At 38.5% G+C, this 86,806-nt stretch carries 82 protein-coding genes and 2 riboswitches; of the genes, 68 read left to right on the forward strand and 14 right to left on the reverse strand.

All coding sequences use genetic code 11. From position 1 onward, the window contains the following. Positions 1-97: 97 nt before the first annotated feature. The 6 genes from BJ095_RS11500 to BJ095_RS11525 all read right to left on the reverse strand — a co-directional run bounded on the left by BJ095_RS11500 (position 98) and on the right by BJ095_RS11525 (position 6,930). Positions 98-1,144 carry an alpha/beta hydrolase gene (locus BJ095_RS11500; protein WP_107935305.1) on the reverse strand — a complete coding sequence of 349 codons (1,047 nt, stop codon included), beginning with the start codon at positions 1,142-1,144 and terminating at the stop codon, positions 98-100. Between the two features lie 591 nt (positions 1,145-1,735). Next, on the reverse strand, positions 1,736-2,503 hold the full coding sequence (locus BJ095_RS11505; protein ID WP_107935306.1) for a 3-hydroxybutyrate dehydrogenase: 768 nt from the start codon (positions 2,501-2,503) through the stop codon (positions 1,736-1,738). 54 nt (positions 2,504-2,557) lie between these two features. Further along, entirely contained in the window at positions 2,558-3,895 is a 1,338-nt protein-coding gene (locus tag BJ095_RS11510; protein ID WP_107935307.1) for a GntP family permease, read from the reverse strand. Positions 3,896-3,979: 84 nt separating this feature from the next. Further along, complete coding sequence (locus tag BJ095_RS11515; protein WP_107935308.1) at positions 3,980-4,639, reverse strand: 3-oxoacid CoA-transferase subunit B; 660 nt, start codon at positions 4,637-4,639, stop codon at positions 3,980-3,982. 13 nt (positions 4,640-4,652) lie between these two features. Continuing rightward, positions 4,653-5,345: a CoA transferase subunit A gene (locus BJ095_RS11520; protein ID WP_107935309.1), complete on the reverse strand. Its 693-nt coding sequence runs from the start codon at positions 5,343-5,345 to the stop codon at positions 4,653-4,655. A 244-nt stretch (positions 5,346-5,589) separates the two neighbouring features. Beyond that, positions 5,590-6,930 (reverse strand): sigma-54 interaction domain-containing protein, encoded by a 1,341-nt coding sequence (locus BJ095_RS11525; RefSeq protein ID WP_107935310.1) that lies wholly within the window; start codon positions 6,928-6,930, stop codon positions 5,590-5,592. Between the two features lie 307 nt (positions 6,931-7,237). On the opposite strand from BJ095_RS11525, the gene BJ095_RS11530 reads away from it, so the two are divergent. Then, complete coding sequence (locus BJ095_RS11530; RefSeq protein ID WP_107935311.1) at positions 7,238-7,513, forward strand: YqkE family protein; 276 nt, start codon at positions 7,238-7,240, stop codon at positions 7,511-7,513. A 50-nt stretch (positions 7,514-7,563) separates the two neighbouring features. On the opposite strand, the gene BJ095_RS11535 is transcribed toward BJ095_RS11530, so the two are convergent. The 3 genes from BJ095_RS11535 to BJ095_RS11545 form a co-directional block, all read right to left on the reverse strand. Beyond that, positions 7,564-8,907: an amino acid permease gene (locus BJ095_RS11535; RefSeq protein ID WP_107935312.1), complete on the reverse strand. Its 1,344-nt coding sequence runs from the start codon at positions 8,905-8,907 to the stop codon at positions 7,564-7,566. A 281-nt stretch (positions 8,908-9,188) separates the two neighbouring features. Next, a riboswitch (glycine riboswitch) is annotated at positions 9,189-9,268 on the reverse strand. Between the two features lie 222 nt (positions 9,269-9,490). Continuing rightward, positions 9,491-9,997: a VanZ family protein gene (locus BJ095_RS11540; RefSeq protein ID WP_107935313.1), complete on the reverse strand. Its 507-nt coding sequence runs from the start codon at positions 9,995-9,997 to the stop codon at positions 9,491-9,493. Then, positions 9,994-10,893, reverse strand: coding sequence for an aldo/keto reductase (locus BJ095_RS11545; RefSeq protein WP_107935314.1), 900 nt, complete (start codon positions 10,891-10,893; stop codon positions 9,994-9,996). Before BJ095_RS11545 ends, BJ095_RS11540 begins: the two co-directional genes overlap by 4 nt. Positions 10,894-10,975: 82 nt before the next feature. Here BJ095_RS11545 and BJ095_RS11550 point away from each other — a divergent pair, with 82 nt between their 5' ends. The 13 genes from BJ095_RS11550 to BJ095_RS11610 all read left to right on the forward strand — a co-directional run bounded on the left by BJ095_RS11550 (position 10,976) and on the right by BJ095_RS11610 (position 25,016). Beyond that, positions 10,976-11,515, forward strand: coding sequence for an NUDIX domain-containing protein (locus tag BJ095_RS11550; protein ID WP_107935315.1), 540 nt, complete (start codon positions 10,976-10,978; stop codon positions 11,513-11,515). Between the two features lie 149 nt (positions 11,516-11,664). After that, a complete protein-coding gene (locus tag BJ095_RS11555) occupies positions 11,665-12,183 on the forward strand; it encodes a hypothetical protein (protein WP_107935316.1) in 519 nt (172 codons plus the stop codon). 156 nt (positions 12,184-12,339) lie between these two features. After that, positions 12,340-12,792 (forward strand): ferric iron uptake transcriptional regulator, encoded by a 453-nt coding sequence (gene fur, locus BJ095_RS11560; RefSeq protein ID WP_107935317.1) that lies wholly within the window; start codon positions 12,340-12,342, stop codon positions 12,790-12,792. A 315-nt stretch (positions 12,793-13,107) separates the two neighbouring features. After that, positions 13,108-14,010: a site-specific tyrosine recombinase XerD gene (gene xerD, locus BJ095_RS11565; protein WP_107935318.1), complete on the forward strand. Its 903-nt coding sequence runs from the start codon at positions 13,108-13,110 to the stop codon at positions 14,008-14,010. 266 nt (positions 14,011-14,276) lie between these two features. After that, positions 14,277-15,455 (forward strand): phosphopentomutase, encoded by a 1,179-nt coding sequence (gene deoB / locus BJ095_RS11570; RefSeq protein ID WP_107935319.1) that lies wholly within the window; start codon positions 14,277-14,279, stop codon positions 15,453-15,455. 13 nt (positions 15,456-15,468) lie between these two features. Then, positions 15,469-16,773: a pyrimidine-nucleoside phosphorylase gene (locus BJ095_RS11575; protein ID WP_107935320.1), complete on the forward strand. Its 1,305-nt coding sequence runs from the start codon at positions 15,469-15,471 to the stop codon at positions 16,771-16,773. Positions 16,774-16,940: 167 nt separating this feature from the next. Then, positions 16,941-18,674 (forward strand): SulP family inorganic anion transporter, encoded by a 1,734-nt coding sequence (locus BJ095_RS11580; protein WP_107935321.1) that lies wholly within the window; start codon positions 16,941-16,943, stop codon positions 18,672-18,674. A 1,145-nt stretch (positions 18,675-19,819) separates the two neighbouring features. After that, complete coding sequence (gene spoIIAA, locus BJ095_RS11585; RefSeq protein ID WP_107935322.1) at positions 19,820-20,173, forward strand: anti-sigma F factor antagonist; 354 nt, start codon at positions 19,820-19,822, stop codon at positions 20,171-20,173. Next, positions 20,166-20,609, forward strand: coding sequence for an anti-sigma F factor (spoIIAB, locus tag BJ095_RS11590; protein WP_107935323.1), 444 nt, complete (start codon positions 20,166-20,168; stop codon positions 20,607-20,609). Before spoIIAA ends, spoIIAB begins: the two co-directional genes overlap by 8 nt. 131 nt (positions 20,610-20,740) lie before the next feature. Beyond that, a complete protein-coding gene (locus BJ095_RS11595) occupies positions 20,741-21,532 on the forward strand; it encodes a SigF/SigG family RNA polymerase sporulation sigma factor (RefSeq protein ID WP_107935324.1) in 792 nt (263 codons plus the stop codon). Then, a complete protein-coding gene (locus BJ095_RS11600; protein ID WP_107935325.1) occupies positions 21,529-22,992 on the forward strand; it encodes a spore germination protein in 1,464 nt (487 codons plus the stop codon). The genes BJ095_RS11595 and BJ095_RS11600 overlap by 4 nt, the downstream gene beginning before the upstream one ends. A gap of 106 nt (positions 22,993-23,098) precedes the next feature. Continuing rightward, complete coding sequence (gene lysA / locus BJ095_RS11605; RefSeq protein ID WP_107935326.1) at positions 23,099-24,415, forward strand: diaminopimelate decarboxylase; 1,317 nt, start codon at positions 23,099-23,101, stop codon at positions 24,413-24,415. 229 nt (positions 24,416-24,644) lie between these two features. Further along, positions 24,645-25,016: a GNAT family N-acetyltransferase gene (locus BJ095_RS11610; protein ID WP_107935327.1), complete on the forward strand. Its 372-nt coding sequence runs from the start codon at positions 24,645-24,647 to the stop codon at positions 25,014-25,016. Positions 25,017-25,039: 23 nt separating this feature from the next. Here BJ095_RS11610 and BJ095_RS11615 read toward each other — a convergent pair whose 3' ends face one another. Next, the gene (locus tag BJ095_RS11615) at positions 25,040-25,561 is read right to left on the reverse strand and encodes a DUF309 domain-containing protein (RefSeq protein WP_107935328.1); all 522 of its coding nucleotides are present in this window, start codon (positions 25,559-25,561) and stop codon (positions 25,040-25,042) included. A 101-nt stretch (positions 25,562-25,662) separates the two neighbouring features. On the opposite strand from BJ095_RS11615, the gene BJ095_RS11620 reads away from it, so the two are divergent. The 15 genes from BJ095_RS11620 to BJ095_RS11690 all read left to right on the forward strand — a co-directional run bounded on the left by BJ095_RS11620 (position 25,663) and on the right by BJ095_RS11690 (position 42,611). Then, positions 25,663-26,436, forward strand: coding sequence for a segregation/condensation protein A (locus tag BJ095_RS11620; protein WP_107935329.1), 774 nt, complete (start codon positions 25,663-25,665; stop codon positions 26,434-26,436). Continuing rightward, a complete protein-coding gene (gene scpB / locus BJ095_RS11625) occupies positions 26,411-27,001 on the forward strand; it encodes an SMC-Scp complex subunit ScpB (RefSeq protein WP_235867649.1) in 591 nt (196 codons plus the stop codon). The genes BJ095_RS11620 and scpB overlap by 26 nt, the downstream gene beginning before the upstream one ends. Positions 27,002-27,119: 118 nt before the next feature. Continuing rightward, the gene (locus tag BJ095_RS11630; RefSeq protein WP_107935383.1) at positions 27,120-28,073 is read left to right on the forward strand and encodes a D-alanyl-D-alanine carboxypeptidase family protein; all 954 of its coding nucleotides are present in this window, start codon (positions 27,120-27,122) and stop codon (positions 28,071-28,073) included. A gap of 257 nt (positions 28,074-28,330) precedes the next feature. Next, on the forward strand, positions 28,331-29,065 hold the full coding sequence (locus BJ095_RS11635; RefSeq protein WP_107935330.1) for a pseudouridine synthase: 735 nt from the start codon (positions 28,331-28,333) through the stop codon (positions 29,063-29,065). A gap of 117 nt (positions 29,066-29,182) precedes the next feature. Then, complete coding sequence (resA, locus tag BJ095_RS11640) at positions 29,183-29,728, forward strand: thiol-disulfide oxidoreductase ResA (protein ID WP_107935331.1); 546 nt, start codon at positions 29,183-29,185, stop codon at positions 29,726-29,728. 5 nt (positions 29,729-29,733) lie between these two features. Beyond that, the gene (locus BJ095_RS11645; protein WP_107935332.1) at positions 29,734-31,392 is read left to right on the forward strand and encodes a cytochrome c biogenesis protein ResB; all 1,659 of its coding nucleotides are present in this window, start codon (positions 29,734-29,736) and stop codon (positions 31,390-31,392) included. Further along, complete coding sequence (ccsB, locus tag BJ095_RS11650) at positions 31,389-32,579, forward strand: c-type cytochrome biogenesis protein CcsB (RefSeq protein WP_107935333.1); 1,191 nt, start codon at positions 31,389-31,391, stop codon at positions 32,577-32,579. The genes BJ095_RS11645 and ccsB overlap by 4 nt, the downstream gene beginning before the upstream one ends. Positions 32,580-32,786: 207 nt before the next feature. Then, positions 32,787-33,503, forward strand: a complete 717-nt coding sequence (locus BJ095_RS11655; protein WP_107935334.1) for a response regulator transcription factor — start codon at positions 32,787-32,789, stop codon at positions 33,501-33,503. Next, positions 33,496-35,271, forward strand: a complete 1,776-nt coding sequence (locus tag BJ095_RS11660; RefSeq protein ID WP_107935335.1) for an ATP-binding protein — start codon at positions 33,496-33,498, stop codon at positions 35,269-35,271. Before BJ095_RS11655 ends, BJ095_RS11660 begins: the two co-directional genes overlap by 8 nt. A 224-nt stretch (positions 35,272-35,495) precedes the next feature. Next, the gene (locus BJ095_RS11665; RefSeq protein ID WP_107935336.1) at positions 35,496-36,029 is read left to right on the forward strand and encodes an RNA polymerase sigma factor SigX; all 534 of its coding nucleotides are present in this window, start codon (positions 35,496-35,498) and stop codon (positions 36,027-36,029) included. Beyond that, entirely contained in the window at positions 36,026-37,261 is a 1,236-nt protein-coding gene (locus BJ095_RS11670; protein WP_107935337.1) for a hypothetical protein, read from the forward strand. Before BJ095_RS11665 ends, BJ095_RS11670 begins: the two co-directional genes overlap by 4 nt. Before the next feature lie 108 nt (positions 37,262-37,369). Continuing rightward, positions 37,370-37,543: riboswitch (FMN riboswitch) on the forward strand. 273 nt (positions 37,544-37,816) lie between these two features. After that, a complete protein-coding gene (locus BJ095_RS11675) occupies positions 37,817-38,401 on the forward strand; it encodes an ECF transporter S component (protein WP_107935338.1) in 585 nt (194 codons plus the stop codon). Positions 38,402-39,928: 1,527 nt separating this feature from the next. Further along, positions 39,929-40,327, forward strand: coding sequence for a MerR family transcriptional regulator (locus BJ095_RS11680; RefSeq protein ID WP_107935339.1), 399 nt, complete (start codon positions 39,929-39,931; stop codon positions 40,325-40,327). A gap of 50 nt (positions 40,328-40,377) precedes the next feature. After that, complete coding sequence (gene glnA, locus BJ095_RS11685) at positions 40,378-41,712, forward strand: type I glutamate--ammonia ligase (RefSeq protein WP_107935340.1); 1,335 nt, start codon at positions 40,378-40,380, stop codon at positions 41,710-41,712. A gap of 209 nt (positions 41,713-41,921) precedes the next feature. Then, complete coding sequence (locus BJ095_RS11690; protein WP_107935341.1) at positions 41,922-42,611, forward strand: TlpA family protein disulfide reductase; 690 nt, start codon at positions 41,922-41,924, stop codon at positions 42,609-42,611. A 313-nt stretch (positions 42,612-42,924) separates the two neighbouring features. Here the strand turns inward: BJ095_RS11690 and BJ095_RS11695 are convergent, their stop codons facing one another. Continuing rightward, positions 42,925-43,701, reverse strand: a complete 777-nt coding sequence (locus tag BJ095_RS11695) for an enoyl-ACP reductase FabI (protein ID WP_107935342.1) — start codon at positions 43,699-43,701, stop codon at positions 42,925-42,927. Between the two features lie 235 nt (positions 43,702-43,936). Here BJ095_RS11695 and BJ095_RS11700 point away from each other — a divergent pair, with 235 nt between their 5' ends. Further along, positions 43,937-44,278, forward strand: a complete 342-nt coding sequence (locus BJ095_RS11700) for a PadR family transcriptional regulator (protein WP_107935343.1) — start codon at positions 43,937-43,939, stop codon at positions 44,276-44,278. Beyond that, positions 44,262-44,933: a DUF1129 family protein gene (locus BJ095_RS11705; protein ID WP_181418053.1), complete on the forward strand. Its 672-nt coding sequence runs from the start codon at positions 44,262-44,264 to the stop codon at positions 44,931-44,933. Before BJ095_RS11700 ends, BJ095_RS11705 begins: the two co-directional genes overlap by 17 nt. An 85-nt stretch (positions 44,934-45,018) precedes the next feature. On the opposite strand, the gene BJ095_RS11710 is transcribed toward BJ095_RS11705, so the two are convergent. Continuing rightward, positions 45,019-45,267 (reverse strand): ferredoxin, encoded by a 249-nt coding sequence (locus BJ095_RS11710; RefSeq protein WP_107935345.1) that lies wholly within the window; start codon positions 45,265-45,267, stop codon positions 45,019-45,021. A 105-nt stretch (positions 45,268-45,372) separates the two neighbouring features. On the opposite strand from BJ095_RS11710, the gene BJ095_RS11715 reads away from it, so the two are divergent. The 30 genes from BJ095_RS11715 (at position 45,373) to tcuA (ending at position 78,651) form a co-directional block, all read left to right on the forward strand. Then, entirely contained in the window at positions 45,373-46,422 is a 1,050-nt protein-coding gene (locus tag BJ095_RS11715; RefSeq protein ID WP_107935346.1) for a helix-turn-helix domain-containing protein, read from the forward strand. Then, positions 46,412-47,857, forward strand: a complete 1,446-nt coding sequence (locus BJ095_RS11720; protein ID WP_107935347.1) for a RecQ family ATP-dependent DNA helicase — start codon at positions 46,412-46,414, stop codon at positions 47,855-47,857. Before BJ095_RS11715 ends, BJ095_RS11720 begins: the two co-directional genes overlap by 11 nt. A gap of 157 nt (positions 47,858-48,014) precedes the next feature. Next, a complete protein-coding gene (locus tag BJ095_RS11725; RefSeq protein ID WP_107935348.1) occupies positions 48,015-48,653 on the forward strand; it encodes a LysM peptidoglycan-binding domain-containing protein in 639 nt (212 codons plus the stop codon). A 231-nt stretch (positions 48,654-48,884) separates the two neighbouring features. Beyond that, a complete protein-coding gene (locus BJ095_RS11730) occupies positions 48,885-49,664 on the forward strand; it encodes a metallophosphoesterase (RefSeq protein WP_235867652.1) in 780 nt (259 codons plus the stop codon). A gap of 113 nt (positions 49,665-49,777) precedes the next feature. After that, positions 49,778-50,743: a YpdA family putative bacillithiol disulfide reductase gene (locus tag BJ095_RS11735; RefSeq protein ID WP_107935349.1), complete on the forward strand. Its 966-nt coding sequence runs from the start codon at positions 49,778-49,780 to the stop codon at positions 50,741-50,743. Positions 50,744-50,959: 216 nt separating this feature from the next. Next, positions 50,960-51,931 carry a TAXI family TRAP transporter solute-binding subunit gene (locus BJ095_RS11740; RefSeq protein ID WP_107935350.1) on the forward strand — a complete coding sequence of 324 codons (972 nt, stop codon included), beginning with the start codon at positions 50,960-50,962 and terminating at the stop codon, positions 51,929-51,931. Further along, a complete protein-coding gene (locus tag BJ095_RS11745; protein WP_107935351.1) occupies positions 51,918-52,388 on the forward strand; it encodes a DUF1850 domain-containing protein in 471 nt (156 codons plus the stop codon). Before BJ095_RS11740 ends, BJ095_RS11745 begins: the two co-directional genes overlap by 14 nt. 8 nt (positions 52,389-52,396) lie before the next feature. Continuing rightward, a complete protein-coding gene (locus BJ095_RS11750) occupies positions 52,397-54,394 on the forward strand; it encodes a TRAP transporter permease (protein WP_107935385.1) in 1,998 nt (665 codons plus the stop codon). Positions 54,395-54,703: 309 nt separating this feature from the next. After that, positions 54,704-55,672, forward strand: coding sequence for a fumarylacetoacetate hydrolase family protein (locus tag BJ095_RS11755; RefSeq protein ID WP_107935386.1), 969 nt, complete (start codon positions 54,704-54,706; stop codon positions 55,670-55,672). A gap of 68 nt (positions 55,673-55,740) precedes the next feature. Beyond that, the gene (locus BJ095_RS11760) at positions 55,741-56,598 is read left to right on the forward strand and encodes an alpha/beta fold hydrolase (protein ID WP_107935352.1); all 858 of its coding nucleotides are present in this window, start codon (positions 55,741-55,743) and stop codon (positions 56,596-56,598) included. 40 nt (positions 56,599-56,638) lie between these two features. Further along, positions 56,639-57,838 (forward strand): acyl-CoA dehydrogenase family protein, encoded by a 1,200-nt coding sequence (locus tag BJ095_RS11765; protein ID WP_107935353.1) that lies wholly within the window; start codon positions 56,639-56,641, stop codon positions 57,836-57,838. Between the two features lie 60 nt (positions 57,839-57,898). Continuing rightward, on the forward strand, positions 57,899-58,888 hold the full coding sequence (locus tag BJ095_RS11770) for a VOC family protein (protein ID WP_107935354.1): 990 nt from the start codon (positions 57,899-57,901) through the stop codon (positions 58,886-58,888). A gap of 37 nt (positions 58,889-58,925) precedes the next feature. Then, positions 58,926-59,405, forward strand: coding sequence for a flavin reductase family protein (locus BJ095_RS11775; protein ID WP_107935355.1), 480 nt, complete (start codon positions 58,926-58,928; stop codon positions 59,403-59,405). A 17-nt stretch (positions 59,406-59,422) separates the two neighbouring features. Beyond that, a complete protein-coding gene (locus BJ095_RS11780) occupies positions 59,423-60,214 on the forward strand; it encodes a 2-keto-4-pentenoate hydratase (protein ID WP_107935356.1) in 792 nt (263 codons plus the stop codon). Then, positions 60,211-61,089, forward strand: a complete 879-nt coding sequence (locus tag BJ095_RS11785; protein ID WP_107935357.1) for an acetaldehyde dehydrogenase (acetylating) — start codon at positions 60,211-60,213, stop codon at positions 61,087-61,089. Before BJ095_RS11780 ends, BJ095_RS11785 begins: the two co-directional genes overlap by 4 nt. 14 nt (positions 61,090-61,103) lie before the next feature. Then, positions 61,104-62,111, forward strand: a complete 1,008-nt coding sequence (gene dmpG / locus BJ095_RS11790; protein ID WP_107935358.1) for a 4-hydroxy-2-oxovalerate aldolase — start codon at positions 61,104-61,106, stop codon at positions 62,109-62,111. Between the two features lie 448 nt (positions 62,112-62,559). Then, complete coding sequence (locus BJ095_RS11795; protein ID WP_107935359.1) at positions 62,560-63,756, forward strand: MFS transporter; 1,197 nt, start codon at positions 62,560-62,562, stop codon at positions 63,754-63,756. A gap of 282 nt (positions 63,757-64,038) precedes the next feature. Beyond that, on the forward strand, positions 64,039-64,995 hold the full coding sequence (locus tag BJ095_RS11800; protein WP_107935360.1) for a VOC family protein: 957 nt from the start codon (positions 64,039-64,041) through the stop codon (positions 64,993-64,995). A gap of 28 nt (positions 64,996-65,023) precedes the next feature. Continuing rightward, the gene (locus BJ095_RS11805; protein WP_107935361.1) at positions 65,024-65,824 is read left to right on the forward strand and encodes an FAD synthetase family protein; all 801 of its coding nucleotides are present in this window, start codon (positions 65,024-65,026) and stop codon (positions 65,822-65,824) included. An 11-nt stretch (positions 65,825-65,835) separates the two neighbouring features. After that, positions 65,836-66,729: an isocitrate lyase/PEP mutase family protein gene (locus tag BJ095_RS11810; protein WP_107935362.1), complete on the forward strand. Its 894-nt coding sequence runs from the start codon at positions 65,836-65,838 to the stop codon at positions 66,727-66,729. Beyond that, positions 66,726-68,132 carry an FAD-binding protein gene (locus tag BJ095_RS11815; RefSeq protein WP_107935363.1) on the forward strand — a complete coding sequence of 469 codons (1,407 nt, stop codon included), beginning with the start codon at positions 66,726-66,728 and terminating at the stop codon, positions 68,130-68,132. The genes BJ095_RS11810 and BJ095_RS11815 overlap by 4 nt, the downstream gene beginning before the upstream one ends. A 32-nt stretch (positions 68,133-68,164) precedes the next feature. Beyond that, positions 68,165-68,893 (forward strand): SDR family NAD(P)-dependent oxidoreductase, encoded by a 729-nt coding sequence (locus tag BJ095_RS11820; protein ID WP_107935364.1) that lies wholly within the window; start codon positions 68,165-68,167, stop codon positions 68,891-68,893. A gap of 25 nt (positions 68,894-68,918) precedes the next feature. After that, entirely contained in the window at positions 68,919-69,368 is a 450-nt protein-coding gene (locus tag BJ095_RS11825; RefSeq protein ID WP_107935365.1) for a GlcG/HbpS family heme-binding protein, read from the forward strand. A 2-nt stretch (positions 69,369-69,370) separates the two neighbouring features. Next, positions 69,371-70,768, forward strand: a complete 1,398-nt coding sequence (locus tag BJ095_RS11830) for an FAD-dependent oxidoreductase (RefSeq protein WP_107935366.1) — start codon at positions 69,371-69,373, stop codon at positions 70,766-70,768. Positions 70,769-70,800: 32 nt separating this feature from the next. Beyond that, entirely contained in the window at positions 70,801-71,646 is an 846-nt protein-coding gene (locus BJ095_RS11835; protein ID WP_107935367.1) for an aspartate/glutamate racemase family protein, read from the forward strand. Between the two features lie 260 nt (positions 71,647-71,906). Then, complete coding sequence (locus BJ095_RS11840) at positions 71,907-73,745, forward strand: XylR N-terminal domain-containing protein (RefSeq protein ID WP_107935368.1); 1,839 nt, start codon at positions 71,907-71,909, stop codon at positions 73,743-73,745. Positions 73,746-73,999: 254 nt separating this feature from the next. Further along, a complete protein-coding gene (locus BJ095_RS11845) occupies positions 74,000-75,193 on the forward strand; it encodes an acyl-CoA dehydrogenase family protein (protein WP_107935369.1) in 1,194 nt (397 codons plus the stop codon). Between the two features lie 99 nt (positions 75,194-75,292). Continuing rightward, positions 75,293-76,255, forward strand: a complete 963-nt coding sequence (locus tag BJ095_RS11850; protein ID WP_107935370.1) for a VOC family protein — start codon at positions 75,293-75,295, stop codon at positions 76,253-76,255. A 19-nt stretch (positions 76,256-76,274) separates the two neighbouring features. Further along, on the forward strand, positions 76,275-77,114 hold the full coding sequence (locus BJ095_RS11855; protein ID WP_107935371.1) for an alpha/beta fold hydrolase: 840 nt from the start codon (positions 76,275-76,277) through the stop codon (positions 77,112-77,114). A gap of 31 nt (positions 77,115-77,145) precedes the next feature. Next, a complete protein-coding gene (gene tcuA, locus BJ095_RS11860) occupies positions 77,146-78,651 on the forward strand; it encodes an FAD-dependent tricarballylate dehydrogenase TcuA (protein ID WP_107935372.1) in 1,506 nt (501 codons plus the stop codon). Between the two features lie 48 nt (positions 78,652-78,699). Here tcuA and BJ095_RS11865 read toward each other — a convergent pair whose 3' ends face one another. After that, entirely contained in the window at positions 78,700-78,921 is a 222-nt protein-coding gene (locus BJ095_RS11865; RefSeq protein WP_107935373.1) for a hypothetical protein, read from the reverse strand. Positions 78,922-79,013: 92 nt separating this feature from the next. On the opposite strand from BJ095_RS11865, the gene BJ095_RS11870 reads away from it, so the two are divergent. Next, positions 79,014-79,484, forward strand: coding sequence for a hypothetical protein (locus tag BJ095_RS11870; RefSeq protein ID WP_107935374.1), 471 nt, complete (start codon positions 79,014-79,016; stop codon positions 79,482-79,484). Between the two features lie 197 nt (positions 79,485-79,681). Here the strand turns inward: BJ095_RS11870 and BJ095_RS11875 are convergent, their stop codons facing one another. After that, positions 79,682-80,650: an asparaginase gene (locus tag BJ095_RS11875; RefSeq protein WP_107935375.1), complete on the reverse strand. Its 969-nt coding sequence runs from the start codon at positions 80,648-80,650 to the stop codon at positions 79,682-79,684. An 84-nt stretch (positions 80,651-80,734) separates the two neighbouring features. On the opposite strand from BJ095_RS11875, the gene prsW reads away from it, so the two are divergent. The 6 genes from prsW (at position 80,735) to rpsA (ending at position 86,667) form a co-directional block, all read left to right on the forward strand. Further along, entirely contained in the window at positions 80,735-81,409 is a 675-nt protein-coding gene (gene prsW, locus BJ095_RS11880) for a glutamic-type intramembrane protease PrsW (protein ID WP_107935376.1), read from the forward strand. A gap of 208 nt (positions 81,410-81,617) precedes the next feature. Beyond that, on the forward strand, positions 81,618-82,385 hold the full coding sequence (gene sleB, locus BJ095_RS11885) for a spore cortex-lytic enzyme (RefSeq protein ID WP_235867654.1): 768 nt from the start codon (positions 81,618-81,620) through the stop codon (positions 82,383-82,385). Positions 82,386-82,397: 12 nt separating this feature from the next. Beyond that, on the forward strand, positions 82,398-83,687 hold the full coding sequence (locus BJ095_RS11890; RefSeq protein WP_107935378.1) for a PepSY1/2 domain-containing protein: 1,290 nt from the start codon (positions 82,398-82,400) through the stop codon (positions 83,685-83,687). Between the two features lie 173 nt (positions 83,688-83,860). Next, a complete protein-coding gene (locus tag BJ095_RS11895; RefSeq protein WP_107935379.1) occupies positions 83,861-84,520 on the forward strand; it encodes a flagellar brake protein in 660 nt (219 codons plus the stop codon). 200 nt (positions 84,521-84,720) lie between these two features. Beyond that, positions 84,721-85,395, forward strand: coding sequence for a (d)CMP kinase (gene cmk, locus BJ095_RS11900; RefSeq protein WP_107935380.1), 675 nt, complete (start codon positions 84,721-84,723; stop codon positions 85,393-85,395). A gap of 126 nt (positions 85,396-85,521) precedes the next feature. Beyond that, complete coding sequence (gene rpsA, locus BJ095_RS11905; RefSeq protein WP_107935381.1) at positions 85,522-86,667, forward strand: 30S ribosomal protein S1; 1,146 nt, start codon at positions 85,522-85,524, stop codon at positions 86,665-86,667. The last annotated feature ends 139 nt before the right edge of the window (positions 86,668-86,806 follow it).

An 86,806-nucleotide genomic window follows, 5' to 3' on the forward strand; every position in this document is an offset into this window, starting at 1 on the left:
ACTTTGCGTTATTCATCTTAATTGAACCGCCGTATACGGAACCGTACGTACGGTGGTGTGAGAGGTCGGGAGTTAATCACTCCCTCCTACTCGATTGTTAGGAGATTTCTTTTTCGTCGAGCGGCATCTTGTTTGTTTGCGGTTTGATTTCGTCCAGTGGAATTTCACTTGTTGCGGCGATTATTTCTTCTAGCGTTGTTTCAACCGTTTCGCTTGGTTTTTTCATAACATAGGTTTCTAAAAATTGTCGAACAGTTTTTTCGTATTCGCCAGGGTTTTCGTTGAAGGATTCGGCATGACCGCCTTTTTCGAAGAGCTTGATCATTTTCGGGCCTTCTTTTTCTTCGTACATTTCTTCTGTCATGTAAGGTAGAATGAAATCGTCTCCCATGCTATGAACGAAGAGTACAGGGGAGGTGATGTTCTTGATTGCTTCCTTTGGTGTGACGCTTTTGAATGTGTAGCCATCACGCAAGCGAAGGAAGAGGTTGGCTAGGTGAATTGGAATTTTGGTTCGCAGATAGGTTGTTTTCATCAGGATTTGTGAGATGAGCTCTGAGAAATTGGAGAATCCGCAGTCTGCGATGTAAAAGTCTGCGCCATCTTCTATGAGTCCTGCGTAAAGGATCATACTTGCTGCACCCATTGATTCGCCTTGGATACCGATGATTGCACCTTCGCCAATGATAGATTTTACGGTTTGTACGACAGCTGCGACATCAAATTTTTCGTAGTAGCCATAGCTTGTCGTTTTTCCACCGGAGTCTCCGTGTCGTCTATGATCGAAAACAAAGGTGTTATAGCCAAGTCTTTCGAACATTCTTGCGTATTTGACCATACTGATTTTGTTCTCGGTAACACCGTGACAGATGATGATTGTATTTTTTGTTTCTAGTGGTTTTAGAAAGATTCCTTTTATCGGATAGCCGTTGGGAGAGTCAATGCTCAGTTCTTCCTTTGGGCATTTGTTAAACCATTTTTCGTCAAAACGTTGTGCTTTTAATTCACGATCATAGACAAAATCAACGTCTTTCTTTTTAATGTACATAAGTTGATTGGTCACAACATATCCGAAGATTGCAGCGCCTGTAGAAAGTATGGATGTAATAATACTTGAAGCCCATAAAAATTTTTTTCGTTTCATAAAAACACCTCGATTCATTTATAGTATTTAACATAATTGTGACACTATTCGCCAATATGTTAATTGTAACACTATCGTTTAAATTTTTAGTGTAATACGTATGAAGATAACCTGAGTTGATTGTTATTATGGGAAAAAACATAGAACTTCTAGGAGTTTATAAATGGAGTTTTAAGGGATATCTATTAGCTAAGGTATATTGGTATGCAGAAATAGAAACTTTTAGATAAAGAAAGGGAAAGTGTGCGTTTATTATATAATATTTTCGCTTTTTCTATTTTGTTCATTTATTGGATATTATTTTACAAAAAAAATAAAGTGTTGTTTATAAAATTTGGTTAAATTGAATTAATCGGAAATTTATGTGGAGTTGATGATTGACCTAGATTGCATTTGTGATATGAAATCATTTCAGGGGGGATAGAAAAGGGGATTTCACTTATATAAGTGTATCCGGGGAGAAAGCAGGTAGAAGCTTTAAAATATGTAGTTTTTTCTAGTAGCTGTATTTTTAAAGAAGTAACGTTAATTTCACTTTTTTAAAAAATAGTGCCTTCATAAGCGAGGGCACTATTTTTGAATAGTATTATATTACTGAATTGTATATCCGCCATCTAATACGATTGCTTGACCTGTCATACCTTTTGATGCGGGACTTGCGATAAATAGGGCAAGGTCTGCAACCTCTGAGACATCAAGTAGACGTTTTTGTGGCACGAGTGGGTAAATAACTTCCTCAAGTACTTTTTCCAATGGTACGTTGCGCGTCGTGGATAAATCTTGTAGTTGGTTGCGCACGAGCGGTGTGTCCACATAACCAGGGCAAATGGCGTTAACAGTGATACCATCAGTTGCAGATTCGAGTGCGGCTACTTTTGTTAAACCTATAACACCATGTTTAGCTGAGTTGTAGGCAGCTTTGCCAGCGAAACCGATTAAGCCATTAATGGATGCCATGTTAATAATGCGTCCAAATTTTTGTTTGCGCATCACGGGTAATGCGTGTTTGATTGCTATAAATGGTGCTGTTAACATGATTTTAATTAGTAACTCGAAGCGATCAGTAGGAAAGTCTTCTATCATCGCAACGTGCTGCATGCCTGCATTGTTGATGAGAATATCAAGATGACCGAACTTGTCAATTGTAGCTTGAATCACACCTTGTATTTCATCTTCATAAGTGACATCACACTTTAGTCCAATTGCATTTTCACCAAGTGACTGTGCGGATTCAATTACTTTTTCTTCATTTATATCCGCTAGTACTAATTTTGCACCATTGGCATAAAAACCTTTCGCGAGTTCGAAGCCAATTCCTTGTGCTGAACCTGTTATGAGTACCACTTTATCTTGCACCATTTTCAAAACCTCCTAAATGAGGAGCTGCAAAGTTAAAGGCAACTCCCTCAAGCTTTAAATACCTAAACCTAAAGAGAATAAAATAATTGCGATAATAACACCGATGACTGGTGTTGCAACGGTTGTAGCTGCTACAGCCCAATAAGCATCTTTATGCTTTTCACCACAGACTGATTGAATCGTTGTTACAACATAGCCATTATGTGGTAAAGAGTCGAGTGCGCCAGAAGAAATTGCTACTACTCGGTGGAGAGCTTCTTGGTTAACTCCTGCATCAACATAGCCAGGAGCTAGTAATGGCAGGGCGATTAATTGACCTCCAGATGCAGAACCAGTCATCCCGGCTATCACTGAAACAGCCACAGCTGCACCAATTAATGGTGAACCAGGAATATTTGCCATTGCCTCAACAGCAACATTAAAAGCAGGTACAGCTTTTGCTACACCACCAAACCCTACAACGGCAGCAGTATTTCCGATTGCGATTATTGCACCGATTGTACCTTCAGAGATAGCACCCCAAGCGTCTTTGAAGTATTTCCAGCTAACGATAAACGTTGCAATAATACCACCTAGTAAGGCTAAAATTAATGCAGATTGTTTAAGTGAATCATGGAAAATAAAAGCAATAACCAATACGACCGCTAATGGAATGAACGCCAACAACGGATTTGGCAATGGACGTTCTGTATCAAATGTTGGGTCTGTATCACGAGATACAAAACGCTCACCTTTATTTACTGCTTTGCTAATTAAACGTTTTAACCACCAATAGCCGAATACAGCCATGAAAATTGCAATGATTATACTAACTTCCCACCCGGCATAAGGAGTTGTTTCTAAATAATCCATCGGAATCCAGTTTTGAATTTCTGGTGAACCAGCAGAAGTCATTGTAAAAGTAACCGAACCTAAGGCTAAAGTTGCTGGAATGAAACGCCTTGGCAAATCTGCTTGCTTGAATAATGAAATTGCCATTGGATATACGGCAAAGGCTACGACAAAAAGGGAAACGCCTCCATAGGTTAAAATTGCACATGCAATGACAATCGCTAATGTTGCGTATTTCATCCCTAATTTTTCAACAACAAACTTAGCAACGGCATCGGCAGCCCCGCTATTTTCCATTACCTTGCCGAATACTGCACCGAGTAAGAACATTAAATACCAGGACATGATGAATCCAGTAAAGCCTGTCATATAGTTTGAGACAAAATTTGCAGCTCCTTCTTCAGCAAGCTGTGGAAATAACGGCATGCCTGAAAATACCGCGACAAATAGGGCAGATAAAGGTCCGACAATAATAATATTCATCCCTTTAAGTGTTAACCAAATAAGTAATATAAGACCACCAATCAGACCAATCATACTAAATACAACATTTCCATCCATCCCTAAATACCCCCTTTAATTTCATTCAGCAAACACTCCCCAATTATTTAAGTTGCTAGTGAATGTAAATTTCCTATTGATTGTTTAAATTGAGACATTCTGCTGTACATTCTCTATGAACAAATGACCCTCTGTTGACTGGACAACTTCTTCAATCGTAAATCCTTCAAACACCTCCTTTAACTCTAAGCCCCTTGGTGTTACTTCAATAAATGCTCTTTCTGTAATAATTTGATGTACCACACCCTTTCCAGTTAAAGGTAATGAACATGCTTTTCTTATTTTGGGAGAACCATCTTTAGAAGTGTGCTCCATGATGACAATGATTTTTTTTGCTCCGTGGACTAAATCCATCGCACCACCCATACCCTTGATCATTTTTCCTGGAATCATCCAGTTCGATAAATCTCCAATTTCAGAGACTTCCATGCCACCTAAAATGGCAACATCGATATGTCCGCCACGTATCATCGCAAAGCTTTCTGCACTTGAGAAAAATGAAGAGCCTGGAATCGTTGATACTGTTTCTTTCCCAGCGTTAATTAAATCGGGATCGACCTCAAGTGGAGTAGGGTAAGGTCCTATGCCAAGTAAACCGTTTTCGGATTGTAATATGACAGTTTTATTTGGTGATATATGATTCGCTACCAAAGTAGGCATTCCAATCCCGAGATTGACGTAATTACCGTCTTGAATTTCTTTTTCAGCCCGAATGGCAATCCGGTCTCTTATCGATAATGACATGTCTAATCCTCCTCTAAACTTGACGTATTGTTAATCGTTCAATTCGTTTTTCTTGCTGTGCTTGTAGTAGTCCCTGTACGTAAATGCTTGGTGTTTGTACTTCGCCTGGTTCAATAGTGCCGACTTCAACGATTTCTTCAACTTCAGCAATTGTAAATTTACCAGCTGCTGCCATCATCGGATTAAAGTTTTGGGCTGTCTTGTTGTAGATTAAATTACCGAAATAATCTGCTTTAACAGCACGGATAATTGCGAAATCTGCAACTAATGCTGTTTCTAAAACGTATTCTTTGTCATTGAAAATACGTGTTTCTTTTCCTTCAGCTACGACTGTACCTACGCCTGCTGGAGTATAAAAGGCTGGAATACCTGCGCCACCAGCACGAATTCGTTCTGCAAGTGTTCCTTGTGGTGTTAATTCAACTTCAATTTCACCTGCAAGCACCTGACGCTCAAATTCCTTGTTTTCTCCTACATAGGAGCCTATCATTTTTTTAATCTGTTTATTTTTTAATAGTAACCCTAGCCCCCAATCATCGACGCCGCAGTTATTCGAAATAATGGTTAAATCTTTAACTCCTTTTTTGACAAGTGCAAGAATCAATTGCTCTGGAATCCCGACTAAGCCGAATCCGCCTACCATTATAGTAGATCCATCTTGAATCCTCTTTACTGCTTCTTCTGCAGTAGCGAATAGTTGTTTCATCACACACAACCTCCTTCTAAAATTCTAAGCTTACAAAAAAATAAGTATGAAAGCGCTATAATTTGTATTAAAGCAGAATATTTTTGCATGCGCAATGGGGATGTGTCAAAGTTGTGACAGCCAAGGTGGGAATGGTTTTCCGGAAAAATGGAATTTTCGAAATGAGTTAAGTGGAAAAGGTGGTAGTTAATGGGGTGAAAAAATCCGAAATTCTGGACAAATGTCCAACGTTTCGGATTTTAGGTCATAAGTTGTGTTTTTTAATTTTTTCATAAAGAGTAGAACGACTAATACCTAGCTTTTGGGCAATCTTCATTTTGTCCTTTTCTTGCTCTAAGTGATCGTGTAAAATTTGTCTTTCAACTTGAAAAAGTATCTCCTCTAACGTGCCATTGCTCTTTGAGAATGTTGGCTTTTGACGGCGAATATGTAACGGAAGGACATCCACGGTAATCTGATGGCCTTCAGCTAAGTGTATAATAGCTTGCAACACATTCTGCAGTTCTCTGACATTACCTGGCCAGTTATATTGTTGTAAATTCCACAAAGCTTTACGGTCGATTTTAATACCACGCCGACCTGCCTCAACGCTATATTTACTCAAAAATGTCTGTATCAGCTCAGGTAAATCTTCAATACGTTCGCGGAGAGGGGGTATTTGTAATGTAATAGATTGAATTTTATAGAATAAATCTTCGCGAAAGAGTTTATTTTTCACCATTTCTGCTAGAGAAACGTTCGAGCTCAATATAAATCGTACATCAACTGAAATTTCTTCATCAGTCCCAAAGGGTTGTACTTTTTGATCTTGTAATACTTTCAATAATTTTGCCTGTAATGTAATGGGTAACTCGTTAATTTCCTGTATGAAAAGTGTACCACCTTCTGCACGTTGAATGCGTCCTTTTTTAACCACCTGATTACGCGACCATTTCCCAAATATCTCTTCTTCGAGTAATTCTTTTGGAATGGTTGAACAATTCAATTTGACAAAATACTTGTCTGCTCGATTCGATAAACCATGGATACTTTGGGCAAACATTTCTTTTCCTGTTCCCATTTCACCTTCTATTAACACAGGCAATTTAGTTGGAGCAATGGTTGTTATTGATTCTTTGATTTTCCTAATCGATTGAGAAATGCCTTTAATATCAGCAAAGTTGTAAAAGGATTCACGGTATTGGTTCATATTTGTCTCGATTTGATCCATCGTTTTACGTACATGTGAGCTTAGTTTTTTCCAATCATTCATGTCACGGAAGATTACACTCCCAAATGCACCAATAATTTCACCATCTATGACAATCGGCACACGGTTTGCGAGCATATAAGTGCCTTTAATGTAGTGTGGTGCGGCAATTTCTGCAGTACCTCGCTCCATTACAAGATGCATTTCACTATTTTCAATGACATCTGCAACATGCTTGCCAATAGCTTCTTCACGGCATACTTCAAGGAAATTACAATATTCATCGTTTATATAAATGATTTTTGCATCTCGATCGACGACGACAAACCATTGAAAGGCTGTTTCTAAAATTTGTGAAGTAACGCCTGCCGAAAGAAATTTCAACCAATTTTCCATCTCTAAACCCTCAATTCTTGATTTTTAGTTGGCGAACTAATAGTTAAGACGTAAATATCTGGACTATGAATCTATTTTTCTATTTTACACATAAAAAAGCTTATATTATAAGTTTTTATGAAAATAGATTGAAAAATAGTTGCTTGGATTGACTATTAGTTAAATACTAGATTTCTAAAATTGGGAGTGTTGTGAAATGTCATGAAAAGGAGTAAGAAATGAGATTTCTCATTACTGGAAAATCGTGTTTTCCAGTAAATCGTGTTAAAATAAAGTGGAATTTGGAAATTCAAGTAGGTGATTATAGATGGGGAAAAAGAGAAAGCAAGGTCAAAATCAGAGCCAGGGCGGTCAAAAACAAAATCAGGCTGTGAAAACTGATGAAGGTTTAACTTTACAGGACCAACTAAATGGCGATGTTCTAGCAAAGCTAAAAGCAGCGAAAAAAAGCTTAGTTGCCGAAGAACAGGCAAAGGAAGAGGAACGTCAAGCTAGACTTGTGTTCGAGCGTAAGCAAAGAGAGAAAAATATGAGCTTTGAAGAGCTATTAGATAAGTACGGCGATCAGGGCTCGAAGTTTTAAAGGAAAAGCAGCACTCATTTTATTTGAACGAATGAGTGCTGCTTCTTTTATTATTTCCTTTTTCGTATTGAGTACGTAATGATAAGAACGATAAACCACACTGGGGTTAGGAGTAGTGCTGTTCTAGTTTCTTCTGCAATAAACATGATTACAAGAACTGCAACAAATAACGTTAATACAGCATAGTTAATAAACGGTGTGAGTGGCGCCTTGAAAATCGAGTTTCTGTGTAAATCTGGGCGGATTTTTTTGTAGCGAATATGTGATATCAGAATAATGCTCCACACCCAGATGAAACAAATCGCACTGATTGTCGTTACGATGCTAAAAGCTGAGTCAGGAATCGCATAGCTTAAAAGGGCACCGATTGACACAACAATGGCAGATAGGAAAAGTGCATTTGACGGGACTGCGTTTTTATTTAATTTTCCTAATGGTTTTGCGGCTTGCTTATTATTGCTTAAGTTAAATAGAATGCGGCTAGTTGAGAATAAGCCACTGTTTCCGGCAGATGCGGCTGAAGTTAACACAACAAAGTTAATAAGGGCTGCAGCAATAGGAATTCCGACAAGTGCGAAAATCTGAACAAATGGGCTACTAGTGGCACTTAGCTCGGTCCATGGCTTGATACATAGGATGATAAAAATAGCCCCTACGTAAAACAGTAAGATTCTAATTGGGATTTTATTGATCGCAGATGGAATATTCTTTTTAGGATTTGCTGTTTCAGCTGCAGAAACACCGACTAATTCAACCCCAACAAAGGAGAACACAACCATTTGGAATGCAAATAAAAATCCGGTAAATCCGTTCGGGAAGAAGCCGCCATGCTCCCATAGATTGGTGACGGAAACGGTTCCTGTGTCAGTTTTGAAGCCGATAACTAATAGGATAATTCCGATTACGATAAGGGCAATGATTGTAATGACTTTAATCAATGAAAACCAAAACTCTAATTCGCCAAATAGCTTTACGGTTAGTAAATTCAAGCCTAGTAGGATGATTAAACAAATGATTGCTGGAACCCATTGCGGGATGTCGAACCAGTATCTTACATATAAGCCAACTGCAATGATGTCAGCCATGGCCGTCATTATCCAGCAAAACCAGTATGTCCACCCTGTAATATAGCCAGCCCATGGTCCAATGTATACTGCTGCAAAGTCGGTGAATGATTGATAGCCAGCATTTGAAAGCAGTAATTCTCCTAAGGCTCGCATGACAAAGAAGAGTGATATCCCGATGATTAAGTACACGAGAAGGATGGATGGGCCAGCCTTTTCAATTGCTTTCCCGGAGCCTAAAAATAGGCCAGTTCCGATTGTGCCACCGATTGCGATTAGCTGTACATGGCGGTTTTTTAAATCTCTTTTTAGTTCTTGCTGTTCTTCCATTTTTTTGCCCCCTATAAAGTGAGCGGTAATGCCTTTGGTTTCGAAGCATGCGAGTAGGGAAGCGAATATTAGATTTGTAGTTCATCGGAGAATTATCCGTCAGCTTTTGTGATATATCCGTTAAATCCCTAAACAAGCATCGAAATCATTTAAAACAATAGCTGAAAAATAAAAAATGAGATAGGAAAATAGTTCTCCCATCTCATGACATTAAAAAAATAACAAAAAGAAAATAGTAAAAAGCATTATTCTACAAATAAGAATAATCCTGTTTCTATGTTGTTACCTTTTCTGTCCTTTTGCCTGAGATTGTGAACCCTTCGGCGTCGCAAAATAATGCGATCTCTCCAGAAATTGCTCCTGCTATAGTCATCCCATAGCAATCACCGCTATTAAATTTGTCTCTACTGAACTCTATATATGAAACGTCCTAGTAGAGCGATCAGCAACCTGCTGATATGTGTCATTATATCAAAAAAGTAAAGACGGTCTAGTAGTTTAGCAAAAATAAGATTGTTAAGAAAAATGACAAAATAATGAGATTGAACAAAAAAGAGAACATAACATAGAAATGTTACATTCTCTAATCGCTCGCACTATTAGTTCTTAATGAGGGACTTTTTATTTTTTGATAGAGGACATATCCAATCTTAAAGACAATGAGAAACGTAATTGCCCCGGCAGTATCAAGGATTACATCGTCGAAAATACCTGTTCTTCCAGCGACAAAGGTTTGTCGGAATTCGTCAAGGGAAGCAACTATAAATGTAGACAGAAGCGCGCAAATTACTGAAAATTGCACTTTGAACTTGCGATACATTAAATAAAATAGAATGGCAATACAGCCATAGCCGACAAAATGCAGTCCTTTTCGAACTAGGAATTCGATGAAATAGTAATAGCCACGAGTTTCAACTGAAATGGTTTTCCCCCAATAAGTTACTTCAATCTTGCTCAATAGATTATAGAAAGGTTGGTTGCCTAACGTTTCCTGTAAGGTTGGTACGATTGTTTGCTGTTCGTAGGTCATACTCGATACACAAAATAATAAAATTAATACGGCAATAATTATGAAGAGATATTTTTTCATCGGTGCTCAGAATAAACTTCTTTCTTAGTAATTTGGTCAATTGGTGAAAAGTCTTTTATTGTTTGTGAATTTTCGTAGGCCTTCAGATTATCCAGGAATTGCTGCTTTGAGCTAGCTCCAATTACAGTTGATGCGATAGCTGGGTGGCTTAAATTGTAAGCGATGCTAAGTGCATGAATATCCTCGTAAGCATCCTGCAATTCTGTTAATGTCTTTTGTAATTCTTCCTTAGAGTAGGTTTGATAGCCATTTGAGTTTTCTAGTCGTTTTTGCCACTCATTTGTTAATAAACCCTTTGCAATGGAGCCTCGAGTCACAACCGATGCATACGTTTCTGAAATTTCGTCAAACCATTCTTCTGCGCGGCGATCTAAAATGCTATATTGCATCATATTGGATATACCATGGCTGCGTTCTAGGAAGGATCTAAACACGTTTGGACGAATAGAGGAGATGCCGTATTGTCTAATATAGCCTTCTTTTTTCAGCTGCTCAAAGGTTGAAATAATTTCATCCCAAGGGTCATCAATAGTTCCACCATGTAGTTGATAGACATCAATATAGTCCGTTTTCAGCCGCTTTAAGCTCATTTTCACGGCGTTTTCAATATGTGCAGGGGATGGATCCCAATGCCAGCCATCTTCGCCAGTATTCCAACGGTTTCCGACTTTCGTTGCAAGTACGATATCGTGACGGTGAGATTTTAAAAGCTCTCCAACAATTTCTTCGTTTATCCCTTTGTCGTAAAGGTCTGCAGTATCGAAATAGTTAACCCCTGATTCAAGGGCTGTTTCTACAATTGGTTTTGCGTCAGCTAATGAGGTTGGAAGGGACATGCAGCCTAAACTGATTTCTGAAATTTCAATATCACTGTTTCCAAGCGTTCTTTTTTTCATTACACAACCCTCTTTCCTTCAAAGAAATTCTTCACTAATGGTACAATGAAAACAATAAATACGACAAGCGAGGGCATTTGAAATGAAGAAATTTGAGGAAAAATCACTACATTCAACTCCAATCTATGCAGGTAAGGTTATTTCATTGAAGGTCGATGATGTTTTATTGCCAAATGGGAAGGAATCAAAAAGGGAGATTGTCACCCATCCGGGAGCAGTTGCAGTCATAGCGATTACAGCTGAAGGTAAACTCGTACTGGTGGAGCAATATCGTAAAGCCCTTGAGAGATCGATTATTGAGATTCCAGCTGGTAAGTTAGAGCCAGGGGAGGCCCCGGAGCATACAGCAAGACGAGAATTAGAGGAAGAAACAGGCTATGGCTGTCATAGTCTAACGTATTTACAAACCTTTGCAACGTCGCCTGGCTTTGCTGATGAAGTGATTCATTTGTTTGTTGCCCAAGATTTATATAAAATAGAGGCAAAAGCAGAGCTTGATGAGGATGAATTTGTGGAACTATTAGAAGTAACGGTAGAAGAAGCAGAGAAAATGGTGAAAGAGCAAGGAATTTTTGATGCAAAAACAGCTTTTGCTGCCCTTTGGATGAAAGCAAATCAGTAGAAGTAGTGATTTTTTGTAAATAAAAGACATAAAAGAAGTATAAAAGTTTGGTTAGAAAATATGATAGATTCCATTAAAAATCTAAACTATTTAAAGAGTAATAATGATAGAGAACGAGCATAAGCTGTAACAACGAAAGGAGAATGCTTATGTTTCGTTCGGTCTTATTTATCCAATACGCTATCATTCTAGCAATCAGCTTTGTCAGTGGTGTCATCTGTTTTCAAGTGTTTCCATTGGACAAGTCCATGAAATTAATAAGCTTTATTGATCCAAGAGTACTTGATATAACAGATATATCGATTTGGGGAACGATTGTACCGCTTATTGCCTGGATGGTGCTGGTGTTATTTTTTGCAACTCATCCCTATTTACATGTCCTAGCAAAATTAGTTGTTGGCGTAAAAATTACTTTCTTTGGATTTAGCTCGGTGTTTCTATTAACACAGCAGGAATCGCTGCTAGTGTATAGTATTTGGTGGTTTCCGTTTCAATTGATTTATTGCTTCCTGCTCTTTATGCTTTGCTCCGTTTACGCAGCTAAAAAAGTAGGCCCAAACAAGAAATATGTCTTTTCACAGAGACTATTTGTTACAGTTTTGATAACACTATCCGTCATTTGTGTAGGTGAAATTGTGTCAATCTCATATATTCTACCTAAACTTTGACAAGTCCTATAAACAAATTTTAGTAGATTCGTACCGAACTGGCGGTTAATAGTGCACGAAAATGCTCGTTTCGTTTGTTTGCATGAATAATTCATCCCTCTCTTGTAATAGCTTTTACTCATTTGTTATAATAGAATGAGTTTAGGAGGGCGTCGTATGGAAAGCCGTATTGATCGTATAAAAAAGCAATTGCATAGTGCTGGCTATAAACTGACGCCACAGCGTGAAGCGACAGTTGCAGTGCTATTAGAACATGAAGAAGACCATTTGAGTGCTGAGGATGTCTATTTATTAGTAAAAGACAAAGCACCAGAAATCGGGCTCGCAACAGTTTATCGAACTTTAGAATTATTAACTGAATTGAAAATTGTCGATAAAATTAATTTTGGCGATGGGGTATCCCGTTATGACCTTCGACAAGAAGGCGCAAAGCACTTCCATCATCACCTTGTCTGTATTGAATGTGGGGCAGTAGACGAAATTCAAGAAGATTTGCTTGAAGATGTTGAAGGCATTGTTGAAAAACGCTGGAACTTTATTATCAAGGACCACCGTTTAACATTCCATGGTATCTGCCACAGATGTCATGATAAACAAGAAGATCAATAATTAAAGGATGTACAATTCGTATTAAGCGCGAATGTACATCCTTTTAATTTTGTGCGGGGATGGGGGAGTTGTGTGTGTACCAGGTACACAAACAACTCAAGAACAATTCAGAATAGTCCGGGTGCCAGGTACACACACAACTCAAGAACAATTCAGAATAGTCTAGGGATCAGGTACACAAACAATTCAAGAACAATTCAGAATACACTAGGGACCGGGCACACATACAATTCTCATACAATTCACGGGCTATTGATTGCTTGTGGAGTTTTGGAAATATATCTATAGTTAGAGGTAGAAGGATAGGTGATTTTTATGCGGGATGCGAAGGAAGCAATTTTGGATTATTTACATTTTTTACAGGTGGAGCGACAGCTGTCAGCGAATACGTTATCGTCTTATCGCCGAGATCTTGAAGGCTATGTGGAGTATTTACATAAAGAAGTACAGCTATCAAATTTAAAGCAAATCGAACGGACACATATATTACTACGCCTTGAGGCATTAAGAACTCAAGGGATTTCGGCAAGAACGATTGCACGACATATTTCGTCTATTCGTTCTTTCCACCAATTTTTGCTGCGGGAAAAACTAACAGAAACGGATCCGACGATTCATTTGGAAATGCCGCAAATTGAACAGAAGCTGCCAAAGATATTATCAATAGAAGAAATTGATATGTTAATTGGAGCGCCAAATCGAAGTAAGCCACAGGGTGTTCGGGATGTAGCGATGCTGGAGCTGCTTTATGGGTCAGGAATGCGTATTAGCGAGCTTATTGGCTTAAATCTAGAGGATGTTCACCTAACAATGGGCTTCGTTCGTGTATTCGGGAAGGGTGGTAAAGAGCGAATTGTGCCTCTTGGGAAGAGTGCCATTTCTGCGATTGATGCCTATTTGCAAAATGCCCGCTCAAAATTACAGGGCAATTATCCAAAAACCGATGCATTTTTTATAAATCAACGAGGAAAACGTTTAACAAGACAGGGTTGTTGGAAATTATTAAAAGAGCATGCTACTAAAGCAGATATACAAAAAGAAATTACGCCTCATACATTACGTCATAGCTTTGCGACACATTTAATCGAGAATGGGGCGGATTTGCGAGCAGTACAGGAAATGCTTGGCCATGCAGATATTTCAACTACACAAATTTATACACATATTAGTAAATCAAGACTTTCAGAGGTTTATAAGCAATTTCATCCCAGAGCATAGGGTAGCCTAACTATTTTCCTCATCTGAATTGCAACTTTATCAAAAAGAAAGAAAAATATATTTGTAAGATGTCTGACCTTTGTTTAATATATAAGGTGTGGAAATTTCATTCAAGAAATGTAAAAGAAACCAAAGCTATCAGCAAAACGAAATTGTTGGTAGCTTTGTACAGTGAACACGTGTTGACCTGAACTTTAGGGGAATAATGTGTAGGCGTAAAACTGCTCATTTTCTTCGGAGTTGGTTGAAAGAGGAGGACATATATTATGAAACCGTATAAAAAAATACATGTTGTTGTAATGGACTCAGTTGGGATTGGCGAAGCCCCTGATGCTCAAAAATTTGGGGATGTGGGTGCTGATACTCTAGGACATATCGCTGAAGAAATGAAAGGGCTAACAATGCCAAATCTTGGGGATCTTGGCCTTTCAAATATTCGTGAAATTAAGGGTATTGAAAAAGTGACTGAGCCAAAAGCGTACTACGGTATGATGCAGGAAGCTTCTGTCGGGAAAGATACAATGACAGGACACTGGGAAATCATGGGCTTAAACATTGACAAACCGTTTAAAGTTTACCCAGAAGGATTCCCTGCTGAGCTTATTCAAAAATTAGAAGAAAAAACTGGACGTAAAGTAATCGGAAATATCCCTGCAAGTGGAACGGGTATTATTGATGAGCTAGGTCCAGAGCATATGGAAACAGGTGCAATTATCGTTTATACATCTGCTGACCCAGTACTACAAATTGCTGCTCATGAGGAAATCGTTCCTTTAGATGAGCTTTATAAAATCTGTGAGATTGCTCGTGAGCTAACACTTGACCCTGAATTTTTAGTTGGCCGTGTAATTGCTCGACCATTCGTTGGAACTCCAAGGAACTTCACACGTACTTCAAATCGTCATGACTATGCACTAAAACCATTTGAACGTACAACAATGAACGAATTACAGGATGCAAATCTTGATGTGATTGCTATCGGGAAAATTTCAGATATCTTCAACGGTGAAGGGGTAACTGAAAGTATCCGTACAAAGGATAACACAGACGGAATGGACAAATTTGCAGAAGTCGTTCGACGAGATTTCCATGGTATCAGCTTTTTAAATCTTGTTGATTTTGATGCTAACTTCGGACACCGTCGCGATCCAATTGGCTACGGGGAAGCACTAGAAGAGTTTGACCGTCGTTTACCTGAAGTGTTAACGGCTTTAAATGAAGAGGATCTTTTAATCATTACAGCAGACCATGGGAACGATCCGACTTTCCCTGGAACAGATCATACACGTGAATATGTGCCGTTAATTGTATATTCTCCAAGATTTGAAAAAGGTAGCGAGCTGCCATTACGTCAAACGTTTGCAGATATTGCAGCTACAATTGCTGAAAACTTTAAAGTCGAAGCACCTCAATTTGGCACAAGTTTCTTATCAAATTTAAAGTAGGGGGCACATTCACATGAGAATGGTCGATATTATTGAGAAAAAACGAAATGGTGAAGAGTTAACAACTGAAGAGATTCGTTTCTTCATTCAAGGCTATACAGAAGGTTCAATTCCTGATTATCAAGTAAGTAGCTTAATGATGGCTATTTATTTCCAGGATATGAATGATCGTGAAAGAGCTGATTTAACTATGGCTATGGTTGAATCAGGAGATCAAATCGATTTATCTGGTATCGAAGGAATTAAAGTAGATAAGCACTCGACAGGCGGTGTAGGTGATACAACTACACTTTCTTTAGCAGCAATGGTTGCAGCTTGTGGTGTTCCAGTTGCGAAAATGAGCGGGCGTGGCCTTGGTCATACAGGTGGAACAATCGATAAATTAGAAGCAATTCAAGGCTTCCATGTAGAACTAACAACTGACCAATTTATGAAGCAGGTTAATGACATCGGAACAGCTGTTATTGGTCAAAGTGGAAACCTAACTCCAGCCGACAAAAAGCTGTATGCTTTACGTGATGTAACTGGAACGGTCCCAAGTATTCCATTAATCGCAAGCTCGATTATGTCTAAGAAAATCGCTGCTGGTGCTGATGCAATCGTTCTTGATGTTAAAACTGGCGATGGTGCCTTCATGAAAACGTTTGAGGATGCACAAAGCCTTGCTGATGCAATGGTTCAAATCGGTAACAATGTTGGCCGTAATACAATGGCGATTATCTCTGATATGAGTCAGCCACTAGGCTTTGCAATCGGGAACGCTCTTGAGGTTCAAGAGGCAATTGATACGTTAAATGGTCAAGGTCCTGAGGATTTAATGGAGCTATGCTATACACTAGGCTCTCAAATGGTGGTTTTAGGTGGTAAAGCAGCAACGATTGAAGAGGCTCGTAAACAGCTTCAAGAAGTGATTGCAAACGGTCAGGCACTTGAAGTATTTAAGAAATTCATCGTGGCCCAGGGTGGAGACGCGTCCGTTGTAGATAACCCGTCTTTATTACCTAAAGCAAAATATCAAATTGAACTGCCTGCACTTGAATCTGGCTATATTGCTAAGATTGAAGCTGATGATGTTGGTGTGGCGGCGATGCTTTTAGGAGCTGGTCGTGCAACGAAGGAATCAACAATTGACTTATCTGTTGGACTTGTCCTTCAGAAAAAAGTTGGAGACAAAGTTGCAGAAGGCGAGTCTCTTGTAACAATTCACTCAAATTCTGAAGACATTTCAGAAGTAAAAGCAAAGCTATATCAACATATTTTAGTATCAAAAGAAAAAGTAGAAGCTCCAACATTAATTAAACAAGTCATTACTAATTAATCGGTAAATTCTATTCCTAATAAAGCTAGTAGCATAAAAATGTGCTGCTGGCTTTTTTTTGTGAAAATCTTTCATATCCATTAATCATTAATTATGTTAAAATAGGGGTCGTTCGTACTAATTTATTGTTAAATGTGTTCGGAAATTTTAATTGAAGAAGGGATAAAATGAGTAAGCTTGGAAATGGAAGATTTGAAGGGTATTCGCTTAACCATTTTAAAAAGGACTTATTATCCGGAACGATTGTCGGAATAGTGGCTGTTCCTCTAGCAATGTCTTTTGCAATTGCATCAGGAGTGAAACCCGAATACGGTATCTATACCGCAATAATCGCCGGAATTTTAATTTCTTTATTAGGTGGGTCAAAATACCAAATAGGTGGTCCGACTGGTGCGTTTGTACCGATTCTTTTAGGTATAGTTATTTCTTATGGGTACGAGAATTTGTTGCTTGCCGGATTAATGGCAGGAATCATGCTTGTTTTAATGGGACTGTTTAAATTAGGCGCCCTTATAAAATACATTCCCAGACCAGTAACAATCGGCTTTACTGCCGGAATCGCCGTGATTATTTTTACAGGTCAAATTGCTAATTTCCTAGGCTTGAGAGAAATTGAACAGCATGAAAGATTTATAGATAATATGAAAGAAATTGGCGGCCACCTCTATAGGATTAATGGCTATAGCATATTGGTTGCAGCGATTTGTTTTGTGGTTATGCTTGTGACACCGAAAGCACTGCCAAAGGTGCCAGGTGCATTAGTCGGTATCGTTGTTTCATCTGCTGTAACAGCTCTTTTCTTAAGCGGGCATGTTGCAACGATTGGCTCGACATATGGGGCCATACCAAATCAATTGCCGGAGTTTGGTATTCCAGAAATCACGTTAGATAAAATTATGATGCTACTGGGACCTGCATTTGTCATCGCCATGCTCGGAGGAATAGAATCTCTTCTGTCAGCAGTTGTTGCTGATGGTATGACAAATAGTAAGCATAATAGCAATAAAGAACTGATAGGGCAAGGGATTGCCAATATCGTCACACCACTTTTTGGGGGAATTCCTGCTACAGGTGCCATTGCAAGAACAGCAACGAATATTAAATCAGGTGCAGTCTCACCAATGTCCGGCATTATTCACGGTGTTTTTGTTTTGCTAACTTTACTCGTTTTAGCACCGTTTGCTGTACATATTCCACTTGCAGCATTGGCGCCGGTCTTGATGATAGTCGCTTGGAATATGAGCGAACGAAAGCATTTTGCTCATATCCTGAAAATGAAATCAGGAGATTCATTAGTATTAGCAACAACGTTTCTATTAACGGTTTTCACCAGTTTAACAGTGGCGGTTGCAGCTGGGCTAATACTGGCGATTGTTTTGTTTGCTAAACGAATGAGTGAAATGCTGGCTGTGTCGAAAGTGCTTCCAGATAGTGAAGGGAAAGTAAATCCTCATGTCGTAAGTTCTAGCCATGATTGTCCACAGGTGAGTATCTTCACAGTAGAAGGACCGCTATTCTTTGGAGCAGCACAAACATTTGAGCAATCGATTCTATCAACAATCCATGCAAAGCCCAAAGTCTTAATATTGCGATTAGGTAAAGTTCCTTTCCTCGATACGACAGGCGAGGAATACTTCCGAAATATTTTACAAGATTTCAAAGGTCGAGGCTGCAAGGTATTAGTTACAGGCGTCCAGCCTGGCTTAAAGAAAATATTGGATCAAAGCGGCCTAACCGAAGAAATAGGGAATGCAAATTTCTACTCTCACACAGGTGAAGCCATCAATCGTTCCATCAGCTGCCTAGATCGTGAGGCCTGTATCGGCTGTAAGCATTTTGCGTTCAGGGAATGTGCTGAGCTGAGTGGGGCTAAGATTGGTACTGGAATGAAAATAGGATAGAGTGCACCCCCTAGCTTGTGGATAAAACAAGCTAGGGGGTGCGCTTTTTTTATTGAGGGAATTCTTAAATTTGGTGAAAATAGATTGCGGGGAGGAATGAAAGACATTATGACACGAGATTGGGAGTGAAGCGGCGATCATGGTGGGAATGAACGCCACTTTAGTAAAAGTTCCGTTGAAAAATGTCTTTCATAAGAGTGATGACAGACAATTTAGAAGTAGCTACATTGAAAAGTGTCTTTCATAAGAGCGATGACAGACAATTTAGAAGGAGCTAAGGTGAAAAATGTCTTTCATAAGAGCGATGAAAGCCACTTTAGAAGGAGCTACATTGAAAAGTGTCTTTCATAAGAGGAATGAAAGCCACTTTCACAGGAGAGAACAAGAGAAGTGGCATTCATAACGCGAACCCGAACCCGAACCCGAACGCGAACCCGAACCCGAACCCGAACCCGAACCCGCGCCCGCACCCGCACCCGCACCCTTACAAATCCAGAAAATTTCTCGCGTACCCCTGAATATTTCCTCTAACTCCTGCCCACAATGGTATTTGTGTGAATTTTTATTCTACTATTAATAGATTCCTGTGATTTTCTACTGTAGAAAATTTGTGTCGCTACAGTGAATCACTCCTATATTCACTGCTTCAAATAACCGATAGAAAAATGGCTGTGACAAAAGTTGGTGTTGCAGCCATTTTTTACGTTTAAAATAAAACTTTTTTTACCATACTTAATTTTGGTAAAGCAATGCTTTTTTAAGTCATGAAAAGTTTAGCTTTCTTATTTGAATTGAAGCAGCTTTGGCTGATTGTGTAGAACAACCTACTCGATTTGCCCGGTTACTAATTTTTTAGCATATTGCAACACTTTGAACACCACTGAGAGCTTGCGAGAGAAACCTCCATTTGCATCTAAAGGAATGGACTAAACCAAGTAAGAACGTGAAGGATCTAAAAGTAAAATCAGCACTCGATTCCAAGGCGTTCTGGTGTGAAGGAATTTGGCCGAATATCTCCTGATTCTGCTTATTAATTTGTCGTATTTTCACTAGTTTCAGCGAAATTCTTCTAGTCTTGTCAGGAATAAAGGATATGACGAGAAAATGTGGAATAATGCTAACTAAAGAGGAGGCGAATTATCAAAATGAACTATGAAATTAATATGCACTTAAATGATATTGCAGTCATCAGGCTCTTTGGTGAACTGGATCACCACGAAACGGAAAAAATTCGCGCACACATATCGAAAACGATAATGCAAGGGAATTTGAGTACGATTATTTGGAATCTAGAAAGACTGAACTTTATGGATAGTTCAGGAATCGGTTTGATTTTAGGACGTATGCGAGAGTTAAGTGCTGTTAATGGACAAACCATTATCTTAAATCCGTCAAATACAATGAAAAAAATCTTTCAATTTTCAGGTTTAGCCTCTTTCATGATGGAGGATACAGAAGCAGATGCAATTTTACACGCAAGGGGGATTGTGAATGGATAACGAAATGACGCTTTCATTTGTAGCAGTTAGTGATAATGAAAGTCTGGCGAGAATGGCAATTACTAGTTTTGTTGCTCAACTTGACCCAACCATTGACGAGCTTTCAGAATTTAAAACAATCGTTTCAGAAGCTGTATCCAATGCAATTATTCATGGATATGACGAAGATGGTAAAGGAATCGTTACTGTTCATGCAGTGAGAGATGGAGATTTAGTATCTGTCGCTGTGAAGGATAACGGAAAAGGGATTTTTGATGTAAAAAAAGCAATGGAGCCTTTATTTACATCTAAGGCAGAAATGGAGCGTTCTGGAATGGGCTTTACGATTATGGAGAGCTTTGCAGACAATCTACAGGTGGAATCAGAGCCGAATGTCGGAACTGTGATTACCTTTTCAAAAAAATTTTATTCAGTAAAGATGCCTCAAATCTCATAGAGTAGCTTTTTATCTAAGCAGATAGTCGTCACTTAAATGGTTATAACAGCTTATTGGTTTTTGACAATTGGAAAGAAACTATCAATTTTATGTGGACGCAAATACGGTGGTATTTGATAGAAGTTAGGGGGATGAGGACAATCGAACAGCCGTCCAATAATGTTTTGTTGACACAAGAAGAAATGCGTGGGCTGATTGAAAAAGCGCAAACGGGTGATGTAGAAGCAAGAAAACAAATGATTGAAGGCAATACTCGGCTCGTTTGGTCGATTGTTCAACGTTTTGCTTCTCGTGGAGTAGAGCTTGAAGATTTGTTTCAAATTGGTTGTATCGGATTGATGAAATCTGTTGATAAATTTGATCTATCCTATGATGTGAAATTTTCAACCTATGCTGTTCCGATGATTATTGGAGAAATCCAACGCTTTTTAAGAGATGATGGCATGGTGAAGGTGAGCAGATCGATACGCGAGCTTAACTATAAAATTCGACATGCAACTGATGAATATTTAAAGACCAATGAAAAGCCACCTTCTATTTCTGAGCTTGCTGCTATGTTAGGGGTATCGCAGGATGAAGTGCTTGTAGCTACAGATGCAATGCGTGATCCAGCTTCCTTGCATGAACAGTTATTCGAGAGTGAAGGCGATTCCATAACGTTAATGGATCAAATGAAGGACGAAAAATCGGAGCTTCCTTTTCAATATATTCCATTAAAGGAAGTTCTGACTAAGCTGGACAAGCGAGAGCAGTCCATAATTTATTTACGGTATTACTTAGATTTAACTCAAACCGATATTGCAGAAAGGTTAGGGATATCTCAAGTTCAAGTTTCGCGGTTAGAAAAGAAGATTTTGGCGCAACTTAAATCTTGGATGGAAACCAATTCATCACGAACTACTAAAAAGACGGTGAGTAAATGAGTAATCAAGTTTTTTCATCAATTGATGAAGCAAAGGATTTTTTGTACAGCAAATTTGGAAAAGATGAATCCTTTGATGTATGTATTAAAGACCTTCATGTAAGGACTTTACCAGTACTTTGTGTTTATATTAGTGGGCTTGTGGATGGTGCTACACTTACGGTTCAGCTGACGCCTCTCTTCACTCATACGTATGAGCTTGAAAATCAGCATGATATTGAGAAAAAGGATGAGGCGCAGTACTTTGATGACCATTTTAATTTTTATGGGAAATCAGAGCCAAAGGATAAAGATGAATTTATCTTAGGTGTACTAAGTGGGCAGGTTGGCTTTATTACAGAGAATGGCTATGGCTATTTAATGGAGTTAAGAAGCTATCCTGGTCGCCAGCCAGATGAGCCAGACAACGAAAAAGTAATTCGAGGATCACGTGATGGCTTTGCAGAAAACATTATGTTAAATACTGCGTTAATTCGTCGTCGAATACGTGCTCCTCAATTACGTTTCGAGCTGCACAAAGTATCGACTCTTGGTCAGACAGATATTGCGATAACCTATATGAAGGATCTCGTGAATCCGAAGCATTTAGACTGGCTTCACAAGAGGCTGAAGGAAATAAAGCATGACGGGCTGACCATGGCGGATAAATCCTTGGAGGAATGGCTGTTCAAGCAGAAATTCCATCCTCTCCCATTTGTTCGTTACACAGAACGGCCGGATATTGTTGCGGCGCATTTACTTGAGGGGCATATTGCCATAGTTGTGGATACGTCACCTTCTGTAATGCTTATGCCGATTTCCATGTTCCATTTACTGCAGCATGCTGAAGAGTATCGCCAGGCGCCACTAATTGGGACGACCTTCCGATTTTTAAGATATTTTGCAGCATTTTTCAGTTTAACGTTGTTACCGATTTGGTATTTACTAGCCACCAATGAACAATATTTACCTGAGGCACTTGACTTTATAGGTGCAAAAGAGGAATCAGAAATCCCGTTATTTTTACAAATCATCATAGCCCATTTAGGCTTAGAATATTTGCGAATAGCAGCCATCCATACTCCGACGCCGCTATCGACCGCCATGGGGTTAGTAGCCGGGATTATTATTGGACAAATCGCAATTGACGTAGGATTATTCTCTCCGGAAGTTGTCCTCTACACTGCTGTTTCAGCGATTTTCTCATTCTCTATCCCAACCTTCGAGCTAAGTACTGCAGTGAAGTATTTCCAATTCTTCATCCTACTGGCGACAGTAGCAGCAGGTCCGAGCGGGTTCTTTTTAGCCGGATGGATTATTTTCTCCTACCTATGTGCACTTAAGCCTATGACTGTGCCGTATATGTGGCCACTTGTGCCATTCTTCCCTAAAGCATTTGCGCGTATATTTATTCGTTTCCCAATGGCAGATGATGCATTAAGACCGTATATTGTTGGATCAAAGCATCGAAAACGTGCATAAAGTGTCGTTGCGTTAAAATTCTACCTATGATAAAGTTCATCATAAGGAAAATAAGTGAAAATGAGGATATTCTCCTCATTTCGCTCGCAACGAAGGGAGAAGCGACATGCATTTATTTGGTACTCAAAAAGTAGATGAAAATGGTCACTTAACGATCGGTGGAGTGGATACAGTAACGCTTGCAAAAGAGTATGGCACTCCACTTTTCGTTTATGATTTACAGCTGATCAGAGACCGTGCACGTGGATTTATCGAAACATTTCAAAATTTAGGTGTGAAGGCAGAAGTAGCCTATGCATCAAAGGCTTTTTCATGTATAGCAATTTACCAGCTTGCTAAAGAAGAAAATCTATCACTAGACGTAGTTTCTGGAGGAGAGTTATATACAGCTATTCAAGCAGGTTTCCCATCTGAGAGAATACACTTCCATGGAAATAACAAGTCCTATTTTGAATTAGAACTAGCATTTGATTCAAATGTTGGATGTATCGTTGTTGATAATTTTTATGAAATAGAGAAGTTAAAAGAAATTTCAGAGGCTAAACAGCAGTCAATGAGAATTTTACTTCGTGTGACACCAGGTGTTGAAGCACATACACATGACTTTATAACAACAGGACAGGCAGATTCAAAATTCGGGTTTGATCTAAACAATGGTCAAGCTGACGAGGCATTTCTAAAAGTGAAGGATCATGAGTATCTAAATGTCCTAGGATTACATTGCCATATCGGTTCTCAAATTTTTGAAACTGATGGTTTTAGTCTAGCTGCCGAAAAATTAATGAAAAAAATCAGTGAATGGAAGCAAGAATTTGATTTCCATTGTACAGTATTAAATTTAGGTGGCGGATTCGGAATTCGATATACGGAAGAGGACAAGCCTCTTGAACCACAAGATTATGTAAAAGAGATGATTGAAACAGTACAAGCCTTTGCTGGTAAGTTAAACTTAACGATGCCGGAAATTTGGATTGAACCAGGACGTTCTCTTGTAGGGGATGCAGGGACATCTCTATATACAGTTGGTTCACAAAAAACTGTTCCGAATATACGCGAATACATAGCAGTGGATGGCGGCATGAGTGATAATATCCGTCCTGCACTTTATGATGCAAAATATGAGGCGGTTGTCGCTAATAAAGCAAATGAAGAAAAAACGAATACTTATACAGTTGCAGGAAAACTATGTGAATCTGGTGATAAATTAATTGTTGACGCCTTATTACAAAATACAGAGCCTGGTGATATTTTAGCTATCTTCTGTACGGGTGCATATGGGTATTCAATGGCTTCTAATTATAACCGAATCCCTAGACCAGCTGTTGTGTTTGTAGAAGAAGGTCAACATCAATTGGCTATTAATAGAGAAAGCTACGAAAATATCATTCAAAACGATCTCCCGCTATCTCTAAAAAGAGGGTGAGCTAGTTTATGAAGATATCAAAGTGGTGGCTTCTTGGAATCTTAATCGTCATTAGTATTATTTGGGCGTTGATTTATATTTTTCTCTTAATTCCTAAACCATCAGTCGAATAAAAAAGTATAGAATCTTATATATTTGTTAATAAATGGTAATAAAGTTGATTCCTTTCTTCAAATCATGTAGTATATTTAAAGATGTTGTACTGATAGAAAACGAGGGAATGTTATTCATGTTAATACGCTATAAAAAATCTTTTGAAAAAATAGCAATGGGCTTGCTTTCGTTCATGCCTTCCGAGAAGGACGTAAAGCATTTAATGGAAACAATTCATTCTTATGAAGAAAAAGACAATTGGCATTTATTTTTATGGAAAAAAGATGAAGAATATATCGGCATTGTGGGAATAATTGAAGAGGATTCAGTTGCTACAATTCAACATATTACAGTTGTCCCTTCCTATAGAGGTGAGGGTGTAGCGATCACGATGCTAAAGGCATTATTAAATACAGGGCAATTTAAAGAAATCAATGCAAGTGAAGATACAAAACCTTTTATAGAAAAATGTTTACCAATAGTAGAAGAGGTTGACGATTCTAAATAGCGTCAGCCTCTTCTTCTTTTTCATTACTTTTTGTTCAATCTTTTTTGTGATAATGCAAGTTTTCGATTATTGCGTGCTTCAAGAATATCTGAACGATCGCGTAGCATATGTTTATGAAGGAGAAAGTCTTTGGGTAATGGAGACAGCTCTATTATTTGTTTTTGTACTAGTGAAGCAAGAGTTTCGTTTGTTATCATAAGCTGAAATGCTTCAAAGGGTTCACCGTTCTCAATAGCTTTCAAGCTGATTTCACAGTTATTACATAATTCATCGAACTCAACGAACTCAAAAAAAGGAGATGTTTGATTCTGTGTGAAATTTTTCTTTGCCTTATTTAATATTTTCAAAGCACCGGCTGTATTGTTTCGGCGCCAATGATACATGCCAGTTGCAAGTTGGACATATCCTACCAGTGGGTGATCTTTTTCGCCAGGAGCACACATTTTCCAATATTCCTCTAAAACTTCGTGACACTCAAAATAATCTTGATTGCCATTAAAATATGTACAAAAATCTACATATAATGGGTGAAGCAATGGATGCATAACAATCCTCTTTCCTTATTACTAATTTTTGATTTAAAATACATAAGGTACACATACTCTTATATATAAAAGAAAACGAACAAACGTCAGGTGGTTGACACATGTATGAAGTAAAATTAGATGCCTTTACAGGACCTCTTGATTTATTATTGCACTTAATTCATCGTTTGGAAATTGATATATATGATATTCCAATGGCAGAGCTAACTGCACAATATATTGATCATATACACACTATGAAAGAACTTGAGTTAAACGAAGCAAGTGAATATTTGGTGATGGCAGCAACACTACTTGCCATTAAAAGCCGCATGCTTCTTCCTATACATGAAGGTGAAATGGAAGATGCGGAATTTGAGGTAGATGGACCTGACCCACGTGAGGAGCTTGTATCCAAACTAATCGAATATAAAAAATATAAAGAAGCAGCCGTAGAATTTAAGGAGCTAGAAGAAAATCGTGCTCAAGTATTTACGCGTACACCAAGCGATCTAACGGGCTTTGTTCCAGATGAACAGCTTGCGCTCTTTGATATGAATGTCAATGTATACGATATGCTAAGTGCTTTTCAAAAGCTGCTGCGTCGTAAACAATTGAAAAAACCATTATCAACAAGAGTTGCAAGGCAAGAGATTTCGGTAAAAGCCCAAATGATTGCAGTTATTGATTCCTTAAAACTAAATGGTGGTAAATCTAAATTTTCTGATCTTTTCCCATATGAAGATAAATCTACAATGATTGTAACTTTTTTATCATTACTCGAGCTAATGAAGCGCCATGTCGTTTTTGTAGAGCAGGAAAATAACTTCGAAGACTTAACAGTGACTTTACAAAAGGAGGATCTTAGCGATGAACTTGAACAGTTTGATGAGTAAAATTGAGGCTCTACTTTTCGTAGTAGGGGATGAGGGCATGACTGCCAAACAACTCTCTCAATTATTAGACGTCGATCTGATGGAAATTGAAGCAGCATTAAGTGAGCTTGAAACAAACTATAGTGAAGCAGAGGAACGCGGTGTAACCTTAAAAACATTAGCTGGTACATACCAACTGACAACAAAACCAGAAATGGCCGATACCATTAAAAAGCTAGTTGAAAACCCAAATAGCCAGGTTCTTTCAACAGCATCGCTAGAGGTTTTAGCAATTATTGCGTACAAGCAGCCCATCACGAGAACTGAAATTGAGGATTTACGTGGTGTGAAAAGTGAAAGACCGATTCAAACCCTCGTCTCTCGTGCTCTTGTACAAGAAGTCGGCAGAGCAGAAGGGACAGGTCGTGCAATTCTTTACGGAACAACGAAGGAATTCCTAAATTATTTTGGTCTAAAGGATTTAACGGAGCTTCCTCCATTACCAGAAGGAAATGCAGTCGATGAAAATGAAGAATCGGATCTATTTATGACCAAGTTCCAAGAAGCGTTCAATTCTCAAGAATAACTATCCTCATTCATCAAATGCCTTCAAAGGAGCATAAGATGATTAGACGAAAAATGTATCTTGATTTTAAAAAAGGAGTGGCTTGTTGAAGAAAATTGCAAAAGTCTTTTTTGCGTTTATGTGTATGATGGTTGTATTTTTCTCTGTAACTCAAGCAGCAAGTGCTTCCTATGCTGTAATTGATGCAGAAACAGGAAGATTATTAGAAGGAAGCAGTCCCCATACTCGAATGCCGATTGCTAGCTTGACGAAAATTTGGACAGCTCTTATTGCGATTGAAAATAGTAAGCTGGATGATGAAGTGGAGATCACTCAAAGAGCAGCCTTAAGCGAGGGCTCATCTATCTATTTAGAGCCAGGTGAGAAAATCAAAGTAGAATCGTTACTTTACGGGTTAATGCTTAGATCAGGTAATGATGCTGCTTATGCTTTAGCAGAGCATGCAGGAGGCTCACTTGAAGGATTTGTTGATTTGATGAATGAAAAAGCGGATTTATACGGTTTAAATAATACAGATTTCACTAATCCATCTGGTTTGCATAATGATATTCATCTTTCTTCAGCCTACGATACAGCACAAATGCTAAGGATTGCCCTGCAAAACGAAACCTTTAAAAAGGTTTCTTCAACAATTAACTATAAAGAGCCGTCAAAAGGAGTTACTTGGCAAAACAAACACCGCTTATTACGCCAGCAGGTTGGTGCGGTTTCAGGGAAGACAGGCTTCACAAAAGTTGCTGGCAGAACATTAGCAACCTATTTTGAACAGGATAACAAAAAGGTAATTGTCGTTACCTTGAGTGAATCAAATGATTGGCAAGTACATAAAGGGCTTGCAAATAAAATTTTTGATAACTATGAGTATGTCACAGTTGCAGACAAAGGAAAATATCAAGCAACAGAAGAAAAATCTGTAGAGCTAGCACAGCCAATTTCCATTCTTCTTAATAAGCAAGAAGCGAAAGAAGTTCGAAATGTGCTGCATTTGTCAAGAAAACAAGGGCAATTTGGTATTTGGCATGTTATGTTAAATGATGAAAGTATTTATGCTGCAAGAGTAAATGTGAAATAAAAAATGAAGTACGATTGAACTGCTGTTAGTATTTTAGGACTGCGTGAGAGCAGTCTTATTTTTTGCATACTTAGAGAAAAATGTCGAAAAATGAAATAGACCGAATTAAATACAATCGAGCTAGGGGATTTCCATCTCCTTTCAAAATAGTTAAACAACTTTTGGAATAAGCTGTTTTTCTTTAATAATGCGGTAGAATATGACATAATTTTGAGGCAGACTTATATGTGCTTACACGGATGAATGAGGTGGAGACAATGGAAAGATTACAAAAAGTAATAGCTTATGCTGGTGTAGCTTCAAGGCGTAAAGCAGAAGAATTAATAGTTGAAGGAAAAGTAAAAGTAAATGGAAAAGTTGTAAAGGAGCTAGGTACGAAAGTATCGAATTCAGACACAATTGAAGTAAATGGCGTAAAGCTTGAAAAAGAGGACAAAGTATACTTCCTACTATACAAACCAAGAGGTATCATCTCTGCTGTTACGGATGACAAAGGCAGAAAAACAGTAACGGATCTCTTTAAAAAACATGTACATCAACGTATTTTCCCAGTTGGTCGTTTGGACTATGATACGTCAGGATTATTGCTGCTAACGAATGATGGAGAATTTGCCTATCAAATGACACATCCTAAATTCAAAATCGATAAAACATATATCGCTCGTGTAAAAGGTATACCAACAATTGATGGTCTGAAAAAACTGCAACGTGGTATCAAATTAGAGGATGGAAAAACAGCACCAGCCAAGGTGAGTATGACATCCTTTGATGAACAAGCGAGTAAAGCGATTTGTGAGATTACAATCCATGAGGGTAGAAATCGTCAGGTTCGTCGTATGTTTGAAGCAATTGGGACACCAGTTGTAAAACTTAAGCGTGAACGTTTTGCTTTTCTAGATCTAGGTGGCTTGGTGCCAGGTGAATACAGAGAGCTAACAAAGCATGAAGTGAAATTACTTCGTGTACTATCTGATACAGGTAAAATTGATTAAGTAAAAATGACAGTCCGTGAAAACGTTCATAATTCAGTCAAAAACAATAGCAAATGCGTTTTTTGAGTTTGCTATAATAAAACAGATTGAATAGTTTTCGCAGGGAGGAAACGACATATGGATAAAAAAAAGAAGCGTTCAATAACTCGTGGTGTTATTCTCGTTGTTCTTTTAGCAGCAATTGTATATGCAGTCTATACTTCTGCAACAAATGACAAGGTGAAAGTGCTGCAGGTTGGCGACAAAGCACCCGATTTTGAACTAGTGGATTTATATGAAAGCGGTTTAAAACATCGCCTTTCGGATTATGAGGGCAAGGGGGTCTTCTTAAATTTCTGGGGAACTTGGTGTGAACCATGTAAAAAAGAGATGCCAGCCATGTCCCGTCAATATGCAAGCTACAAAGAGCAAGGCGTTGAAGTGTTAACGGTTAATATTGCTCAAACAGAATTTGAAGTGAAAAAGTTTCTTGAAAGCTTAGATGTTCACTTCCCTGCTGTTATTGATAATACTAAAGCGGTGATGACTGCATACAATGTCAATCCATTGCCTACAACAATCCTGATCAATCCTGAAGGTAGAGTTGAAAAAATCATTACTGGTGAAATGAGCGAAGCACAAATCGCCTCATATATGGAATCAATTAAGCCAGAACAGGAGTAATTTATATGGAAAAGATTATTTGTGTTTGTGGTCATGAAAATCCAGCAGGTACCAAGCTTTGTGGAAAGTGTGGTCGGCCACTAACAGAAGAAGCAAAAACAAGTAAAATTCTTGATATGAAATACGATGGTGCTGCGATCCGTTCAAAAACGCGCAATAAATCGATTGTTGATAAAATCTGGAACTTCTTTTCAAGTGTAAAAGTAGGTATTACCCTAATTATCATTAATCTAGTTGCAGCATCGATTGGGACGATTTTTCCGCAGGAGTTTTATATCAGTGTTTCAACAGAGGCTCAAAAAGCTGAGTATTATGAGCAAAATTACGGTTCTTTAGGGAAGCTATACTATGAGCTCGGACTTTCAGATGTCTATAGTTCTTGGTGGTTCCAAATCCTGGTAGGGATGCTCGCTATCTCGATTATCGTTGCTAGTATTGACCGAGGAATCCCGTTACACAAATCTCTAAAAAATCAGCGTGTAAAACGACATGCCAGCTTTATGAAGCGTCAGCGTATCATTTCTGAAGGTGCTATTACTGACGGCGATTCAGCTAAAACGTTGAACATCGTTGAAGAAAATATGAAAAAGCTAAAATACAAGGTTCGACGTGATGGCAATGCCCTACTTGCTGAGCGTGGTCGCTTTTCTCGTTATGGCCCATACATAAATCATGTTGGTTTAATTACCTTCCTAGCTGCAGTAATGCTTCGACTTGTTCCTGGATTCTATGTAGATGAGTCAATGTGGGTACGTGAAGGTGAAATGCGTGCAGTTCCTGGAATGGAAGGCTATTTTATAGAGAATGAAAAATTCATATTAGAATTACATGATAATGAGACAACAGAAAACCAAGAGCTACAAGGTGTGAATGTTGTTGCAAAAAACTATCAAACTAACGCAAAGTTATATAAACAAACTGAAGATTCAGTTGCAGGTAAGGCGGATAACTTAGAATTAGTGAAGGAATACGAAATTCGAGTAAATCATCCACTTCAGCATGATGGTTATTCCTTCTATCAAATGGACTTCCGTTTAAATGAAATTAAAACAATGAATTTTGAACTGACAAATAAGGAATCAGGGGAATCTTTAGGTGCTGTAAGTGTAGACTTAACTAATCCTCAAGATGAGTATGTAATTGACGAACAAACTAAAGTTCAATTATTAGGCTATTACCCTGACTTCTCAGGCTTTGAGGATGGGGAGCCACAAACGGCAACGCCAACTCCTAATAATCCAGCATTTATCTTTAAAATGACAACACCAGAAAAACCAGAGGGTGAAGTAAGCTTTGTAGCGATTCAGCAAACAATCGAACCTAATGGTGATAATGCTCACAAAATGGAATTCCAAAGTGTTGAAACAAGAAATATGTCTGGTTTAACAGTTCATAAGGACAGCTCAATCCCAATGCTTGCAATTGGTGGAGCAATCTTTATGATTGGAGTAGCAATCGGTTCTTATTGGAATCACCGTCGTATTTGGGTAGAGCAGCTAGAGGATGGGACAATTCGTCTAGCAGCACATACAAACAAAAACTGGTTTGGTATAAAGAAAGATTTAGATTCACTAACTGAATCTGCACATCTGCCTCAATATATCGATCAGTCTGACGATGGGGAAGACGAAGAAAAAGAAAAGGAAGGTGACAGCACCTTATGAGTTTAATTAGTTTAAGTGGGAACCTACTATTTGTAGCATTTATCGCCTATTTGGTAGGGACATTACTATTTGGCGGTGCTATTAAAAGTAATAAACCTGATGGTGCGGTAAATCGTGCAGATAAATGGGGAAGATTAGCCATAATCGTTACGATTATTGGGTTATTGGCACATCTAGGTTACTTCATTACCCGCTGGATTTATAAAGGACATGCACCTGTAAGTAATATGTTTGAGTTTACTACAGCGTTTGGTATGTTCATCATTGCGGCATTTATTTTAATTTACTATATGTATCGTTTAACAGCACTTGGTCTTGTGGCATTACCGGTTGCCATCTTAATAATCGGTTATGCTGCGATGTTCCCAACGAGTGTGGATCCTCTTGTTCCTTCACTTCAAAGCTATTGGTTAACGGTTCACGTTATTACAGCAGCAATGGGACAATCGATTTTAGCCATAAGTGCTGTGGCGGGATTAGTCTATCTATTAAAAGCCGTTGATCCGAAGAAGAAATCTAAAAGTCGTTTCTGGATGGAAGCAGTACTTTACTTCGGTGTTTTAGTAGTAGGATTTATTCTTGCAACGGTAATTTTCAAGGGTATTGGCTATGAAGCAGACTTTACTTATATTGATACACAGGATAGTGAAAAAGAAATTACGTACTATATGCCAGCTGTATTTGGTATGAATGACTCTACGTTGTTAACAGACAATGCAATGGAACCGATTTTTGAAATGCCAGCTGTTATTAATGCGAAAAAATTAACTACAGTATTCTGGGCTTTCATCATTGGTTCAGTAATCTATATATTGGTTCGATTAGTTACACGCAGAAGTATTCTTGATATGCTACATCCTTTAGTGCAAAAAGTTAATTTAAACCTATTAGACGAAGTTGGCTATCGTTCAGTATTGATCGGTTTTCCTGTCTTTACTTTAGGAGCACTAGTCTTTGCAATGATTTGGGCACAGGAAGCATGGGGACGTTATTGGGGCTGGGATCCAAAAGAGGTTTGGGCTCTGATTACATGGCTATTCTATGCTGCTTACCTGCATTTGCGTCTATCAAAAGGATGGGAAGGGAAAAAATCTGCATGGCTTGCGGTTATCGGCTTTGCAATTATTCTCTTTAACTTAATCGTTGTAAACTTAGTAATTGCTGGTTTACACTCTTACGCTGCATAAAGGAAATGTTGAAAGTTCTTCTCAGAAATGGGGAGAACTTTCTTTTTAGGAGGATCTGGCTTTTTAATGAGATACTTAGCGATCAGCAAAGCTTTCTTCCATAAATCTAAATTTGGTAGTGTCAAGTTAAGATTTCTATTATATTCTTTAAATTTTCGACATGAAATTGTACAATAGGAAAGAGAAAGAATGAGAGGGGTAAAACCTATGTCTGAAAATATTTCTGTGTTAGTAGTAGATGATGAGGATCGTATTCGCCGCTTATTAAGAATGTACCTTGAACGTGAAGGGTATATCGTAGATGAAGCTGAGAATGGGGAAATGGCTCTCACAATGGCGTTAGAAAAAGATTATCATTGTATACTTTTGGATATTATGATGCCAGAAAAAGATGGCTTGCAAGTCTGTGAGGAGCTTCGTTTAGAAAAAACAACACCAATTATTTTATTAACTGCTAAGGGCGAGGAAGCAAACCGTGTACAAGGGTTTGAGCTTGGTGCAGATGATTATATAGTGAAACCGTTTAGTCCTAGAGAAGTGATTTTACGTCTGAAAGCGATTTTACGACGATCTTCAGCATTTTCACCTGTTACAACCCCTACTACATCTAAAGATCTAGTGGTATTCCCGCATCTAACGATCGATCATGATGCACATAGAGTGTCGGCAGATGGAATAGAAGTGAACTTAACGCCGAAAGAGTATGAGTTACTATACTTCTTAGCGAAAGCACCAGATAAGGTTTTCGATCGTGAGCAATTATTAAAAGAAGTATGGCATTACGATTTCTTTGGAGATTTACGTACAGTTGATACTCATGTTAAACGTTTACGTGAGAAGCTAAACCGTGTGTCAGAGGATGCTGCTAAAATGATTGTCACTGTTTGGGGTGTAGGCTATAAATTTGAGGTTGTAAATGAATAGAATTTGGAGCAGTATTGTCGGGAAGCTATGGTTAACCATATTGCTTCTCGTTTCGTTTGTATTGTTCGTCTTTACTGTTTTAATGCTGGAGTTTCTAGAAGACTATCATCAGGAGCAAGCTGATATTTCCTTAAGGCAAACAGCCTCAACTATCGCAAGTATCGTTGATAATTACGATCTAGAGCAGTTAACTGACGAGATTATCAATGAAATGATAACGGATGACACAAATGCATTCATCGCTTCCCAGGAAAAAGAAGTTGTTTCTACCTTTCAAACGGGACTTAATAGCATCCAAATCCAAAATAGCATATTAAAAAACAAAAATTTTAATGAAGTCTTCGAATCAACTGAGCCAATTTTGGATCGGATGATTTTACCTTCTCAATTAGAGGAAGGCAAGATGGAAACTTATATTGTATTGAGCTATCCCTTGAAGAGTGATGAAACAGTACATGGAGCAATCTTTATTTATCAAAATCCAAGTGCGCTTCATAAAACATCTCAGGAAACTACGAAAATTGTTTTTCTATCAGCGTTTATCGCCTTTGTATTAACAACGTTTTTTGCATTTTTCCTTTCTTCTCGAATTACGTGGCCGCTTCGTAAAATGCGTGAGCACGCCTTCGAGCTAGCAAAAGGTAAATTTGATGAAACCTTGCCAACGACGCAAAATGATGAAATTGGTCAACTAGCTGTTGCCTTTAACCAAATGGGGCGTCAACTTAAGCATCATTTAGAGGTGATCAATCAAGAAAAAGAGCAATTAGCAAGCGTGTTAACATCTATGACAGACAGTGTTATTACCTTTAACCGTGATAAAACGATTCTTCTTAGCAATCCACCGGCAGAAAAATTGCTTCAAAAATGGTTTATCCAAAAGAAAAGTGAAACGGATTACCCAATGCCGCAGGAAATCTATGAAATGCTAGAGCATGTTCTAAGCTTTGAGGATAAATTAGAGGAAGATATCGAAATCGACGGCTCTTATTACCGTATTACAATTAGCCCGTTAAAAAATAGTGAACAATCCATTCGTGGTGCTATAGCTGTGATTCGAGATATGACCGAGCGTATCCGTTTAGAAAAATTACGTTCTGATTTTATTGCCAATGTATCGCACGAGCTTCGAACGCCGATTGCGATGCTGCAGGGGTATTCGGAGGCGTTAATAGATGATGTCGTATCTGGTGAGGATGAGCGCAATGAAATCACCCGTATTATCTATGATGAATCCCAGCGTATGGGACGCCTTGTAAATGATTTACTTGATTTAGCTCGCATGGAAAATGGACATACGACTCTTTATAAGGACGAGGTTGAGATTGTTCATGTTGTGGAGCGAATTACTCAAAAGTTCTCTCAGGTAGCAAGAGAAAAGAGAGTACAGCTGCAATTTAAAGGAGATCTTGATGAAAATGTCCAAATTAGTATGGATGAAGACCGAATTGAACAAGTCCTTACTAATTTGATAGACAACGCAATCCGTCATACGCCAACTGAAGGCGGTGTAAAAGTCTCTGTTGAGCAGGAGCTTTCTTATGCCAAAATCCAAGTAGCCGATACGGGGGAAGGGATTCCTCTAGAGGATTTACCATATGTTTTTGAACGATTTTATAAGGCTGACAAAGCACGGACTCGTTCTAAGGGTGGTACTGGACTAGGACTTGCCATTGCAAAAAATATTGTAGAAGCTCATAAAGGGAATATTCGTGTCGATAGTGTAGTAGGACAAGGCACAACCTTTACGTTCTACTTACCATTATAAATTCAGTAATTTGTTGAATGAAATTTTGCCAATTTTTTAGCTATTAGCTGTAGTTTCGGGTATCTCTAAAGTATGTGAATAAAACTTTAGGGATACCTTTTTGTATAGAGTAGGGTATATTTTCAATGAGATACTTACATGTTAAAGACTGGGAAGCTTTTTATTTAACTGAAACTTTTTTACTTAAAATACGACAAATCTAATAAGAACGGGGGTGGCTTGGATTGAAAGAATCCATTTTCCATCGTTTATATGATTCATACCATCAGGATGTCTTCCAATTTTTAATTTATATGGTTAAAAATCGAACGGTTGCTGAAGATTTATCGCATGAGGTTTATGTGAGAGTTCTAAAATCCTATGAGCGATTTCAGGGAAGAAGCTCAGAGAAGACATGGCTATTTGCCATTGCCAAAAATGTAGCAATCGATTATTTCAGAAAAAATGCGGTACGTTCCTCACATGCATTTGACGCTTTTAACTGGGAGACTGATCAGCTTGTCTCACCAACAAAATCACCAGAAATTTTAACTGAGCTCAATGATGACATGCGTGATTTATTAGATGCTTTAGAGAAATGTACAGGTGATCAAAAAATGGTCATTATTATGCGCTATTTTCAAGAATTATCGATTGCCGAAACAGCTCAAGTTCTAAGCTGGACAGAGGGTAAGGTTAAAACTACTCAGCATCGAGCTATCCATAGGCTACGTGAAATATTAACAAATACGACAGAACAAAAGGAGGCAAATCAATGAGTCATGATAAGTGGGAAGACAAGAATATAGAAAACATGCTAAGTAAAGTACCAAAAATTCATGATCAGCGTTCAAAAGAAGACGTGTTAAATCGTCTAAAAGAAGACGGTCAACTTGATGATGAGCCTTTAAGTACAAACACTCAAAAAGACACAAGTAAAAAGGTCAAATGGATGCCTATAGCTGTTTCAATTGCTGCTGTTCTATTACTGGCTATTATCATTCCTTCGTTTTTGAATGAAAATTCTTCTTTCGATTCAGCTGAAGAAAGTGCACAAGTAGAGGATAGTGAATCGATGGATATGGAGCGAGAGATGAAAAGCTCAGAATCGACTGCAGAAGATTCAAGCGCAGGGATGACTATATTCAATTCAGAGAATGGGGACAATCGTACAGCTGTATACCCTGAAGAGCTTGATGGGCATACGGTATTTAAATTAGGGTTATCAAGTGATGCTGCAGATAGTTTGCCAATAACTGTACTAATTCCAAATGACAGAATACAAAAGGATTTTGGTGATGTAACGCCAACAGGGGTCGAGATTTACAACCATTATGCACCACTATTTAACGAAAGTGCGATCGGTTTTACTGATTATCATCCATATGTTGGAACAATTTCTGAATTAGGAGATCAAGTCGTTCACACATTACCAAACGATCAAATCTATGATATGGCTTCTGCCTCTCTGACAACTTATTTTTCTTCGTTGGTCGATACATTTAGTAACAGCTATGAAGAAGTAGCGATGATGGATGAAGAAGGCTCGGCCTTTATATTTAGCGAAGTAGGGGAGCCAGCAGCACCAATTGCATTGAATGGTGAAACCACCCAATATAATTACTATCGATATACACAGGCTGATGGCACATCGTATTTAGCTCCTAATAATAGAGAAGCCTTTACAACAATAGAGGATGCTCTTATATCTATGAAGGAAGAAACGAATGACATTTATCAGTCTGTCATTTTACCTAATGTAGATTATGAAGTAACTGTTGAAGATCAAACGGCAACCGTTCAATTTAAAGAAGAGGTCGATTTGGATGGTTTTGAGCAGGCTGAAGCGATGCAAATGATTGAAGGAATTTTGCTAACAGCAGCGAATTTTGATATGGCCGTACAATTTAAGAATATTGCTCAAACCCAGTGGCAAGGATTTGATTTTTCTGCACCACTTCCAAAGCCTCTAGGAGCAAATGAAATCTCGTTTTGGACTGTGTTTCAATAATAAATAACGAAAAAAGTTTAGTAATTGAGTAGGAATTAGCTAACTTTTCATCTTTACAACATCTCAAAGTCGAGATATAATGAGACTGTAATACCAAATTAAATATTGATTCATCTTCGGGGCAGGGTGTAATTCCCGACCGGCGGTAATAGAAGCTGCGATTTCTGACCATTCACTTGGAGGATATTGCACAAAAGCTTCTTCAGCCCGCGAGCTTGATTTTGAGCAGGATTTGGTGTGATTCCAAAGCCGACAGTATAGTCTGGATGGGAGAAGGTGAAGGTACGGTCTCTTTTCGTTATTCGAAGGAAGCTGTGCGTTATAGTATTGCTAATGCGAAAAAATGCATTACTTTACTGCTATTTGAGTATCTAATTTTTTGAACTTGGATACTTGATTTAACGTACAAATTTTCTTATTTTTAATGTGCCTATTTTCTCCCTTATGCATTTTTTGCGTAAGGGATTTTATTTGTTCATTGGAAAGAATAATGGAATACAAAATGGCTGTCCTTTCTTCTAGCTTAGTTGAATCAGCAAAGAGGAGAGATTGATTATGTTTAATCAAAAGCTTAAATTACGTTCTTTCGTAACAATCGCAATGTTAAGTAGTATCTCGTTCATTTTAATGCTACTGAATTTTCCATTACCGTGGTTCCCAACATTCCTGCAAATCGACTTCAGTGATGTACCTGCATTAATTGCTGCCATTACAATGGGTCCATTAGCTGGCATCCTAGTAGAACTATTTAAAAACATTCTAGACTGGATTTTCTCGGGCACGCCAACAGGAGTTCCGGTAGGGCATATGGCAAATTTTGCAACAGGACTTTTATTTATTCTACCAGTCTATTACATTTATAAAAAGTTCCCAACAATCAAAGGCTTAAGCTTTGGTTTAGTGGCCGGTACAATCATTATGTCAGTAGGCATGAGCCTATTAAACTATATTGCCTTCTTACCAATGTATTCTTACTTCCTTGGATGGGGCACATTCGACATGAAAGAAACAATTGTGTTAGGTATCCTTCCGTTCAATATCGTAAAAGGTATTATGCTCATGGTCATCGTTATCCTACTATTCCGTACAATGAAAGTATGGATTGAAAACCAAAGAGCACAATATTTCCTTATAAAATAAAAGTAGTACGAAAGCTGTTCGTTAAGTCAATTAACATTGACTTGATGGGCGGCTTTTTTGTTATGGTGAAGAAGGTTGATTGGGGATTGAAGTGTGTAGAGATGGATTCTCGGTAAGAGAGGGGGGATCAGTGCCACGAAAAGCAAATTCGGAGGATTATCGGTAAAAGAGGAGTGATGTCAGTGCCCCGAAAAGAATGATTGGAGGAATATCGGTAAAAGAGGAGTGATGTCAGTGCTCTGAAAAGGGTGATCGGAGGAATATCGGTAAAAGAGGAGTGATGTCAGTACCCTGAAAAGAATGATTGGAGGAATATCGGTAAAAGAGGAGTGATGTCAGTGCCCTGAAAAGAATGATTGGAGGAATATCGGTAAAAGAGGAGTGATGTCAGTGCTCTGAAAAGAATGATTGGAGGATTATCGGTAAAAGAGGAGTGATGTCAGTGCTCTGAAAAGGGTGATCGGAGGAATATCGGTAAAAGAGGAGTGATGTCAGTGCCCTGAAAAGAATGATTGGAGGAATATCGGTAAAAGAGGAGAGCTGTTAGTGCCCCAAAAAGCAAGGTGGAAGTTTGGCGGTCGTTTGTTGGATGCTGGTACTTGATTATGGTGTTCGTTGAGGTGGTGGTAAACTTCTTCAAGCTTAAACTTGCTTTAGAAGGTAACAAAAGAGATAGTATTGCGATGTGCAAGCGGGAACACGCTTCGGATGGTAGTGAGATTGGGGGTATTGCGACAATCCAAGAGGAAGCAAGCCTCGAAAGGTAGAAAAGCCCGAGTTATTGAGACGATTCAAGAGTGACCGAGCTTCGGAAGGTGGTAAAGCCCGAGTTATTGCGACAATCCAAGCTGAACCGAGCTTCGAAAGGTAGAAAAGCGAGAGTTATTGCGACGTCACAAGAGTGACCGAGCTTCGGAAGGTGGTAAAGCCCGAGTTATTGCGACAATCCAAGCTGAACCTAGCCTCGAAAAGTAGAAAAGCGAGAGTTATTGCGACGTCACAAGAGTGACCGAGCTTCGGAAGGTGGTAAAGCCCGAGTTATTGCGACAATCCAAGCTGAACAGAGATTCGAAAGGTAGAAAAGCCCGAGTTACTGCGACGTCACAAGAGTAACCGAGCTTCGAAAGGTAGAAAAGCGAGAGTTATTGCGACGTCACAAAAGTACTCAAGCTTCGGATGGTAGCAAAGCAAGCAATCCCCCGAAAGAACAAAAGATGCCACATAATCCATCTAAAACATTAAAATTCTAGAAAAAACGCTCCCATGTCATGCCTTTTCCAATATAAATATCAATATCTCACACAAAATGAAAGCTCCTTGTGAACTGCGATTAGGCAAAAAGACTATCCAGTGTATCTTCCTATAACTAGCTCAAAATTCAACAAATCCTTACAGCCAGTAAGCTTTTCCTATTATCTAAAAATTAGATTAATAAAATCTAATTTTTGTATGTTATTTTTTCTAACATCGTATTGCTATTATAATTAACATAGTTTAGAATAAACGTATGAAAGGGAGGAGATGTCGATGAGTCGAGAGTTTCGAAGAGCTATGCCGTTACTCCCTATTAGCATGGTAATGCAATTAACGGAGTTGACTGCGAGACAAATTCGATATTACGAGGAACATAAACTAATTGAACCTGCTAGATCAGAGGGCAATCGTAGAATGTTCTCACTTGACGATGTAGATGCATTGTTAGAAATTCGCGAACTTCTTGACCAGGGTATCAACATGGCAGGAATTAAAAAAGTGTTCGATATGAGAAAAAATAACAACAATGTGAAATCTTCTAACAAAATGGCAATTTCAGATTCAGAGCTTCGCGCGATATTACGTGAAGAAATGCAGCAAGCCCAGATTATGCAAAAAGCATCATTAAGGCAAGGAGATTTATCTCGCTTCTTCCAAGCGAAGGGTGAGTAAATTATATTTTAAATTTTTTAATAATTTTAAATATTAGGAGAGTGGATTAATTGGTTAAGTACACAAAAGAAGACATTAGACAAATCGTGAAAGATGAAGGCGTAAAATATATTCGTCTACAATTTACTGACATTCTAGGTACTATTAAAAACGTAGAAATTCCATTAAGCCAATTAGATAAAGCCCTTGATGATAAAATGATGTTTGATGGATCGTCAATCGAAGGTTTCGTGCGTATTGAAGAATCAGATATGTATTTAAAACCAGATTTAGATACATTCGTAATTTTCCCTTGGACTGCTGAAAAAGGCAAAGTAGCTCGACTTATCTGTGACATCACAAACCCAGATGGAACACCGTTCGCTGGTGATCCACGTGCAAACTTAAAACGTGTATTAGCTAACATGGAAGAGTTAGGCTTCACAAGCTTTAACTTAGGGCCTGAGCCAGAGTTCTTCTTATTCAAATTAGATGAAAAAGGTGAACCAACATTAGAATTAAATGATGATGGTGGTTACTTTGACTTAGCACCAACTGACCTTGGCGAAAACTGCCGTCGTGATATCGTGTTAGAGCTTGAGGAAATGGGCTTTGAAATCGAAGCTTCTCACCATGAGGTTGCTCCTGGTCAACACGAAATCGACTTCAAATATGCAAACGCTGTTGAAGCATGCGACAACATCCAAACGTTCAAGCTAGTTGTTAAAACAATTGCGCGTAAACATGGTTTACATGCAACATTCATGCCAAAACCATTATTCGGTGTAAACGGTTCAGGTATGCACTCTAACTTATCATTATTCAGTGGCGATAAAAATGCATTCTGGGATCCAGAAGCTGACTTAGAGCTTTCTGAAACAGCTCGTCAATTCATGGCTGGTATTATGAAGCATGCGAAAGCGTTCACTGCTGTAACAAACCCAGTTGTAAACTCGTATAAGCGTTTAGTACCAGGCTATGAAGCGCCATGTTACATCGCTTGGTCAGCTCGTAACCGTTCACCATTAATTCGTATTCCAGCATCTCGTGGTCTTTCAACTCGTGTTGAGGTTCGTTCTGTAGACCCAGCTGCTAACCCATACTTAGCAATGGCTGCTCTATTAGAAGCTGGTTTAGATGGTATCCGTAACAGTTTAACTCCTCCAGCTCCAGTGGATCGCAACATTTATGTGATGAATGCTGCAGAGCTTGAAGAAAACGGGATTAGCAGCTTACCAGGTTCATTACTTGAAGCTTTAGCAGAGTTAGAAAAAGATGAAGTAATTAAAGGTGCTCTTGGAGAACACATCTACGCTAACTATAAAGAAGCAAAAGAAATTGAATACGATATGTTCCGTACAGCTGTTCACCCATGGGAACGTGATCAATATTTAAAAATGTACTAATCTTTAAGGGTTAATGAAGCCGTCTCTTTTTTGAGACGGTTTTTATTATGTTTCAAGATACTTTTATAGGGCAAGCTCATTGAATTTCCCACCAAAGAAAGGCGGGTGGAATTATCTAATTAGTGCAATGCAAATTAGATAATCGCTCATTTTACTAGGTTTCGTTCATATACTTGTAGAAGAATGAGTTTGAAAGTTAGGTGGATGGTATGCCAAGAAAAATAGTAAATATTTGTTTTGCGCTAATTGTTTTAGTTGCTCTAATTTATTCGATTTCGTCCCATTTTTATTCGAAAAATCATAGACAGCTGGATGTGGTGTTCGATGAGGATTTATCAACCTCTCTTGAACAAGCTGTTAGTCAGCAGCCTTTAGTTGATGAGGGTGAGCAGGTTGTAGAGTACCGGTCGATTGATGAGTCGGAATTTTATGAACAAGGTCATGATCACGAGCATGAACAGGAAACAGAGGTAAGGGCACTCAATGTGAAAGCGCCAAATTTCGAATTGAAAAATTTAAACGGTGAAAAGGTTATGCTATCTGATTTAAAAGGGAAAAAGGTTTTTATTAATTTTTGGACAACTTGGTGTCCTCCCTGTGTGAAGGAAATGCCGACAATTCAAAAATTCTATGAAGAGCATGCCCAAAAGGAGGGTATAGAAATTCTCGCGGTTAATGTTACGGATCAGGAATTGAAGGTAGATCATGTAAAGCAGTTTGCACATGAATACAGTATCAGTTTTCCTATTTTGCTAGACGATAAAGGAGATGTGTCAATCAACTACGAGGTTCTGTCCATTCCAACAAGTGTGATTATTAACGAAGAGGGAATGATTATCGAGCAAATAGTGGGACCAGTAACGGAGGAAATGCTAGTCTCGAAATTGTTAAGCTCATAATAGCTTGGGGAAAGGGGCTCGAACAATTGATTTTGGGGACATGGATTCCGAAACCGTTTTATGTGAGCACAAATCCTTTTATGTAATCGTAAACGTATCTAAGTGATTACATATTCATCCAAATGATTCCAAAACCAGCCCCATGATTATAAACGCATCTAATCACATATTTACCCAAATGATCACAATAGCATCTATACAATCACAAATCCACCCAAGCACTCATGCCTACACAATCAACCCAGCCTCACTCAAGACCATTCAAAAAAAGGACTAGCAATCTGCATTATGCAAATCGCTAGTCCTATTTACTTTATCCGATAATATTGTAGCCAGAGTCTACGAAGATTGTTTCGCCTGTTACGCCACGTGATAGGGCGCTTAGCATCACTAGAGTCATATCGGCTACTTCCTCTTGGTTTGTGTTGCGCTTTAATGGTGATTCTTCTTCAATTTTGTGAAGGATTGTGTTGAAGCTAGGGACACCTTTTGCAGCTAGTGTGCGGATGGCACCTGCTGAGATGGCGTTAACGCGAATGCCTTCTGCGCCAAGGTCTGCTGCTAGGTAGCGCATTGCTGCTTCAAGTGCTGCTTTTGCTACACCCATGACATTGTATCCGTCAAGAACACGTTGTCCGCCTAAGTAACTCATTGTTACGATTGAGGCACCTTCAGTCATGAACGGACGGGCAGCGTTAGCTACTGCGACTAATGAGTAGGCGCTTGTATCCTGTGCAAATGCATAGCCTTCACGAGTTGTTTCTACAAAGCGGTTTTTTAAGTCTTCTGCATGGGCAAACGCAACAGAGTGAACGATTCCGTGAACCGATCCAAATTGTTCGCCGATCTGTGCGAATGCTTTCGTGATGCTTTCATCACTATTCACATCACACTCAATAACTGCAGTTTTATAGTCTGTATAATTTTCTAGTACTTTTTCAATTTTCCCTTTAGAACGTTCTTTTCGGTAAGTGAAAATCACATTTGCCCCAACTTCTAGAAGTCTTTTAGCAATTCCCCAAGCAATGCTGCGCTCATTGGCAACTCCCATTACAACGATATTTTTGTCCTTCAATTGTAATAAATCCATCCGATGATCCCCTTTGCTAAATAAATTTACATCAGTTATTAGTACCAACTACTAAATTAAATATTAACATTTCATTCCAAGAAAATCAATAAGAGAATAGTAGCTTGCAATGCAAAGTAGTTGACCGCTATTATGCTTTGCAATATACTGAAGGTAGCTAGTTGATATTGCAAGATAGCTCCTGAATTACATATTGAGCTTAATAGACAATTTAAAAAATAGTGAGGTGAGCGGTTTGTCTATTCGAAGCCAGCTATTAAAGGGAATTTTAGACGGATGTGTGTTGGCAATTATTGAAAAAGAAGAAATCTATGGATATGAATTATCTCAGAAATTACAGCAATATGGCTTAAAGGATATAAGTGAGGGAACGATTTACCCGGTTTTATTGCGCTTACAAAAAAGCCAATGGATTGTAGGGACAATGCGACCATCTGATAGTGGACCCAATCGAAAGTATTACTCTCTGACGAAGGAGGGAAAGGAAAACTTGGATTTAATCCGGAATGAATGGGATTTACTGAGCTCCCCAATTACAAAAATATTAAGAGGTGATGAGGATGCAATTAACGGTTAAAGAGCTGATTGAACATAATAATGAAAAACGTAAAAATTTAACCTCAGAAAACAGTGAGTATTATCAGAATCTGCTTGTGTATATTCGTACAAATGCCTTAAAAAGTGAACGTGCCACAGAGGAGGTTTTACTAGAAATGCTGGATCATTTACTCGAGGCACAAAGAGAAGGGAAGAGTGCCGAGGATGTTTTTGGCAAAACACCAAAGGAACTAGCAGAAGAAATTATCGAAACACTGCCGAAGGAGTCATTTAAATCAAAGCTCGATTTTATACTCGAAATAGGGTTTATGCTATTCGGCTGGTACCTAGTAATCACAGGGATCCCTCCTTTCATTAGTCAAGAAGAGCAAACGGTATACTTAGGTACGCTTCTACTTTCAGGTTTTTTATTAATCGGTAGTATTACTACTTTAATGTTCCTTGTATTTGGATTTCTTAAAAGCACTGCCTTCAAGGATAAAAGCAAGAAAAACAAGGTTAACTGGCTCCTTGTAATACTATTCGTTTTATTTTTCATCGGGGGGATTGGCGCAAATGTGATGTTAGAGCCGTTTGGACCAAGCTTTACAGTTTCCTATATATTACCATTCGGTTTAGGCTGTTTCTTTTTACTTGCCGCGTATTTATTCAAGAAATCAAGAGAATCGAAATAAAACTCAGCTGAAGGTTTCGAGGATTCTTTAACACTATTAATTACATTCAAAAAAAAGAGGTTGGGCAATTGCCAACCTCTTTTAATTATTCATATTTTAAAGCGTCGCCTTCGAATGATTCATCTGCTACTTTGATAGAATCAGTTGGGCAGCCTTCAAATGCATCCTGCATGTCCTCTAGTAAATCTTCTGGTACTTCGGCTGTACCCATGTTATCATCAATAATAACGAAGGCAATACCTTCATCATCATAATCATAAATATCTGGGGCTGCAGCACCACAAGCGCCACAAGCAATACATGTATCTTTATCTACAATTGTAAATTTTGGCATGTTTTTCTCTCCTTTTTCACGTGCGCTTCCAATTAAAGCTTCTTTTCTATTCTAAATCTGTTTAAATTACTTTTCAACCTAATAGTTCGAAATGGAGGGTTGATTTTGTTATTCCAATTCCAACAAATTCTTTTACAAATATTCCACAAATTTAATCAAGAACGCACCATCTCCGCACCGTTTCATCTTCTTAGAGGGAAACGATCAGGTCAAACTGTGCAGGATGTTGGGATTTACCAATTACATAGCTATTTTGGGATTCTGCCAAAATTATCAAGAAAAAAGTATGATGAGGAATTGTCAATCTTTGTGAATGAGCAATTCATCCTTATTAAAGAGGACGGATATTACGAGTTAACTGAAAAAGCCTTTGAGCATTTAAAAAAATCGCAAGAGCTTGTATTTGATGGCTGGCATTACCGAGGAAATGAACATGTATTTTTTGCTCGATTATCACTTGTTGTCCAGTCATTATCTCATCATTTAGCAGGTAAAATGTCATTTATTCCTTATCAAAAGGATGAGCAGATTCAGCAATGGGTGAGAATGTTTTTGAAAACAAATCATTATCAGGATGGGCAATTACAGCAAAAATTATTAAAGGAAATTCTTAATAGTCTAGAACACATAGCTATGGAAGATCGTGCAAAGAATATACTTATTTATCGACTTTCAGGCTATAATGCGGCTGGTTTTACATGGCAACAAATTAGCTTTGAAGAAAATCTGAAGGAAATGGATTTACAGTTAATTTATATTGCTTCCTTACATAGCTGGTTAAATGCAATTTTTCTTCAAGTAGAAGAATTTCCATTATTGCTTCAAATGGTGGAAAATATTCGAGTTAAAAATCCTTTAAGTGGATCTGCTTTTCAAACTGCAGAGCTCTTTTTTAATGGCCATTCAATGGAGCAGATTAGCAGGAAGCGCGGCTTGAAAATGAGTACGATTGAAGATCATATGGTGGAATTGGCTATGAATGACCCACAGTTTGACGTTGAACAATTCGTTTCAAATGAGGATGTACAAGCTGTTTTAGCAGCAGTTGATGATTATAATACTCGAAAGCTAAAGGTATTACATGAGGTTGTACCACAGCTTTCCTATTTTCAACTGAGACTTGTACTAGCAAGAGGTGAACGTGTTGAAGCTTGAGGATATATTAAATAAATATTTCGGTTATTCGGCTTTTCGTCCAGGGCAAAGGGAAGTAATTGAAAAGGTGCTTGATGGAAAAGATGTCATTGCCTTACTTCCAACTGGAATGGGGAAATCTCTTTGTTATCAGCTGCCGGGATATATCTTTGATAAGCCGGTGCTTATTGTTTCTCCGCTACTATCGTTAATGCAGGACCAAGTCGATCAAATGAAGCAATTTAAAGAGAAGCGTGTAGTTGCACTTAATTCTTTTTTAAATCCAATGCAAAAAAGAGCGTCCATTCAAAACTTACATGACTATCGCTTTATATTTATTTCTCCTGAAATGCTTCTACAGGAGCAGGTTCAGCAAAAGTTGAATTCAATGGAGCTTTCTTTAATTGTAGTCGATGAAGCCCATTGTATTTCCCAATGGGGCTTTGATTTTAGACCCGATTATTTGCGTATTGGTCAGGTACTTGGAAAACCAAATCGACCACCAATCATGGCATTATCTGCAACGGCGACACAAAAGGTACTTGGGGATATCGAAGCCTATTTGAATATGGACAGCCCATATAAATTTATTCACTCTGTTGATCGACCGAATATTCACTTGGGTAAAATGCTGTTTCAAGGAAGAGAAGAAAAAATTGAGTGGATACTTGATCACGTAACAAAAACAGCAGGACCTGGCATTATTTACACACAGTCTCGGTTAAAAACAGAAAGCCTCAGCCAACGATTACTTCAGTCTGGCGTTACAACTGCAGCATACCATGGTGGAATGGATCCGTTAGATAGACAATTTATTCAGCAGCAGTTTATAGATGGATCTCTTGATTGGATTGTAGCGACGAATGCTTTTGGGATGGGTGTTCATAAGCAAAATGTACGGCAGGTAATCCATGAATCACTTCCTTCTAATATGGCCAATTACATGCAGGAAATTGGTCGTGCAGGAAGAGATGGCGAGGATTCCCTTGCGATTTTGCTGTATGCAGAGGGTGATGAGGAACTTGCGAAATTTGTTGGTATTGATGATTACCCAGTGGATGCACATGTTGATAGCTATATAAGCTACAGGAGCAGAAACGAGCTACCTACCTCGATGATTCATAATGGTGAAATTTCGGAAACGGCTTTTCGTGTATTGGATTATTGGATGAATCAGCTTCAGCCAGCTGATGTAAAGCAGCGATTATCCTCCATGAAATATGAGAAGATGAGAGCTGTTGAAGAAGTGATGGATTTAATCGAAACAAATACGTGCATGAGAGAACAACTGGTCCATTATTTCGGTCAAACCTTAGAAAATAGACCAGAAGATTGTTGCCAGTGCTGTGGTCTACAGTATGAAAATATCATTCGAGTGCGTGAAATAATAGATGCACCTTCTAAAGAACTAAACTGGAAAAGAAGAATTGAGCAGCTGCTGATAGGATTCTCATAACTTTTAAAATAATTCTATAGCGATTGTCCTAGTTTTCCATATTCTGCAGGATTTATTAAATAATCGACATAAATCTCTTAAAATTTCCAACACTATCATTTACTTTTTAGAGAAATTTCGTCATAATTAGAGAAAGATAGTGTTGGAGGTGGTACTCATGAGTAATGAAGATTACAGAGAGAAAATTGAAGAGCATCGTCAATCAATTGAATTAGAAGAACAGCAAAGCTCTAGAATGTCACGCTCACGTCAAGTAGGTAAAAAGAAAAAGAAAAACAGAAAAAACCCGTTATTAAATATTCTATTATTTGTACTACTAGGTATTCCTTTTTCGTTATTAATCTACGTATCTTTCTTCTATCATCCTGAGGTTATTGAAACAGCAGAGATGGCAGAGAATGGTTCTTTAGTAGAGGTACAAACGAATAATACGGTTTCTTCTAGCGGTAAACAAAAGGTAGAACCTAAAATAGAAGAAACTGATAGTGAACCTACAGAAGTCAACAAAGTAAGCACAGATAGTCAAGACGAAGAAGCAAAGCAAGCTGAAATAGAAGCTGCAAAAAAAGCAGAGCAAGCAAGACTTGATGAAGAGAAGCTTGCAAAGCAGCAAAAAGAGCAAAAGCAGCAAGAACAAGTAGCTAGTAGTAAAACGCACACAGTGCAAGCGAACGAGAACTTATTCCGAATCGCCTTAAAGTATTATGATGATGCAAGTGGTGTTGATAAAATTATAGAAGCTAATAATTTACCTTCAAACAGCATTTCTGTTGGACAAACCCTGATCATTCCGTAGCATGAGCAAAAAATAAATTCTAGAGTAGACTATTGGAAGGTGTAAACCGTTCCTATAGTCTTTTTTTTCTTATTAAAATGCATGGTGAAGATCCATGTAAGACGATTTATATAAGGAATATGGTAAAATATTGTGAAGAAATCTTCCGTGTTTTATTAATGCAATCCTAGAGATAAAAACACTAGGATTCATTTAAGTATTACGTAATTCCTTGAGAAAGGGTGAGTTAATATGTTTGAGCTGTTCGTCGTGGTAGTTATTCTTGTCCTTATGTTTTTTCTTTTTATGCTCAAGCAGGCTTCGGAAAATAATGTCCTTTACCATGATGTCCCGTTGGATGGGGAAAGGGAGCAAGCGTCTTTATTTTTCATTTCAGACGTCCATTTAAGAAAAATAAATGAAGGTATGATTGAAAATATAAATGCCAAAGTGGATGCAGTCATTATTGGTGGTGATTTTTGTGATAAACGGACTCCAATTGAGCGGATTTATGACAATGTTCAGGTACTGCAAAAATTAGGACCTGTTTATTTTGTCTGGGGAAATAATGATCGCGAGGTTGGTGAGGCTAGATTACGTGAAATTTTCAAAGAAACCAACGTAACTATCATAGAGAATGATGCTGTTTTACTACCTACCTTAAGCAATCGTTGCTGGCTAAGTGCTATTGATGATACTTCCTCAAGAAATGTCCATTATGAACGGGCATTTGAAAGCTGTCGAAAGGGTGATAATGTTGTTTTTATCTCCCATAATCCAGAGGTTTTTCCAACGGTTCGTAGCAAATACCATACTGATCTAATGATGGGTGGTCATTTACATGGTGGTCAAATTCGTTTTGGGCCGTATGGGATTCATCCTCATGGGTCATTTTCGATGCGAGAAGCAGTCGCTACACTCATTAGTAATGGCTATGGAACTACCATGCTTCCTCTAAGGCTTGGAGCAAAGCCGCAATGTCATGTTGTCAATCTACATTTTAAAAGAAATGCGAAATCAAATAAAAAATAGCAGTATACTAAGAATAGGTTTTTAAACTGCTCATAAAATTTGGGAGCAGTTAAGAAAATGAAGCACTTTTTGTTGTAAATGAAAAGTGGAATTTTCTAAAGGAGATGTAAAGAATGCAAAATGTTGATGCGATTATAGTAGGGGGAGGTCCCTGTGGATTATCAGCTGCGATTGAACTAGCAAATATCGGTTTGAAGCCAATTGTTATTGAGAAGGGGAATATAGTTAATGCGATTTATAACTATCCAACACATCAAACCTTCTTTAGTTCAAGTGAAAATTTAGCCATTGGAGATGTTCCATTTCTAATAGAAGAACGTAAACCACGTAGAAATCAAGCGCTTGTGTATTATCGTGAAGTTGTCAAAATGAAGAATGTTCAAGTGAACCGATTTGAGAAGGTAAACTCTGTAGTCAAAGAGTCAAATGGAAATTTTACAGTTACAACGGATAAAGAGGTATATGAAACCCATTATGTGGTATTGGCAACTGGTTATTACGATCAACCAAACTATATGGATATTCCTGGTGAGGATTTACCAAAGGTCCATCATTATTTTAAAGAAGCACATCCCTTCTTTGATACGGATGTATTAGTTATCGGTGGTAAAAACTCAAGCGTGGACGCGGCTTTGGAATTACATAAAGCAAAGGCTCGTATTACTGTGGCCTACCGTGGTAGTGACTATTCTCCATCGGTTAAACCATGGATTTTACCTGAATTTGCTGCTCTTGTACGAAATGAAGAGATTACAATGCATTTTAATACAATTGTAAAAGAAATTCGTGAAAATGAAGTAGTTTTATCGGTGGATGGGGAAGAAAAGGTCATACCAAATGATTTTGTTTTTGCGATGACAGGCTATCATCCTGACCATCAGTTTGTGCGAGCGATGGGTGTAACCATTGATGACGAAACAGGAAGACCGCAGTATAATCCAGAAACAATGGAAACGAATATAGAAAATCTCTTTATAGCTGGTGTTTTAGCAGCAGGTAATAATGCCAATGAGATTTTTATTGAAAATGGCAGATTCCATGGCGGATTTATAGCAAATCATATTAGTTCAAAAAAATAAGAAATTTCATCTTAAGCAGTTCAGAAAAATAGAATCTGAACTGCTTTTTTCATTAAAAAAGTGCAGCTAAAGAAATCAGAAAATTTAAAATAATTACAAAAGCATTTTTATATTTCTGAAAATTTTATATAATGAATAAAGTTGCATCTTTGGTTTTTCCTGGTAGTAAAAATCTAGTGGATGTAACAAGAGATAACTATAATAGGGGGTTATATTATGAAGAAAATTACTCTACTTTCATCTTTAGCTTTAGCAGCATTTTTAGCGGGCTGTAGCTCAGATGATGCAGGTAATTCAACAGAAAAATCAGGGGAAGGCTTAGACACAAACATCGTAACGATTGGTACTGGGGGGGCAAGTGGTCCTTATAACATTTTAGGTACAACACTTGCAGATACATATACATCTGAATTCGATGTTAACTCTAGAACGCAAACTACTGGAGCATCAGTTGAAAATATTAACTTATTATCCCAAGGGAAAATAGAAATGGCTTTCGTAATGAGTGATGCATTATCTCAAGCATTAGCAGGAGAGGTTTCGTTCACTGAGCCTGTAGACAACATTTCACAAGTTGCAACGCTATATCCAAACGTTGTTCAAATTATTACTAAAGAAGGCTCAGGCATTAAAACGATTGAAGATTTAAAAGGAAAACGTGTAGCAGTAGGGGACCAAAACTCTGGAGTTGAGGTAAATGCGCGCCAGCTTTTAGAAGGTCATGGAATTACTTATGATGACATTCAAGTGGACTACCTTGGATACGCTGAAGCAGCAAGTGGCCTATCAGCAGGTACAATTGATGCAGCATTCTTAACAAGCGGACTTCCAAATGCCTCGGTATTGGAATTATCTGAAACACTTGGAATTGAACTAGTTTCAGTAGAAGCAAGTAATGTTGAGGAAATTGCAAAAGAATTCCCATACTTCATCTCTTATGAAATTCCAGCAAATACGTATGGAAACGCAGAGCCGATTATGACTGCAGCAGTTCCAAATGCTTTAGTTGTAAGAACGGATATGAGTGAAGAGGATGTCTACAATCTAACAAAAACAATTTTTGATAACTTAGACAAACTAGAAAATTCCCATCAGGCAGCCAAAGAAATTACGTTAGAAGGGGCGCAGGAAAGTGTAATTGCACCACTTCACCCAGGAGCTAAGAAATACTTCGATGAGCAAAAGTAAGAAAAAATGGTGGTTTTGGAGTATAGGGTTACTTATACTCCTCAACTTCTTTTTTATAAGGGTTCCTGTTTTTGCATTTGAATTTGAAGATAAGACCTACTATCTAAAAAGTAATCACTTTGATTTATCTTGGATCCATTCTGTCGAGAAGGAGGAATGGATAGAAACCTATCAACAAAACGGTGAGCAAATGCTCCTAACTGAAACTCATTTTAAAACATTTGGTGCAGGTGTTCCAAGCCAATCAAAAGATGTCTCCATTGAGGATGGTTTTGTGAAAATGCAAATTAACCAGCTCTTTAAAGAATTAAATTTAACTGTTTCATCGAATGTGAAAACTACAATTATTGTAGATGAGCAAGAAATACCGTTGTATAAGTATACGGACGATTACTCTATGGTACATATATTTATAGAAAAACTGCCTATCTGGAAATTAGCTAAAGGAGGCTTCTAATCTTGCAAATTAAAGAAAAAGATACACCTATTATCGAAGAAGCAAATGCAGTGAATGTACAAGAAGTCTTAGAAAAATATGATAGTGATTCCCAAGTGAGAAAACCAAAGAACAAGTCACTTGTGTGGATTATTTCGATTCTAGCAATTTTATTTTCAGCTTTTCATTTGTATACAACATTCCAACCACTACCTACATTGCAGCAGCGTGCAGTTCACTTATTATTTGGGATGGCATTAGTTTATTTAATCTATCCCACATTTAAAAAGCAGGATCGCTCGAAAATTCCATTTTATGATTGGATTTTGTTTGCGTTAAGTATCGTTTCCTGTGGTTATCTGTTTGTTGAATATAATGACATTATGACAACACGTGGTGGTATTGCCAATACAACCGATATCGTAATGGCTATTCTAACGGTACTTTTAGTATTAGAAACTGCACGTCGGGTTACAGGAATTATATTACCGATTTTAGCTCTAATTTTTTTATCTTATCCATTCTTCAGTCATGCTGAGTGGCTACCAAGAATGCTGATGACGCGTCAATTTGACCTTGGAGACATCTTCGGCCAATTATTCTTAAAAACAGAAGGATTATTCTCTACTGCAATAGGGGCTTCTGTTCAATTTATATTCTTATTTATTTTATTTGGTGCCTTTCTATCGAAATCTGGAATGGGGCAATTTTTCAATGATTTAGCTTTAGCATTGGCAGGACATAAACAAGGTGGTCCTGCAAAAGTAGCTGTTATTTCAAGTGCATTTATGGGAAGTATTAATGGTTCAGCTGTTGCTAACGTTGTTGGTACAGGGGCTTTCACAATTCCTCTTATGAAAAAAATTGGCTATGAGAAGAACTTTGCCGGTGCTGTAGAAGCAAGTGCTTCAATTGGTGGACAAATTTTACCGCCAGTTATGGGTGCGAGTGCCTTCATAATGGCAGAAACGACGGGGATTTCTTATGGAACGATTGCTCTTGCGGCGATTTTACCTGCGCTATTATATTTCATGGGTGTTATTATGCAGGTCCATTTCCGTGCTGGCCGAAGTAATTTAAGTGGAATTCCAAAGCCAGATCTTCCACGTGTCAAGGAAGTAATGAAAGAGGGCGGGCATTTAATCTTACCGCTGATTGGTCTAGTAGTGCTACTTGGCTCAGGAGTACCAGTTGCTTATTCTGCGTTTTATACAATTATATTAACAGTTATAGTTGCAGCTTTAAGAAAATCAACTCGTATGTCTCTAAAAGATATTATATTTGCTTTAGAGGATGGAGCGAGACAATCTTTATCCACAATTATTGCCTGTGGTGTAGTAGGAATTGTAATTGGTGTTGTTAACCTAACAAGCTTTGGTTCAACTTTAACCTCTGCCATTATGGAAATTGGAGCAGGAAGTCTTTTCTTAACATTGTTCTTAACGATGATTGCATCTATCATTTTAGGAATGGGTCTTCCATCGATTCCGGCTTATATTATTACTGCTACGATGGCAGCACCAGCTTTAGCTGAATTTGGTATTCCAATTTTAATTGCTCATATGTTTGTATTCTACTTTGGTATTTTTGCGAACATTACACCGCCAGTAGCACTTGCATCCTTCGCTGGAGCAGGTCTTTCTGGTGGAAGTCCGATGAAAACTGGCTTTATATCACTTAGATTAGCTCTTGCTGGGTTTATCGTACCGTATCTGTTTGTTTATGAACCAGCATTATTATTAATCGATCCAACAGGTCTACCTTTAAATGCAGTTGATATACCAATGGCAGCACCACTTGATATTGCTGTAGTTGCGTTTACATCCATTGTTGGTGTTATCGGAATTGGTGCAGCAATTGAAGGATATTTTTCAACTCATATGAATATGATTACTCGGATTGTGTTGGCAATTGGCTCATTAATGATGCTAATACCAGAGCCAATTACAGATATTGCAGGGACAGTTCTTGTTTTAGCTATCTTTGCTCTGAACTATTTTCAAAATAAAAAAAGAGTAGCTTTATAGTTTCTTAAGCTGTAAGTAAAGTCGATTCGTTTCGATTTTATTTACGGTTTTTTGTTTGGAATAAAAAGTTCCTTTGATAGAGGTAAGAGATTTTTCCGTAAGTTTTTAACAGAAAACGATACATGTTTAGGAAACAATTTACCGATTTTCCAAAAAATATTGATTATTTAAAATATTGAATATAAAATTCAAATAACAGATGTAAGCGCTTATAACAGATTTTCAGAGTATCTATTCTTCATACTTTATAAATACATACAGCATGTTTGTTTATAAAGTAAATTTTGAGAGGTGGGAAACCAATTGGGGATGAAGTTTGCACGCTTTAAAAGAAACGAAGAATTATTTTTAGGAGTTGTTGAGGATAATAAAATCTATAAACTCCAAACCAATCCAGATAGTTTTGAAAAGTTTTTAGAGATTGCTTTAGTAGAGGCAAAAGCTTCAGTGGAAGAAAAAAATTTAGAGGAAGTTGAGCTTTCTGATGTAGTGCTATTATCACCAATACCAACTCCATCACAAATTATTTGCCAGGGTGTTAACTACTCAATTCATAGACAAGAGACAGGTATGGATGATCAAAAGCCACCATTTAATATGATTTTTAGTAAGGCGCCAAGTTCTGTTTGTGGTCCTAACGATGCCATTATGCGTCCCGACAATGTAAAGCTGCTAGATTATGAGATTGAGCTGGGGCTAGTAATCCGAAAGCCAATTACACAGGACACAGTCATTACTGAGGATAATTTTTTAGATTATATAGCTGGGTTAGTGTTAACGAATGATATTTCTGCAAGAGACGTGCAACTTACTCAGCTTCAATGGTTAAAAGGGAAAAGCTACCGTACGTTTTGCCCAGTAGGACCTTATTTCTATTTACTAGAGCAGGAGGATGTAGCAAAAATAGCAGATCTTAAGCTAGAGCTGAGGGTGAATGGGGAAATTCGACAAGAGGCTAGTACAGACCAATTGCTTTATAAACCAATTGAAACCTTAAACGAACTAGCACAAATTATGGATCTTCAAGCCGGAGATTTAGTGTTAACAGGTACACCAGGGGGAGTCGCAATGCAGCTATCAGCAGATGAAATGAACTGCATGACAAGCCTTGTTTCGAAATTTGGTGAAAAGGTTGAAGTAATTCAAAGGCAGCATACACTGGGGAACTATTTGAAGGATGGAGACATTATTGAAGCAACAATTGCTAGTACGGATGGTTCCATCGATTTAGGAAAGCAGCAAAATGTTGTGAAGACTCTTCAATCGATTAGTGTTTAAGCAGATTTTAGGATTTTAGTAGTTTTTGAACTGCAATACAGTATTCAATTCATAAAAGGGGTGTTTTTATGTCGATTATTACACGCAAAGTAAAAACAGGAAACTTTGAAACTTTACTTCATGAGGGTGGCGCACATAACGAAGAAACGATTATCTTTATTCATGGTAGCGGCCCAGGAGCAAGTGCAAACTCAAACTGGAAGGATGTATTACCTCAATATGTAGACCAGTTCCATGTATTAGCAATCGATTTAGTTGGCTTCGGGGAAACAGACCATCCAACAGAATACCCTGCAAACGGTGTTGAATGGATGAACTGGCGAACTCAGCAAATATTCGATTTGATGGATGCTTTAGAAATTAAAAAAGCAAACCTTGTAGGAAATTCACTTGGTGGAGTTATTTCCTTATTCCTAGTAATGGATAGCCCAGAGCGTTTTAACCGTATTGTGTTAATGGGGGCAGGTGGTGGTTTAACAGAGCCAACTCCAGAGCTTGCTAAACTGGCAAACTTCCATAAGGACCCATCGCCAAAAGCCTTAAAGAATTTACTTAGCTGGTTCTTATATGATTCAACTGATATGGAAGATAAGCTGGATGAAATCGTAGCAACACGTATGGAGCTATTCAATCGTCCAGAGGTACGTAAATCCTACGAGGAGAATTTCACAAAATCGCATCTTGCAGATATGTTAGTTCCTCCTTCTGCATTAAAGCGTATGAAAAATGAATTTTTAATGATTCATGGCCATCAGGATCGTTTCGTACCACTTGCAAGCAGCTTATATATGCTGGATTATCTAGAAAATGCAGAACTTCATGTCTTTAAACGCTGCGGTCACTGGGCTCAAATCGAGCAAAAGGAGCAATTCCTAAAGTTAACCAAAGATTTCTTCTCTAAAACAAAAGAAGTAAGTCGCGTCTAACAGATAGAGAGATATCATTTTGAAGTAAGGGGTGGGGGATATGGAACAAACAATAATTGATACAAAAGAAATGCTAGTAGAACGTGCAAATGGGCTAATTCCTATGCTGAGAGAAAATGGTCTTAAAATCGATCAAACAAGTGAACTACCTGAAGTAATTATTGAGAAATTACGCTCTGAAGGATTACTGAAGGTTCTGCGTCCTCAAATGTTTGGTGGATATCAAACTGATATGCGAACGTATCTCGAGGTTGTTACTGCCATTTCGAGAGGGAACGGCTCAGCAGGATGGTTTGTTGCCTTAAGTAATATCCGTGATTATATGATCTCCTATGCTTTCGGTCGACAAGCACTAGAGGATATTTTTGGACCAAATCATGACCAGAATGTTATTTTAGCAGGTAATTTTAAACCGATTAAATTTGAAATGAAAAAGGTAGAGGGCGGTTATTTAATAGAAGAGGCTCAATGGCCATTCGTATCAGGTAGTCCCCATGCAGATTGGCTATACTTTGGTTTTCCATTAGCAGATGGTAATGGTGGGATGGAAATGGCTATTATGGTTGTTCCACGCCAGGATGCGATCGTTTTAGATGACTGGAATGTAATGGGCCTAAAAGGCTCTGGCAGTAATAGTGTTCGATTAGAAAATGTATTCGTACCAGAGCATCGAGTATCACTTGATCGTTTAGCAAATCAGGGTCATTACATGATTGAGGAATTGCGTGAGGTGCCATTATACCAAACACCTTTTGTCCCTTCACTTACATTGTCCATTGTAGCACCGGCCCTAGGCATTACAAAGGGTGCAATGGATTTGCACATGGAGCGTGTAGGGAAAGCGGGTATTGGAAATACATTCTATTCAAAAATGAATGAAGCACCAGTAACTCACTTACAGGTAGCACAGTCCCAATTGAAAATTGACCTTGCGGAGCTGCTTTTACACCATGCTGTAGATCTGTTAGATGAGTACTCGGAAAAAGGCCAAAAGCTAACTTTAGAAGAAGGCATTAAAGTAAAGGCTGAATTTGGTTATGTAAATCAGCTATGTAAGGAATCGATTGATTTAATGACTGCTGGAGCGGGATCGGTTTTCTCTTACAATAATAATTTATTCCAATTATTCTATCGGGACTTCTTATCTATGCATTTACATGGATTTATCACACCTTCTAGCTTAGTAGAAACATATGGACGTGTAATGTGCGGGCTAGAGCCGAATACGTATTTTGTCTAATCAAGGAAATGTTTAACAAAAGGGGCATAAATAGATTTATTTCTAAAGGGGGATATATAAATGAGTTACGTTAGAACACCTGAAATCGCAAAATTAGGACATTTTGGTTTAGTTTCAAAGGATTTAGAAAAATCTCTATGGTTTTTCAAAGAGGTTATTGGTCTAGAAGAAACAGAGGTTAAAGATGGAGTGCATTACTTAAGAGCGTGGGGAGATTTCGAGCATCACACTATGACTCTTCGACAAGGAGAAGAGTCTCATGTAGACCACATCGCTTGGCGTACAAAGCGTCCAGAAGATGTAGATGCATTTGCAAAGCAATTTGAGGAAGCTGGAACTGAAGTGCGCTGGGTTGAAGATGGTATAGAGGCTGGTCAAGGCCGTGCTTTCCGTTTTGAATTGCCAAGCGGTCACACATTTGAGGTTTACTTCGATATGGAAAAAACACTGGCTTCACCAGAATCTCGCTCTGTATTGAAAAATCAATCACATAAATCTTGGTCACGTGGTGTATCACCTAGACGAATCGACCATGTAAATATCCTTACTTCTTTACTTGCCAATGAATTATCGGACTTTTTACAGGATAATCTTGGCTTTAACTTACGTGAATGTGTGCAAACACCGGATGGTAATTTAGTAGGTGCTTGGTTAAGTGTAACACCATTAGTTCACGATATCGCAGTTAGTCATGACCCATTTGCTGCATCAACGCAGGAGATTCACCATGTAGCTTATTGGTTAGATAACTCTCAGGATTTATTGCGTGCAGCAGATATCCTAAAAGAGAGTGGCATGTCATTTAAAGGACCAGGTAAGCATGGTATTTCTCAAGCGATGTATATTTACGTAGTAGATCCAGGAAGTGGCGTACGAGTTGAGTTATTTACAAATGGATACTTGATCTTTGAGCCAGACTGGGAGCCAATTGTTTGGGGCTTAGATGAAATGGATTTAGGATTTACTTATTGGGGTGACCAAACAGATACAAAGCCAGAAAATAATCCGACAATCAAGGTGTATGATGACAAAAAATTCATTAGAAGCTAGAATTCGTCTTACTTCTAAACAATAGGGAGAGTTTGCGATGGAGGATCGATTATTTAGAGATGCTATGGGTAAGTTTGCAACTGGTGTAACAGTTGTAACGACCCAGTTTGAAAATGAATCCTTTGGTATGACAGCTAATGCATTTATGTCTGTTTCATTAGATCCAAAATTAGTTGTTATTTCGATTGGACATAAGGCTCGCTTTTTAACTAAAGTTCAAGAAAGTAAAAAGTTTGCTGTCAACATATTGGCTGCCGATCAAAAAGAGTACTCTATGGCTTTTGCTGGTCAACTAAAAGAGGAAATAACGATTAACTTTGAAGACCTTGCAGGACTACCTGTTTTACCAGGAGCTCTAGCACAGGTTAGCTGCGAAGTAATTTCAGAGCATGTTGAAGGTGACCATACTTTATTTATCGGTAAGGTGCTAGATATTAAGGTTACTGATGGAGAGCCATTAGTGTTCTACGCAGGCAAATATCGTGAGTTAGTTCAAAGCGAAATTAAAACAGTATAAAAAAAGGGGAGTATGGGATGAATATTCAAGCCGCTGCTAATGCTTTGCTAGAAGCAGAGAAAACGAAAACACCCATTTCCCCTTTCACTTCTCTAGTAGAGCAAATTACTGCTGGAGATGCTTACAGTATTCAGCTACAGGTGATTCAAACAAAAATTGAAGCTGGAGCAACAGTGAAGGGTATGAAAATTGGGTTAACAAGTAAAGCGATGCAAGAAATGTTAAACGTCTACACACCGGATTATGGACATATTTTGGATTCAATGGTCTATGAGCAAAATCAACCTGTTGATCTAACGCAATTTATTTCCCCAAAAGTGGAATTTGAAATTGCGTTTGTTTTGAAGGAGGATTTAAAAGGACCGAATTTAACAGCTGAGGATGTAATTCGAGCAACGGACTACGTTGTACCTGCTATTGAAATCATCGATAGCCGTATCAAGGATTGGAAGATTAAGTTTGAAGATACTGTAGCTGACAACGGTTCAAGTGCTGGCGCAGTGCTTGGAGCCACAAAAACACCGCTTGATGGCTTAGATTTAGCAGCAGTTGAAATGAAGGCCTATAAAAATAATGTACATTATGATTCAGCAACTGGTGCTGCTGTATTAGGAAACCCGGTTGAGGCAGTAGTATGGCTTGCAAATGAACTTGGCACATATGATATCAGCCTGAAAAAAGGTCAATTCATTTTAGCTGGAGCCTTATCAAAGGCAGTGGAAATAGCAGAGGGCGAGGAATATTCGGCAGACTTTGGAGTATTAGGCAAAGTGTCTGTTTCTTTTGTGAAAGCAGGTGTAACGAAATGAGAAAATGTAAAGTAGGCATTATCGGTTCAGGAAATATCGGAACAGATTTAATGTATAAGATTGTGCGTAGTGAAAACCTTGAAATGAGTGTAATGGTTGGAATTGATCCTGAATCTGACGGTTTAAAACGAGCGGCTGAGCGTGGTTATAAAGCGATTTCTACCGGTATTGATGGATTAATGGAATGCCTAGAATTAGTTGATATCGTATTTGATGCGACTTCCGCCTATGCCCATAAAAAGCATAGTGATCTACTTACAGCTGCAGGGAAGAAGGTTATTGATTTAACACCAGCGGCAATTGGTCCATTTACAGTACCATCCGTAAATTTATCTGAACATTTTGACAAAAATAATCTGAATATGGTGACCTGTGGTGGTCAGGCAACAATTCCTATGGTCAATGCCATTTCTAGAGTAGTGCCAGTGGAATACGCTGAAATCGTCGCAACAGTAGCGAGTAAAAGTGCTGGTCCTGGTACACGAGCGAATATCGATGAGTTCACACGTACGACATCCAAGGCAATTGAGCAGGTTGGAGGAGCAAAAAAAGGGAAGGCAATTATTATTTTAAACCCTGCAGAGCCTCCAATTATTATGCGTGATACGGTTAATGCGCTAGTTGAAGTAGAAGGCAAGGAAGAGGAAATCACTCAATCTATTTTGGAAATGGTAAAGGAAGTACAAAAGTATGTACCTGGTTACCGCTTAAGAGGAATACCTCAATTTGATGGACGCAAAGTTTCCGTTTTCCTAGAAGTAGAGGGAGCAGGAGATTACTTCCCACCTTATTCAGGTAACTTAGACATAATGACCGCAGCAGCTGCAAGAGTGGCAAATGAACTAGCGAAGCAATTAATTGCTGCAAACGTATAAGGAGGAATCGATTGATGGAACGATCAGTTAAAATATTAGATGTATCACTTCGCGACGGAAGCCACGCAATGAGACACTCCTTTACGGAAGAGCAGGTACGTGCAACCGCTAGAGGCTTAGACCAAGCAGGTGTGAGCTATTTTGAAGTAGCACATGGTGACGGCTTAGGTGGATCCTCCTTGCAATATGGTTTTTCCAAAGTAGATGAATTAAAGCTTATTGAAGCAGCTGCAGATGAGTGCGAAAATGCTAAGGTTTCTGTGTTATTAATTCCTGGAATCGGCATTAAAGAGGATTTACAGGATGCAGTAAAGGCTGGCGCAAAAATGGTCCGAGTTGCAACACATGTAACCGAAGCGGATGTTGCTGCACAGCATATCGCATTAGGACGCGAGCTGGGTTTAAAAACAGCTGGCTTCTTAATGATGGCTCATATGGCACCCGTAGAAAAAGTAGTGGAACAAGCCAAATTATTTGAAAGCTATGGTGCTGAAATCGTCTATGTTACTGACTCGGCCGGCTATATGCTTCCAGAGGATGTAACCGAACGAATTTCTGCATTGAAGCAGTCAATTGGCTGTGAAATCGGCTTCCATGCCCATAACAATCTGTCTATGGCGATGGCGAATACTGTTGCGGCTGTAAAAGCAGGTGCTACTTATATAGATGGTAGTTTAAGAGCATTAGGTGCCGGTAGTGGAAACACGCAAACTGAAGTGATGGTAGCTGTGATGGAGCGTCTTGGGTACAAAACAGGCATCGATCTATATAAAATTATGGATGTTGCCAATGATGTTGTTGCCCCATTCATGCAGCGTCCCCAGGAAATCACAGGCTCCAGCCTAATCATGGGCTACTCTGGCGTATACTCAAGCTTCTTGCTTCATACACAAGCAGCTGCCCAAAAATTTGGTATTGACGAACGCGACATCCTAGTTGAACTAGGGCGCCTAAAAGCAGTCGGCGGTCAAGAAGACCTGATCTACGACGTTGCCCAACAATTAGCATTAACAAGAGTATAACCATTTGCGAACCCCTTCAAATTGAAGGGGTTTTTGATTTGGAGTTGAGATGGGAGGGAGGTTTATGAGCGGATAGCGGGAACTGCGTGCACCAGATAAATGCAATCTGCATACCTATACCCCAATCCATCTACCGATCCCCAGAACTACTTGCAAATACTACATCCCCTCAAAAAAAACGCCACCCCTAGCTGACTTAAACTCTCCATATACTTTCCTAAAAAAACATATGTAGTAAAAAGTCCTAGATAAATAGTTAGAAATAGTAAAAAAATTACCGAGTTTCCAAATTTCATTGTAAAAGAAATGATACAAAACTATTATTAAATTAGTATTTGTAAGCGTTTTATTTCTAGTTAAATACAACATTTTGTAGGGGGTGATATCTCGTTGGGGGACGGGTTATGCAGTCGAACATGGTCAATAGGAAATAGAGGGGGTTTTTTGGATGGGTAAAGTAATAAATCGGAATTTCTTGAAATTTTTAATTGTTATTATTGCATTCCAAGATGTTGCAGCAGGTGTTGCTGGATCAATTATGGCAGATATTATCGCTGCCTTCCCGGATTATAATCCGACGATAGTTATGCTTGTTGCAACTTTCCCAGGGTTGATTCAAATTGTTCCTGCATTATTTTATGGGAAGCTAAGTGCAACCTTTAAAAAGAGAACACTATTATTTACAGGTTTAATTTTATTCATGATTGGTGGGGTAATGCCGTTCTTTATTGATAGTCTACCATTAATCATTGCTTTCCGTGGTCTTCTAGGGCTAGGGGTAGGGATTACAATGCCATTATCAGTTGATATTATTTCAGATTTCTTTGATGGAAGAGAACGTGATTTCCTTATTGGATTTGGTACTTCAACAATTGCTTGTATCGGGGCAATTTTCTTCCAGCTAGGTGGAGGGATTTTAGCGGATTCATTTGGCTGGCAATATGGATTCTTAACTTATTTATTCCCAATTTGGATTCTAGCTCTTACATTCTTATTCTTACCTGAACCTGAAAAACGAAAAATTGATGAAAATCAGCCTAAACAAAAGGTTAAAACACCAAGAGTCATTTATGCAGTATCTTTAGGTCAAATTATTTTCTCTGCTTTAGTTTATGGTTACGTAACGAATATCTCTGTAGTGATTCAAGGAGAGAATTTAGGGACGGCAACACAGGCTGGTATGGCGATTTCTGTATTCACATTTGGAACACTGCTGGCTGGGTTTGTATTTGGTCGCATTAAACATATAATTTCGGTTTCATATATACCATTAGCGGTCTTCTTAACTGGATTGGGCATGCTAATTTGCTTCTTCTCCCAAAGTCTAACAATGATTTTTGTTGGTAGTGTTATTGGTGGGGCTGGTATGGGAATTGGACTTCCGGGTGTGTTTGCTCGCGTTACAGAGGCGACTCCTAAAAATAGCAACACATCTTATGTAGGATTAGTAGTTGCTGCACAAGGTGTTGGCGGTATAATGGGGCCTTTCGTTTTTGCTTTGATTCTGGACGCTTTAAGTAAGGATATTGGGCGTTTCCCACTTGCTATTAGTGCGTTTGGTTTATTTGCTTTAGCTATAGTTTGGTTTGTACTGGTGAAACTTGCAAAACAGGCAAGCTCCCCAGACATTGAAGTGACAACATAATAACGAGATTTTGTTATGAAAAATGAGGCTACCTTCTAATCTGGTAGTCTCATTTTTATTATGAAAATTACTTCAACTTAAAAACCAATAAAAACTTACAGAAAATGAAGTGTAAGACAGATAGTTTATGCTCTAGAACAGTAAAAAGTATTTGTGTAAGATTTCAGTATATTCAAATTAATATTGTGTTTTCAACTATTGAAAGTGTAGTAGAGTTGGTTTCTTCAATAGTTAAAAATTCAAATTGAAAACGCATTCAGCAAATCTATTGGGGGAGATTGAATGAGTAAACCTGAACTTTCAAAACTAGGCTATGTAGCATTGGTTACACCAGATCTTGAAAAATCCTTATGGTTTTTTAAAGACGTGATTGGTCTTGAAGAAACGGTAAATGTGGATGGTGTGCATTACTTAAGAGCTTATGGCGATTTTGGTCACCATACATTATCCATCGAAAAAGGTGAAAGTGGCTATGTAAAGCATGTAGGCTGGCGTACGAAAAGACCAGAAGACGTTGCTGCATTTAAGCTAGCTCTTGAACAACATGGTATTCAAGTAGAATCGATTGCAGCGGGTACTACAAAAGGAGTCGGGGAGACAGTGCGCTTCCAATTACCAAGTGGTCATTCCTTTGAACTCTATTACGATATGGAAAAACCGGATGTAGAGGAGCACCGTCGATCTGTACTTAAAAATCAGCCTTATAAAGCTTGGGCGAAGGGTATTTCACCAAGACGTTTCGACCACATCAATATCCACTCAGCGGTAAATGTAAAGGAAACTTATGATTTCTTATTACAGCAACTTGGCTTTAATATGCGTGAGTATGTGGTTGATGATGAAGGCAATACAGTTGCTGGCTGGATGAGTGTAACTCCTCTTGTACATGATGTAGCATTTATCGCTAAGCCATCTTTACCAACTCCAGCAAGACTTCACCATTTATCATATTGGTCGGATGATTCTCAGGATATTTTAAGGGCTGCAGATATTTTAAAGGAAAATGGCTTACAGTTTATCGGACCAGGAAAGCATGGAATCTCTCAAGCTCTTTATCTATATGTCATGGATCCAGGCAGTGGATGTCGTGTTGAACTGTTCACTGGTGGTTACTTAATTTTCGAGCCGGATTGGGAGCCTGTAGAGTGGTCTTTAGAGGAGCGCACATTAGGTAATACCTATTGGGGAGACTCTGTTCAAGATAAAGAACTGAATAATATTACGATAGAAGCGAAATAAAAGCTTCGAAAGAAGGGAGACAGGTGCAATGAGGACGATTGTCATCAATCAGGAAGACATAATTCATTGGCAGGCTAGAATTCCGAATCATGTGATTGCATTGGGCTTCTTTGATGGACTTCATAAAGGGCACAAGAGAGTAATTTTAGAAGCTAAAAAAGTGGCCAATGAAAAACAGCTACCCTTGTCTGTCATGAGCTTTTTCCCGCATCCCAAAAGTGTACTGTCGAAAGGGAAGGTTGAAGTAGATTATCTAATGCCGCTTGAGGAGAAACAGAAGCAGCTTGAGTTATTAGGCGTCGATTATTTCTTTGTCGTGGAATTCACTATGGAATTTGCCTCGCTGTCGCCGCAGCAATTTATTCAAGATTATGTACTAGGTCTTGGAGCAACACATGTTGTATGTGGCTATGATTACACATACGGGAAAATGGGAGCAGGAAATGCCGCGTCAATTGCTATTGATGGCATGAATAAATTAGATGTGTCAATTGTGTCAAAAGTAGATTTATGTGGTGAAAAAATTAGTTCTACGAGAATACGAGAATTGCTTTCAGATGGCAATGTTTCATTTATCTCAGAGCTAATTGGAAAACCATATACGGTGGAATGGTGCGCGCAAAACGGTCTATTGCCATACTACACGCTTCCATCTGCGGGTCAATATGAAGTGACTTTGACAGGTAAGCTAGTCAATGAAAAAGCCATCATTTCTGTAATCAACAAAACGGAAATTGACTATGGCTCTATAAAAATTCCTTCAAATGACCGGGTCACAATCACTTGGCATAGAGAAATTAGAAATGAAAAATACAAAGCTATTAGTTAAAGGGTGAGGAAATGTCGAAAAATACTCAATTTAAATCTTTGTTAAAGCAGCCGAATGCATTTATAGTTCCTGGAGCTTATGACGGCATGACAGCAAGACTTGTTGAAGAATTTGGTTTCCCGGCAATCTACGCAACTGGAGCAGGAATTTCCAATTCTCAGCTTGGCTGGGCCGATGTGGGCTTAACAACGCTGAATGAAATTGTGGATGTTGTGAGTCGTATGTCAGATGTTACAACAGTACCAATCATTGTTGATGGGGACACAGGCTTTGGGAATGCCATAAACGTTATTCGAACAGTGAAATCCTTGGAGCGAGCAGGTGCTTCTGCCATTCAGCTTGAAGATCAGGTTTCACCTAAAAAATGTGGGCATTTTAATGGGAAACAAATTATTTCTAAAGCTGAAATGGTCAATAAAATAAAAGCTGCTGTTGATTCAAGAACTAATGAGAATTTCACGATTATCGCAAGAACAGATGCAACTGCCATCAACGGTATTGAGGATGCAATTGATCGCGCAAATGCCTATAAAGAAGCCGGGGCTGATGTTCTGTTTGTGGAAGCACCAACAACTATCGAACAACTAAAAGCGATTACAGCAAGTGTACCAAACGTACCTCATATTTTAAACATGGTAGAGGGGGGCAAAACACCGCTCGTTTCCTTAAAAGAGGCTGAGGAGCTTGGTTTCCATCTTATGCTTTGTGCAAATACAGTGCTTCGTTCAGCTATTAAAGGAATTCGTGAAAGCTTAAGTGTTCTTAAGCGAGATGAATCTCAAGAAAATATTCATGAGCTCATTTGTACTTGGGAGGAGCGTCAAAACCTGTTTAAATTACACCAAGTTAAAGAATGGGAAGACAAATACTTAAAGGACGTAGATGTAGAGGAGGTCCGTTCATGACACGTCAGGTAGACTTTGACCTAGCCATTATTGGCTGTGGAGCTGCTGGAACTGCAGCTGCTTTAGCTGCTGCTGAGAAAGCAAAGGATGCAAACCAGAGCTTGAAAATCGTCATTCTAGAAAGAGCTGACTACGAGCAACGTGGTGGCAATACAAGATGGACAGCAGCTTATATGCGTATGGAAAATATCGATCAGCCCGCACCAAATTTTGTAGAGGATATGGTAGCATTCTCAGATAATTATGCGGACAAAAGCTATATTGAAACATTGCACAAAAATGCCGGCTCTACTTTAAGATGGGTGGAATCAAAGGGAGTCGACTTTGATTATTTGCCAACAATGTTCTTAACGTCCTCTAAGCCTCGCTTGCTTCCAGTTGGAGGCGGACGTGCCATTATCGATACCTTGTCACTACGTGCACGAGCACTAGGCGTAGAAATTATCTATGAGGCAACAGCCTGGAACCTTTCTCTGGACGAAGCAGGTGCAGTAAATGGCTTGAAGGTTCGCATTAAAGGCGGAGAAACAATGGAGCTTAACGTGAATGCAGTTATATTAGCAGCAGGTGGTTTCCAGGGAAGTCATGAAATGATGGCTCAATATATTGGCCGTGATGCTCATAAAATCCCACCTGTTTGTGAGGGTGGATATTTTAACAAAGGCGAAGCGATCCGTATGGCGATGTCTTTAGGAGCAAAAGGTGCTGGACAGTGGGATGCATTCCATGCTGAGCCAGTGGATCCACGAAGCAAGCGTGAGGAAGCAGGCGTGATGCTGTATCCATATTTCATTTTAGTCAATCAGGATGGGCAGCGTTTTACTGATGAAGGATATACAACAATTGATGAGCAGTATGAGGCAGTTGCACGAAAAATCTTCTATGAATGTCCAAATCATATTGCCTACATGATTGCCGATCAAAAAATGTACGATATCCCGAATTATACGGAAGCACTTCAAACAGAGCAGCCTCCAATTCTAGCAAATACTTTAGAAGAGCTAGCAGAAAAATTAAACATACCAAAAGAAAATTTAACAAAAACAGTGAGCGAGTTTAATAAGGCTGTTCAACCCGGCGAGTTTCTATGGAATAAAAAAGATGATAAAAAAGCACTTGGAATTACCCCCGAGAAATCGAATTGGGCAATCCCGATAGAAAAAGGACCATATATTGCCTATCCGATTATTTCCTGCAATGTATTTACTAACGGTGGAATTGCTACAGATACGGAAGGTAGAGTTCTTTCAAATGATAATGACCCTATCCCGGGGCTATATGCAGCTGGTGAAATGACAGGTCTTTACTACGGGAAATACCCAGGTGGTACTTCAGTACTACGAAGCTTAGTTTTCGGAAAACGTGCTGGAGAGCATGCAATTAGCTATATTTCTTCAAAATAGAAGTCTTATTCATAGATAAGGGAGAGTTGCTTGTGGAGTTAAAGGGGAAAGTGGCTTTAGTTACCGGTGGAGGAAGAGGAATAGGCCGTGAAACCTGCCTATTATTAGCTTCATATGGAGCGGATGTAGCTGTTTGTGCTCGCAGTGAATCTGAATGTGATGAAGTAGTACAAACAATCAAGGATCTGTATGGAACCAATGCCATCACTGTTATTTGCGATGTAGGAAATCTAGATGACGTAAAGAAATGTGTAGCAAAGGTAACTAGTGAATTAGGAAAGATTGATATTTTAATAAATAATGCAGGTGTGATGAGCTTAAAGCCATTTGTTGAGACACCAGTTGAAGAATGGCAATGGGTACAAGACATTAATGTGAATGGTCCATTTTACTTATGTAAAGAGGTTATTCCAGACATGATCGATAGAAAAGATGGAATCATCATTAATATTGCATCTATTTGGGGAACTAAAGGTGGGCCAAACCGTAGTGCTTATATTACTTCAAAGCATGCCATTATTGGATTTACAAAGGCATTAGGTGAAGAAATGAAGCCATATGGAATCCGTGTAAATGCCATTTCTCCGGGACCTGTGGATACGAAAATGATGACGGATATCGCACCTGATTATGATAAGTCAGCTTGGTTAAAGCCAATTGATATTGCCAATGTCATTGTGGATTTAGTTTTACCTAAATCTGTAGCAGTAACAGCTACAACAATTGAAGCCTTCGGAAAAGGTCAGCCAGTATCAAATTAAACTTAAAACAAAGGGGTTATATAAAATGACGGAATTTGTAACAGCAATTGAATCAAAAAATATTAGCTTAGAATTTGCCAATAGATTACTAGAAGCAGCAGTACAAAAGGGGAAGGAGCTTGGAATTCCTTTTAGTATCGCGATTGTCGATAAAGTAGGAAACCTAAAAGCATTTGCGGCTATGGATGGTGCACCGGTGCTTTCTTTAGAGATTGCACAAAACAAAGCATTCTCAGCTGCTGCTTATAATCGCGCAACACATGAATGGTACGACCGTTTAAAGGACGATCCACCACTATTACATGGAATTGTTCATACAGAGCGACTGGTTATTTTTGGTGGAGGCTATCCAATCAAGATTAATGATGAGCTAATTGGTGGAATCGGAGTAAGTGGAGGCCATTATTCTCACGATATGCAAGTATGTGAAGCTGCTCTTGAAGTAGCAAGTGAATTCAACTCAAAGGTTGTGTAGCTATGGGTGGTAGTTACAACGTAATCATTGTCGGTGCAGGAATGGCTGGTCTTTGTGCAGCCTGCGAGGCAGCACAAAGTGGCGCGAAGGTATTAGTGCTAGAAAAAGAGGAAGCCATTGGTGGAAGTTCCCTGCTTAGTGGTAGTTTTATGGCGTTTGCCGGAACGGATCTCCAAAAAAAGGTTGGAATTGTTGATACTTCCGATCTTCTTATTGAAGATATGCTAGAGGTAGGCCAGGGGAAAAATGAAAAGAAGCTGGTTGAGGCATACGGAGCTCACCAATTAGAAACCTATCAATGGTTAGTTGAGAATGGCGTGGAGTTTGAGGCAGTTCGAGCTGCAAGTGGTCATAGTGTACCTCGAGGACATACGATAAAGCCTCTACAGGCGATAACGACTTTATATAATAAAGCGTTGGCAACGGGTAATGTTAGCTTTGAATTAGAAGCTATTGTCAAAAGGCTGCGGAAAAATTCCGATGGTCAAATCTCCGTTGTGATTTATGAAAGAGATGGACTTGAATATTTTGCAAAAGCAGAGCAAGGTGTCATTTTAACCTGTGGCGGCTTTTCAAAAAGTGAGGATATGCTTGAATCCTTTGCACCACAATTACATGCAGCTTTAAGAATTGGTGGAAAAGGGAATGTTGGAGATGGCATAAAGCTTGCCTGGGAGCATGGTGCTTGGGTAAGAGACTTACCATATTTACAAGGTACCTATGGATTCCATCCGACAGCGAGTGGTGAAAAAAAATCCCAAGCACATGTTTTTTATAAGGGTGCCATTATCGTGAATAAGCAGGGGAAACGATTTGTTAATGAATCTATTTCCTATAAATTACTTGGTACCGAGGCTTTGAAGCAGCCTGAAACAGTAAGCTATCAAATTTGGGATCAGGCTATTATGAATGAAAGTGTTTCTGGAGATGCCCTTTATGACTTCGAAAACTTGTACGCCCTTGGCTTAATCGAAAAAGCAGATTCCTTAGAAGAATTAGCGAAAATGATTGATGTACCTGTTGTGAGTCTTAAAGAAACAGTCGCTAAATATAACGAAGATATACAAAGTGGCGGGGACCAGGAATTTGGCAGAACGACATTAACCCATACATTTGGTCAGCCCAAGCCGATAATACAAGCTCCATATTATGCAATGGTAACAACGGTTGCTATGTTAGCTACTTATGCCGGTTTAGAAGTGAACGCAGATGCAGAAGTATTAAACCCCTATAATGAGCCGATTGAAGGGCTTTATGCAGCTGGTGAAATCGCTGGAGGCTTCCATGGTGCTGGTTATATGACAGGAAGCTCTCTTGGGAAAGCATCTATCTTCGGAAGAATAGCGGCTCAAAAGGTAGTAGCTAAGCCTGTTCAAATAAAAGAAAATCTATCAATCTGAATTTAGTTGATAGACTAAAGAGGGTGAAAGAGATGAAAATTTGGCATCAAAGCTTAACATCAATAGAAAATGTGCCTGCCTATCGTGATGCGGTTATTGCACATATTCAAAAGGTTGCACGCCCAGATGTTGAGGTTGTATTGCATGGAATGTCGAACGAAACCTATCCGACTGAGTATCCAGGACATTTCATTACTTATTCCTATTTACAAAACTTACACCGTGAACAGTTCATTAAAAGCGCCTTGATAGCTGAAAGTGCTGGCTATGATTGTATGTTTATCGGGACAATTCCAGATGTAGGGTTACTAGAGGCAAGAACGCTTGTTGATATCCCGGTGATTGGTTATGGGCAAGCCTCTCTTCATATAGCATCAATGCTTGGCGACAAAATCGGAATTGTCAATTTCTTGGCTCCCTTAGCTGACCAATTAAGGTATAATGCTGGTCAATATGGCTTAAGTGAAAAACTAGGGCCAATTGTGCAGACCAAAATTGGATTTTACGATATTTTAGAAGGCTTCAATAATCCACAGCCAATTATCGATTCCTTTATCGAAACGGCAGAGGAAGCTATTAAACAAGGTGCAGATGTGATTATTCCCGGAGAAGGTCCTATGAATGTATTCCTCGCAACGCATGGGGTAACTCGTGTAGGCGATGTGCCAATTGTAGATTCTTTTGCTGCGGGTATCAAAATGTGTGAATCCCTAACAGACTTAAAGAAAAATTCTGGTGTAACTATGACTAGAAAAGGCTATTATAACGCCAAGCCACCTGAAGAAGCGGTCATCAAGCTTCGCGAATTCTACAACAACCAAAGCAATATCCACGCAGGGTTGGACTATGGATTGTCTGTGAAGGCAAAGCAAATCTAGATATTTTGGCAGCAATATAACATGGTCACCGTTGTGTTGACTCGAGTTTTACGTTTTTTGACCGAATCTCCACCTATGTAAATTTCATTAGCTTCATAGAGGCAACCTATTCGTAGGTTGCCTCGTCATTTTCAAGGAAGATATTTTGTAAAATGTAATTATTTCTCTAAAACAACTGGTTTTTTCTCGTAAATTATCATATTATGTCGTTAAGGTTAATATATATATCTCATAAGGTTTGTATAGATTAGGGGGATTCTATGGTACATTCAGAGACATTTAATCAATATGAAGACAAAATAATATCAACGACCTCCGCAACCTTTGGATTATTGAGAAAAGAGCTAATAAGTAATTTAGGGATGAAGAGAGCCAAAGCGTTTCTATTAAGATATGGCTGGAATCTAGGTGTTGCTAATGCTAAAGAAGTCTTACGCAATCCAGCAGGACTAGAGGAAATGCTAGGTAAGGGCGGTCTACTACACCTACAAACAGGACAAATTTCTAAGATGGTTTCCGAAAGAACCCTAGAGACAGATGAAAACGGAGAAGTTGTTTATATTTTTGCAACTGGAAAATGGATTGACTCCTTTGAAGTAAAAGAGCATCTCAAAAACCATGGGCTCTCTAATTATCCGGTTTGCCATACGCTAGCAGGACTTGGTAGCGGCTTTACCTCAATGATTACAAAGAGAAAAGTTTTTCTAAAAGAAGTTAAATGTCGTGCGATGGGGCATGATGAGTGCTGCTACGAAATGAGATTAGAGGAAGAGTGGCACGATGATACCGAGATGCTTGAAGAAATGCAGTTATATAAGGAAAGCAGCTTCATCGATGAATTGAATTATACCTATGAACAATTACTTGACCAAAAGAATTATATAGAAAAGGTTTCTACCTTCCATGATACTTTGACAACAAAATTATCAGAGGGTCATTCTATTGAAGAGGTTATCAATACAGTATCACAAACACTGGATATTCCGGTTACAATTGAGGATTTGAATTTTCAGGCAAGGCTTTATGTAGGGATTGAGCAGGAAACCTATGACACTTTAAACGCAGATTTTTTAAGCTATATTTCGAGGACAAGAAGTGGAAAAATCCAATCCGCAGCCTACGATAAAACCTTTATCATTCGCGGGAAATTGCATAATCGTTTAGTTACACCAATTGTTGTGCAAAATCAAACGATTGGCTATATGACCTTTATTTATACCGATAAATCTATCAAGCTTGAAAAGGACCTAATGTTTTTACAACGAGCTGCCAGTTCAGCTGCAATTTATTTTTTAACTGAAAAGGCAAGCATTAAAGGTGTAGAAAATATCAAGGGCTACTTTTTAGAACAATTACTGCTAAAGCAATATTCTTCAAAGTCGAATATTATTTATCGTGGATATTATATGGGGATAGATTTAAAAGAACAATACTATATTGCTTCTTTACAATTTTCATCTGACCATCGGGATACAAGTAATATCGAATTTCATGACCAGGTAATTCAGTCGATTACAAGGTATCTTGATATGCAAAGCTATCAAATTTTAATAACTCAATTTGAAAGCCAAATTGTCATGCTGTTACCGAAAGTAAATGAGCTGAATTTTAAGCTAGAAAATATCCTGAGTCACTTAAATAATCAGTTTAGACTAGTCAATTTCCGTATTGGGATAAGTAATGAAAGTGATTCTATCGACAATATTACAGAGAGCTTAGAAGAATCGCAAATTGTGCTACGCATTAACAATCAGGATCAGATTGTATTCTTTGAAAATGCAAATATTATTGGGACACTTATTAATTCTAAAAATATGTCTACAATTCGTCGTAAAGCACAAAAGGAATTACAGCCAATATTACAGTTAAAAGAAGTGAAGAGAGACGAATTATTAAAAACGATGTATGTGTTTTTGATGAATGGCGGGAATTTACAGCAATCCATTAGCGATCTTTCTTTATCAATGAGTGGTTTGATGTACCGAATCTCAAAGATTGAAAAGCTATTAAATAAGGAATTGCGAAATCCTATTGCTGCTTATGAATTATTATTAATGCTAGATGCACTTAAGATTTTAGGAGATATTGATGTATCGTAGCGAAAGTGCGTTAGTTATAAGAATGTGTAAAAAATTATTGAAAATAAGGGTATTTTATCGGGTGAGCTTTTGCCAGATAAAATGCCCTTTTTTATTACTGCACTTTAGGTGAAACGCTTTCACGGTAAATTTAAAAACCAATAAAATTTATCGAAAAACGACTTCATTCTTGAAGGGTTTTTCACCTTACATTTCCTAACAAAAATCTATAAATTTGTATTAAGTAATTCATATTCTTAAGAGGGGTGTAGCATATGGGTCAAGTATTAAAACAAGAGAATCCAGTGGAGGTTGCAAAATCACTGGTTATAAAACTACAAGAACGAGCACAAGAAACAGAGGATAATAGAAGAATACCTGAGGAAACAATACGAGAGCTTAAAGAGGGCGGCTTATTTACGATGCTGCGTCCAAAAAAATATGGTGGTCAGGAGCTAAACTTACGTACCTACAGTGAGGCTGTCGTTGAAATTTCAAAAGGCTGTGCATCTACTGGTTGGATTGTAGCGCTTTGTGCAATTCGTGAGCTAATGGTTGCAGAGTCATTTACAGAAAAAGCACATGATGAAATATTTGGAGAGAACCCTGAGGACGTATTATTTGCTGGTGTCTATGAACCTAGAAAATGCGTTGTGAAAAAAGTAGAGGGCGGCTATTTAATAGAAGAAGGCTTCTGGATGTTCTGTTCAGGTTCCTTACATGCAACTTGGGGCTATTTTGGTTTCCCAATTTATAACGAAGAAGGCGTCATGGTAGATCAAAAGCTAATGACTGTACCATTTAAAGAGCTAGAGATCAATGACGATTGGCATACGCTTGGATTAAGAGGAACAGGTAGTAACAGCGTCAAAATGACAAATGTATTTGTACCAGATCACCGTATTACATCATTTAGCTCAGCGTTAAATGGAAACTTTGAATCTAGTCATTTACGTGATATCCCGCTTTACCATTCTGCACTATTCCCAGGGCTAATTTTATCTCTTGGATTACCTGGTTTAGGAGTATTGAAAAATGCATTGGAGAGTTTCAAGGAATCTCTTCCATTTAGAAGAGCAGCACATATGGGAGTTGAGTTTGTAAAAGATGCGGCAAGTACGCATGCGATTTTAGCAGAGGCTTCCTTAAAGGTTGAAACGGCCGAGCATTATTTCTACGGCTTAGCAGATGAAATCGATCGTTGGGCAAATGAGAAAAAGTATATGGAGCGTCAAGCTCGTGTAAAAGCACTTGCTGATATCGGCTACGCTAACAAATTGTTAAAAGAAGCTCTTGATTTATTGCTTGCAGGTAGTGGCTCAGGTTTTGTATATGATGGGCATCCGATGCAGCGAGTTATACGTGATTTCTTAACATTACACTCACATCGCTCACTTTCTCCAATTATTACTTTAGAAAACTATGGACGTGAGTTAGCAGGCTTAAAAACAAATGCAATAAGATATTAAGCAAAATTTTGAATGCGATTACAAAATGTAAAAGGGATTTGGTGCTAGACATCCGAGTCCTTTTACGCTTTGACTATTTTCATATGTGGGGGGAGCTTTATGACAAAGCCTGAAATTGCGAAATTAGGATATGTTTCTCTAGTTACACAGGATTTAGAGAAATCATTAGGTTTTTTTAGAGAAGTAATCGGTTTAGAGGAAACAGAAGCAATCAATGGCGTGCACTATTTACGTGCCTGGGGTGATTTTGAGCATCATACTTTATCGCTGGAGCAAGGTGAACGTGCCTATGTAAAGCATATCGGCTGGCGTACGAAGGCTAAAGAAGATGTGTCTGGATTTAAAGCGCTACTGGGGGATGAAGGGATAGCTGTTGAGACTATTGCCCCCTGGAGTACTCCTGGAATTGGAGAAGCGATTCGTTTTGAAGCACCGAGTGGACATACCTTTGAAATTTACTACGATGTAAAGAAACCAAAAGCGCCGGAGCATCGACGTTCTGTATTAAAGAACCAAACCTATAAAGCTTGGGCTAAGGGGATTTCCCCACGCCGTATTGATCATGTGAATCTTCATACCTCCGAGGATTGGCAGGTAACCTATAAATTCTTCCAAGAGATTTTAGGGTTTAAATTGAGAGAGTATTTAAAGGTAGATGATGGCGACCAAATTTTGGCTGGTTGGATGAGTGTTACGTCGCTTGTCCATGATGTGGCACTTGTTTCCCGTAAAAAGGATGAAATTCCAACCAATGCCCGCCTGCATCATCTTTCCTACTGGGTGGATGATTCACAGGATGTTTTAAGAGCAGCCGATATTTGCAAGGAATATAATCTTCCAATCTGTGGCCCTGGAAAACATAGTATCTCCCAAGCGTTATATCTGTACGTAGCAGATCCAGGCAGTGGTTGCACAGTGGAGGTATTTACTGGTGGTTATCTAATTTTTGACCCTGATTGGGAGCCAGTTGCATGGAATGAATCAGAGCGTGCACTTGGAAATACGTATTGGGGAGATAGTATCTCAGCAAAAGAAATTGTCAAATACACAATTGAAGCTTAAGAAAGGGAGAGTTGATAGAATGGTGAATGTTGTAAGTGGTGTAGTGAAAACAGAAGGCTTTGAAACCTATTTAAATCGTTCAGGTGAGGGGAATAAGGAAGCAATCCTATTTTTACACGGCTCTGGTCCAGGGGTTACAGCGATTGCAAACTGGAGACCGGCACTTGAAGCTTTAGGAGAAGAATTCGATTGTTTAGCACCAGACCTTTATGGTTTTGCAAACAGTAGTCATCCTGAGGTGCCTTTAAAAAATCGCCAAGCTTGGATGGATGAGTGGGTCAAGCAAGCTATTGAATTAATTGATGAGTTAAATATTGAAAAAGTAAACCTTGTAGGGAATTCATTGGGCTGCTCAGTTGCTTTAGAGCTATTACTTGAATATCCAGAGCGCATCAATAAAGTCGTTTTAATGGGGCCAGGTGGAACGCCAAATACAAAAATAAGCTTTGAACTAGCACGAGCAAAAAGCTTCTATGATAATCCTTCCAAGAAAAAGCTTCAGCAAATTATGAGCTGGTTTGTTTATGATGTAGAAAAAATGTGGCCACTGATTGAATCAGTAACTGATTATCGTTATGAAAATGCCATGAGACCAGAAGTGAGACGTTCAAATGATTCCATCTTTGCAACGGCCGCTGTGCCAATTCCAACGGTTGCTTTAAACCGTATCGAAAATGAAGTACTGCTAGTGCATGGTTTAAACGACAAAGTATGTTCAATTGAGTCAAGCTACTACTTAGCTGAGCATTTGAAAAATGTACAGCTTCATATTTTTGGTCAATGTGGTCACTGGACGCAATTAGAAGAAAAGGACCGTTTCAACCACCTAATTCACACTTACTTTTCAGGGAAATTATAATTTAATTGCTTAGGCGAAGCGAGGTGGGAAAATGACACAGGAATTTCAATATACGGCAGATGTTGTGGTAATTGGTGCAGGTAATGCTGCAATGTGTGCAGCGATTGCAGCAAGAGAAAATGGGGCGAAAACAATTGTGCTAGAAAAGTCGCCTGAAAAAGAAAAAGGTGGCAACACTACCTATACACATGGCTCCATTCGATTTGCTTACAATAACAATGAAGAAATTAAACAAATCATTCCCGATTTAGAGGAAGAGGATTTTAAAATTACGGACTTTGGTAGCTACTCCGAGGAGCAATTTTATGATGATCTTTGTCGGATGACAGATTATAGAACAGATCCAACACTTGCAAGCTTACTGACAGGAAAAAGCTATGAAACGATGAAATGGCTTACCTCTCATAATATAAGGTTCATCCCAATCTATGGAAGGCAGGCTTTTAAGGTTGATGGCATCTTCAAGTTTTGGGGAGGCATGGTTCTAGAATCGGTTGGTGGTGGGCATGGTTTAGTGGAAGCTCTTCATCAGGAAGCAAAAAACAATGGGATATCTATTCTTTATGACACAATGGCCGTAGAGCTTATTCACACGGATGATGGAATTGCAGGTGTGGTTATTAAGGAAAAGGGAAAAACTAAAACCATACAGGCGAAGTCAGTAGTCATCGCTTCAGGTGGCTTCCATGCAAATGTTGAAATGCGTACGCGTTATTTAGGTCCTAAATGGGATGTCGTTCATACAAGAGGAAGCAAGTATAACACAGGAGAAGGCATCCAAATGGCACTCAATATCGGCGCATTGCCAGCCGGGAATTGGTCACAGGCGCACTCGGTGACGGGAGATCGCTATTTGCCTGATTTTGAAGAAGGCTTCCAAAAGTTAAGCTATCCTTTTGGCGTCATCGTGAATAGTGAAGGCAAACGCTTTGTCGATGAAGGTGCCGACTTTAGAAACTACACCTATGCCCAGTACGGGAAAATGATTTTGGAGCAGCCCAATAATTGTGCTTGGCAAATCTTTGATGCCAAAGTATCACTGTTTTTACGGGAGGAATACAAAGGAAGAAAAGTGACAAAGGTAAAGGCTAATACGTTGGAGGAATTAGCTGATAAAATCGGTGAAATCAATAAGTCGTCGTTTTTAAGTGAAATACAAGCCTATAATAATTCGATTGATGACTCCATTCCATTTAATCCAAATATTAAAGATGGTAGGAAAACGGAAGGGTTAGCCATACCAAAAAGTAATTGGGCTAACAAAATTGATACGGCACCCTTTGAAGCCTACGCAGTCACATGTGGCATTACCTTTACTTACGGTGGGGTCAAAATCAACGAAAACGCACAGGTACAAAGTATATTATATGAAGGAATTCAAGGTCTTTACGCTGCAGGTGAAGTAGTGGGAGGTTTATTCTACAAAAATTACCCCGGTGGAGCTGGCTTAATGGCAGGCTCGGTTTTCGGCAAAATCGCCGGAGAAAACGCAGCAAAACACGCTTTAACTCAGCCGGAGTCAACATTAAAATCATAATAGTATTTGAAGTAGCTACTCACGACGCGGGGTAGCTGCATTTTTGATTTAAAAGGAAAAGATGCTCATAAGGATGATCAATAGTCCTCCTCCGATAAAATAACCGCCCCAGCCAGTTTTCTTATTTTTGATATCATCGTAGCCCGTAATAAAGAAAAATATGCCCAGTAATAACTGCCCAACAGAACTAAATCTATAGTCCATTGTAATTATACTGTATAGCGATAGAGCTACAACTAATATTGGAAGTAATATTCTAGTTAATTTCATGCCAATCCCCCCTTATTTAAGGGTAACAAAATGATTTGTAAAATAAAACCAAAAAATGATAAATCTCTGTGCAGCAAAAGGTGGTGGGATACTTGATTGTGCTAAGTGACAAGCAACGTCAGTGCCCCAAAAGAAGCGGAATCATCAAGAACGGGAAGAGAGAAGCAGTGTCAGTTCCCCAAAAGAAGCGGAATCATCAAGAACGGGAAGAGAGAAGCAGTGTCAGTTCCCCAAAAGAAGCGGAATCATTAAGAACGGGAAGAGACAAGCCGTGTCAGTTCCCCAAAAGCAGTGGAATCATCAAGAACGGGAAGAGAGAAGACGTGTCAGTTCCCCAAAAGCAGCAGAATCCTCAAGAACGGGAAGAGACAAGACGTGTCAGTTCCCCAAAAGCAGCAGAATCCTCAAGAACGGGAAGAGACAAGCCGACTCAATTCCCCAAAAACAGCAGAATCCTCAAGAACGGGAAGAGACAAGCCGACTCAATTCCCCAAAACAGCGGAATCCTCAAGAACGGGAAGAGAGAAGCCGTCTCAGTTCCCCAAAAGCAATGGAATCATTAAGAACGGGAAGAGACAAGCCGACTCAATTCCCCAAAGCAGCAGAATCCTCAAGAACGGGAAGAGACAAGACAACTCATTACCCCAAAAGCAACTGAATCCCCAAAACCGGTAACTGACAAGCAATCTCATGCACCCCAACAGCCAACCAAAAAAAGTTCTCCATCAAAAGACGAAGAACCTTTATTCACTAAAGCTATTTAATTGAAATATTCCTTTAAGTCAATCGGTGTGTTTTCTTGGTTTAGGCCGATTAATAGCTTTAAGCGGGCTTTTTGGCCGTTGATGCCGTTTGCGAAGATTACGCCCATGCTTTCAAGGCTTTTTCCTCCGCCTTCATAGCCGTAAATACCTTCTGCAATTCCGTTAAAGCAGCGGGATACTAAAATGACCGGAATTTTAGCGTCTAATAATTTTTGGATTCCCACAGCAACATCAGGTGGGACGTTTCCTTGACCTAAGCCCTCTAGCACAACACCGTCATAGCCTAAAGTTAATATGGCTTCTAGCAAGTCTCTTTCCATTCCAGCATATACTTTTAGAAGTGCTACTCGTTTTTCGATGGAGTTGACCTCCACATAGCGGCGATTCACTGGCGCTTGGTGAATATGGACCATTTTCTTTGTTACTAATCCAATGGGTCCATATTGTGGGCTTTGGAATGTATTGACACTCGAAGTCGATGTTTTGGTAATGTTGAATGCCTGATGGATTTCATCGTTCATCACCACAAGAACGCCTTTGTCTCTTGCCTCATCACTACATGCCACTCGAACTGCTTCAACTAAGTTATAAACACCGTCTGCCCCAAGCTCATTAGAGGATCTCATTGCACCGGTTAAAACAATTGGAAAATCATATTGTGTTGTTAGGTCTAAGAAATAGGCTGTTTCTTCTAATGTATCTGTTCCATGAGTAATAACTACACCATCAACAGAATGATCCTTTTCATATTGCACTAATACATTACGTAAATGGAGCATTTCCTTAGTCGTGATATGAGGAGACGGATAATTAAATGCTTCCATTTCAACAATGCTAGCATATTTGTTTAGTTGTTCACTCACACCTAAAAGGGGATTTTTTTCGTTTGGAAGTACCGCTCCAGTTTCATTCATTTTCATGGAAATTGTACCACCAGTATGAATTAATAAAATATTTTTCTTCATGGGAAAAACCTCACTTAACCATCTTTTCTATTGCTACTAATGTTATAATAACATTAATGAAGTTTTATGGAAGGAGTGTAGCTCATGTTAATATTGTTATCCGCAGCCGTAGCTCCCGGATTGGCTTTGTTAAGCTATTTTTATTTGCGAAATCAAATGGCAACAGAGCCGAGAAAAACGTTATTACAGGCCTTCTTCTTTGGGACATTAATCACTTTTCCTATTATGTTTATTCAGTATGTCGTAAAAGAGGAGGAAGCCATTACAAACCCATTTTTTGCAGATGTATTATTTTCCAGTGGGTTAGAAGAATTTTTTAAATGGCTTGTTATCTTTACGCTTATTTTCAGGCATATTGAATTTGATGATCCTTATGACGGGATTTTGTACGGTGCCAGTGTTTCACTCGGCTTTGCTACAATCGAAAATGTACTTTATTTACTTACATTTGGGATTGATACAGCATTTGTCAGAGCAATTTTACCGGTTTCTAGTCATGCCTTATTTGGCGTTGTTATGGGATATTATTATGGGAAAAGTAAATTTGCGCAAAATGATAAGCAAATCGAATACTTAGTTCTTTCTTTCTTCGCACCCTTGTCATTACATTTCACTTACAATTCCATCTTAACATTCCAAGGGTATTGGGTTTATTTAATAGCACCGTTTATGTTGTTCTTATGGTGGTTTGCTTTGAAAAAGGTCAAATTAGCCCATCAACACCTCGTGCAGCATTTGTTTGAACAAAACAAAATTTAAAAGCTTCTATTTTCATTCCAATTATGAAAATGGAGGCTTTTTTAGTGTGGAAAAATAGGGTTTATGTAAATCAATAGAGCCTTGGCTGAGTAAAATTTGTTTTTGTCATTTTTAGCTTTATATGTTTTTTCTGAGTAAAAACGTATAAAAGTGAATCTTTTTTACATGCTATGAGAAAGGAGTGAAATAAATGGTAAGAAGTATTTTTATGACTATCATTTTAATATTTGGCACACTTACAATTATAAAGCCAAATGAACCATTAGCATTTTCGGGTCAAACAATTGAACGCGGAGCATTTGGAGATGATGTTATCGAGTTACAGGCTCGGTTACAGTATGTTGGGTTTTATAAAGGTAAAATTGATGGGATTTTTGGATACGGAACATACTGGGCTCTGCGCAATTTCCAAGAACAATATGGACTTGGGGTAGACGGTATTGCAGGAGGTCAGTCTAAGGATAAGCTAGTAAAGGCAAGTGAGTACCATAGAGATTGGGTTTATGAACAAATAGAAAAAGGAAATCGATTTACTCATTATGGCGGGAAACCATTGGCGCAACAAACAAGTGCTGGTGCTGGAACAGCTGAAAGTAGTGATGTTCAGCTTCCGGTAAAATATTCTGAAAGAGATCTGCAATTAATGGCTAATGCTGTTTATGGAGAAGCGCGTGGTGAACCTTATGAGGGACAAGTGGCTGTAGCTGCGGTTATTTTAAATCGATTAGAATCGGCAGAATTCCCAAATACGATTTCTGATATCATTTTCCAACCGGGAGCATTTACAGCCGTAGCAGATGGGCAAATTTGGTTAACGCCTAACGCGAGAGCAAAAGAGGCTGTATTGGATGCCATGAATGGATGGGATCCAACTGAAAATGCACTTTACTATTTCAATCCAAAGACTGCTACTAGTAAATGGATTTGGTCAAGACCGCAAATTAAGCAAATTGGTGAACATATATTCTGCTACTAAAGGAGGGACAATATGAAGAGTGCTATCTATTTACTTTCCATTGCCGTGTTAGCGCTAGGGTTATATTCTTATGAAGTGAGAAAAGAAAATACGAATTTACAACAAACCGTTCAGGCACAATATACTAATTCCTTAACAAACGCTTCAGACAAACTATCGACCTTGCAGGAATCCGTTTCACAATCTTTACTATTCCAAGACGAAAATGCACTAAATAATGAACTGGATAATATTTGGCGTATTAGTAACGAATTTCGTTCAACTATTAGTAGCCTTCCGCTAAGTAGAGAAGTATCAAATGAATGGCTTCGATATGTTGGGAACATCGGTGAAGAAGCAAAATATGCAGCAGACAATGGTGACTACGAATCTTGGCAAAAACGCATGCCTGTTGTAAATCAGAATTTACGAGCCTTAGCTGATGAATGGACTGTCGCAACAGCGAATTTTTATCAGAATGATGCCAGTATTTCTGAATGGGCTTCTGTAGCTGAAAAAGAAACAAGTGAGTCTCAATTTAAAAATGTTACGGCAAATTTAAAATCCTATGGTGAAACAGATTTCCCATTAACAGCTAGTGAATCTGATTGGCTGAAGAAAAGAGAGCTTCAAAATCTAGATGATAAAGAAATTACAAAAGAACAGGCGATAGATAAGCTTGAATTACTCGTACCAGGTGTTAAGGATGCCACTTACACGGTAACAAAGAGTAAGGATGATGCCCCATATCCTTTCTATCACATCCAATTTGTTAAAGGAAGTCGAATTGGATATGCTGACATCACTGAAAAGGGCGGCTATATATTATCCTTCTTATCTGAACGTCCTGTTCAAGAAAAAACAGGAATTACTCAACAACAAATTCGCGATCAAGTTATGGAACTATTAAATCGAGCAGGTTATAAAGATTTACAATTGGTTGAAATGCGTGAAAACCATCAAGCATGGCATTTGTCTTTAGCTCGAGTTGTTGGGGATGATAAGGCGCTTGTTTACCCAGATGGAATTCAAGTAAAAATCTCTAAGGATAGCGGAGAGCTATTAGGGCTAAACGCTATGGAATATGTACAAAAAGAAGAAATCAATGAAGACCAAAAAGTAGAACCAATTGATTGGGAAGCGTTCTTCAGACCGGGTACTACTGTTGAAGAAGAGCAGTTAATCTTTACTGAAAATGAAGCTTTCCAGCTAAGAAAGTGTTATCAAGTCATTGCACGCTTTGATAATGATTTAAATGAAACATTCCGAGTTGTTGTTGATGCAGAAAATCATGATGTTATAAAGGTTGAGTACATGAATTAATCCCTTGCCTCCACATATAGCTTTTTTATCTAGGTGAGCACTTCATTCCCATGGATTATTCTAATAGTTCTTTATGAATATCCATGAGAATGTAGTAAAATCTCCTGATGATATAGAAAAAAAGTAGTATTCGTGCAATAATGAAGTCATTATGATTGTGCGAGGCGAAGATTATGCAACTAAAAATAGGGACTGCATTGACTTTAGAACCCACTTATACAGATAGAGTCGAAAAATTCCGGTGTAAAATAGTTGAACAAGAAAATAACATAATTTATATAGACTATCCGGTTAATACTTTGACAAACAAAACAGCTTTTTTAGTAGATGGTGCACAATTTCGTGCCACATTTGTATCAGAAGATAAAGTGAGCTATGCCTTTAACACAGAAGTTTTAGGCCGTAAGCTTGGTAATATTCCTACGATTTTGCTATCGTGTCCTCCAATTGAAGATTTTGTGAAGATTCAAAGACGGGAATTTGTTCGAGTTAATACCTCTGTAGATATTGCACTTGACTATAATAATAAGTTTTATCAGTTTGTAACTGAAGATATAAGTGCTGGTGGCTTAGCGATTCATTTCAATAAAGAATTTCCATTTAACGAAGGGGAGAGCGTAAACCTGACAATCGTTTTACCTTTTATGAACGGAGAAATCCGTTATGTTAAAACAGCTGGAAGTATCATTCGTATAATAGAAAAGAATCGTATTTCCATAGCCTCACTTCAATTTACAGATACAGAGGATATTGACAAGCAGTATATCGTCCGATTTTGTTTTGAAAGACAATTGCTAAATAGAAGGAAACTAGAAGCAAATACAACTAACTAATCAGCTGTCCCAAGGGTTTGTGCAGACAAACTTTTGGGGCATTTTTTAGGTAATTGTTTAAAGTGGGCCTGCATTTTAGAGAAGAAAATTTTTGTTGTAAATGAGTGATTGTAGTCACAAAAATATGGACAATTACAGGTGTAACAACTAAGTAATTACTTCGTGAATATGGTACAATATTGTAGGAAAGTAGGGATTTTATGGATAAACAAATTCAAATTGCAATCGATGGACCAGCAGGAGCTGGAAAAAGCACTATAGCAAAAATTGTTGCAGAAAATTTAGGCTTTACCTATATCGATACAGGTGCAATGTATAGAGCAGTTACGAATAAAGCAATATCTCAAAACATAGAATTAAGTGATGCAAACTCTTTAGAAATTATGTTATTAAATACTTCAATTATTTTAGAGCCTTCACCAAATGGACAACTTGTTTTTGTTGATGGGGAAAATGTAACAGAAGCAATTCGTTCAAACGAAGTAACAGCAAATGTAAGTGAAGTTGCAGCACATGCAAATATTCGTGAAATCCTTGTGGCAAAGCAACAAGAACTAGCTGCACGCGGTGGAATTGTCATGGACGGAAGAGATATTGCAACACATGTTCTTAAGGACGCGGAGCTGAAAATTTTCATGTCGGCTTCCGTTGAGGAAAGAGCAAAACGCCGATTCATCGACAATGAAAGAAGAGGTATTCCTTCTACAATTGAAAAACTACAAGAAGAAATCGCATTACGCGACAAACTTGATAGTCAACGAGAAGCATCTCCATTAATTCAAGCAGAGGATGCCATTTATCTTGACACAACAGAGCTTTCAATTGAAGAAGCAGCTGGTGAAATTTTAAAATTAGCCAAACAACAAATGGCTTAAAATCAGCCTCTGTTTAGTACTTCAAGAAAAAAGTTTATGAAATTTCTGATATTAAAGGAAAATTTTTTGTTTTTATGGACAATTTAGAATAAAATAGAAATTGGAAGATGCGAAGGAGGGTTACATATGTCTGAAGAAATGAACTTAGGATCAAACCAAGAATTTCGAGAAGGAGATATTGTGAAAGGTGTTGCTGCTCAGGTAGATGAAAAAGCAGTAACAATCTCAATCGAGGGTGCTCCTTTCGATGGGATATTACCAATCAGCGAACTTTCAAGCTTACACATTGAAAAAGCTTCTGACGTTGTATCAGTTGGTGATGAGCTAGAGCTGATGATCACGAAAGTGGAAGATGAAAACTTTGTTTTATCTAAACGCAAAGTCGATGCGTTAAAAGCATGGGATAAGCTTGAAGAACAATTTGCATCAGGAGAAGTGTTCGAAGCAGAGGTTAAGGATGTTGTGAAGGGCGGCCTAGTTGTAGATTTAGGTGTACGTGGCTTCGTTCCAGCATCACTTGTGGAAGATCATTTCGTAGAAGATTTCGAAGACTATAAAGGCAAAACATTAACTTTTAAAATTACTGAGCTAGATAAAGAAAAGGGTCGTCTGATTTTATCTCACCGTGCTGTACTTGAGCTACAAAAAGCGTCTAATAAAAAACGTGTTTTACACGAAATTAACGCTGGTGATGTAATTGAAGGAACTGTTCAACGATTAGCACCATTTGGAGCATTCGTTGATATTGGTGGTGTGGACGGATTAGTTCACATTTCACAGGTCTCCCACGATCATGTAGACGATGTAAGTACAGTATTGTCAGAAGGGCAAGCTGTAAAGGTAAAAGTACTTTCTGTTGACCCGGAAAATGAGCGTATTTCATTGTCTATTAAAGATACATTACCTGGACCTTGGGTAAACGTTGCTCAACAAGTAACAAAAGGTGCTATTCTAACTGGTACAGTAAGACGTTTAGTATCATTTGGTGCATTTGTCGAGCTGTTCCCAGGAGTAGAAGGATTAGTTCATATCTCTCAAATTTCACATAAGCATATTAACACTCCTCATGAAGCCTTAAAAGAAGGTGAAGAGGTACAAGTGAAAGTCCTAGATGTGAACGCAGATGAAAAACGTCTGTCTTTAAGTATCAAAGAACTTCAAAATAATCCTGAAAAAGAAGAAGTATTCGACTATGAATTACCAGAAGAAACTACTGGCTTCTCTTTAAGTGATGTAATTGGAGATAAACTAAAAGGCTTTACAAGTAAATAAAGCTACAGTTTAAAGGCGTGCCGAATTCGGTGCGCCTTTTTTGCGTGTGTGCCAGGCATGGCAACTATCTAGGTGGTGAAAGTCCACTGTGGGGGTACACATCGACCAACCACTAAGGAAGCGCAAGGTACTTATCGTG

The sequence above is a fragment of the Ureibacillus chungkukjangi genome, from assembly GCF_003217295.1.
GTDB classification, from domain to species: Bacteria; Bacillota; Bacilli; order Bacillales_A; family Planococcaceae; genus Ureibacillus; species Ureibacillus chungkukjangi.

What these genes read in the sequence shown, in the direction of transcription:
- BJ095_RS11755 (WP_107935386.1), top strand. Translation starts at nt 54,704, where the DNA reads ATGAAGTTTGCACGCTTTAAAAGAAACGAAGAATTATTTTTAGGAGTT.
- BJ095_RS11545 (WP_107935314.1), bottom strand. Translation starts at nt 10,893, where the DNA reads ATGAAAAAAAGAACGCTTGGAAACAGTGATATTGAAATTTCAGAAATC.
- BJ095_RS11810 (WP_107935362.1), top strand. Translation starts at nt 65,836, where the DNA reads ATGTCGAAAAATACTCAATTTAAATCTTTGTTAAAGCAGCCGAATGCA.
- rpsA (WP_107935381.1), top strand. Translation starts at nt 85,522, where the DNA reads ATGTCTGAAGAAATGAACTTAGGATCAAACCAAGAATTTCGAGAAGGA.
- scpB (WP_235867649.1), top strand. Translation starts at nt 26,411, where the DNA reads ATGAACTTGAACAGTTTGATGAGTAAAATTGAGGCTCTACTTTTCGTA.
- BJ095_RS11620 (WP_107935329.1), top strand. Translation starts at nt 25,663, where the DNA reads ATGTATGAAGTAAAATTAGATGCCTTTACAGGACCTCTTGATTTATTA.
- BJ095_RS11825 (WP_107935365.1), top strand. Translation starts at nt 68,919, where the DNA reads ATGACGGAATTTGTAACAGCAATTGAATCAAAAAATATTAGCTTAGAA.
- BJ095_RS11635 (WP_107935330.1), top strand. Translation starts at nt 28,331, where the DNA reads ATGGAAAGATTACAAAAAGTAATAGCTTATGCTGGTGTAGCTTCAAGG.
- BJ095_RS11830 (WP_107935366.1), top strand. Translation starts at nt 69,371, where the DNA reads ATGGGTGGTAGTTACAACGTAATCATTGTCGGTGCAGGAATGGCTGGT.
- BJ095_RS11525 (WP_107935310.1), bottom strand. Translation starts at nt 6,930, where the DNA reads ATGGAAAATTGGTTGAAATTTCTTTCGGCAGGCGTTACTTCACAAATT.
- BJ095_RS11735 (WP_107935349.1), top strand. Translation starts at nt 49,778, where the DNA reads ATGCAAAATGTTGATGCGATTATAGTAGGGGGAGGTCCCTGTGGATTA.
- BJ095_RS11505 (WP_107935306.1), bottom strand. Translation starts at nt 2,503, where the DNA reads ATGGTGCAAGATAAAGTGGTACTCATAACAGGTTCAGCACAAGGAATT.
- BJ095_RS11510 (WP_107935307.1), bottom strand. Translation starts at nt 3,895, where the DNA reads ATGGATGGAAATGTTGTATTTAGTATGATTGGTCTGATTGGTGGTCTT.
- BJ095_RS11805 (WP_107935361.1), top strand. Translation starts at nt 65,024, where the DNA reads ATGAGGACGATTGTCATCAATCAGGAAGACATAATTCATTGGCAGGCT.
- BJ095_RS11760 (WP_107935352.1), top strand. Translation starts at nt 55,741, where the DNA reads ATGTCGATTATTACACGCAAAGTAAAAACAGGAAACTTTGAAACTTTA.
- BJ095_RS11865 (WP_107935373.1), bottom strand. Translation starts at nt 78,921, where the DNA reads ATGAAATTAACTAGAATATTACTTCCAATATTAGTTGTAGCTCTATCG.
- BJ095_RS11535 (WP_107935312.1), bottom strand. Translation starts at nt 8,907, where the DNA reads ATGGAAGAACAGCAAGAACTAAAAAGAGATTTAAAAAACCGCCATGTA.
- BJ095_RS11895 (WP_107935379.1), top strand. Translation starts at nt 83,861, where the DNA reads ATGCAACTAAAAATAGGGACTGCATTGACTTTAGAACCCACTTATACA.
- BJ095_RS11515 (WP_107935308.1), bottom strand. Translation starts at nt 4,639, where the DNA reads ATGTCATTATCGATAAGAGACCGGATTGCCATTCGGGCTGAAAAAGAA.
- BJ095_RS11610 (WP_107935327.1), top strand. Translation starts at nt 24,645, where the DNA reads ATGTTAATACGCTATAAAAAATCTTTTGAAAAAATAGCAATGGGCTTG.
- BJ095_RS11725 (WP_107935348.1), top strand. Translation starts at nt 48,015, where the DNA reads ATGAGTAATGAAGATTACAGAGAGAAAATTGAAGAGCATCGTCAATCA.
- BJ095_RS11835 (WP_107935367.1), top strand. Translation starts at nt 70,801, where the DNA reads ATGAAAATTTGGCATCAAAGCTTAACATCAATAGAAAATGTGCCTGCC.
- BJ095_RS11890 (WP_107935378.1), top strand. Translation starts at nt 82,398, where the DNA reads ATGAAGAGTGCTATCTATTTACTTTCCATTGCCGTGTTAGCGCTAGGG.
- BJ095_RS11550 (WP_107935315.1), top strand. Translation starts at nt 10,976, where the DNA reads ATGAAGAAATTTGAGGAAAAATCACTACATTCAACTCCAATCTATGCA.
- resA (WP_107935331.1), top strand. Translation starts at nt 29,183, where the DNA reads ATGGATAAAAAAAAGAAGCGTTCAATAACTCGTGGTGTTATTCTCGTT.
- deoB (WP_107935319.1), top strand. Translation starts at nt 14,277, where the DNA reads ATGAAACCGTATAAAAAAATACATGTTGTTGTAATGGACTCAGTTGGG.
- BJ095_RS11770 (WP_107935354.1), top strand. Translation starts at nt 57,899, where the DNA reads ATGAGTTACGTTAGAACACCTGAAATCGCAAAATTAGGACATTTTGGT.
- BJ095_RS11765 (WP_107935353.1), top strand. Translation starts at nt 56,639, where the DNA reads ATGGAACAAACAATAATTGATACAAAAGAAATGCTAGTAGAACGTGCA.
- BJ095_RS11675 (WP_107935338.1), top strand. Translation starts at nt 37,817, where the DNA reads ATGTTTAATCAAAAGCTTAAATTACGTTCTTTCGTAACAATCGCAATG.
- BJ095_RS11800 (WP_107935360.1), top strand. Translation starts at nt 64,039, where the DNA reads ATGAGTAAACCTGAACTTTCAAAACTAGGCTATGTAGCATTGGTTACA.
- BJ095_RS11705 (WP_181418053.1), top strand. Translation starts at nt 44,262, where the DNA reads ATGCAATTAACGGTTAAAGAGCTGATTGAACATAATAATGAAAAACGT.
- BJ095_RS11630 (WP_107935383.1), top strand. Translation starts at nt 27,120, where the DNA reads ATGTGTATGATGGTTGTATTTTTCTCTGTAACTCAAGCAGCAAGTGCT.
- BJ095_RS11695 (WP_107935342.1), bottom strand. Translation starts at nt 43,701, where the DNA reads ATGGATTTATTACAATTGAAGGACAAAAATATCGTTGTAATGGGAGTT.
- BJ095_RS11855 (WP_107935371.1), top strand. Translation starts at nt 76,275, where the DNA reads ATGGTGAATGTTGTAAGTGGTGTAGTGAAAACAGAAGGCTTTGAAACC.
- prsW (WP_107935376.1), top strand. Translation starts at nt 80,735, where the DNA reads ATGTTAATATTGTTATCCGCAGCCGTAGCTCCCGGATTGGCTTTGTTA.
- spoIIAA (WP_107935322.1), top strand. Translation starts at nt 19,820, where the DNA reads ATGAACTATGAAATTAATATGCACTTAAATGATATTGCAGTCATCAGG.
- BJ095_RS11600 (WP_107935325.1), top strand. Translation starts at nt 21,529, where the DNA reads ATGAGTAATCAAGTTTTTTCATCAATTGATGAAGCAAAGGATTTTTTG.
- spoIIAB (WP_107935323.1), top strand. Translation starts at nt 20,166, where the DNA reads ATGGATAACGAAATGACGCTTTCATTTGTAGCAGTTAGTGATAATGAA.
- BJ095_RS11660 (WP_107935335.1), top strand. Translation starts at nt 33,496, where the DNA reads ATGAATAGAATTTGGAGCAGTATTGTCGGGAAGCTATGGTTAACCATA.
- BJ095_RS11540 (WP_107935313.1), bottom strand. Translation starts at nt 9,997, where the DNA reads ATGAAAAAATATCTCTTCATAATTATTGCCGTATTAATTTTATTATTT.
- BJ095_RS11780 (WP_107935356.1), top strand. Translation starts at nt 59,423, where the DNA reads ATGAATATTCAAGCCGCTGCTAATGCTTTGCTAGAAGCAGAGAAAACG.
- BJ095_RS11575 (WP_107935320.1), top strand. Translation starts at nt 15,469, where the DNA reads ATGAGAATGGTCGATATTATTGAGAAAAAACGAAATGGTGAAGAGTTA.
- BJ095_RS11655 (WP_107935334.1), top strand. Translation starts at nt 32,787, where the DNA reads ATGTCTGAAAATATTTCTGTGTTAGTAGTAGATGATGAGGATCGTATT.
- BJ095_RS11845 (WP_107935369.1), top strand. Translation starts at nt 74,000, where the DNA reads ATGGGTCAAGTATTAAAACAAGAGAATCCAGTGGAGGTTGCAAAATCA.
- BJ095_RS11555 (WP_107935316.1), top strand. Translation starts at nt 11,665, where the DNA reads ATGTTTCGTTCGGTCTTATTTATCCAATACGCTATCATTCTAGCAATC.
- BJ095_RS11875 (WP_107935375.1), bottom strand. Translation starts at nt 80,650, where the DNA reads ATGAAGAAAAATATTTTATTAATTCATACTGGTGGTACAATTTCCATG.
- BJ095_RS11795 (WP_107935359.1), top strand. Translation starts at nt 62,560, where the DNA reads ATGGGTAAAGTAATAAATCGGAATTTCTTGAAATTTTTAATTGTTATT.
- BJ095_RS11645 (WP_107935332.1), top strand. Translation starts at nt 29,734, where the DNA reads ATGGAAAAGATTATTTGTGTTTGTGGTCATGAAAATCCAGCAGGTACC.
- lysA (WP_107935326.1), top strand. Translation starts at nt 23,099, where the DNA reads ATGCATTTATTTGGTACTCAAAAAGTAGATGAAAATGGTCACTTAACG.
- cmk (WP_107935380.1), top strand. Translation starts at nt 84,721, where the DNA reads ATGGATAAACAAATTCAAATTGCAATCGATGGACCAGCAGGAGCTGGA.
- BJ095_RS11740 (WP_107935350.1), top strand. Translation starts at nt 50,960, where the DNA reads ATGAAGAAAATTACTCTACTTTCATCTTTAGCTTTAGCAGCATTTTTA.
- BJ095_RS11500 (WP_107935305.1), bottom strand. Translation starts at nt 1,144, where the DNA reads ATGAAACGAAAAAAATTTTTATGGGCTTCAAGTATTATTACATCCATA.
- BJ095_RS11520 (WP_107935309.1), bottom strand. Translation starts at nt 5,345, where the DNA reads ATGAAACAACTATTCGCTACTGCAGAAGAAGCAGTAAAGAGGATTCAA.
- BJ095_RS11745 (WP_107935351.1), top strand. Translation starts at nt 51,918, where the DNA reads ATGAGCAAAAGTAAGAAAAAATGGTGGTTTTGGAGTATAGGGTTACTT.
- BJ095_RS11850 (WP_107935370.1), top strand. Translation starts at nt 75,293, where the DNA reads ATGACAAAGCCTGAAATTGCGAAATTAGGATATGTTTCTCTAGTTACA.
- BJ095_RS11680 (WP_107935339.1), top strand. Translation starts at nt 39,929, where the DNA reads ATGAGTCGAGAGTTTCGAAGAGCTATGCCGTTACTCCCTATTAGCATG.
- BJ095_RS11775 (WP_107935355.1), top strand. Translation starts at nt 58,926, where the DNA reads ATGGAGGATCGATTATTTAGAGATGCTATGGGTAAGTTTGCAACTGGT.
- tcuA (WP_107935372.1), top strand. Translation starts at nt 77,146, where the DNA reads ATGACACAGGAATTTCAATATACGGCAGATGTTGTGGTAATTGGTGCA.
- ccsB (WP_107935333.1), top strand. Translation starts at nt 31,389, where the DNA reads ATGAGTTTAATTAGTTTAAGTGGGAACCTACTATTTGTAGCATTTATC.
- fur (WP_107935317.1), top strand. Translation starts at nt 12,340, where the DNA reads ATGGAAAGCCGTATTGATCGTATAAAAAAGCAATTGCATAGTGCTGGC.
- BJ095_RS11815 (WP_107935363.1), top strand. Translation starts at nt 66,726, where the DNA reads ATGACACGTCAGGTAGACTTTGACCTAGCCATTATTGGCTGTGGAGCT.
- BJ095_RS11580 (WP_107935321.1), top strand. Translation starts at nt 16,941, where the DNA reads ATGAGTAAGCTTGGAAATGGAAGATTTGAAGGGTATTCGCTTAACCAT.
- sleB (WP_235867654.1), top strand. Translation starts at nt 81,618, where the DNA reads ATGACTATCATTTTAATATTTGGCACACTTACAATTATAAAGCCAAAT.
- BJ095_RS11615 (WP_107935328.1), bottom strand. Translation starts at nt 25,561, where the DNA reads ATGCATCCATTGCTTCACCCATTATATGTAGATTTTTGTACATATTTT.
- BJ095_RS11730 (WP_235867652.1), top strand. Translation starts at nt 48,885, where the DNA reads ATGTTTGAGCTGTTCGTCGTGGTAGTTATTCTTGTCCTTATGTTTTTT.
- BJ095_RS11690 (WP_107935341.1), top strand. Translation starts at nt 41,922, where the DNA reads ATGCCAAGAAAAATAGTAAATATTTGTTTTGCGCTAATTGTTTTAGTT.
- dmpG (WP_107935358.1), top strand. Translation starts at nt 61,104, where the DNA reads ATGGAACGATCAGTTAAAATATTAGATGTATCACTTCGCGACGGAAGC.
- xerD (WP_107935318.1), top strand. Translation starts at nt 13,108, where the DNA reads ATGCGGGATGCGAAGGAAGCAATTTTGGATTATTTACATTTTTTACAG.
- BJ095_RS11710 (WP_107935345.1), bottom strand. Translation starts at nt 45,267, where the DNA reads ATGCCAAAATTTACAATTGTAGATAAAGATACATGTATTGCTTGTGGC.
- BJ095_RS11840 (WP_107935368.1), top strand. Translation starts at nt 71,907, where the DNA reads ATGGTACATTCAGAGACATTTAATCAATATGAAGACAAAATAATATCA.
- BJ095_RS11595 (WP_107935324.1), top strand. Translation starts at nt 20,741, where the DNA reads ATGAGGACAATCGAACAGCCGTCCAATAATGTTTTGTTGACACAAGAA.
- BJ095_RS11530 (WP_107935311.1), top strand. Translation starts at nt 7,238, where the DNA reads ATGGGGAAAAAGAGAAAGCAAGGTCAAAATCAGAGCCAGGGCGGTCAA.
- BJ095_RS11785 (WP_107935357.1), top strand. Translation starts at nt 60,211, where the DNA reads ATGAGAAAATGTAAAGTAGGCATTATCGGTTCAGGAAATATCGGAACA.
- BJ095_RS11670 (WP_107935337.1), top strand. Translation starts at nt 36,026, where the DNA reads ATGAGTCATGATAAGTGGGAAGACAAGAATATAGAAAACATGCTAAGT.